The 114,421-nt window shown below is 67.5% G+C and carries 96 protein-coding genes and 3 pseudogenes (1 of these 99 cut by a window edge); 66 read left to right on the top strand and 33 right to left on the bottom strand.

Annotated elements, in window-relative coordinates; all coding sequences use genetic code 11:
- The 4 genes from ACM0PY_RS02940 to ACM0PY_RS02925 form a co-directional block, all read left to right on the top strand.
- Positions 1–1,428, top strand: partial view of a 3-hydroxyacyl-CoA dehydrogenase NAD-binding domain-containing protein gene (locus ACM0PY_RS02940; protein ID WP_134972111.1) — the 3' portion only. Its footprint begins 636 nt before the window's first position; the window shows 1,428 of its 2,064 coding nt (coding positions 637–2,064); the start codon falls outside the window, past its left edge; its stop codon occupies positions 1,426–1,428.
- A 655-nt stretch (positions 1,429–2,083) separates the two neighbouring features.
- Complete coding sequence (locus ACM0PY_RS02935; protein WP_180886437.1) at positions 2,084–2,947, top strand: pirin family protein; 864 nt, start codon at positions 2,084–2,086, stop codon at positions 2,945–2,947.
- 121 nt (positions 2,948–3,068) lie between these two features.
- Positions 3,069–3,788: an aquaporin Z gene (aqpZ, locus tag ACM0PY_RS02930; RefSeq protein ID WP_032954396.1), complete on the top strand. Its 720-nt coding sequence runs from the start codon at positions 3,069–3,071 to the stop codon at positions 3,786–3,788.
- A gap of 196 nt (positions 3,789–3,984) precedes the next feature.
- Positions 3,985–4,443 (top strand): hypothetical protein, encoded by a 459-nt coding sequence (locus ACM0PY_RS02925; protein WP_180886435.1) that lies wholly within the window; start codon positions 3,985–3,987, stop codon positions 4,441–4,443.
- A 128-nt stretch (positions 4,444–4,571) separates the two neighbouring features.
- Here ACM0PY_RS02925 and ACM0PY_RS02920 read toward each other — a convergent pair whose 3' ends face one another.
- Positions 4,572–5,423 carry a pirin family protein gene (locus ACM0PY_RS02920; RefSeq protein ID WP_053499689.1) on the bottom strand — a complete coding sequence of 284 codons (852 nt, stop codon included), beginning with the start codon at positions 5,421–5,423 and terminating at the stop codon, positions 4,572–4,574.
- A 215-nt stretch (positions 5,424–5,638) separates the two neighbouring features.
- Between ACM0PY_RS02920 and ACM0PY_RS02915 the strand changes: the two genes are divergently transcribed.
- Together ACM0PY_RS02915 and ACM0PY_RS02910 are read left to right on the top strand one after the other, a co-directional pair.
- Positions 5,639–7,720: a carbon starvation CstA family protein gene (locus ACM0PY_RS02915; protein ID WP_049414685.1), complete on the top strand. Its 2,082-nt coding sequence runs from the start codon at positions 5,639–5,641 to the stop codon at positions 7,718–7,720.
- On the top strand, positions 7,720–7,944 hold the full coding sequence (locus ACM0PY_RS02910) for a YbdD/YjiX family protein (protein WP_005410613.1): 225 nt from the start codon (positions 7,720–7,722) through the stop codon (positions 7,942–7,944). The genes ACM0PY_RS02915 and ACM0PY_RS02910 overlap by 1 nt, the downstream gene beginning before the upstream one ends.
- Positions 7,945–8,166: 222 nt before the next feature.
- On the opposite strand, the gene ACM0PY_RS02905 is transcribed toward ACM0PY_RS02910, so the two are convergent.
- The 3 genes from ACM0PY_RS02905 to ACM0PY_RS02895 all read right to left on the bottom strand — a co-directional run bounded on the left by ACM0PY_RS02905 (position 8,167) and on the right by ACM0PY_RS02895 (position 11,524).
- Positions 8,167–9,417, bottom strand: a complete 1,251-nt coding sequence (locus ACM0PY_RS02905; protein ID WP_072169169.1) for a DUF819 family protein — start codon at positions 9,415–9,417, stop codon at positions 8,167–8,169.
- Between the two features lie 120 nt (positions 9,418–9,537).
- A complete protein-coding gene (locus tag ACM0PY_RS02900; protein WP_088497636.1) occupies positions 9,538–10,824 on the bottom strand; it encodes a sensor histidine kinase in 1,287 nt (428 codons plus the stop codon).
- Complete coding sequence (locus ACM0PY_RS02895; protein ID WP_072169171.1) at positions 10,811–11,524, bottom strand: response regulator transcription factor; 714 nt, start codon at positions 11,522–11,524, stop codon at positions 10,811–10,813. The genes ACM0PY_RS02900 and ACM0PY_RS02895 overlap by 14 nt, the downstream gene beginning before the upstream one ends.
- 130 nt (positions 11,525–11,654) lie before the next feature.
- Between ACM0PY_RS02895 and ACM0PY_RS02890 the strand changes: the two genes are divergently transcribed.
- From ACM0PY_RS02890 to ACM0PY_RS02810, 17 genes are all read left to right on the top strand, one after another.
- Positions 11,655–13,358, top strand: coding sequence for an ArnT family glycosyltransferase (locus ACM0PY_RS02890; RefSeq protein WP_134972116.1), 1,704 nt, complete (start codon positions 11,655–11,657; stop codon positions 13,356–13,358).
- Positions 13,359–13,470: 112 nt separating this feature from the next.
- Complete coding sequence (locus ACM0PY_RS02885) at positions 13,471–14,238, top strand: phosphatase PAP2 family protein (RefSeq protein ID WP_134972117.1); 768 nt, start codon at positions 13,471–13,473, stop codon at positions 14,236–14,238.
- A complete protein-coding gene (locus tag ACM0PY_RS02880) occupies positions 14,235–15,884 on the top strand; it encodes a phosphoethanolamine transferase (protein ID WP_134972118.1) in 1,650 nt (549 codons plus the stop codon). Before ACM0PY_RS02885 ends, ACM0PY_RS02880 begins: the two co-directional genes overlap by 4 nt.
- 519 nt (positions 15,885–16,403) lie before the next feature.
- Positions 16,404–17,084: a TonB-dependent receptor gene (locus ACM0PY_RS02875; RefSeq protein ID WP_180884229.1), complete on the top strand. Its 681-nt coding sequence runs from the start codon at positions 16,404–16,406 to the stop codon at positions 17,082–17,084.
- Between the two features lie 16 nt (positions 17,085–17,100).
- A complete protein-coding gene (locus ACM0PY_RS02870; RefSeq protein ID WP_134972621.1) occupies positions 17,101–17,631 on the top strand; it encodes an RNA polymerase sigma factor in 531 nt (176 codons plus the stop codon).
- A 69-nt stretch (positions 17,632–17,700) separates the two neighbouring features.
- A complete protein-coding gene (locus tag ACM0PY_RS02865) occupies positions 17,701–18,681 on the top strand; it encodes a FecR family protein (RefSeq protein WP_180884231.1) in 981 nt (326 codons plus the stop codon).
- A 59-nt stretch (positions 18,682–18,740) separates the two neighbouring features.
- On the top strand, positions 18,741–19,292 hold the full coding sequence (locus ACM0PY_RS02860; RefSeq protein ID WP_134972437.1) for a hypothetical protein: 552 nt from the start codon (positions 18,741–18,743) through the stop codon (positions 19,290–19,292).
- 120 nt (positions 19,293–19,412) lie between these two features.
- Positions 19,413–19,994, top strand: coding sequence for a hypothetical protein (locus ACM0PY_RS02855; RefSeq protein ID WP_134972438.1), 582 nt, complete (start codon positions 19,413–19,415; stop codon positions 19,992–19,994).
- A gap of 57 nt (positions 19,995–20,051) precedes the next feature.
- Positions 20,052–20,489 (top strand): type II secretion system major pseudopilin GspG, encoded by a 438-nt coding sequence (gspG, locus tag ACM0PY_RS02850; RefSeq protein WP_134972439.1) that lies wholly within the window; start codon positions 20,052–20,054, stop codon positions 20,487–20,489.
- Between the two features lie 9 nt (positions 20,490–20,498).
- A complete protein-coding gene (gene gspK / locus ACM0PY_RS02845) occupies positions 20,499–21,404 on the top strand; it encodes a type II secretion system minor pseudopilin GspK (protein ID WP_180884233.1) in 906 nt (301 codons plus the stop codon).
- Positions 21,401–22,564 carry a type II secretion system protein GspL gene (gspL, locus tag ACM0PY_RS02840; RefSeq protein ID WP_180884235.1) on the top strand — a complete coding sequence of 388 codons (1,164 nt, stop codon included), beginning with the start codon at positions 21,401–21,403 and terminating at the stop codon, positions 22,562–22,564. The genes gspK and gspL overlap by 4 nt, the downstream gene beginning before the upstream one ends.
- Complete coding sequence (locus ACM0PY_RS02835; protein WP_180884237.1) at positions 22,561–23,088, top strand: type II secretion system protein M; 528 nt, start codon at positions 22,561–22,563, stop codon at positions 23,086–23,088. Before gspL ends, ACM0PY_RS02835 begins: the two co-directional genes overlap by 4 nt.
- The gene (gene gspD, locus ACM0PY_RS02830; RefSeq protein ID WP_180884239.1) at positions 23,085–25,466 is read left to right on the top strand and encodes a type II secretion system secretin GspD; all 2,382 of its coding nucleotides are present in this window, start codon (positions 23,085–23,087) and stop codon (positions 25,464–25,466) included. The genes ACM0PY_RS02835 and gspD overlap by 4 nt, the downstream gene beginning before the upstream one ends.
- On the top strand, positions 25,463–26,896 hold the full coding sequence (gene gspE / locus ACM0PY_RS02825; RefSeq protein ID WP_180884241.1) for a type II secretion system ATPase GspE: 1,434 nt from the start codon (positions 25,463–25,465) through the stop codon (positions 26,894–26,896). The genes gspD and gspE overlap by 4 nt, the downstream gene beginning before the upstream one ends.
- 7 nt (positions 26,897–26,903) lie before the next feature.
- Positions 26,904–28,103, top strand: a complete 1,200-nt coding sequence (gspF, locus tag ACM0PY_RS02820) for a type II secretion system inner membrane protein GspF (protein ID WP_180884243.1) — start codon at positions 26,904–26,906, stop codon at positions 28,101–28,103.
- Positions 28,104–28,374: 271 nt separating this feature from the next.
- Positions 28,375–29,550, top strand: coding sequence for a substrate-binding domain-containing protein (locus tag ACM0PY_RS02815; protein ID WP_134969228.1), 1,176 nt, complete (start codon positions 28,375–28,377; stop codon positions 29,548–29,550).
- 199 nt (positions 29,551–29,749) lie between these two features.
- Positions 29,750–42,133 carry a putative filamentous hemagglutinin family protein gene (locus tag ACM0PY_RS02810; RefSeq protein WP_414609338.1) on the top strand — a complete coding sequence of 4,128 codons (12,384 nt, stop codon included), beginning with the start codon at positions 29,750–29,752 and terminating at the stop codon, positions 42,131–42,133.
- 548 nt (positions 42,134–42,681) lie between these two features.
- Here the strand turns inward: ACM0PY_RS02810 and ACM0PY_RS02805 are convergent.
- Genes ACM0PY_RS02805 through gspH form a run of 3 tightly spaced genes read right to left on the bottom strand, consistent with a single transcriptional unit; the run spans position 42,682 to position 44,098 of the window.
- Positions 42,682–43,296: a prepilin-type N-terminal cleavage/methylation domain-containing protein gene (locus ACM0PY_RS02805; RefSeq protein ID WP_138952202.1), complete on the bottom strand. Its 615-nt coding sequence runs from the start codon at positions 43,294–43,296 to the stop codon at positions 42,682–42,684.
- Positions 43,293–43,655: a type II secretion system minor pseudopilin GspI gene (gene gspI / locus ACM0PY_RS02800; RefSeq protein ID WP_180884247.1), complete on the bottom strand. Its 363-nt coding sequence runs from the start codon at positions 43,653–43,655 to the stop codon at positions 43,293–43,295. Before gspI ends, ACM0PY_RS02805 begins: the two co-directional genes overlap by 4 nt.
- Entirely contained in the window at positions 43,652–44,098 is a 447-nt protein-coding gene (gene gspH / locus ACM0PY_RS02795) for a type II secretion system minor pseudopilin GspH (RefSeq protein ID WP_111200554.1), read from the bottom strand. The genes gspI and gspH overlap by 4 nt, the downstream gene beginning before the upstream one ends.
- A gap of 103 nt (positions 44,099–44,201) precedes the next feature.
- Between gspH and ACM0PY_RS02790 the strand changes: the two genes are divergently transcribed.
- The gene (locus tag ACM0PY_RS02790; RefSeq protein ID WP_180884249.1) at positions 44,202–44,663 is read left to right on the top strand and encodes a general secretion pathway protein; all 462 of its coding nucleotides are present in this window, start codon (positions 44,202–44,204) and stop codon (positions 44,661–44,663) included.
- A gap of 90 nt (positions 44,664–44,753) precedes the next feature.
- Here ACM0PY_RS02790 and ACM0PY_RS02785 read toward each other — a convergent pair whose 3' ends face one another.
- The gene (locus ACM0PY_RS02785; RefSeq protein WP_005416765.1) at positions 44,754–45,089 is read right to left on the bottom strand and encodes a hypothetical protein; all 336 of its coding nucleotides are present in this window, start codon (positions 45,087–45,089) and stop codon (positions 44,754–44,756) included.
- A 201-nt stretch (positions 45,090–45,290) separates the two neighbouring features.
- Here ACM0PY_RS02785 and ACM0PY_RS02780 point away from each other — a divergent pair, with 201 nt between their 5' ends.
- From ACM0PY_RS02780 to ACM0PY_RS02755, 6 genes are all read left to right on the top strand, one after another.
- A complete protein-coding gene (locus tag ACM0PY_RS02780) occupies positions 45,291–46,907 on the top strand; it encodes a ShlB/FhaC/HecB family hemolysin secretion/activation protein (protein ID WP_180884251.1) in 1,617 nt (538 codons plus the stop codon).
- Positions 46,908–46,945: 38 nt separating this feature from the next.
- Positions 46,946–48,730, top strand: a complete 1,785-nt coding sequence (locus ACM0PY_RS02775) for a DUF2341 domain-containing protein (RefSeq protein WP_180884253.1) — start codon at positions 46,946–46,948, stop codon at positions 48,728–48,730.
- A 10-nt stretch (positions 48,731–48,740) separates the two neighbouring features.
- Positions 48,741–49,154 carry an ExbD/TolR family protein gene (locus ACM0PY_RS02770; protein WP_005409874.1) on the top strand — a complete coding sequence of 138 codons (414 nt, stop codon included), beginning with the start codon at positions 48,741–48,743 and terminating at the stop codon, positions 49,152–49,154.
- A gap of 39 nt (positions 49,155–49,193) precedes the next feature.
- Positions 49,194–49,859: a cell envelope integrity protein TolA gene (gene tolA / locus ACM0PY_RS02765; RefSeq protein ID WP_180884256.1), complete on the top strand. Its 666-nt coding sequence runs from the start codon at positions 49,194–49,196 to the stop codon at positions 49,857–49,859.
- Between the two features lie 43 nt (positions 49,860–49,902).
- The gene (locus ACM0PY_RS02760) at positions 49,903–51,648 is read left to right on the top strand and encodes a putative porin (protein WP_139727178.1); all 1,746 of its coding nucleotides are present in this window, start codon (positions 49,903–49,905) and stop codon (positions 51,646–51,648) included.
- 97 nt (positions 51,649–51,745) lie between these two features.
- Entirely contained in the window at positions 51,746–52,075 is a 330-nt protein-coding gene (locus tag ACM0PY_RS02755; RefSeq protein WP_005416760.1) for a hypothetical protein, read from the top strand.
- Between the two features lie 63 nt (positions 52,076–52,138).
- Here the strand turns inward: ACM0PY_RS02755 and ACM0PY_RS02750 are convergent, their stop codons facing one another.
- On the bottom strand, positions 52,139–52,537 hold the full coding sequence (locus ACM0PY_RS02750; protein WP_005416759.1) for an OsmC family protein: 399 nt from the start codon (positions 52,535–52,537) through the stop codon (positions 52,139–52,141).
- A gap of 321 nt (positions 52,538–52,858) precedes the next feature.
- On the opposite strand from ACM0PY_RS02750, the gene ACM0PY_RS02745 reads away from it, so the two are divergent.
- From ACM0PY_RS02745 to ACM0PY_RS02700, 10 genes are all read left to right on the top strand, one after another.
- Positions 52,859–53,362: an RNA polymerase sigma factor gene (locus tag ACM0PY_RS02745; protein ID WP_134972813.1), complete on the top strand. Its 504-nt coding sequence runs from the start codon at positions 52,859–52,861 to the stop codon at positions 53,360–53,362.
- An 82-nt stretch (positions 53,363–53,444) separates the two neighbouring features.
- On the top strand, positions 53,445–54,401 hold the full coding sequence (locus ACM0PY_RS02740) for a FecR family protein (protein WP_180884258.1): 957 nt from the start codon (positions 53,445–53,447) through the stop codon (positions 54,399–54,401).
- A gap of 182 nt (positions 54,402–54,583) precedes the next feature.
- Positions 54,584–57,706, top strand: coding sequence for a TonB-dependent receptor (locus ACM0PY_RS02735; RefSeq protein ID WP_414609337.1), 3,123 nt, complete (start codon positions 54,584–54,586; stop codon positions 57,704–57,706).
- 52 nt (positions 57,707–57,758) lie between these two features.
- Complete coding sequence (locus ACM0PY_RS02730; RefSeq protein WP_134971051.1) at positions 57,759–58,523, top strand: Slam-dependent surface lipoprotein; 765 nt, start codon at positions 57,759–57,761, stop codon at positions 58,521–58,523.
- 90 nt (positions 58,524–58,613) lie between these two features.
- On the top strand, positions 58,614–60,068 hold the full coding sequence (locus ACM0PY_RS02725; protein ID WP_134971053.1) for a surface lipoprotein assembly modifier: 1,455 nt from the start codon (positions 58,614–58,616) through the stop codon (positions 60,066–60,068).
- Positions 60,069–60,204: 136 nt separating this feature from the next.
- Positions 60,205–60,609 carry a response regulator gene (locus ACM0PY_RS02720; protein WP_005416747.1) on the top strand — a complete coding sequence of 135 codons (405 nt, stop codon included), beginning with the start codon at positions 60,205–60,207 and terminating at the stop codon, positions 60,607–60,609.
- A 9-nt stretch (positions 60,610–60,618) separates the two neighbouring features.
- Positions 60,619–62,205: a sensor histidine kinase gene (locus tag ACM0PY_RS02715; protein WP_180884262.1), complete on the top strand. Its 1,587-nt coding sequence runs from the start codon at positions 60,619–60,621 to the stop codon at positions 62,203–62,205.
- 70 nt (positions 62,206–62,275) lie between these two features.
- Positions 62,276–62,617, top strand: coding sequence for a type II toxin-antitoxin system prevent-host-death family antitoxin (locus ACM0PY_RS02710; protein ID WP_014037381.1), 342 nt, complete (start codon positions 62,276–62,278; stop codon positions 62,615–62,617).
- A 3-nt stretch (positions 62,618–62,620) separates the two neighbouring features.
- Positions 62,621–63,247, top strand: a complete 627-nt coding sequence (locus ACM0PY_RS02705) for an ATPase (RefSeq protein WP_134971057.1) — start codon at positions 62,621–62,623, stop codon at positions 63,245–63,247.
- 63 nt (positions 63,248–63,310) lie between these two features.
- Positions 63,311–63,925 (top strand): hypothetical protein, encoded by a 615-nt coding sequence (locus tag ACM0PY_RS02700; RefSeq protein ID WP_111200940.1) that lies wholly within the window; start codon positions 63,311–63,313, stop codon positions 63,923–63,925.
- A 54-nt stretch (positions 63,926–63,979) separates the two neighbouring features.
- On the opposite strand, the gene proP is transcribed toward ACM0PY_RS02700, so the two are convergent.
- On the bottom strand, positions 63,980–65,467 hold the full coding sequence (gene proP / locus ACM0PY_RS02695) for a glycine betaine/L-proline transporter ProP (RefSeq protein ID WP_180884264.1): 1,488 nt from the start codon (positions 65,465–65,467) through the stop codon (positions 63,980–63,982).
- Between the two features lie 568 nt (positions 65,468–66,035).
- Between proP and ACM0PY_RS02690 the strand changes: the two genes are divergently transcribed.
- Both ACM0PY_RS02690 and ACM0PY_RS02685 read left to right on the top strand, forming a co-directional pair.
- Entirely contained in the window at positions 66,036–66,452 is a 417-nt protein-coding gene (locus tag ACM0PY_RS02690) for a host attachment family protein (RefSeq protein ID WP_180884266.1), read from the top strand.
- Between the two features lie 5 nt (positions 66,453–66,457).
- On the top strand, positions 66,458–66,781 hold the full coding sequence (locus ACM0PY_RS02685) for a thioredoxin family protein (protein WP_180884268.1): 324 nt from the start codon (positions 66,458–66,460) through the stop codon (positions 66,779–66,781).
- A gap of 59 nt (positions 66,782–66,840) precedes the next feature.
- Here ACM0PY_RS02685 and ACM0PY_RS02680 read toward each other — a convergent pair whose 3' ends face one another.
- Entirely contained in the window at positions 66,841–67,083 is a 243-nt protein-coding gene (locus ACM0PY_RS02680) for a hypothetical protein (RefSeq protein ID WP_134971065.1), read from the bottom strand.
- Positions 67,084–67,545: 462 nt separating this feature from the next.
- On the opposite strand from ACM0PY_RS02680, the gene ACM0PY_RS02675 reads away from it, so the two are divergent.
- Entirely contained in the window at positions 67,546–69,897 is a 2,352-nt protein-coding gene (locus ACM0PY_RS02675) for a GH92 family glycosyl hydrolase (RefSeq protein ID WP_180884270.1), read from the top strand.
- 142 nt (positions 69,898–70,039) lie between these two features.
- Here the strand turns inward: ACM0PY_RS02675 and ACM0PY_RS02670 are convergent, their stop codons facing one another.
- Positions 70,040–71,413 (bottom strand): sensor histidine kinase, encoded by a 1,374-nt coding sequence (locus tag ACM0PY_RS02670; RefSeq protein ID WP_134971069.1) that lies wholly within the window; start codon positions 71,411–71,413, stop codon positions 70,040–70,042.
- Entirely contained in the window at positions 71,406–72,080 is a 675-nt protein-coding gene (locus ACM0PY_RS02665) for a response regulator (RefSeq protein ID WP_134971071.1), read from the bottom strand. Before ACM0PY_RS02665 ends, ACM0PY_RS02670 begins: the two co-directional genes overlap by 8 nt.
- 112 nt (positions 72,081–72,192) lie before the next feature.
- Between ACM0PY_RS02665 and ACM0PY_RS02660 the strand changes: the two are divergent.
- Positions 72,193–72,438, top strand: a pseudogene (locus tag ACM0PY_RS02660) (efflux RND transporter permease subunit); the annotation flags it as partial.
- A gap of 139 nt (positions 72,439–72,577) precedes the next feature.
- On the opposite strand, the gene ACM0PY_RS02655 reads toward ACM0PY_RS02660, so the two are convergent.
- Positions 72,578–73,321 (bottom strand): SDR family oxidoreductase, encoded by a 744-nt coding sequence (locus ACM0PY_RS02655; RefSeq protein WP_134971073.1) that lies wholly within the window; start codon positions 73,319–73,321, stop codon positions 72,578–72,580.
- A gap of 105 nt (positions 73,322–73,426) precedes the next feature.
- Here ACM0PY_RS02655 and ACM0PY_RS02650 point away from each other — a divergent pair, with 105 nt between their 5' ends.
- Complete coding sequence (locus tag ACM0PY_RS02650; protein ID WP_235646775.1) at positions 73,427–74,380, top strand: LysR family transcriptional regulator; 954 nt, start codon at positions 73,427–73,429, stop codon at positions 74,378–74,380.
- Positions 74,381–74,399: 19 nt separating this feature from the next.
- Here ACM0PY_RS02650 and ACM0PY_RS02645 read toward each other — a convergent pair whose 3' ends face one another.
- The 4 genes from ACM0PY_RS02645 to dkgB are packed head-to-tail and all read right to left on the bottom strand — an operon-like array spanning position 74,400 to position 77,440.
- A complete protein-coding gene (locus tag ACM0PY_RS02645; RefSeq protein WP_134971077.1) occupies positions 74,400–74,723 on the bottom strand; it encodes a MoaF-related domain-containing protein in 324 nt (107 codons plus the stop codon).
- Positions 74,720–75,658, bottom strand: coding sequence for a cyclase family protein (locus tag ACM0PY_RS02640; protein ID WP_219633200.1), 939 nt, complete (start codon positions 75,656–75,658; stop codon positions 74,720–74,722). Before ACM0PY_RS02640 ends, ACM0PY_RS02645 begins: the two co-directional genes overlap by 4 nt.
- Positions 75,659–75,677: 19 nt before the next feature.
- Positions 75,678–76,625 (bottom strand): TIGR03571 family LLM class oxidoreductase, encoded by a 948-nt coding sequence (locus tag ACM0PY_RS02635; protein WP_414609336.1) that lies wholly within the window; start codon positions 76,623–76,625, stop codon positions 75,678–75,680.
- A gap of 11 nt (positions 76,626–76,636) precedes the next feature.
- The gene (gene dkgB, locus ACM0PY_RS02630) at positions 76,637–77,440 is read right to left on the bottom strand and encodes a 2,5-didehydrogluconate reductase DkgB (protein ID WP_180884276.1); all 804 of its coding nucleotides are present in this window, start codon (positions 77,438–77,440) and stop codon (positions 76,637–76,639) included.
- Positions 77,441–77,558: 118 nt separating this feature from the next.
- Between dkgB and ACM0PY_RS02625 the strand changes: the two genes are divergently transcribed.
- Positions 77,559–78,461: a LysR family transcriptional regulator gene (locus ACM0PY_RS02625; protein ID WP_134971083.1), complete on the top strand. Its 903-nt coding sequence runs from the start codon at positions 77,559–77,561 to the stop codon at positions 78,459–78,461.
- A 153-nt stretch (positions 78,462–78,614) separates the two neighbouring features.
- On the opposite strand, the gene ACM0PY_RS02620 is transcribed toward ACM0PY_RS02625, so the two are convergent.
- A complete protein-coding gene (locus ACM0PY_RS02620) occupies positions 78,615–79,088 on the bottom strand; it encodes a MerC domain-containing protein (RefSeq protein WP_180884302.1) in 474 nt (157 codons plus the stop codon).
- A gap of 32 nt (positions 79,089–79,120) precedes the next feature.
- Here ACM0PY_RS02620 and ACM0PY_RS02615 point away from each other — a divergent pair, with 32 nt between their 5' ends.
- The 8 genes from ACM0PY_RS02615 to ACM0PY_RS02580 all read left to right on the top strand — a co-directional run bounded on the left by ACM0PY_RS02615 (position 79,121) and on the right by ACM0PY_RS02580 (position 85,745).
- Positions 79,121–79,654, top strand: coding sequence for a ZrgA family zinc uptake protein (locus ACM0PY_RS02615; protein ID WP_180884278.1), 534 nt, complete (start codon positions 79,121–79,123; stop codon positions 79,652–79,654).
- Positions 79,651–80,346 (top strand): ATP-binding cassette domain-containing protein, encoded by a 696-nt coding sequence (locus tag ACM0PY_RS02610; protein ID WP_180884280.1) that lies wholly within the window; start codon positions 79,651–79,653, stop codon positions 80,344–80,346. Before ACM0PY_RS02615 ends, ACM0PY_RS02610 begins: the two co-directional genes overlap by 4 nt.
- On the top strand, positions 80,339–81,592 hold the full coding sequence (locus ACM0PY_RS02605) for an ABC transporter permease (RefSeq protein ID WP_180884282.1): 1,254 nt from the start codon (positions 80,339–80,341) through the stop codon (positions 81,590–81,592). The genes ACM0PY_RS02610 and ACM0PY_RS02605 overlap by 8 nt, the downstream gene beginning before the upstream one ends.
- A gap of 2 nt (positions 81,593–81,594) precedes the next feature.
- The gene (locus ACM0PY_RS02600; RefSeq protein WP_180884284.1) at positions 81,595–82,146 is read left to right on the top strand and encodes a DUF3299 domain-containing protein; all 552 of its coding nucleotides are present in this window, start codon (positions 81,595–81,597) and stop codon (positions 82,144–82,146) included.
- Complete coding sequence (locus ACM0PY_RS02595; RefSeq protein WP_180884286.1) at positions 82,136–82,756, top strand: DUF3299 domain-containing protein; 621 nt, start codon at positions 82,136–82,138, stop codon at positions 82,754–82,756. Before ACM0PY_RS02600 ends, ACM0PY_RS02595 begins: the two co-directional genes overlap by 11 nt.
- Positions 82,756–83,502 (top strand): hypothetical protein, encoded by a 747-nt coding sequence (locus ACM0PY_RS02590; RefSeq protein ID WP_180884288.1) that lies wholly within the window; start codon positions 82,756–82,758, stop codon positions 83,500–83,502. Before ACM0PY_RS02595 ends, ACM0PY_RS02590 begins: the two co-directional genes overlap by 1 nt.
- A 148-nt stretch (positions 83,503–83,650) precedes the next feature.
- A complete protein-coding gene (locus ACM0PY_RS02585; protein ID WP_180884290.1) occupies positions 83,651–85,183 on the top strand; it encodes an MFS transporter in 1,533 nt (510 codons plus the stop codon).
- A 4-nt stretch (positions 85,184–85,187) separates the two neighbouring features.
- The gene (locus ACM0PY_RS02580) at positions 85,188–85,745 is read left to right on the top strand and encodes a TetR/AcrR family transcriptional regulator (protein ID WP_134971091.1); all 558 of its coding nucleotides are present in this window, start codon (positions 85,188–85,190) and stop codon (positions 85,743–85,745) included.
- 128 nt (positions 85,746–85,873) lie between these two features.
- On the opposite strand, the gene ACM0PY_RS02575 is transcribed toward ACM0PY_RS02580, so the two are convergent.
- Positions 85,874–86,755, bottom strand: a complete 882-nt coding sequence (locus ACM0PY_RS02575) for an AraC family transcriptional regulator (protein ID WP_134971093.1) — start codon at positions 86,753–86,755, stop codon at positions 85,874–85,876.
- A 106-nt stretch (positions 86,756–86,861) separates the two neighbouring features.
- Between ACM0PY_RS02575 and ACM0PY_RS02570 the strand changes: the two genes are divergently transcribed.
- Positions 86,862–87,398 carry a carboxymuconolactone decarboxylase family protein gene (locus ACM0PY_RS02570; protein WP_134971095.1) on the top strand — a complete coding sequence of 179 codons (537 nt, stop codon included), beginning with the start codon at positions 86,862–86,864 and terminating at the stop codon, positions 87,396–87,398.
- Positions 87,399–87,436: 38 nt separating this feature from the next.
- Here the strand turns inward: ACM0PY_RS02570 and fdhD are convergent, their stop codons facing one another.
- Positions 87,437–88,285: a formate dehydrogenase accessory sulfurtransferase FdhD gene (gene fdhD, locus ACM0PY_RS02565; protein WP_134971097.1), complete on the bottom strand. Its 849-nt coding sequence runs from the start codon at positions 88,283–88,285 to the stop codon at positions 87,437–87,439.
- A 484-nt stretch (positions 88,286–88,769) separates the two neighbouring features.
- On the opposite strand from fdhD, the pseudogene ACM0PY_RS02560 reads away from it, so the two are divergent.
- Positions 88,770–89,308 (top strand): annotated as a pseudogene (locus tag ACM0PY_RS02560) (DUF411 domain-containing protein).
- Positions 89,309–89,424: 116 nt separating this feature from the next.
- Here ACM0PY_RS02560 and blaL1 read toward each other — a convergent pair.
- Positions 89,425–90,294, bottom strand: a complete 870-nt coding sequence (gene blaL1, locus ACM0PY_RS02555) for a L1 family subclass B3 metallo-beta-lactamase (RefSeq protein WP_180884292.1) — start codon at positions 90,292–90,294, stop codon at positions 89,425–89,427.
- A 203-nt stretch (positions 90,295–90,497) separates the two neighbouring features.
- Between blaL1 and ACM0PY_RS02550 the strand changes: the two genes are divergently transcribed.
- Together ACM0PY_RS02550 and ACM0PY_RS02545 are read left to right on the top strand one after the other, a co-directional pair.
- A complete protein-coding gene (locus ACM0PY_RS02550) occupies positions 90,498–90,764 on the top strand; it encodes a hypothetical protein (RefSeq protein ID WP_005416705.1) in 267 nt (88 codons plus the stop codon).
- A 9-nt stretch (positions 90,765–90,773) separates the two neighbouring features.
- Positions 90,774–91,946, top strand: a complete 1,173-nt coding sequence (locus ACM0PY_RS02545; RefSeq protein ID WP_180884294.1) for a low temperature requirement protein A — start codon at positions 90,774–90,776, stop codon at positions 91,944–91,946.
- A gap of 69 nt (positions 91,947–92,015) precedes the next feature.
- On the opposite strand, the gene ACM0PY_RS02540 is transcribed toward ACM0PY_RS02545, so the two are convergent.
- The 8 genes from ACM0PY_RS02540 to pip form a co-directional block, all read right to left on the bottom strand.
- The gene (locus ACM0PY_RS02540) at positions 92,016–92,567 is read right to left on the bottom strand and encodes a DUF1697 domain-containing protein (protein ID WP_180884296.1); all 552 of its coding nucleotides are present in this window, start codon (positions 92,565–92,567) and stop codon (positions 92,016–92,018) included.
- A complete protein-coding gene (locus tag ACM0PY_RS02535; protein WP_134972080.1) occupies positions 92,564–93,205 on the bottom strand; it encodes a response regulator transcription factor in 642 nt (213 codons plus the stop codon). Before ACM0PY_RS02535 ends, ACM0PY_RS02540 begins: the two co-directional genes overlap by 4 nt.
- A complete protein-coding gene (locus ACM0PY_RS02530) occupies positions 93,198–94,253 on the bottom strand; it encodes a sensor histidine kinase (protein ID WP_180884298.1) in 1,056 nt (351 codons plus the stop codon). Before ACM0PY_RS02530 ends, ACM0PY_RS02535 begins: the two co-directional genes overlap by 8 nt.
- A gap of 274 nt (positions 94,254–94,527) precedes the next feature.
- Positions 94,528–95,265: an MgtC/SapB family protein gene (locus ACM0PY_RS02525; RefSeq protein WP_065177730.1), complete on the bottom strand. Its 738-nt coding sequence runs from the start codon at positions 95,263–95,265 to the stop codon at positions 94,528–94,530.
- A 31-nt stretch (positions 95,266–95,296) separates the two neighbouring features.
- Positions 95,297–98,056, bottom strand: a complete 2,760-nt coding sequence (gene mgtA / locus ACM0PY_RS02520) for a magnesium-translocating P-type ATPase (RefSeq protein WP_134972078.1) — start codon at positions 98,054–98,056, stop codon at positions 95,297–95,299.
- Between the two features lie 63 nt (positions 98,057–98,119).
- Positions 98,120–98,419, bottom strand: a complete 300-nt coding sequence (locus ACM0PY_RS02515; RefSeq protein ID WP_180884306.1) for a hypothetical protein — start codon at positions 98,417–98,419, stop codon at positions 98,120–98,122.
- Between the two features lie 293 nt (positions 98,420–98,712).
- Positions 98,713–99,012 carry an EF-hand domain-containing protein gene (locus tag ACM0PY_RS02510; RefSeq protein ID WP_134972076.1) on the bottom strand — a complete coding sequence of 100 codons (300 nt, stop codon included), beginning with the start codon at positions 99,010–99,012 and terminating at the stop codon, positions 98,713–98,715.
- Positions 99,013–99,319: 307 nt separating this feature from the next.
- Positions 99,320–100,267 (bottom strand): prolyl aminopeptidase, encoded by a 948-nt coding sequence (gene pip, locus ACM0PY_RS02505; protein ID WP_180884308.1) that lies wholly within the window; start codon positions 100,265–100,267, stop codon positions 99,320–99,322.
- Between the two features lie 114 nt (positions 100,268–100,381).
- Between pip and ACM0PY_RS02500 the strand changes: the two genes are divergently transcribed.
- Positions 100,382–101,083, top strand: coding sequence for a TraX family protein (locus tag ACM0PY_RS02500; protein ID WP_180884310.1), 702 nt, complete (start codon positions 100,382–100,384; stop codon positions 101,081–101,083).
- On the opposite strand, the gene ACM0PY_RS02495 is transcribed toward ACM0PY_RS02500, so the two are convergent.
- Positions 101,054–103,135 (bottom strand): M13 family metallopeptidase, encoded by a 2,082-nt coding sequence (locus tag ACM0PY_RS02495; protein WP_134972073.1) that lies wholly within the window; start codon positions 103,133–103,135, stop codon positions 101,054–101,056. The genes ACM0PY_RS02500 and ACM0PY_RS02495 overlap by 30 nt on opposite strands.
- A 223-nt stretch (positions 103,136–103,358) precedes the next feature.
- Between ACM0PY_RS02495 and ACM0PY_RS02490 the strand changes: the two genes are divergently transcribed.
- Positions 103,359–103,784, top strand: a complete 426-nt coding sequence (locus ACM0PY_RS02490; RefSeq protein ID WP_134972072.1) for an organic hydroperoxide resistance protein — start codon at positions 103,359–103,361, stop codon at positions 103,782–103,784.
- Positions 103,785–103,826: 42 nt separating this feature from the next.
- Here the strand turns inward: ACM0PY_RS02490 and ACM0PY_RS02485 are convergent, their stop codons facing one another.
- Positions 103,827–104,702, bottom strand: a complete 876-nt coding sequence (locus ACM0PY_RS02485; RefSeq protein WP_134972071.1) for a hypothetical protein — start codon at positions 104,700–104,702, stop codon at positions 103,827–103,829.
- Positions 104,703–104,922: 220 nt separating this feature from the next.
- Here ACM0PY_RS02485 and ACM0PY_RS02480 point away from each other — a divergent pair, with 220 nt between their 5' ends.
- Together ACM0PY_RS02480 and ACM0PY_RS02475 are read left to right on the top strand one after the other, a co-directional pair.
- Entirely contained in the window at positions 104,923–107,589 is a 2,667-nt protein-coding gene (locus ACM0PY_RS02480; protein WP_134972070.1) for a sensor histidine kinase, read from the top strand.
- Positions 107,590–107,621: 32 nt separating this feature from the next.
- On the top strand, positions 107,622–110,999 hold the full coding sequence (locus tag ACM0PY_RS02475) for a hybrid sensor histidine kinase/response regulator (RefSeq protein ID WP_180884312.1): 3,378 nt from the start codon (positions 107,622–107,624) through the stop codon (positions 110,997–110,999).
- A 32-nt stretch (positions 111,000–111,031) separates the two neighbouring features.
- Here ACM0PY_RS02475 and ACM0PY_RS02470 read toward each other — a convergent pair whose 3' ends face one another.
- Positions 111,032–111,679, bottom strand: coding sequence for a response regulator (locus ACM0PY_RS02470; RefSeq protein WP_053500238.1), 648 nt, complete (start codon positions 111,677–111,679; stop codon positions 111,032–111,034).
- An 80-nt stretch (positions 111,680–111,759) separates the two neighbouring features.
- Between ACM0PY_RS02470 and ACM0PY_RS02465 the strand changes: the two genes are divergently transcribed.
- The 4 genes and pseudogenes from ACM0PY_RS02465 to ACM0PY_RS02450 form a co-directional block, all read left to right on the top strand.
- Positions 111,760–112,437 carry a response regulator gene (locus tag ACM0PY_RS02465; RefSeq protein ID WP_070489829.1) on the top strand — a complete coding sequence of 226 codons (678 nt, stop codon included), beginning with the start codon at positions 111,760–111,762 and terminating at the stop codon, positions 112,435–112,437.
- Positions 112,430–112,747: a hypothetical protein gene (locus ACM0PY_RS02460; protein ID WP_414609335.1), complete on the top strand. Its 318-nt coding sequence runs from the start codon at positions 112,430–112,432 to the stop codon at positions 112,745–112,747. The genes ACM0PY_RS02465 and ACM0PY_RS02460 overlap by 8 nt, the downstream gene beginning before the upstream one ends.
- A gap of 209 nt (positions 112,748–112,956) precedes the next feature.
- Positions 112,957–113,877, top strand: coding sequence for a hypothetical protein (locus tag ACM0PY_RS02455; protein ID WP_180884314.1), 921 nt, complete (start codon positions 112,957–112,959; stop codon positions 113,875–113,877).
- Positions 113,878–114,038: 161 nt separating this feature from the next.
- Positions 114,039–114,421, top strand: a pseudogene (locus tag ACM0PY_RS02450) (transposase); the annotation flags it as partial.

Below are 114,421 nucleotides of genomic sequence, written 5' to 3'. Positions count from 1 at the left end.
CGCCCGTTCAAGCAGCGCGCGACGGCATGGGCCACCAACACCTGGCTGGCACGCAGGCTGCTGGCGCCGCAGATGGTCAAGCAGGTCGCACGCAAGGCGAAGAAGGACCATTACCCGGCGCCGTACGCGCTGATCAGCACCTGGCAACGAAGTGGTGGCAAGCCGATCCAGGCCCGCCTGGACGCCGAGCGGCGCGCCGTGGTGAAGCTGGCCAGTACACCGACCGCGCGCAACCTGATCCGTATCTTCTTCCTCACCGAGCGACTGAAGGGCCTGGGCAGTGGTGATTCCGGCATCCGTCACGTGCACGTGGTCGGCGCCGGCGTGATGGGCGGCGACATCGCCGCGTGGGCCGCTTACAAGGGCTTCGAGGTGACCCTGCAGGACCGCGAGCAGCGCTTCATCGACCCGGCCATGGAACGCGCGCAGGCGCTGTTTGCCAAGAAGGTGCGCGACGAAAGCAAGCGCCCCGCCGTGGCCGCACGCCTGCGTGCCGACCTGGAAGGCAATGGGGTTGCCGAAGCGGATCTGGTGATCGAGGCGATCATCGAGAACCCGGAAGCCAAGCGTGCGCTGTACCAGACGCTGGAACCGAAGATGAAGCAGGACGCCCTGCTGACCACCAATACCTCGTCGATTCCACTGGTGGAACTGCGCGATCACATCCAGCGCCCGGCGCAGTTCGCCGGCCTGCACTACTTCAACCCGGTAGCACAGATGCCGCTGGTGGAAATCATCCACCACGATGGCATGGCGCCGGAGGCCGAGCGCCGCCTGGCCGCGTTCTGCAAGGCGCTGGGCAAGTTCCCGGTGCCGGTGGCCGGCAGCCCGGGCTTCCTGGTCAACCGCGTGCTGTTCCCGTACATGCTGGAAGCCGCCACCGCGTACGCCGAAGGCATCCCGGGCCCGGTGATCGACAAGGCCGCAGTGAAGTTCGGCATGCCGATGGGCCCGATCGAACTGATCGATACCGTCGGCCTGGACGTGGCCGCCGGTGTCGGCCGCGAACTGGCACCGTTCCTGGGCCTGCAGATTCCGGCCGCGCTGCAGACGGTGGAACCGGACAAGCGTGGCAAGAAGGATGGCCAGGGCATCTACACCTGGGAAAACGGCAAGCCGAAGAAGCCGGACGTGGCCAGCGACTACCAGGCCCCGGCCGACCTGGAAGACCGCCTGATCCTGCCGCTGTTGAACGAGGCAGTGGCGTGCCTGCACGAAGGCGTGGTGGCCGATGCGGACCTGCTGGATGCCGGCGTGATCTTCGGCACCGGTTTTGCTCCGTTCCGCGGCGGTCCGATCCAGCACATCCGTGCGGTCGGTGCCGATGCGATCGTCGAGCGGTTGAAGGCGCTGCAGCAGCGCCACGGCGACCGTTTCGCCCCGCGCCCGGGCTGGGACAACCCCGTCCTGCGCGAACCGGTGGTCTGAGTTCATCGGCCGGGCCTGCGGCCCGGCACCCGCAGAGGCAACCGCCGAAGCAAAAGCCAGAGCCAGAGCCGGAGCCGGAGCAACAGCCGGCTCTGGCTTTTCTGTTTGTTGGGCGGGGCGGTGTCGGGTTGCGGGGACGCCGTAAACCCGTCCTTGGGGGCTTGGCCGCGGCATCCATGCCGCGGACACCCCGCAACCCGACACCGCCCCACCCCTGACAGTTTCCCGGTGACGGTGGGTGAACTGCGATGGCTGTAGGTGTCGACCTTGTTCAGCACGGATCATTACGAACTGGCGGGTGTCGACCTTGGTCGACACCAAGAGCGAAGCGACCGGCGTTTGATTTTGATTTTCTTTTTCCTTCTCCGTGGTTGGAAAGCACACGGAAACTGTCAGGGGCCGGGCGGGGTGGGTTCGCGGGGGTGTCCGCGGCATGGATGCCGCGGCCAAGCCTCCACGGACGGATTCACGGCGTCCCCCGCGAACCCACCCCGCCCGGCCAAGCACGGCTTGTGCTTGTGCCGTCAGCGACCAAGCGACCAGCCACGAGGGGCTGCGCCGTTGGCTGGAACACCCTGTTACCCATACGAGGCATGTCCCCGTCACAGCCGCATGCGATGCTGACCACCTGATCCCTGCCAGCGAGAACGCCCGCATGACCACCATCATCGCCCCGCGCGTGCACGACATCGGCGGCCTCGAAGTCCGCCGCGCCGTCCCCACCCTGCAGGCGCGCAGCATCGGCTCGTTCGTGTTCGTCGACCAGATGGGCCCGGCACTGATGCACCCCGGCACCGCCATCGACGTGCGCCCGCATCCGCACATCGGCCTGGCCACGGTTACCTATCTGTGGTCGGGCGCCATCGGCCACCGCGACACCCTGGGCTCGGATCAGGTCATTCGTCCCGGTGACGTCAACTGGATGACCGCCGGCCGCGGCATCGCCCATTCCGAACGCACGCCACAATCGGACCGCGACCATGACAACCCGATCCACGGCATGCAGACCTGGGTCGCGTTGCCGAAGTCGCATGAGGAAATCGAGCCGGCGTTCTATCACCATGCCGCTGCCACCCTGCCCGAGCAGCGCCGCAACGGGGCCTGGCTTCGGGTGATCGCTGGCCGCGCCTATGGCGAGGAATCGCCGGTGAAAGTGTTCGCCGATACGCTCAATGTGGCGATCGATCTGGACCCGGACGCGGAAATCGACATCGACGACGGTCACCGCGAGCGCGCGTTGTACATCCTTGAGGGCGACGCGCAGTTGGATGGCGTGGACATTCCCGCACAGCACCTGGTCATCCCCAAAGCCGGCGCACGCGGCCGCCTGCGCGCAAAGACACCGGTGAAGGCGATGCTGTTCGGTGGCGAGCCGCTGGATGGCCCGCGCCACCTGTGGTGGAACTTCGTGTCCAGCTCGAAAGAGCGTATCGAGCAGGCGAAGCACGATTGGGAAGCCGGTCGCTTCGGCACCATCCCCGGCGACGACAAGGAGTTCATCCCGCTGCCGCAGTACTGAGCATCGCGTGTTGCACACATCCGAGGGTGTATTCCTGCACCCGGCGTTGACGCTACAGTCACCCGCTGATCATTGAAATGTGACATAAATCACACTTTCGACCGTCAAAGGAGTGCAACACATGAGCATGGGTAAACGCTTGTCCGCCGAGTTCCTCGGCACGTTCTGGCTGGTTCTGGGTGGCTGTGGCAGTGCAGTGCTGGCCGCCAAGTTCGGTGGTGACGGCAATCCGCTGGGTATCGGCTTCCTCGGCGTGGCGCTCGCCTTCGGCCTGACCGTGGTGACCGGCGCCTATGCGTTCGGCCATATCTCCGGTGCGCACTTCAATCCGGCGGTCAGCGTCGGCCTGTGGGCCGGTGGTCGTTTCCCGACCAAGGACCTGGTGCCGTACATCATCGCCCAGGTTGCGGGCGGCCTGTTGGCCGGCTTCATCCTGCTGCAGATCGCCTCCGGCGCCAGCGGCTTCGCCATCGATGGCAGCCAGGCCGGAGCGTTCGCCAGCAATGGCTATGGCGCGCTGTCGCCCGGTGGTTACAGCGTGGCTGCGGCCTTCCTGTGCGAAGTGGTCCTGACCGCGGTGTTCCTGATCGTGATCATGGGCTCCACCCACGGCAAGGCACCGGCCGGGTTCGCCCCGCTGGCGATCGGCCTGTCGCTGACCCTGATCCACCTGATCAGCATCCCGGTCACCAACACCTCGGTGAACCCGGCCCGCTCCACGGCCGTTGCCTTCTTCGCCGGCAGCGGTGCGGTCAGCCAGTTGTGGCTGTTCTGGGTCGCCCCGTTGCTGGGTGGCGCGATTGGCGGCCTGATCTACAAGTGGATCGGCAACGACCGCTGATCCCCGCAGCAACCATTGCGGCCGACCCTCGGCCGCAATGGTTGCGCTTGCAACCGCGAATTGTGCGATTGCTCACGTTCCGTTAAGGTTGAGTTGACCGTCCGTGCACATGCCGGATGGGGGGCGTCCGGGGATGGGATGCCATGGTCGCCGGCTCTGCTGGCGAAGCCAACCAATTCATCACCTTGGGGGATGCATGAAGTTCGTGCCTGTCATGTTGTCGAGCCTGCTTTTCGCTGCGGCCCAGGCCGCCGCGCAGGCGCCGTCCGAATGTCCTTCGCTGCCGGCCGGCAGCGGTCTGCAGTGGCAGCTGCAGGTGCAGGCCGATTTCCTGGTCTGCCGCGCCAGCACCCCTGATGGCCGCGAAGTGCTGAGCCTGATGCTCAGCGCGCGTGACCCGTCCATTCCGCTGAACCGCTCGCTGCGGCAGGAAAAAGGCAGCTTCGGCGGTGAATCGCTGTACTGGTACCAGCCCGACCTGGGCGGCCAGCAACCGCCGGGGTATGCCGAACGGCGCATCAGCGTGGTCAAGCTCGACAAGGGGCGTTACGCGCAGATTTCGCTGTATCCGGACAGCGCGCAGGAGCTGGGGTCACTGCAACAGCTGGCGCAGGGCATGAGCCTGACCCCGTCGGCCGTGGCCGCCGGGCGCTGAGGATGACGGGGATGACTGCTTGGCAGCATCCCCGCAGCGCGACCCCATCCAACGGTTGTGCCGGTCGCTGGCCGGCACCCCGATCCGCCTCCATGCGAGGCAGTTGCCGGCCAGCGGCCGGTACTACGTCAGAACTTGCCTTCCTGGAAATCGACGAAGGCCTGCATCAGTTCCTGCCGCGTGTTCATCACGAACGGCCCGTGGCGCATCACCGGTTCGCGCAGCGGACGGCCGGCCACCAGGATCAGGCGCGCGCCTTCATTGCCGGCCGAGATGTGCAACTGCTCGCCACCGCCCAGCACCGCCAGTTCCTGGCGGGCGACGTCGCGCGCGGCGTCCTGCTCACCCACGGTCACGCCACCTTCGAATACGTACGCAAAGGCGTTGTGCCCTTCCGGCAGCGCATAGGTCCAGGCACGGTCGGGCGCCAGCGTGATGTCGAGGTAGAGCGGGTCGGTGGCCGGTTGCACGATCGGGCCGCGGGTGCCATCGACCGTGCCAGCAATCACCTTCACCTCCACGCCCGCTTCCGGGTGCACCACCGGAATCCGCTCAGGCGCGAACTCCTGGTACTTCGGCTCGGTCATCTTCTCCTTCGCCGGCAGGTTCACCCACAGCTGGAAGCCACGCATCTGCCCGCTTTCCTGCTCGGGCATCTCCGAGTGCACCAGGCCGCGGCCAGCGGTCATCCACTGCACACTGCCCGGGGTCAGCAGGCCTTCGTTGCCATGGTTGTCGCGATGCCGCATGCGCCCGTCGAGCATGTAGGTGACGGTCTCGAATCCGCGGTGCGGATGCTCCGGGAAACCGGCGATGTAGTCCTCGGCGCGGTCTGTGCCGAATTCATCGAGCAGCAGGAACGGATCAAGGTCGGGCAGCGTCGGGCCACCGATGACGCGGGTCAGGCGCACGCCGGCACCGTCGGAGGTGGGCATGCCACGGATGGTCCGCAGCACGCGGACCGGTTCGGGAAAGCTCATGGCGACTCCTGTTGGATGGATGCCACTGAAGATGGACGCCGCACGGCCACACGCCAATGGACGGCGCCGCAACCGATTGTTCCATCCCTGATGTTCGCTGCACGTCAGCACAACAAGCGTACGACCAAAGTACTACCGCCGATTCGTCCTGTGCCAATTGACCCTGTCGAGGGCACGCGGGACTCTTTGACTGTCTTTCCGGGAGAGAGCACCTCATGAAAGGGTTTTCCAAAATAGGCTGGGCGGCCCTCGCCCTGCTCGGCGCCTTCTGTCTGGGCACCGTGGCCCTGCGCCGCGGCGAACACATCAATGCGCTGTGGATCGTCGTCGCCGCGGTTTCGCTGTACCTGGTGGCGTACCGCTTCTACAGCCTGTTCATCGCCAACAAGGTGATGCAGCTGGATCCGACCCGGGCCACGCCGGCGGTGATCAACAACGATGGCCTGGACTACGTGCCGACCAACAAGCACGTATTGTTCGGCCACCACTTCGCCGCCATCGCCGGCGCCGGCCCGCTGGTCGGCCCGGTCCTGGCCGCGCAGATGGGCTACCTGCCTGGACTGCTGTGGCTGGTGGTGGGCGTGGTGCTGGCCGGTGCGGTGCAGGACTTCATGGTGCTGTTCCTGTCCAGCCGACGCAACGGCCGTTCGCTGGGCGACCTGGTAAGAGAAGAGATGGGCCAGGTACCCGGCACGATCGCGTTGTTCGGTGCGTTCCTGATCATGATCATCATCCTGGCGGTGCTGGCGATGGTGGTGGTCAAGGCGCTGGCCGAAAGCCCGTGGGGCATGTTCACGGTAATCGCGACGATGCCTATCGCCATCCTGATGGGCGTGTACATGCGCTATATCCGCCCCGGCAAGATCGGCGAGATCTCGGTGGTCGGCCTGATCCTGCTGCTGGCCGCGATCTGGTACGGCGGCAAGGTCGCCGCCGACCCGGTGTGGGGCCCGGCGTTCACGTTCACCGGCACCCAGATCACCTGGATGCTGATCGGCTACGGCTTCGTCGCATCGGTGCTGCCGGTGTGGCTGTTGCTGGCCCCGCGCGACTACCTGTCGACCTTCCTCAAGATCGGCACGATCATCGCGCTGGCCGTCGGCATCCTGATCGTGATGCCGGAACTGAAGATGCCGGCGCTGACCCAGTTCGCCGCCAGTGGCGACGGCCCGGTGTGGAAAGGCGGCATGTTCCCGTTCCTGTTCATCACCATCGCCTGCGGTGCCGTCTCTGGTTTCCATGCGCTGATCTCCTCCGGCACCACGCCGAAGCTGCTGGCCAATGAAGCGCACATGCGCTACATCGGCTACGGCGGCATGCTGATGGAATCGTTCGTGGCGGTGATGGCGCTGGTCGCGGCCTCGATCATCGATCCGGGCATCTACTTCGCGATGAACAGCCCGGCGGCGGTGATCGGCGCCGATGCGGCGTCGGCGGCGCACTACATCACCAACACCTGGGGCTTCACCATCACGCCGGAGCAGCTGACGGCGACCGCGGCGGCGATCGGCGAGCCGACCATCCTGCATCGTGCAGGTGGCGCACCGACACTCGCGGTGGGCATCGCGCAGATCCTGCACGAAGCGATCCCCAGTGGCAGCGATGCAATGATGGCGTTCTGGTACCACTTCGCGATCCTGTTCGAAGCATTGTTCATCCTGACCGCGGTGGACGCCGGCACCCGTGCCGGACGCTTCATGCTGCAGGACCTGCTGGGCAACTTCGTCCCGGCGCTGAAGAAGACCGAGTCGTGGACCGCCAACATCATCGGCACCGCCGGCTGCGTGGCGCTGTGGGGCTACCTGCTCTACACCGGTGTGGTCGATCCGTTCGGCGGCATCCAGACCTTGTGGCCGTTGTTCGGCATCTCCAACCAGATGCTGGCCGGTATCGCGCTGATGCTGGGCACGGTAGTGCTGTTCAAGATGAAGCGCGACCGCTATGCGTGGGTCACTGCGGTACCGGCGGTATGGCTGCTGATCTGCACCACCTATGCTGGCTTCATCAAGATCTTCGACAGCAACCCGGCGCAGGGTTTCCTGGCACAGGCACACAAGTTCCAGGCCGCGCTCGCCAGCGACACGATCACGGCGCCGGCCAAGTCGGTGGCGCAGATGAAGCAGATCGTGGTCAACGCCTACGTCAATACCGGCCTGACCGCGCTGTTCCTGCTGGTGGTGGGCGCAGTCCTGGTGTATTCGATCAAGACCATCCTGGCGGCACGCCGCAATCCGCAGCGCAGCGACCGCGAGACCCCTTACGTGGCGCTGAAGCCGCATGAAATGGTGGATCTGTGATGAGTACGCAACTGGTTCCCGCCGGCCAGTACCAGGCGCACCGCCGCATCTGGCGGCGCCTGGTGCAGACCGCACGACTGTGCTGTGGCATTCCTGATTACGACAACTACGTCCGGCATATGCTGGAAAAGCATCCGGACCAGGAGCCGATGGACTACAAGACGTTCTTCCGCGAGCGCCAGGAAGCGCGCTACGGCGGACGCAATGGTGGCCGCTGCTGTTGATGCTCGGGTTCGACAGCGCTGCAGCGGCCTTCAGTAGATCCACGCCATGCGTGGATGAAGACCGCCGCTGATCGAATGGTGTCCGGGGTCAGATCCGTTTCCTCCGGGAAACGGATCTGACCCCTTCTTTGAAAGAATGCCGAGCGCGTGCTCGGCCCTACATGGGCAAAGTGGGTTCGCGGCGCACGCCGCAAACCCGCAACAGGAACGTCCGGTCAGAACTCAGGCGCCGGCCATCCACTTCAGGATCAGGCCGGTGACATAGGCCAACCCGGTACCGGTGGCATAGCCCACCGTCCCCAGCAGCACCCCCACAGGCGCCAGCGTCGGATGGAAGGCCGCCGCCACCACGGGAGCCGAGGCGGCCGCCCCGATGTTGCCCTGCGAACCGATCGCGAAGAAGAACAACGGCGCGCGCAGCAGCTTGGCCACCCCCCACAGCACCAGCACATGGGTGGCCATCCAGATCGCGCCGAGCAGGAACAGCCACGGCCGATCCAGCAGCGACAGCAGGTTCATCTGCATGCCGATGCAGGCGATCAGGAAGTACAGGAACACCGTGCCCAACCGCGAAGCGCCTGCGGCTTCCAGCCGGCGCGCACGGGTGAAGCTCAGGCCCAGGCCCATCGCCGTGGACAGCAGGATCACCCACACGAACTGGCTGTCCAGGCTGAACTGGCTGGCCCAGCTGACGTTGGCCTTGAACCAGCCCGACAGCGGTGCGGCGATGGCGTGGGCCAGGCCGACGCCACCCAGTGCCACGCCGACGATCACCATCAGGTCGGTCATGCTGGGAATGCGCGCGTTCTGTGCCTCGTAGGCGCTGATGCGTGCCTTCATCTCGTCGATGGCACGCGTATCGGCCCCGTTGCGGGTGTCGATCTGCTGCGCGCGGTTGGCCAGGAACAGCAGGATCGCCATCCACAGGCTGGCGCAGGCCACGTCGACCACGGCGAACTGCCCGAAGGTGGTGGCATCGGTGCCGAACACTTCGCGCATGGCGACCATGTTGGCGCCGCCACCGATCCAGCTGCCGGCCAGCGCGGCCATGCCGGCCCAGGTATCGCCGGCCACCGTTTCCGGATGGATCAGCTTCATCAGCTGGAAGGAGACAATCGCACCGAGCATGATGCCAGCGGTACCGGCACAGAACACAAGCAACAGCTTCGGCCCCAGCTTGATGACGCCCTTGAGGTCGATCGACAGCGTCAGCAGGACCAGCGCGGCCGGCAGCAGCACGTCACGCGCGACCGGGTTGTACAGCGAGGTGTTGTGGCCATCGATGACACCGGCGGTGTTGTAGATGGCGGGGATGAAGTAGCACAGCAGCAGTGCCGGCACCCAGGCGAAGATCTTCTTCAACAGCGGGGTCGGACCACTGGCGGCCCAGAAGATCAGGGCCAGGGTGGCGGCAATCAGGCCCAGTCCAACGATATCGTTGCTGATCAGGGCAGTAGCGGGTTCGGTCGGCATGGGATCCTCTGTCGATCGAAGGAGCGGGAAAAAAAAGCGCCGCATGAAGCGGCGCAGGTCGAGATTAACATTGTCTTCACGTCGGGTCATGCCGCAGCGCGGAGCAGGTCGGCCGTCCGATCAGGCGGGGCGCGAAGCGCCGAAGTCCAGGGTGACACGCGTCCCGCGCGGTTGGCGGGGCTGCAACTGCAGCGTCCAGCCCAGGTGCTCGCACAGCCGCGCGATCAGGTCCAGGCCGATGCCACTGCCTCGATCGGCACGCTCGCCGCGGGCCATGCGCGCGTGGATCGCCGCGATCTCCTCCGGACTCATCCCATGCCCGGGGTCCTGCAGGGTCAGTACCGCCGACGAACTCAGCTGCAGCTCGATATGGCCGCGGCCGCTGTTTTCGATGGCATTGCGCAGCAGGTTGCCGATCGCCGCCTGCACCACCGCCAGCGGCGCGACGATATCCACCGGCGCAGCCTGGATGCCGATGCTCAGGTCCTTGTCGCCGAGCAGGTGGCGATGGTCGTCGACGATCTCCGGCAGCAGCTGGTCCAGTGCGATGCGCTCGGCACGCGCGGCCAGGCGCGCAGGATCACGCGCCAGCACCAGCAGCAGCTCGATCAGCTGCTCCACGCTCTGTGCCGTGCGCAGGACCCGCTGCATCTGTTGGCGGGCACGTTCGGGCAGGCCCGGTTGCTCCAGCGCCAGCTCGGCTGCACCGGTCATCACTGCGATCGGCGTGCGCAGTTCGTGGCTGGCGGTACTGATGAAGACCCGCTCACGCTCGACGAACTGCTCGTTGCGGTCCAGGTAGTCGTTCAGCGCATCGGCGATGGTGTGCAGCTCGGAACTGCCGCGCGGGTCGACCTCGATGCGCTGGCCCTGAACGCCCGGCCGCAATGCGCCGATGTGCTGGGCCAGCAGGCTCAACGGGCGCACCATGCGTTCCATGCCGAAAGACGCCATCAGCACGGTGACGAAGATCATGATCACCCCGGCCAGCATCACCCAGCGCGTGGCGAACTGCTCCAGGTCATGGAAGTCGGAGATGTCCAGCGCCAGCGCGACCCGTCCCATCGACCGGGTCTCGCGCACCATCACCGCCGTCTCCCGGCCTTTGATCATCACGCCGTCGTGAAGGCCCGGATGCAGCGTACGCAGGCTGTCAGGCAGGTTGACTGCATCGAAGCGGTACAGGCTGAGCGTGTCCGAATCCTGCCAGCGATAGTGCGGTTCATGCTCGACGTGCTCGACGATGCTGTCCAGTTCGGAGTTGAGCAGCGCACGCCAGGCGGCATGTTCGGCGTGTTCGTGCACGTAGTTGCCGACGCTGAACACAGCGATCGACAGCAGGGCCAGGTAGCCCAGCAACCACCACACCACGCGCCGGTACAGCGGGCCCGGCCTACGCGCCTTCATCATCATCCTTGCCTGCATCGGCGGCCGCGGTCACCGCAAGGCGGTAACCAACCCGCGGCAGGGTGTGGATCAGCTTGTCGGCAAACGGACCATCGACGCTGCGGCGCAGCTCATAGACATGCGAGCGCAGCAGGTCACCATCCGGTGGCTCGTCGCCCCACAGGGCGAACTCCAGCTGTTGGCGGGTGACCGCACCGGGGCTGGCGCGCATCAGCACCTCCAGCAGCTTCCGGCAGGCCGGGTAGAGGTGGAGCACCTGACCACCCCGCTGGGCTTCGAGGGTCGCCAGGTCCAGCACCAGGTCGCCCACCTGCAGGCGCTTGCGCGGGTTCCGGCCCTGCGCACGCAGCAGCAGCGCCTCCAGCCGAACTTCCAGCTCGGGCAGGGCGAACGGCTTGGTCAGGTAATCGTCGGCACCCGCGCGGAAGCCGGTGATCTTGTCCGGCAGTTCGTCGCGCGCGGTCAGCATGATCACCGGCACCTCCGAAGCCTGCTCGGCGCGCAGGCGACGCAGCACCTCCGGCCCCTCCATGCGCGGCAGCATCCAGTCCAGGATCACCGCGTCGTAGGGATGGCTGCCGGCCAGGTGCAGGCCGGTGATGCCGTCCGGGGCCACGTCGAGCACGTGCCCGCGCGACTCGAAGTAGTCGAACAGGTTGGCCACCAGCTGGCGGTTGTCCTCGATCACCAACAGACGCATGCACGAAACATCCACGGAACTTCGTACCATGGTAGCGCTGCCCATGTCGGAATGCGGTCGCCCCGGCCTCCTCTGACGCTTTTCCAACCCCCGCCACCTCAGAATGGCCGTTTTGCTCCCGGAGCCTGCCGTGCCCGTAGTCCTGCCCCGCCGTTGGCGCCTGCCCCTGTTGTGGCTGTTGATCGTTGCTGCGCTGGCAGCGGGGATCGGCCTTCGGCAGCCGCAGCCACCGGACGAGCCGCGCTTCGTGCTGGCGGCCCGCACCATGGTCGAGAGTGGGCAATGGCTGCTGCCGCACCGGGGCGTGGAGCTGTATGCGGAGAAGCCACCGGTCTTCATGTGGCTGCAGGCGGCGGCCTACGAGATCGTCGGCAGCTGGCAGTGGTCGTTCCTGCTGCCATCGCTGCTGGGCGCCCTGCTCAGCCTGTGGTTGGTGTCGGATCTGGCACGCCGACTGTGGTCACCGCGGCATTCCCTGTACGCCCTGGCGGCGCTGTTCTGCACCCTGCAGTTTGGCCTGATGGCCAAGCGCGCGCAGATCGACATGGTGCTGGTCGGCATGACCACGGTGGCCCTGTGGGGCTTGATGCGCCACCTGTGCGAACGCCGCAACCTGGCTGCCTTGTGGCTGGCGGGGTTCGCCGCTGGCCTCGGCACGGTGACCAAAGGCGTGGGTTTCCTGCCGCTGCTGATGGTCCTGCCGTGGTTCGGCTGGTGGCTGTACCAGCGTCGCCGCGGGCGCAGCGTTGACGGCCCCCACCCGGCAACGCTGCTGTGGCTGATCCCGGCCTTCCTGCTGGGCGTGTCGGTGTGGCTTGCGCCGCTGGGCTGGGCCCTGCTGCACACGCCCAGCGCCGAACTGCAGGCCTACGCGCATGAGCTGTTGTTCAAGCAGACCGGTACCCGCTATGCCAACGCCTGGCACCATCGCCAACCGGCCTGGTACTACCTGCAGGTGATCCTGACCCTGTGGCTGCCGGGCAGCCTGCTGCTGCCGCTGCTGTTCAAGCCGTGGTGGCGCCGCATCCGCCGGGGCGACCGCCGGCAGTGGCTGCTGCTGGGCTGGGCGCTGCTGGTGCTGGTGTTCTTCAGCGCCAGCCCGGGCAAGCGCGAGGTCTATGTGCTGCCGATGCTGCCTGCGATGGCACTGGCGGTTGCGCCGTTGTTGCCGGGCTTGCTGCGCCGGCTGTGCGTGCGCCGCTATTTGTTCGGCTACAGCGTGGTGCTGATGCTGGCCACCGGCGTGCTCGGCGTGATGCTGATGACCGAGCACCCGTGGGCCTTGGCGCAACTGGAGCGCCGGGCCATGCCCGATACGCTGCTGCCGGTGCTGGGTGATGGCCTGCTGACCTTCGCCATCGCGCTGGCCACCTTGGCCGTCTGGTTGCGGGTGCGCCGCGCCACGACACTGGTGCTGCTGACCCACGGCATGCTGTGGATGCTCTACGGCCTGGTGCTGATCCCGGCACTGGATCCCTACGCATCGGCATCGGCGCTGATGCGCCGCGTCGGCGCGCGGATCGGTCCGGACGCCGAACTGGCGCTGGTCGCCTGGCGCGAGCAGAACCTGCTGCAGGCTGACCGCCCGGTACGCGAGTTCGGCTTCAAGCGGCCCTGGGCCGAGCAATGGCACGATGCCGGCCCCTGGCTCGCCGAAGCGCCGGACAAGCGCTGGCTGCTGGTGCTGGACGATGCAATGAGTCCCTGCGTGGACCCGGCCAAAGTGATCGACATCGGCATGGCCAACAGGAATCGTTGGCAACTGCTTCCCGGTACGGCCTGGGACCCGCAATGCCACGCCGAACGGGCCGGCTCGACCGCCGAAGAAGACTGAACGTTGACTCGTGCCGGGGAAATCATTAACCCGGTGCGAACGGGCGTCCGACCCTTCTCCGACATGCAGGTGACGAGCATGACTGCGGATTCCCAAACCGCCCTCCCCCAGCATGCCCGTCCGTCCCCTTGATTCGATCGCGCCGCTTGCGTCATCGCCACTGGCGTCAAGATTCGCCGTAACTCACTTTTGGCTGCCTGTCGCAATCGGTCTGCCCGTGTTTGCGCTGCTGATGGGGTTCGGCGGCGACCAGTGGGTGGCCGATCACCTGTTCCGCCTTGAGGGCAGCCGATGGGTGCTACAGGACGCCTGGATCACCCGCACGGTGGTGCACAAGGCCGGCAAATGGCTGAGCACGTCAGCGGCCTTGGTCGCGATCCTGCTGTGCTTCCACCACTGGCGTAAAGGACGCGATCACAGCCTGCGGTGGGCGCTGCTTTATGTCGTACTTGCCGTGGCGCTGGGCACCGGCGTGATCTCCCTGCTGAAGTCACTGGTGCCGATGGAATGCCCTTGGGACTTGCTGCGCTACGGCGGCCACCAGCCATTTATCGGGCTTTTCACCGCACGCCCCGCTGGCATGGCCGCGCAGGCCTGCTTCCCGGCCGGGCACGCCAGTGCCGGCTACGCCTGGCTGTGCCTGTACTATTTCGCCCTCCTATGGCGCCCGTCGTGGCGCTGGGCCGGGTTGTGGATCGGCCTCTGCGCCGGTTTGGTGTTCGGCATCGGCCAGCAGCTGCGCGGTGCGCATTTCCTTTCGCATGACGTCGCCACTGCATTGATCTGCTGGCTGCTTTCGCTCGGCCTCTATCTGATCGTCAAGCGCGTCCTGACACACCGTCAACTGAACCATGCCAACCGCCAGGAGGCAAACGCATGAGCGCATCGGTCCAACGGCCCGCCCGCCTCCCCGCCCTTGCGGGTCTGCGCCACTGGCGGCCGCAGCTGTCCACCGAAGCGCTGATCGCGCTGACCAGCCTGTTCTTCGCGGTGGCCGGCAATGGCCTGTTCTGGCACAGCGCTATGGCCAGCCATCCAGGCAGCCTGCGCTACGCGCTTTCGCTGCTGCTGTTGCTGCTGGGTGCTCACGGCGTGCTGCTGGGCATCCTGGTCTGGCGCTGGAACGCCAAGGTGGTGATCAGCCTGTTGCTGCTGGTGACCGCATTCGCCGCACACTACATGAGCCGCTACCACATCTACCTGGATGCGGACATGCTGCGCAACGTGCTGGCGACGGACCCGAAGGAAAGCCGCGAGCTGATGACCGTGTCGCTGCTGTGGCCGGTGCTGTTGCTGGCCGTGTTGCCGATGGCGGTGTTGTGGCGCGTGCAGCTGCGTCGCCGCAGCTGGGGCCGCAGCCTGCTGTGGCGGCTGGGCTTCCTGCTGGTGGCCGCGGTGACCGCCGTCGGCGGCGCGTTGATCTCGTTCCAGGATGTTTCAGCACTGATGCGCAACCAGCGCGAAGTGCGTTACCTCGCCACCCCGGCCAACGTGCTGCTGGGCATGCCGCGTGCGCTGCGTGGCGACAACCCGGTGCAGCGCGCACCGAAGCTGCCGATCGGCACCGACGCCAAGGCCACTCCGCGAGCGCCGGCCAGCAAGCCGCGCCTGCTGGTGATCGTCATGGGCGAGACCGTGCGTGCGCAGAACTGGGGCCTCAACGGTGGCCGCAACACCACCCCGGAACTGGCGCAGGCCAGCGTGATCAATTTCCCGGACATGCATTCGTGCGGCACCAGCACGGAAGTCTCGCTGCCGTGCCTGTTCTCGCCGTGGGGCCGCCACGACTACGACGAGAAGAAGATCCGTGCGCACCAGTCGCTGCTGCACGTACTGAACCGCGCCGGCATCGCGCCGCTGTGGCGTGACAACCAGTCCGGCTGCAAGGGCGTGTGCGAGGGCCTGGACTTCCAGTCATTGTCCGACGCCACCACACCCGGCCTGTGCGCCGATGGCCGCTGCATGGACGAGATCCTGCTGCAGGACCTGGCCACCCAAGTGCGGGCCAAGCCCGGCGACCGGGTCGTGGTGCTGCACCAGCTGGGCAACCACGGCCCGGCCTATTTCGAGCGCTATCCGCCCGCGTTCCGCCGCTTCACCCCGACCTGCGACACCCGTGACATCGGCCGCTGCTCGCGCGACGAGATCACCAACAGCTATGACAACGCGGTGTTGTACACCGATCATTTCCTGAGCAAGACCATTGGTACCCTGCAGGGCATGCAGGATTACGACACGGCGATGATCTACCTGTCCGACCATGGTGAATCGCTGGGCGAGAAGGGCCTGTTCCTGCATGGCGTGCCGTATGCGATCGCACCGGCCGAGCAGACCCGCGTACCGATGACGATGTGGTTCTCGCCGGGCTTCGCCAGCAGCCGTGGGTTGGACCTGCAGTGCGTGCGCAAGCGTTCGGCGGCCTATACCGACCACGACAACCTGTTCCCGTCGGTGCTGGGCCTGATGCAGGTTAAGACGGCGCTGTACGAGCGCGACCGCGACGTGTTCGCCAACTGCGAAGGTTGAGGGGTGTTTGGCAGGGCTTGCAGCCCTGCACCTGCAGGGGCAACGGCAACGGCCGAAGCAACAGCAGAAGCGGGTTTCCTGAGGGGTGGCGGGGTGGGTCCGGTTGCGGGGGACGCTGCAAGTACGTCCATGTAAGCTCGGTCGCCGCATCCATGCGGCTCACGCCCCCGCAACCGGACCCACCCCGCCTTCGACAGATTTCCACGATCTGCCGGAACGGCATGAGCTGCTCTTGGTGGGTGTCGACCTTGGTCGACACGTCTGGGTCGGCACGGGGTCGGATCCCGTTGCTTCGCAACGGGCTCTGACCCCATGCGTAGATGGCGTGGTCTGTTCGATTCATTGATTCCTGATGCGTGACTGGCTTTACGGAGCCTGCCTCGACGCCAGGCCGTGGCGGCGGTCATCGCAATGACATGTGCCCCCGGTACGGTTTGAGCCCGCTTGCGGGTCGCGCGCGGGCCGGGGTTCCGGTCGTGGTGCGCGTCCACTGCAGCTGCTGTCGCTGCCGAGGGTCATGTGTTCTACGTCAGGGGGCTGAATGGACACCATGCGGTCAGAACTTGGAAGGTGGCCATCGCCGCATGGCTGCTGCTGTCCTTTGCCGCTGCCGCACAGGACGCGGTTCATGCCTACGACATCCCTGCGCAGCCGCTGGAACAGGCGGTCGAGCGCTTCAGTGTCATCAGTGGGTGGTCGGTGATGTATCCCGGCGACCTTGCTTCGGGCCGCAGCAGCCATGCGCTGCGCGGGAGCCTGGCGCCGCTTGCGGCGCTGGAGTCGCTGCTGCAGGACACCGGGATCGAGGCCGAGGTGATCGGCGAGCAGCGCGTGGTGCTGCGCCGGGGCATGCCTTCGGCCGCAGAACCCGGTGTTGGCGTGGGGCTTCCCGAGGCCGAACGTCGGCGTCGCTACGGCGGGTTGCAGCAGCGGCTGCGTGCGGCGTTCTGTGACGACCCGGAGATTGCGCCCGGCCGCTATGCCGCAACGCTGCGCTTCCGCATCGATGGCGCGGGCCAGGTGAGCGAGCCCGAGCTGCTGTCCGGCAGTGGCAGTGATCGCCGCGACGCACGCCTGCTGCAGGCGCTGCACGGCCTGGTGCTGGCGGCCGACGCCGCCGCGCTGCCACAGCCGGTGACGCTGCAGATCCGTCCTTCCGGCACCGACCACGACTGCGGCCGGCGCGCGCCCCATCCATGACTTCAAGGATTCGAACATGAACAACGGTACGGCTGGGGCGGTTGATCTAATGGACCACCTTCTGGGTGCCTACGACGAGCTGAAACGCCGGTTGGTGCGCAAGCTCGGATCGGAAGAGCTGGCCGGCGACGCGCTGCAGGACACGTGGATGCGCCTGAGTGCGCGCCGTGACCGCTTGGACGCGGTGCAGAACCCTGCGGCCTACCTGCTGCGGATGGCGATGAACACCGTGATCGACCGCCAACGCGCAGACCACCGCCTGCTGAGCCTGGAGGAGGTGGATACGCTGATGGACATGGCCGACCCGGGGCCGGGGCCGGCGCAGGCGGCCGAGCTGGACTTCGCGCTGGAAGACATGGTCGGCCTGCTGCAGCGCATGCCCGAGCGCCGTCGTCGCATCCTGCTGGCGATCCGCGTTGATGGGCTGCAGCAGCGCGACGTGGCCGACCACCTCGGTGTGTCGCTGCGGTTGGTGCAGCGGGAGCTGAAGGCAGCCCAGGACTACCTGGCCGAACGCGGCGGGCAGGGGCGCCAGGTGCGGTTCTGAGCGACGGCATCCGTCTACACTTTGACGCCGAGCAGAACCCCGCAGCGTGCGGGTCCGGCATGAGCTCCCATGGATCCTGACGACCGCCCGCAACGCCCGCTGGATGCCGTTGAGCGTCAGGCCCACGCGTGGGTGGTGCGGCTGACCTCGGGCGAGGCGACCGCTGCCGATGGGCGCCGGTTCCGTGCATGGTGCGAGTCCGACCCGCGTCATCGTGAAGCGTTTGGCCGTGCGCGCCGGCAGTGGGAGCAGGTGCGGCTGGCCGGCGAGCGACTGCCCGCCGCCGCGCGCCAACCGGTCGCGCCGACGCCGGCCCAGCGCTGGAGCCGGCGCGCCTTCCTGGGCGCTGCGGTGGCGGCGCCGGCCAGCCTGGTGGTGGTGGCGGCGCTCCGCCCGCCGCTGGGATTGTGGCCGTCGGTGACGGCGATGGCGGCCGATTTCCACACCGGCACCGGTGAACGACTACAGATCGCGCCCTTGCCGCAGCTCAAGATCGAACTGGATACGCAGAGCAGCCTGCGCCGCCGCGCGCACGCGCAGGGCGAAGGCTTCGAGCTGGTGCAGGGCCAGACCGCGATCGAAGCCGGCGCTGGCCTGCGCCTGGCGCTGTTCGCGGACCCGGGTTGCGTGATTGCCGATGAAGGTGCGGTGCGCCTGGACGTGCGCAACACCCACGGCCAGGTACGCGTGACCTGCCTGCAGGGTAGCGCCCGTATCGAGCACCCGCAGGGCCGCCTGCAGCTGCAGGCCGGCCAGCAGACCCGGTACGACGAGCGCCTCAGTGGCGTCGTGGCCGAGGCCGTGGCTTCGGAAGTGAGTGCCTGGACCGAAGGCATGCTTGTGTTCCGCCGTGCACCGCTGCGCGAGGTGGTGGACGAGATCAACCGTTACCGGCGGGGCAAGGTACTGCTGGGTGAATCGGCATTGGCGCGCGCGCCGGTCAGTGGCCGCTTCCGCATCGATGATCCGGATGCGGCGCTGGAGCAGCTGCGACTGACGATGTCGCTGGATCTGCGTCGCTTTCCGGGTGGCATCGCCGTCCTTGGATAGATGAAGGCGCTGGCCGTGCGCACCGCAGCCAGGCTGTTGCAAGCGAGGAGAAGCCAAGGATGCGCAACGAGACCATCGGTGTGCTCGATCTGCGTCGCAATCTGTCTGCATTGCTGGAAACCACCCAGCGAAGGCCCCTGATGGTGCATCGTTATGGTTCGCCCTGGGTGTGCGTGGTGTCTGACGCGCAGTGGCAGCAGCAGGCGGTGCTGCTGGACTTCAATCCGCAGTCACACCCACTGGCGATGCTGCTGCGGTTGCAGCAGCAGGAGATGCCCTTGGTTGAATCCGGTGCGCTGCCGCCTGCGGCGCTCGCACGCGCACTGCTGTTGGCGGACATGCATGGCATCGACGGTCTCACGCAGCTGCATGAGCAGGTACTGCATCATCGGCTCTGGCACTGGTTCGTGGCGGGCGCCCATGGGGTGATGGACGGGTGGCAGCTGCCCGCACTGCGCGTTGCGCTGGCGTCATGGTGCGATGACGTGGACATGACCGATGCGCTGGTCGCATTCGCTGCCCGCAGCGACGTGGCGGTACTGGCCCGGCGTTGTGGGGGTGACGCACCGCGGCTGCAGCGCGAAGCCTGCAGGCGGATGACGCTGCGATGACGTTGCCGATGAAGCGCCACCCCGTGCACAGAGTTGCATTCGCGGTGTCGCTTCAGCTGCCTTGCTGACGTCTTCTCCAGAGTACGACGCACCACGCGTCGCGGAGCACGGGCGGCGCAGATGGAAGACAGTCGCAGGATCAGCATGCTGGAGCTGGATCGCCACCTGAGCCAGTCACTGGAGCAGGCACGGCACACGCCCCTGAACGTGCAGCGTTACGGGCGCTCGTGGGTCTGGGTGCTGTCCAGTGACGCCTGGGCGGACGCGGCGCGCTGGGCGGCACTGGACAGCAGTGCGCATCCACTGGCGGCACTTCGAAAGGCCCTCGACCTGCGGCTGTGGCCCTGGCCCGAGGCGGCCATGAGCGCGCTGCCGCTTGGCGCAGCCGATGCGCGACTGCTGCAACGTGCGGCCCTGCTGGTGAACGTGCGTGACCTCAACAGTGCGCAGCGTGTGTACGACGACCTGCGCTACCACCAGGCCTACCGCATGTTCATCGGCCTCGACCACGGCACCGCGTGGTCGCCGACGCAGTGCATGCGCCTGCTGCAGGCGTGCGTGCATCCGTTGCTGCGCGAGTGCATCGACCAAACACTGGCCAGCGTGCCGCCGCACCTGCTCGAGGCGGCACGCATGCCGGCTGCACGTGCGCCCGCACAGGCAACCGCGCAGCGAATCGCAGGCGGATGTTTATCGTACTGACACATGCACCGCTGACCATGGTGCAGCGGTCTCTTCCAGGATGACGAGGGCGGAACAATGGCAAGGCAGGCAGGTGGTCGCAGGGCTCGGCAGCAGGGCTTCAGCCTGATCGAGATCATGGTGGTGGTGGTGATCATCGGCATCCTTGCCGCGCTGATCGTGCCGCGGCTGATGGACCGTCCGGACCAGGCGCGTGTGGTGGCGGCGCGCCAGGACATCGCGGCGCTGATGCAGGCGCTGAAGTTGTTCAAGCTGGACAATGGGCGCTATCCCAGTGCCGAACAGGGCCTGCAGGCGCTGGTGAAGCCGCCGCAGGGCAGCGGTGCGTTGCCGGTGACGCCGTATCTGGATCGCCTGCCGAATGATCCGTGGGGCCATCCGTACCAGTACCAGGTTCCAGGCACTCATGGCGACATCGATGTGTTCTCGCTGGGTGCGGACGGCAAGCCCGGTGGCGACGCCGGGAACGCAGACATCGGCTCCTGGCAGCTGTGAGGCGTGCTGATGGCAGCCCGGACGCGTTCGATTTCATGCATCCACCAGCGTGGCGTGGCGGTGATCGTCGCCTTGCTGGTGGTGGCATTGGTGGCCGTGATTGCCACTGCGCTGCTGACCCGGCAGTCGGCGCAGCTGCGCGCGCTGCGCGGCGACCAGTTGCGCGCACAGGTACGCATGGCGGTGGATGCGACGCTGGAGCGTGCGGCGCAGCAGCTGCGTGAGGATGTCAAGGAACAGCTGACCACGGTGCGCAGCGGGCGCTGGGCGCGCCCGTTGGAACTGCAGGCGCCATTGCCGGTGCAGCTGCAACTGGTCGATGCGCAGTCGATGTTCAACCTGCGCAACCTGCTGGCACAGGGCAGGCCGGACCCCGAGGCGCGGGGCGCGTTCGTCGCGTTGTGCGCCGGGCAGGGGCTGGGCCAGGGCACCTGCGCATCCGCGGTGGACCACATCCAGGCGCGCCTGCGCGACGGCGATGTGCAGGCGCAGGCACCGCTGCCGCGCGAATCACTGATCGACCAGGCGCTGGTCGGCGCTGACCCGGTGGCGTTGCAGGCGTTGGTGCGGCGCACAGTGGTGTTGCCGGCGCAGACCCTGGTCAACGCCAACACCTGCGACCTGAGCGTCCTGCAGGCGGTGACGCCTGCGGTCGAGCCCGCACGGCTGCAGGCGCTGCTCGCTGAGCGCGACGCCGGCCACTGGCTGCTCAACCGCGGTGACATCGCCAACCGACTCCAACTGAGCAACGAACAGATGGCCGTGCTTCCACTGGGTATCCATAGCGAGTGGTTCCTGGCCGTGGGCCGGGTGCAGGCTGACGGCAGCGCGGTTGATTTTCGCGCGCTGCTCTGGCGCGAGTACCGCGACGACGGGGTACGTGTACAACGGGTGTGGACGAGGATCGGCGCATGACGGTGCAGCTTCGGGTGCGCCTGCCGCCGTTGGCGCACCTGCGCGCCGACAGCGCGGTGGACTGGGCGCGGCTTCACAAGGACGAGGTAGTGGCACACGGTCGCGACACGCTGGCCGCGCTGGGCCTGCGGCATCCGCGGGCTGCGGTGCATGCCTGCCTTGACCCGAACGACCTGATCCTGCTGGAACTGCAGCTGCCGCCGCTGTCCGGGCGCCGCCTGCAGGCGGCGTTGCAGGGCGAGGTGGAGGCCATGCTGCTGGATGACCTGCAGGAGGTGGCGCTGGCCCACGGTGCGCAGGCGGCAGACGGTACGGTTCCGGTGGCCTGGCTCGGCCAGCAGGCCATCGCGCAGGCGCAGCAGCTGCTGGCCTCGTGTGCCCTGCAGCTGCAGGCGTTGTATCCGACGCCACTGCTGCTGCCTTGGCAGGACGGCCACGCCACGCTGCAGGTCAGCGGCGAGCATCTGCTGGTGCGCAGCGGGCGCGATCGGGGACTTGTCCAATGGTATGGCGGACGTGATGCGTCTGCGGTGATACAGGCGTTGGCCACCCGCCTGCAACAGGCCGGCGTGCGGGCCGTGCAATGGATCGACAGCGTACCGCCGGCGTGGCCGGACAGCCTGCCGGGCACCGCCGTCACGCATGAACGGCAGGCCTGTGGCCCTTTGCCGGGGTGGTCATTGCCGCTGCCCGGCGCAGGCCGTCAAGCGCCGCGACTGGCGATCGGCCTGGCACTGGCGGCGGTGCTGCTGGCTGCACTTGGCCTGCAGTGGCAGGTCTCGCGTTGGCGGATCGAGGGTGAGGCGCTGCAGCAGGACATGGCACGGCAGTTCAGCGCACGCTTTCCGGAGATCACCGACGTGGTGGACCCGGTGTTGCAGGCAAGGCGAGCGCTGGCGGTTCCGCCGCCAGCGCCGCCGTTGCCGGCGCTGCAGCGTCAGGTCGCCAGCACGCTGCATGCGGTTCCGGAGCTGGCGGGGCAGGTGCACAGCCTGCACTACCAACCCGGGCAGGTGTACCTGGAGCTGGACGCCGATGCCCAGGCATTGGCCGACGATCCACAGCGGCTTGAGCACTGGCAGCAAGCGGTGCAGGCGCAGGGGCTGCAGCTGGCGCGCGACGCCGGTGGACGCCTGCGGGTGAGCGGAGCGGGACAGTGACGACCCGAACCCTGCGGCTGGGCGAGGGGCTGGCGGGCCTGCAGCAGCGCTGGCAACGCCTGCCACCGCGCGACCGGCTGATGCTGTGGGTGATGGGGGTGGCGCTGCTGGTGGCGGGCCTGTGGTCGTCCTGGCTGGAGCCCCTGCTGAAGCAGCGCACGCACTGGCAGGCCGAACTGCCACGGCTGCAGGCGCAGCATCGCGCACTGGCACCGCTGCTGCGCGCCCGTGAGCGCCAGCAGCTGGCGCAGGGCCAGCATCCGACCCTGGCCGGGCTGCGTGACCAGATCAAGTCCGCCGGTCTGGCTGGCGGCCTGCATATCGAAGCGCGCGACGGGTGCTGGCACCTGCAGGTACGGGCCGTACCCGCCGATGCGCTATGGAACTGGCTGCTGCCGCTGCTGGCCGACCCGGCCATCGAGCTGCAGCAGTTGCAATTGACACGCACAGGGGATGCGAACATGCCGGCGGCAAGGATTTCCGGAAACATCGTGATGGTGGCTCCTGCGGGTGCCCATCCATGAGGGCGATGCGCAGCCTTGCCTGCAGTGCCGCATTGGCACTGATCGTGGGCATGGCCCACGTGCCGGCGCCGGTGGCGGCGCAGGACACAGGTGATGAGCCGGTGCAGCTGAACCTGGTGGATACCGATATCGGTGGCGTGTTGCGCATGGCGGCGCGCTTCACCGGACGCCAGTTCCTGGTCGACCCACGCGTGACCGGCAAGATGACGGTGGTTTCCGATGGCCCGGTCAGCCGTACCCAGGCCTACCAGCTGCTGCTGGGCGCACTGCGCATGAGAGGCTTCGCCGTGGTCGAGAACGGCGGCGTCAGCCGGGTGGTGCCGCAGGCCGATGCCAAGCTGCTCGGTGGCCGGGTGGGTAGCGGTGGTGCAGGGGGCGAGATCGCCACGCGTACGTTTGCGCTGCGCTATGAGAATGCGGCGGCGCTGGTGGCTGTGCTGCGGCCGATGATCAGCCCGGACAACCCGATCACCGCCAATCCAGGCAACAACACCCTGGTGATCACCGACTACGCCGACAACCTGGAGCGCATCGCGAGGGTGATCGCCAGCGTCGACACGCCCGCCGGCATGGACACCGATGTGGTGAAGCTGCAGCAGGGCATTGCGGTGGACGTGGCGGCCATGGTTGCGCCGCTGCTGGATGCGCAGGGCGCCGAGCCGGGCCAGAAGGTGGTGGTGATGGCCGACCCGCGCAGCAACAGCGTGCTGCTGCGTTCCAGCAGCCCAGGCCGCACCCGCCTGGCGCGGCAGCTGGTGGAGAAGCTGGACCGCGCGCAGGACGAGTCCGGCAACCTGCATGTGGTCTACCTGCGCAACGCCCAGGCCAACCAGCTGGCCGGTGTGCTGCGTGGCGTGGTGGCCGGACAGAGCGATGCACCGGCCATGGGCAGCAACGAAGGCATCACCCCACTGCCGGGTGACGCCAACCGTTCCACACCCATCCAGCCGTCGCAGCCGCAGCAGGCCAAGCCCGGAGGCAATGCGCTGGAATCGCAGCGGCTGGACCCGAGCCGGGGCGACCCGATCGATGCAGGAAGCACCGGCTTCAGCCATAACGGCATTTCGGTACAGGCGGACGTGGCCACCAACACCCTGCTGATTTCGGCGCCGGAGCCGGTGTACCGCAACCTTCGGCGGGTGATCGACCAGCTCGACCAGCGCCGTGCGCAGGTGCTGGTGGAAAGCCTGATCGTGGAGGTCAACCAGACCGACGCGGCAGAGCTGGGCGTGCAGTGGATGCTGGGCAATGGCCGTACGTTTGGCGGCACCCATTTCGGGGGCGCTACCGGCGGTAGCGGGCTCAATACCGGTGCGCGTACCACGCTGGACGTGCTGCCCAAGGATGGCCTGAAGATCGGCGTGATCGACGGCACCATCAACCTGCCCGGTGTCGGCCAGATCCTCAACATGAAGGCGCTGGCCACTGCGCTGCAGAGCAAGGGCGGCGCCAACATCCTGTCGACGCCGAACCTGATGACGCTGGACAACGAGGCAGCCAGCATCATGGTCGGCCAGACCGTGCCGTTCGTCAGTGGCCGCTACGTGACCGACGGTGGCGGCGGCAGCAACAACCCCTTCCAGACCATCGTGCGCGAAGACGTGGGCCTGAAGCTGCGGGTGCGCCCACAGATTTCCGAGGGCGGTACGGTGAAGCTGGACATCTACCAGGAAGTCAGCAGCATCGACGCGCAGAGCGCGAACAGCACGGCCGGCATCATCACCAACAAGCGCGCACTCGATACCAGCGTGCTGCTGGACGATGGCCAGATCATGGTGCTCGGTGGCCTGCTGGAAGACAGCGTCAGCCATGGCCGTGATGCGGTGCCGGGGCTGGGGAAGATCCCGGTGCTGGGCGCCTTGTTCCGCAGCGACACGCGCAAGCGCGCCAAGACCAACCTGATGGTGTTCCTGCGCCCGCACGTGGTACGCGACCCGGCCGCCGGACAGCGCCTGACCCGCGACCGCTACGACTACATGCGCAATGCGCAGGCCGGCGCGCAGCCCGTACAGAGCTGGGCCTTGCCCGCGCTGTCCGCGCCGCAGCTGCCACCGCAGGACTTGTCGGTACTCGGCCAGGGCAATGCGCGCGATGGCCACGGCCAGCCGTTGCAGAACACCAGCCTGGCAGCGTTGTATCCGGCCGGTGACGGCGATGCGCAGCTGGTGCAGTTCGCGCAGGGGCTGGAGCCGAGCCGTGCCAGCCAGAGCGTGGCGCAGGTGCGGGCGCTGGGCCTGCAGGCCTACGCGGAGGCGACGCCGGGCGAGGGTGGGCAACGCCTGCGCGTGCGGCTGCCGCGTGATCCGGTGAACTTGGATCCGGCATTGCAGCAGCTGCGCGGGCTGGGCTACACGCCGGAACTGGTGATCGGGCCGTGAGCGCCGTTGTGCCGCTGCCGTACGCATGGGTGCGCAGCCACGGCGTGATGCTGGCAGAAGCCGGTGGCGAGCCGGTGCTGCTCGTCACGGCCGACACGGCGGCGTGGGCCGTGGCCGAGCTGCGCCGGCGGCATGGCCCGCTTCCGTTCCAGACCCTGGATGCGGCGACCTGGCAGCAGCGGTTGGGTGAGCAGTACCGTGACGGCGGTGATGCCGCGGCCGTGGTCGGTGCCGCCGAAAGTGAAGTCGATCTGGACCGGCTGATGCAGGACATGCCGGAGGTCACCGACCTGCTGGATGCGCAGGATGATGCGCCGGTGATCCGCATGATCAACGCGCTGCTGGCACAGGCTGCACGCGACGGTGCCAGCGATCTGCATATCGAGCCGTTCGAGACCCATTCGGTGGTGCGCTACCGGGTGGACGGCACGCTGCGCGACATGGTGCAGCCTCGGCGCGCACTGCACGCAGCGCTGGTGTCGCGCATCAAGATCATGGCCCACCTGGACATTGCCGAGAAGCGCCTCCCACAGGATGGGCGCATCGCGATCCGCGTGGGCGGGCGGCCGCTGGACATCCGTGTTTCCACGGTACCGACCGGGCATGGCGAGCGCGCCGTGCTGCGATTGCTCGAAAAGGATGCCGGCCGCCTGCAGCTGCAGCGCCTGGGCATGGCCGATGACACCCTGGCCACGTTCACCGGATTGATCCGGCAGCCGCACGGGATCGTGCTGGTCACCGGGCCGACCGGCAGCGGCAAGACCACGTCGCTGTACGCCGCGCTGGGCCAGCTCGACAGCAGCACCAGCAATATCCTCACCGTGGAAGATCCGGTGGAGTACGACTTTGCCGGCGTTGGCCAGATCCAGGTCAACGCGCGCATCGGCATGAGCTTCGGCACCGCGCTGCGCGCGATCCTGCGCCAGGACCCGGACACCATCATGATCGGCGAGATACGCGACCTGGAGACCGCACAGATCGCGGTGCAGTCGTCGCTGACCGGGCACGGTGTGCTGGCGTCGCTGCACACCAACGATGCGATCTCGGCGGTGACCCGCCTGGCCGACATGGGCGTGGAGCCCTTCCTGCTGGCCTCGTCGTTGCGTGGTGTGCTGGCGCAGCGACTGGTGCGGCGATTGTGTACGCAGTGCCGGCGTGCCGAGGTGGACGGCGAAGGCCGGACCGTATGGCGCGCAGTGGGCTGCACGGCCTGTGCCAACAGTGGCTATCGGGGACGCACCGGCATCCATGAACTGTTCGTGGTGGACGACCGGGTACGCGCACTGATCCATGAAGGGCAGGGTGAGCCTGCGCTACGCGAGGCGGCGCGGCGGGCCGGCATGCGGACCCTTCGACAGGACGGCCAGCGCTGGGTCGACAGCGGGGTGACCACGCTGGAAGAGATCCTGCGCGTTACTGGCGACGACTGAGGCTTGCATGGTGCTGTTCGACTACCAGGCTGCCAACGCGCAGGGCCGCATCGAGAAGGGTCAACTGGATGCCGACAGCCCGCGCGGTGCGCGCCAGCTGCTGCGTGGGCGCGGGCTGACCCCAGTACAGGTGAGCGCGGCGCGCAGTGCCGGCAGTGGCTGGGGCGCTCGCCGCCTGTCGGCCAGCGAGCTGGCCTGGGCCACCCGCCAGCTGGCCAGCCTGCTGGCGGCCAGCCTGCCGTTGGAAGCTGCATTGAGTGCGGTGATCGAGCAGGCCGAGCGCCCGCACGTGGCCCAGGTACTCACCGCTGTGCGCGCCGATGTGCGTGCCGGCCAGCGTCTGACCGTGGCACTGGCCGCGCGGCCGCGCGATTTCCCGCCGATCTATCGGGCGCTGGTGGGTGCAGGTGAGGATTCCGGCGATCTGGCGCGGGTGATGGAGCGCCTGGCCGACTACATCGAAGAACGCAATGCGCTGCAGGCCAAGGTACTGACCGCCTTCATCTACCCGGCGGCGATCAGCCTGGTGTCGGTGGCGATCGTGATCTTCCTGCTCAGCTACGTGGTGCCGCAGGTGGTGACCGCGTTCGTGCAGGCGCGGCAGACGCTGCCGATGCTGACCCAGGTGATGCTGGCCGCCAGCGCGTTCGTGCGCAGTTGGGGCATGTGGGTGGGGCTCGGCATCGCTGCGCTGGCGGTGGCATGGCGGTTGGCCCTGCGCAAGCCCGGGTTGCGCCTGCGCTGGGACGCGATGCTGCTGCGGCTGCCGATGGTCGGGCGCTTCGTGCTGGGTGTGAACAGTGCGCGCTTCGCCTCGACATTGGCGATCCTGCTGGATGCCGGTGTGCCGCTGCTGCGTGCGCTTGAAGCTGCCCGGCAGACCCTGGGCAATGCGTTGCTGGCGCGCTGTGCCGATGACGTGTCCGCGCGTGTGCGCGAAGGTGCTGCGCTTGGTTCTGCGCTGAAGGCGCAGAAGGTGTATCCGCCGATCCTGGTGCATCTGGTGGCCAGTGGCGAGAAGACCGGTTCGCTGGCGCCGCTGCTGGATCGAGCCGCACAGACCATCTCGCGCGAGATCGAGCGTCGCGCGATGGCACTGACCGCGCTGCTGGAACCGACCATGATCCTGGTGATGGGCGGCGTGGTGTTGACGATCGTGCTGGCGGTGCTGATGCCGATCATGGAAATGAACCAGCTGGTGCAGTAGATCCACGCCATGCGTGGATGCACCGGACAGGACGCGCGTCTCGCGATCGATCCAGGCACAGCGTGGATCTGCGGGTGCCTGGATTTCTCCACACAATCCTCCACACCTTTTTCCGATCTTCCACAGGTTTCTTAAGCGGCCTGTCATCGGCGCGGACCAGCATGGACCCGTCGCCGCAGAGTGGGCTGGGAGGCCCTCGGCGGCAGCAGGCGTGTAGTGACCGTTCCTCCCTTGGCGTTTCCCTTCGCAGTAAACCCTTCAGGAGAAGATCATGACCAAGTACAAGACCCTGGCCGCGCTGGTTGCCACCGCGCTGCTCGCTACCGTGGGCGCCGCCTCGGCACAGACTGTTACCGGCGGCGGTGCCTCGCTGCCGGCCGACCTCTACAAGGGTTCGGCCGACAGCATCCTGCCGGCGAACTTCACCTACGCCGTGACCGGTTCGGGCACCGGCAAGAAGGCCTTCCTGGAAAACAACTCGGCGCTGTTCTCGACCACCGGCACCGTGCATTTCGCCGGCAGCGATTCGGTGCTGAGCAGCACTGAGCTGAGCAACTACACCACCAACTTCAACCAGGCGACCAACGCCAACCGCTACGGCGCGCTGATCCAGGTGCCGTCGGTGGCCACCTCGGTCACCATTCCGTTCAACAAGGCCGGTTCGGCGGTGGACCTGAGCGTGGCGCAGATCTGCGGCGTGTTCTCGGGCGCGATCAGCGACTGGTCGACCATCGATGCCAACCGCAGTGGCCCGATCCAGGTGGTGTACCGTCCGGAAAGCAGCGGTACCAGCGAAATGTTCAGCCGCTTCCTGACCGCGGCCTGTGCCGCTGAGAACGCTGAAACCTCGAAGCTGGTGGGCGGCAAGTTCGCCATCAAGTCGACCTTCGCCGACCTGTACAAGCGCGATGCCAACGGCAACCTGCCGGCGTTCCTGGTGGCCGCCCCGGCCACCGGTGGTACCTCGCTGTACAACGCTGTCTACGCTGCTGAAGGCCGTATCGGCTACGTCGGCCCGGACGTGATCCCGAGCCTGACCGATGCGACCAAGGTCGCCAAGGTCAAGGGTTTCTCGCCGGACCAGGTGAGCGTGCAGGCCACCCTGGACACCGTTGCTCCGCCGACCGGCACCGATGCTGAGAACCCCGCCAACTGGGTGCCGGTGTTCGGCAACCCGTCGGCTGGCTATCCGATCGCCGGCTACACCAACCTGGTGATCGGCCAGTGCTACAAGGATTCGAGCGTCGCCACCAGCCTGCGCGGCTTCCTGGCCCGCCACTATCCGGCGACCTACACCGTCGCGTATGAGAAGTCGATCACCGACCACGGCTTCATCCCGCTGACCAAGGCGTGGCGCGATGCGATCCGCAACCGCTTCGTGCTGGCCAGCAGCACGGCCGGCCTGAACAACCCCAGCACCTGCGCCGGCATCGGTCGTCCGCTGTAATCCGCAGTACCGGTTGAATCCTGCTTGACGCGACGCCGGCCTCTGGGCCGGCGTCGCCATTTCCGTGATGGTGCCGCCGCCGCAGTGTTTCGCTGTCGGCTTCGTGTCACGTGAACCGTCTATCAGTGGCAGGGCATGCGTTGCGCGTGCCTCCCCGATCGTCGCCGCAGCCGCGGCCCACCAGGTTGATGAGGTTCCGATGTCGCACCCGCTCCCGTCCGTTGTTCGTCCGGCCGCGTTGATGCGCCGCAATCATCCGATGGCGTGGGCCATCGCAGTCGCACTGGGGAGCATGGTGGCCCCGGCCAGCCAGGCGCAGCAGGCGTTCAGTCCGGGCTGGTTCGCCGAACGGGGCGCGGCCCAGGGCAGCGCGGCACAGAGTGGCCGCATGCCCAACGGCGTGCCGATCCAGTTCCAGTTACCGGCCCAGCAGCAGGATGCAGCACGGCAGAAGCTGCAGCAGTCGATCGACAATCTTGGCACGGCGGCGCAGGCGATCGCCCTGCAGCAGCGCCTGCAGGAACAGGCGCGGCAGGCGCGCCGCGAAGCTGGCTTCATCGTTGCCGATGGCCTCGGCAAGGACGGCCTGAGCGTCGACCAGAACCCGCTGACCCGTGGCTGGCTCAACGCGCGCGAGGCGATCCAGTCGCAGGGCAGCGACGGGCGGGTGCAGGTCACGGTCGAGCAGACCGCGGACAAGGCGATCCTGAACTGGGACACCTTCAACATCGGCGGCAACACCACGCTGAACTTCCTGCAGCACCCTGACTGGGCAGTACTGAACCGCGTCAACGATCCGCAGGCGCGGCCGAGCCAGATCCTGGGCCAGCTGAAGGCCAATGGCACGGTGTTCGTGGCCAACCGCAACGGCGTGGTGTTCGGCAACAACAGCCAGGTCAACGTACGCAATCTGCTGGCGGCTGCAGCGCGGATCAGCGATGCGCAGTTCCGCGACAATGGCCTGTACAGCCCCGACGCCAGCAGCAGCGCGCTCAGCGATGCATTCGGCAAGGTGACGGTGGAGCAGGGTGCCCGCATCGCGACCCATGAGCCGACCAGTGCGACGCGCGGCGGTGGCTACGTGCTGCTGGCCGGGCACAGCGTGGAGAATGCTGGCCATATCGAGGCGCGCAAGGGCCAGGTGCAGCTCGCTGCGGGTGACAGTTTCGTGATCCGGCGTGGCGTGGGTACGGCCACCAACACCAGCTCCACCACCCGGGGCAATGAGATCGCGCCGCGCTTCATCGCTGGCAGCACGGCTGGCGGCGTGCGCAACACCGGCCTGCTGCGCGCGCTTGAGGGTGACGTGACCCTGGCCGGGCGCAGCGTCGAGCAGGCCGGTGTGGCCGTGGCCAGCACCGCGCTCGCACAGCGCGGCACCGTGCATCTTCTGGCCTCGGCCAGTGATGCCGGCAGCAGCGTCACGCTCGCCGATGGCGCCACTACGGCGGTGCTGATCGAGGACGATGGCAAGGCCACGGTGCTGGATACGCAGCGCGACAGCCTCATCAAGGAGTCGGCAGAGCAGGACGCGATCCGCGCTGGCGCGCGCTCGGCAACCTTCGACAATCTGTCCCAGCACAATGATCGCCGGGACCAGTCGCGGGTGGAGATCGTCTCGGGTGGCAACATTCATTTCAGCAGGGATTCGCTGACGGTCGCCACGGGCGGCCAGATCATCGCCGATGCGGCGGCCCGCAGCTACGTGGACGACGCCGCGCGCGTGGACGTGTCCGGCGCAGTGGGCGTGCGGGTGTCGATGGAGAGCAACAATGTCCAGGTCAAGGTGCAGGGCAACGAACTGCGCGATGCCCTGGACAACCGCGACAGCGGCAAGCTGACCAGCAGTGAAGTCTGGGTCGACCGCCGCAGGCTGGTCCACGTTCCGGCCGGTACCGGGGGCTACGAGGGGGAGCGCTGGTACGCTGCTGGCGGCCTGCTGGAAGTGGGTGGCTACCTCGACAACCAGGGGCACTCGATCGGCGAATGGGCCGCGCAGGGAGGCACCGTCCTGCTGGGCGGCAGGGAAGTGATCACGAACGGTGGCTCACGCATCAACCTTGCCGGCGGCAGCCTGGATGTGCAGAGCGGCGTGGTCCGGCAGAGCTGGGTGCGCGGCGTCGACGGCCAGGTCTACCGCCTTGATGAGGCGCCGGCGGAGATGCTGTTCGATGGCCTGTACAGCGGCCATGAAGTGAAGCAGGAACGCTGGGGCATCACCGAGACCTTCCGTGATCCGATCGTATTCGCGGCGCAGCGTGTCGACAACGGGTACACGGTCGGCCGCGATGCAGGACGGCTGATCGTCTCCGCACCGACCGCGGTGCTGGATGGGAAGGTTGAGACGGCCACCTTCCAGGGCGCGCAGCAGAACCGCAGGCCGGAGGCCGCGCTGGAGGGCTATGCGCAGGCGCAGACGGCGGTGGCGCGCAATGCGCAGCTGTACCTGGGGCGCTACGACGGCCAGGGCCGCAGCGGTGTGTTCGGCTCGGATGTGCGCCTGGATGACAAGGCGCCGACGAAGGCGGCGTGGTCGCTGCTGGCTCCGGTCGACGAGGAGCGGCGTGACACCGTGTGGCTGGATATCGCAGCGCTGAGTGCCCAGCAGTGGGGACGGATCGACCTGGCGACCGCCGGTCGCATCCGCGTCGACGGCAGCCTTCGGCTTCAGGCAGGCGGACAGCTCAACCTGACCGGCAGCGAGGTGGAACTGGCAGGCGACATCGGCATTGCTGGCGGCCAGCTGTCGGCGGGCAACCTGCTGGATGTCCAGGGCCGGCCGACGGCGCTGCTGCACGATGGCCGCGCCCGCACCGCCATTGCCGACGGCACGCGGATCGATCTCTCCGGTGAATGGAGCAACGCGTCACTGGCGATGCCGCTCGAGGCCAGCGGTGCCTGGACGGATGGCGGCCACCTGAGCCTGAGCAACAGTCATGACGTGGTCGTGGGCGCCGAGGCAACGGTGGACGTCGAGGCCGGCGGCGCGCTGGACCTGCGCGGCAAGGGCCGCATCGGCAGAGGGGGCAGCGTCAGCCTGCAGGCCAACAGCAGCACGGTTACGACCGACGGCAGTGGCCGGGTGCAGCTGGGCGAGGGGAGCCGGTTCAGTGGCCGAGGACAGGGCAGCGGTTCCTTCTCGCTGGGAACCGGTGGCCGGGTTCGGATGGGTGATGCGGACCCGGCGGGCGCGTCGCTGCGACTGGATACCGGCCTGTTCGGCAGTGGCTTCGCGCAATACGACATCAATGGCCACCAAGGCGTGCAGGTGGCCGACGGCGCGCGGCTGGTCGCTGCCCTGCCGGGCCTGCGCATGACCCAGGACGCCCAGACGGCAACGGATCGGGCGTCCGCACTGGCGGCATGGGATGCGCCGCTGTACAGCGCCGATCCGTCGAACGGGCGCGTCAGCCAGCGCGCCGGTGCGAGCATCAGCCTGCGTTCGGACCGAAACGGCATGGGCGGTGACCTGCGGGTCGGCAAGGATGCACTGGTGGCGGTCGATCCAGGGCAGACGATCTCGCTGCTGGGTGCAGGCAACATCGATGTTGAAGGCACACTGCGTGCGAAGGGCGGCCGCATCGTGGTCGACGATGTGCGTCCGCAGAATGCGCTGTACGCCGGGCAGCGCACCGAACGCAGCTGGCGTTTCGCCGAAGGCGCGCTGCTGGATGCCGATGCGGACGCGATCTCGCTGCCCGATGCCAGCGGCCGCCTGCGCGGGCAGGTGCCCGCGGGTGGACGCATCGAGATCGGCGGAGCGCTGGACTGGGAGACCGCAGCATTCGTCGACAACCGACCACCGGAAGCCTTCGTGGTGGTCGAACGCGGTGCGCGCCTGCAGGCGCGGGGTGCGTCGGCCGAGCTGGATATCGACGGCCAGGGCCGTGTACGCGTGGACAGCGACGGCGGGCAGATCGTGCTGCGCTCGGCCAATGCGCTGTATCTGGAGGGCGGGATGGACGCGGCCGCCGGTGGTGCCGGCGCACGCGGCGGCACGCTTGGGCTGGCCTTCGGCGGCAGCATCCATGCACGTGGCGCCAGCGAGGAGGTACTGCGCGCACGTGCGATCACCCTCAGCCAGCACAGCGCACCGATGCAGCCACTGCCGGACGCATTGGAGTACGGCCACGCCGCGTTGTCGGTCGAGCAGCTGCAGGCGGGCGGCTTCGACAACCTGTCCGTGTTCGGTGACATCCGCGCCGTTGGCGATGTCGACCTGCGCCTGGCCCAGAGCCTGCGCATCCATGGCCAGAGCACTTCGAGCCTGGGCATGGCCGTGGATGCCGGGCCGTCGTCGGCGCTGCGGCTGAGTGCGCCCTACGTTCGCCTGGCGCAGGCGCGCTGGGGCCAGCTGGCGGGTGAGAACCTGCAGGGTACCGTGGCGGTCGCTTCGGCCGGGCCGGACGATCACGCGCTGGCGGTGCAGGCCGCGCTGATCGACATCCGCGACGTCACCTGGCTGCCCGGGTTCGACCACGTGGCGCTGGAAAGCCGCACTGACGTGCGCCTGACCAACGGCATTGCCAGCACTGGCAACACCAGCGCGTTGATGACGGCCGGTTCGATGGACGTGACCGCCGCCCGCCTGTACCCCACCGCAGGCGCGGTCGGCACGCTGGTGGCCGGCGCTTCGGCGCAGACCGTGCAGACCGCTGATTACTGGGCCGATCCAGCTGCCGTTCTGCGAATCCATGGCACAGGTGCGGCCACGCAGCCGGCGCCGGAATCGGCGCTGGGCACGCTTCGCCTGGTGGCTGCCACGGTGCAGCAGGGCGGCAACGTGCAGGCGCCGATGGGCACGCTGCAGCTGGGCGGCCTGATCCAGAACGGAACCATCGGCAGCCGGGTGGAACTGCTGCCAGGCAGCGTTACCTCCACCAGCGGTGCCGGCCTGTCGCTGCCCTATGGTGGCACCGTCGATGGTGTCGACTGGCGGGTAGGCACGCGCAGCCTGAGCTCGCTGACGCCGGCCGGCATCTCCTCGATGGGGGTGACCCTGAAGGCCAACGCGATCGAGGTGGCGCCGGGGGCACTGCTGGACATGTCCGGCGGTGGTGAGTTGACCGGTGCCGCCTTCGTGTCCGGGCGCGGCGGCTCCGTCGACGTGCTGCGCACGGCGTTGGCCGACGCCAATCCGCGCTACGCGTTCAGTGCGTCGGGCAACCCGGTGTATGCGATCGTACCGGGACGCGCCGAGGCGTTCGCCCCCAGCGGCGAAGAAGGATTCTCAGCTCCGGCGGTGGGCCAGCAGATCACCGTGCCGGCTGGCGTGCCCGGCCTGGCGGCCGGCACCTACACGCTGATGCCCGCAAGCTATGCGCTGCAGCCCGGTGCATTCCGGGTGGAGCTGGGCGCTACCGGCACCTCCGGCATCGTGCAACCGATTGCGACCGGCACCGGCACCTGGCGTGTGTCCGGGCAGCAGCGCACGGCGCTGGGCGCGGCAATCTCGCCGTTGCTCACCGACATCCTGCTGACGCCCGCCGCAGTGGTACGCCGGCACTCGGGCTACAACGAAACCTCTTACAACAGCTTCGCGCAGTCGGTGGCCGACCGCCGCGGCGAGTCGCGTGGCTGGCAGACCATCGATGCGCTCGGGTTGACCCTAGCGCTGGGCGAAGGTGCAGGTCGTGCAGACACGCCTGCCATCCGCTTTGCCGGCACCGCGCGGTTCGGCGCCGCCACCGACAAGGGCCGCGGCGGCACGCTGGCAGCCACGTTGGCGAGCCCGGCGGTTGGTTCACTGGAGATCGTTGACGGTAGCGCGCAATCGCAGGCGCGTGATCGCGGCGCCACCTTCAGCGACGACGCGCTCAATGCCTTCCTGCCGGCGCGGATGATGATCGGCGGGCAGTTCAGCCAGGAGGCCTCGCAGGTGGCGGTGACCGGCCAGGCGCGCAGTGTGGCGGTGCGTTCCGGTGTCACCCTGAACGCACCGGAGGTGCTGGTGGCAGCGGCCTCCGGTGGCAGCGGCGTGCTGGTCGAGGCCGGTGCGACCCTCGATACACTGCCGTTCGCCACCGCCAACGCGGGTGCCAGCGCGACGCTGCCTTACCAGGTCTCCGGCGGCCTGCTGGCGGTGTCCAACCAGCGCCTGAACCTGATCACCGGCACCACGGGCGTGGAGGCCGGTCCGGTGGCGATTGACATCGGGGGGTGCCAGGCGGCGTGCGACGGCCAGGCCCGGCTGGTTTCCGATGGCAGCATCGCGGTAGCGACCGATGGCACGCTGCAGATGCGCGACTCGGTCAGCTATGGCACCCGTCAGCTCGGCCTGAGCATGGCGGCGCTGAACCTCGGCAGTGCCGAAGCGATCGCACAGGCCGCAGCGGCAGGGGCGCTGCCCAGTTGCATGACCATGAACCAGTCCGTGCTGCAGCAACTGCTGCGCGGCAATGACGCCACCGGCGCGCCGGCGCTGGACACGCTGAGCCTGGTCGCGCGGGAGTCTGTCAACGTGTTCGGCAGCGTCGACCTGGACGCGCGCGACAGTGCCACCGGCCGCAGTGGCCTGCAGACGCTTGTGCTGGGTGCGCAGGCCATCCGCGGCTACGGCGCGGCGACCGACCGTGCGCGCATCCTGGTGGACACGCTGGTCTGGGACGGCGCATTGGCGGCGAGCCAGGCGGCGGGCAGTGACGCGACGGTGCCGCCGGCCGATCCGATGGTGGACCGGCTCGGCGCCGGGCAGCTGGACATCGTCACCCGCCAGCTGCAGCTGGGGCGGGCGCCATTCAGCCGTCCCAGCTCTGAAGTACCTGCGAACCGGCAGGTGCTCGGATTCGGTGCGCTGAACCTGAGGGCTTCGGAGCAGCTGTCGTTCTCCGCGCAGGGCACGCTGGACGTGTTCCAGCAGCGCGGCGACTATCTGGCCGACAAGGGCTGGCAGTACAGCGGAGGCAGCCTGGGTATCGATACCCCGCTGTTGACCGCCGATCCCGCCGCGCAGCTGCGCGTGCGCACTGGCGGCGACTTCCGCCTGCGGGGGGGCACCGGCAAGGCGGGGGGCGATACACTGGGCAGTGAGCTGAGCATCGACGCCAACCGGATCGCGCTGGACAGCACGATCGCGCTGGCGTCAGGACGGCTGTCTGCGAACGCGCGTGAGGGCATCACGCTTGGCGGCCGGGCGGCGCTGGACTTGGCCGGGCGCAAGGTCCCGCTGTACGACGTGGACAAGTTCAGCTGGGGCGGTGATGTCCTGCTGTCCAGCGACACGGGTGACATCCGCGCCGATGCGGCCTCCCGCATCGATGTTTCCGCCCGCAACAACCGCGGCGGGCGCCTGACGGTCACCGCAATGGCAGGCCAAGCCGATCTGGCCGGTGTTCTGCAGGGTGCCGCCAGTGGCCGCTACGATGCCGGCGGCACGCTGGTGTCCTACGACGATGGTGAACTTGTGGTGCGGGCACGCCAGCTGCAGGACTTCACCGGCCTCAACCAGCGATTGACCGCCGGCGGTGTCGTCGGCGGCCGCAGCTTCCAGATTGGTGAAGGCGATCTGCGGATCGGCGACGAAGTGAAGGCGCGCCGGGTCGACATCAGTGTCGACGCGGGCAGCCTGACCGTGGCCGGCCGCATCGATGCCAGCGGCGAGCAGGTCGGCAGCATCCGCCTGTACGCCCGCGACCAGCTGCAGGTGGATGGCACGCTGGACGCGCACGGCACCGGCCTGCGCGTGGACAGCCATGGCAAGATCATCGACAGTCCGAACCGGGCCACCATCACGCTGGGCAGCGCCGAGGGCGCCGTGGGTCTGGGCAGCGCGGCGCACCTGGACCTGCGTGCCGGCAGCGACGTTGCCGTCGGCGACGGCCCTGGACAGAACGACGGCATGGCGCGGGGCTCGCTGAAGATCGATGTGCCGCGGGTGGGCAGCAACGACGCGGCGATTGCCGCGGCCAATGGCCTGCGCATCGATGGCGCGGCCGACATCCAGCTCAATGGCGTCCGCCGTTACGACGATGCGCCCCTGGCCAGCACCGCTGATGTGCGCGGCAACCGCGCGCAGCTGGTGACCCAGCAGTGGCTGGACCAGGTGGTCGATCCGCACAGCGTGGCATGGATCGATGGTGCGCTGGGCAACCCGGACCTGCAGCAGCGCACGCACGCGCTGGGTGACGTCCGCCTTCGTCCCGGCGTGCAGGTGGTGGCGCGGCGCAGCGAAGCCAACCCGGACGGCGACCTGACCATTGCCGGCGACATCGATCTGTCTGGCTATCGCTACGGGCCCGAAGCCAACCGCGCCGATCCATCGCGGCGTGGCTTCGGCGAATCGGCCTCGCTGGTGCTGCGGGCCGAAGGCAACATCAACGTCTACGGCAGCATCAACGATGGCTTCGCACCGCCGCCGTCCACGCCGGATGAGGGGGGCTGGCAGCTGTATGAGGGTCGCAATGGCAGCGCCGGGCACACCCCCTTCGGCAGCGGTCTGGTGGTGCCGGTGGACGGAGTGAAGCTGCAGCCCGGCACCGAGTTCCAGGCCGGCACCCGCCTGAACTATGACGTGCCGGTCGAATCGGTAACGCTTCCGGTTGGTACCGTGCTGCCCGCGCCGATGGTGATCTCGCAGACCCTGCGCCTGCCAGCGGGCACGGTGCTGGGCGCAGCGGTGACCACCGACTCCGGGCAGACGCTGGCCGCGGGCACCGTGCTGCAGGAGCCGCTGGTGCTGGCGGCAGGTGCGCGGCTGGGAGCCGGCTTCCGCCTGCGCAGTGCGGTACAGGTGGCGGCACAGGAGTGGCCCGCCGGCGCGGTGCTGCCGGTTGCGCTGCGCCTGGCACGGGAAGTCGCGCTCAAGGTGGGCGCGTACATTCCCTCGTTGACCAAGGTGGAGCTGCCCGGCGACGCGCCGGTGAATCTGAGGCCGGCCGATGCCAACGGCAACCAGGGGCGCAACTGGGCGCTGGCGCCGATGCTGGCCGAGGGCACCACCTCCTGGGACCTGACCGTGGTTGCCGGTGCCGATGCCGGGGCGGCCGATCCACGCAGCCGGCGCTGGGGCAGCGAAGGCAGCGTGGTGCTGGCCGATACCCACCAGGGCTTGATCGGTACGGTCAAGACCGAGATCATCTGGGTGGGTGATCGTGCGTTGACCGAGCGGGCATCGTTGGACTGGATCGGCGACACGTCCTATGCGGGCCGCCCGATCGCAGAGCTGGCTGACATGTTCGGCTTCACCGAAGATGAGTTCTGCGCGATGTCGGCCGACTACTGCGGCCCGGCACCCCGCCAGGTGGCCGCGCAGGGCTCGCTGGATTACTGGGGTGACGAGTCCTACGTGGGCACCCCTGCGAAGGACTTCGCCGCGATGTTCGGCATGACCGAAGACGAGTTCTGCAGTACCGCGCCCACCTACTGCGCCGGCGGCGGCACGCAGACCGAAGTGACCACCTACGGCAAGCGCGCGGGCACGCCGGCGTGGAGCGTGCTGCGCACCGGCAAGGGGGACATGGAACTGCTCGCTGCCGGTGACGTCGTGATGAAGTCAGGCTTCGGTGTCTACACTGCAGGCACTCCCACCGCGCTGGGTGGGGGCCGCGACGCTGCCTTCAATTCTCCCCGCGCAGCGGCTCCCTGGAACACCGCACTGCTGGGGCCGAACCTGGTGCCGGGCAGCTATGACGCAGCGATCGCAGGCTACCAGGCCTGGTATCCCGATCATGGTGGCAACCTGCGGGTCGAAGCCGGGCGCGATATCGTCGGCGACGCCTGGACCGCGCGCGCGGAGTCGGGCACCAGCGAGCGCGACTGGGCGCTGTACTCCAGTGCCGCAGTCGGCAATTGGCTGTGGCGGCAGGGAACCGGCAGCACCAGCGGCGTGGAGCCGGTGTCGACCAGCTGGTGGGTGAACTTTGGCACCTACACCAACGTGTCCGCTGCCGCTGGCGCCTCTCCGCGGATGGTCGGCTTCACCGGCTTCGGCACCTTGGGTGGCGGCGACCTGACGCTTGAGGCCGGGCGCAATGCCGGCGTCCGCGATCCGATGGGCGACGCGCTGGGCTCGCTGAGCGCACCGCGCTCGGGCGCGATCATCGCGGCGGTGGGATCGACCGGCCGGGTCAGCAATGGCCAGCTGCACCTGACCGGTGGCGGCGACCTGCGGTTGCGCATCGGTGGCGCGCTGAATCCGAATCTGCAGGCGACGATCTCCAGCCTCAATCCCTCCAGGGCGGGACAGAATCTCGACCTCAACGGTACCTTCAGCAATCTGCGTGGCAGCCTGCAGCTCGATGCCGGGCGCATCGGTGCAATGGGCGTCACCCTGGAAAACTACGCGACGCTGCGTCAGCAGCGCGCCGCAGACCTGTTTGCGCCCGACGCCGCCCGCGCAATGGGCGGACCGGTGCTGGTGCTGGGCGATGCGGTCGCGCAGCTGCAGGCACGGGGCGATGTGGTGCTTGGCGGGGTCGCCGATGCAGGCCGGGTTCCGCTGGCCAACTACAGCGCGGTGCTGCAGGATGATGGCGCGCGCGCTGCAGGCAGCACGTGGTTCTCCCTGTGGACCGCCAGCACGGCCGTGGATCTGTTCAGTGCCGGTGGTGACCTCGCGCCAGGCCTCGCCGGGCCGGATAACGTGACCGGCAGCAATCTGTGGCGCGAGCAGGTCCAGCTTGATGTGCGTGGCGGTGATGATCTGCTGAATTACTGGCTCTATCCTTCGCGCTTCAGCGCCATTGCTGCGCAGGGCGACATCAAGCTGGACCGGATCAGCGCCACGCCGGGGACGCAGGATGTGATCCTGCTGGCACCCTCGGCAACGGGACGGTTGGACGTCCTGGCCGGGGGCAGCATCTTCGCCCAACGTGGCGCGACCCAGATCGCGCGCTCGGGCGCGGATGCGCGGCTGCCGGGACCCTTCGACCCCGCATTCCTGGCCCAGCAGGGGGATTCCGGCGGCAATGTGACCCGCTCGCGGCACAACCTGTCGGTCGACGGCAACATTGCATCGCCGGACGCGTCGCTTCCGCTGTTTGCGTTCGGTCCGAATACTCCGCTGTCCACCGTGTCTGCGGCGCTGGCGCCGAGCCGCTTCTACGCGGTGCAGGGCGACATCATCGGTCTGGCCACCGGCGCCCGGCGCACGCTGAATCCCAACGTGGGGCAGCGCACCCAGCTGAACTGGTTCGAGGCCGCCGGCGCCGTGCAACTGCGGGCAGGCCGGGACATCCTCGGGGTGTCGATGACCGCGTTGAACACCGCGCCCACCGACATCACGGTGGCAGCGGCGGGCCGCGACGTCGTGCATCTGAACGCGACCGTCGCCGGCCCCGGCAACACCGAGATCAGTGCCGGCCGCCAGCTGCGCCAGGAGGATGCGGGCAGCATCGTCAGCCTCGGTGGCATCGTGCAGGGCGACACCCGTCCCGGCGCCAGCATCGCGCTGACGGCCGGCAACCAGCAGATCGATTTCGCGGCCCTGCGTGCCCGCTATCTGGACCCCGTCAACCTTGCCGATCCCGCGCAATCGCTTGCGTCGCAGCCGGGCAAGGCAGTCAAGGTCTACGACCAGGAACTGAAGCAGTGGCTGCAGCAGCGCTTCGGCGTGGCTGCCGACGGCGACGGGGCGCTGGCTGCCTTCGATGCGCTGCCGCAGGAACAGCAGCACATCTTCCTGCGCCAGATCTATTACGCCGAGCTGCGCGAAGGTGGACGGGAATATACCGATGCAGAAGGACCCCGCTTCGGCTCCTACCTGCGTGGGCGAGAGGCCATCGCTACGCTGATGCCAGACAAGGCTGCGACCGGCGCGACGATCGACCGTACCGGCGACATCGTGATGTACGGCGGCTCCGGCGTGCGCACCGAGGCGGGCGGCAACATCGAGCTGATGGCACCGGGTGGGCAGATCGTGATCGGTGTGCAGGGCGTGGTGCCCCCGGCCAGTGCCGGACTGGTGACCCAAGGGCAGGGCGATATCCGGCTGTTCAGCCAGGACAGCGTGCTGCTGGGCCTGTCGCGGGTGATGACCACGTTCGGCGGCGACATCCTGGCGTGGTCGGAGCAGGGTGACATCAATGCCGGTCGTGGTTCGCGCACGACCCTGCTGTACACGCCACCGCGCCGCGTCTATGACGGTTGGGGCAATGTGATCCTGTCGCCGCAGGCCCCGGCCAGCGGTGCTGGCATCGCGACCTTGAACCCCATCGCCGAAGTGCCGCCGGGCGACGTCGATCTGATCGCACCGCTGGGCACCATCGATGCGGGCGAGGCCGGTATACGCGTCTCCGGCAACATCAATCTGGCCGCGCTGCAGGTGCTCAACGCGGCCAACATCCAGGTACAGGGCGAGAGCAAGGGCCTGCCGGTGCTGGCATCGGTCAACGTCAATGCGCTGGCCGCGGCCAGTGCGGCAGCCAACAGCGCCAGCCAGGCGGCACAGGACGTGATGCGCAAGAGCCAGGACGACGCACGGCGCAACCAGCCGTCGGTGATCAGCGTGCAGATCCTGGGCTTCGGCAGCGGTACCAGCAGCGTAGCGCCGCCGGCGCGCGGCACTACCGCCAACAGCGGCTACGACGCCGACAGCGCATTCCAGTTCCCGCAGGCCAGCCGCGACGACGGCACGCAGCGCCGGTAGGTGCCGACCCTGGTCGGCACGATCGCGGCCGGCAGTAGATCCACGCCATGCGTGGATGGGACTGACCAGGAAGAACGGACAGCATCGGGCCAGCCGCCAGGGAACGGTGGCGGCCCCAGCCAGGACGGCACGGAGGGCAGGGAGCGGCCATCGGCGGTGAGGACCACCGAAGCGGCGCCGCCGGGCGCAGGAAGGCACCCGGCGGCAGGCTCGGCAGTAGATCCACGCCATGCGTGGATGGCTGGGCCAGCATCAGTGCCGACCAACGGTCGGCACCCACCAGGGCAGGCCGGGCAGTAGAAGCCGCTCGGCAGTAGATCCACGCCATGCGTGGATGGCTGGGCCAGCATCAGTGCCGACCAAGGTCGGCACCCACCAAAGCAGGCCGGGCAGTAGAAGCCGCTCGGCAGTAGATCCACGCCATGCGTGGATGGTTGGGCCAGCATCAGTGCCGACCAACGGTCGGCACCCACCAGGGCAGGCCGGGCAGTAGAAGCCGCTCGGCAGTAGATCCACGCCATGCGTGGATGCTTTGCCTGGGAGGAATCCTAAAGCTCCAGCACCCGCCGGTAGCTCAGCGACCCGCGCCCATCGCGCAGGCCCAACCGCAGTTCCAGCCCGGTGGCCGGCAGCACCTCGCCTTCGCTCGGCAACAGCGCCCACCCAGCGCCCGGCTGCCAGGCGCGTACCTCGAACCGCTGCACATCCCTGGCCACCGCAATGCCTTTCGACGGCTCAGGCGCGGGCAGGGGGTATCGATCCGTCGCCGCGCCACTGGCCCGCCACAGCGTATTGCCCTGCCGCCACCAGCGCACCCGCTGCCACCGTAGTCCATCACTGCCGACACTGCGGGTGATCTCCAGCGCGAAGCTGCCATCCGGGTGCCGTTCGCTTACCAGGGACGGAGGCAGCAGCCGCTGCGGTTGATCGGCCGGACGCACTGCACCATTCATCAGCGCGTCGTCGGCACGCATCTCGATATCGCGCTGGAACTGCTGCAGGATGCGCAGCGCCGTCGTGGTTTCGGCATCGGCCCGGCGCAGGCGCTGGTCGCTGCTGGCCACGCTGTCCAGCGCACGCCAGCAGATCAGCGCCAGCACACCCATGATGGTGATCGCGATCATCACTTCGATCAGGGTGAAGCCACGCGCGACCCGCTTCATTGCATGGTGGTCCATGGCAGCTGCATCCGCGCCAGGGACTGCTGCGGTGCATCTTCGGCCACCACGCTCAGTTCCAGTTGCGGCTGGTTGTCGCTGCCGGTGCCGAGATGTTGCAGCACCAGGAACGTGCTGCGCCCCTGCACGCAGCGCTGCCGTGCATCCTGCGGCGGCTGCCCAGCCAGGCGCAGCTCCTGCCAGCGGTCCTGCGCGCACATCAGTGCCAGCCGACGGTCGCGCAGGCGCGACTGATCGTCGGTAGCCACCGCCACCGAACGCATCACCGCCGCCAGTGCAATTGAAACGATCGCCAATGCGATCAGCACTTCGATCAGGGTGAACCCGTGCCTGTTCCGCTTCACTGCACGACCTGCAACTGTCCGCTGCCATCATCACGAAGACGCAGCTGGCGGCCCTGCAACGACAGCGTCACCTCCCACGCCACGCCAATCCATTCGGGGCTCAGCTCAATCGGCGTGCTCGGCTGCACCACGATGCCCGCCGGTTGCCATTGCTGCTGACGCAGCAGGTCGTCGCGCTGAACGTCCACCCAGCGGCTGCCTTCGCGGCGGCTGAAGCGGTAGCCGGCGGCGTCGGCCTGCCAGCGCAGGGGGCGGCCATCGATACGCGCCTCGTCGCGCGCCACCTGCAGTCGCTGCGCCAACCGTTCGGCTTCCTGTCGCAGCTGCCGGCCCGGGTCGAGCAGGCTGCCCAGGCCCAGCCCGATGCCCGCCGTGCAGATACCGATGATCACCAGCACCACCATCAGTTCCAGCAGGGTGAAACCACGCGGCATGCGCTGCATCGACGTTGCCTCCTGTGCTGGCCGATGCCTCCCAGCCTAGACCCGCATGATGAAACAAAAGCGTCAGCCACAGCTGCTAGCGTGGGCAGGGACGAACGTGGCGATGGTGCGGAACATGGATGGCAGGCGCTGGGATCGCAATCGCATACTGACCCTGCTGGCGGCGACGCTGCTGCTGGCCGTGGTGGCCTACTGGGGCGTCACTCTGTCTGCGGTAGCGCCCGTGGCGGCCGCCAGCGAAGCGCATGCCGATGCGCCGGCAAGGCCGATGTTCGATGCGGTGGCAAGCCTGCCGCTGGTGCGACTGTTGTCCCCCGGCGCAGTGCAGACCGAGGTGGTGGTGCTGGGCGTGATGGCTGGCGACCACGCACCGCTTGCGCTGCTTTCGGTGGATGGGCGTCCGGCCGAAGCCTACGCGCCGGGCCAGCGGTTGGGGCCCTGCACGGTGCTGGCCAGCATCAGTGCCACTACGGTGGAGCTGAACCAGGCAGGGCAGTCGCGCAGCCTAGCGGTGCCCACGCTGCCACCGGTGCCGAGCGATGGCATCGTGCCGGCTGCCCTGTAGAGCCGAGCCTGCGCTCGGCTGTTTCAGCTTGGCCTCGCCGACGGATACAAAGACAGCCGAGCATGGGCTCGGCGCTACAAAGGCGCAGACTCAGCGCGCAGGTCGCTGCGGCACCACCGAGCGACCGAACGCATCGCCCATGCGCTGCCGCGTGCCTTCCAGGTTGTACTGCATCAGCTGGTTGCCGGGCTGCTGCATCAGGCGTTCGGCTTCGGGGAGCGCCGCCGACTTCGCCGGCCTTGTCGCAGGCGCCAGCTTGCGTTGCAGGCAGTCCCAGGCCGGAATCCGCTCGCCGTTGACCAGTACTTCGATGCAGGGCGCAGCTTCTTCCTGCTTCTTCGACTCGTCGGCGCGACCCGATGGCAGCGCCAGCAGCAGGGCGAGGGCGAGGGCGGCGCGCAGGTCCGGCATCAACGATTCACACATCTCGAATCTCCCGCAGCAATCGATGTCCTGCAATGAAGACGGGTGGCCAAGGCAGGGTCCGCCTGCGTGCGTTGCGGCGCTTTGAAAAGATGACAGTGCTGTCACAAAACTGTTGGCGGCTTTGACGCGATGTACACGTCCTGTTGGTAGATCCACGCGCCGCTCCCTGGCCCCTCCCTTCGATACGACGCGATGCCTTCGATGAATCCTGTTCCGTGCCGAGCCGTTCGCCTTCCGCTGCGCCTGCATCCGCTGGTGCTGGCCCTGGCCGCGATGCCGCTGCCGCTGTTCGCGCAGGAGGCAGCACCCGCGCCCAGCGTGAACATCAACGAATACGTCGTGCGCGGCAACACGGTGCTCGATCCGCGGCAGATTGAACGTGCGGTGGAACCGTTCCTCGGCCCGGGCAAGACCCTGGCCGATGTCGAGAAGGCGCGCGATGCGGTCCACGCGCTCTACCAGCAGGCCGGCTACCAGTCGGTCTACGTCGAGTTGCCCGAGCAGCAGGTCAGCGGTGGCGTGGTGCTGCTGAAGGTGCAGCAGACGCCGATCGGCCAGCTGCGGGTGGTCGGTACCCGCCACGAATCGCCCGAACGCATCCGCGAACGCGTGCCGGCGCTCGCCGAGGGCAAGGTGCCCGATTTCGATCAGGCGCAGAAGGAACTGACCGCGCTCAATGAAGGCGGACGTCGCCAGGTGATGCCCTTGGTGCGCGAAGGCCAGGTGCCGGGCACGATGGATGTGGACCTGCAGGTCGAGGAGAAGTCGCCGTGGCGCGCCAGTGCGGCGCTCAACAACGACCACAGTGCCGACACCGAGAAGCTGCGCCTGAGTGCGTCGCTGGCCTACGACAACCTGTGGAAGCGTGGGCACAGCGCCAACATCGGCGTGTACCTGGCGCCGGAAGACACGAAACAGGCCAAGGTGTTGTCGGCCTCGTACACGATTCCGTTCGAAGGGACGCCGTGGAGCCTGGAAGCGTCCGGCTACAGATCCGACAGCCGCGTGTTGAATGCAGGTGGGCAGGTCGGTACCGGCACCGGCACCAATGTGATCGGCAACGGTCATTCGATCGGCCTCAAGCTCAACTACCGCCTGCCGGGCAGCAGCCAGTGGTGGCGCCAGCTCAGCCTTGGTGTGGATTTCAAGGACACCGAGGAAGACACCCAGATGGGCAAGGACAGCCTGAAGACGCCGCTGAAGTACGCGCCTATCACGCTGGCCTTCGTGGGCGTGCGCCAGGGCGAGCAGGATCAGCTGAGCATCAATACCCAGCTGGTGGCCGGCACCCGCCGCCTGTTCGGCTACGGCAGCGACGCCACTGCCTTCGGCCAGAAGCGCTATTGGGCCGATCCGAGCTTCGTGGCCTTCAAGGCCGACGTGGCCAACACCCACACCTTCGGCAACGACTGGCAGTGGTACGCACGTGGCTCGCTGCAGGTGACCGACGCGCCGCTGGTGTCGGCCGAGCAGTTTGCCGCCGGTGGCATGTACACCGTGCGCGGCTATCTGTCGGCCGAGGCGATCGGCGACTACGGCGGCCTAGCCAGCCTGGAATGGCGCACCCCGGCGTGGTCGCTGTGGCGCGGCACCGACCTGCGTGTCTACAGCTTTGCCGACGCAGCCTACCTGCGCCTGCGCCAGCCGCTGCCCGAACAGCGTGACAAGTACAACCTGGCCTCGGTCGGCCTGGGCGCGCAGCTGCGCCTGGGTGAACACCTGCAACTGCGCCTGGACTACGCCTGGCCGTATGCCGATGGCCCGGTCACGCGCAAGGACGACCCGCGCCTGCATTTCAACATCAGCACCAGTTACTGACCCTTCCCTTGAACATGCGTTCTCCGGAGACCCTTCGCATGGACCGTTTGCTTTCCCGAGTGTTGTTGCTGCTGGCCGCGCTGGTTGCGCTGCCGGCGGCTGCGGCCGATGCCAATTGGTGGCAGGCCGAATGGAAGTACCGCAAGCCGATCACCGTCGACGCCGGTCCGCAGGGCGCGGGCCTGGCCGGTGACCCGGGCCGCACGCCGCTGTTGCTGCGCCTGCATACCGGCAACTTCGGTTTCGACGGTACCCAGGGCGCGGGCAACGACCTGCGTTTCGTGTCGGGCGATGGCCGCACCGTGCTGGCCCATCAGATCGAACAGTTCGATCCCAAGCTGGGCTTGGCCCTGGTCTGGGTGGACGTACCGGCAGTCAGCGCTGCCGCGCCGCAGACGATCTGGATGTACTACGGCAATGAGAAGGCACCGGCCAGCGGCAACGGCCAGCAGGTGTTCGATCCGGACTACACGCTGGTCTACCACTTTGCCGAGGCCAATGCGCCGGCGCGCGACACCACTGCTTACGGCAACAACGCCGGTGCCATCGTGCCGCCGTCCGAAGGCGCGGTGATCGGTCGTGGCGTGCAGCTGGGTGCGGGCCCGCTGCCACTGCCCGCCAGCGCGTCGCTGGCGCAGGAAGCCGGTGCGCCGCTGACCGTCTCGGCCTGGATCAAGCCGGGCAGCAACACTGCCGCGCAGGCGATCTACGCCCGTCGTGATGGCGCGTACGAGCTGGTGCTGGGTATCGAAAACCGGGTGCCGTTCGTGCAGCTCAATGGCCGGCGCAGTACGCCTGCGCAGCCGATTCCGGAAGGGCAGTGGGCGCACGTTGCGCTGACGGCAGAGAAGGGCGCGTTGCAGCTGTACCTCAACGGCCGTGTGGTGGCCCAGCTGAGCGGCGAGCTGCCGGCGCTGGGTACCGCGCCGGTGCTCGGCGCCGATGCCCCGGGTGCGGCGCAGCCGCTGGCCAACTTCGAAGGTGCGCTGGATGAGCTGCGCGTCTCGCGGGTGGCACGCCCGGCCGCGCTGCTGCTGGCCGACGCCACCGCGCAGGGCGCCGATTCACGCCTGATCAGCTACGGTGCCGACGAGCAGTCGGCCGGCCAGAGCCACTTCGCCTTCATCCTCAAGGCGATGCCGTTCGATGCCTGGGTGGTGGTCGCCATCCTTGGCCTGATGATGCTGCTGTCGTGGGCGATCATGATCGCCAAGAGCCGCCACTTCGGCCGTACCAGCAAGGCCAATGCGGTGTTCACCGAGAGCTTCGGCAAGCTGTCCGGCGTGCCGCTGCGCACCCTGTCGGACATGGATCGGCAGGGCAAGGCACCGACCGCCATGCACGATGGCTCGTTGTGGCGCATCTACCAGGTGGCCATCGACGAAATGCAGCAGCGCCACCAGCGCGACGGCAACAGCGGCTACCTCAGTGGCGCCACCATTGCCGCGATCCGCGCCTCGATGGATGCGGTGATGGTGCGCGAGCAGGAAGCGATGGCGCGGCGCATGAACTGGCTGTCGACCACCATCGAAGGTGCGCCGTACGTGGGCCTGTTCGGCACCGTGATCGGGATCATGCTGGTGTTCGTGGTGGCGGCAATGGCCGGCGCGGTGGACATCAACTCGGTGGCCCCGGGCATGGCGGCGGCGCTGCTGTGCACCGCAGCCGGCCTCGGCGTCGCGATCCCGGCGCTGTTCGGCTACAACTACCTGGGGGCGCGTGCCGAAGCGATCGGCGCGGACATGGCGGTGTTCATCGACGAGTTCGCCGCGCGCCTGGCCGAAGAGCAGGACGGGCGCGGCCCGGCCGCGGTCCAGGGCTGAGGGGCGCGCCATGGGCCAGAAGGCGAAGTTCGGCATCAAGAAGCGCGAGAAGGGCATCAACGTGACGCCCTTCGTCGACGTGCTGCTGGTGGTGCTGGTGATCTTCATCCTGACCAGCAACGCCTCCATCCCCGGCATCGAGGTCAATCTGCCGAAGGCCAGCAACAGCGTTGCGTTGGAGAAGCCGAAGACCAAGGCGATCACCATCGACCCCAGCGGGCAGGTGTTCCTGGATGCCTACCCGGTGACGATGGCCGAGCTGGAAGACCGCCTGCGCACCGAGCGCGCGACCACGCCGGATTTCCCGGTGATCGTGCGCGGTGACGCGCAGGTGCAGTACGCCCGCGTGGTCGAGGTGCTGGACCTGCTGCGGCGCCTGGAGCTGGCTCAGGTCGGCCTGGTCACCGGCAAGGCGCAGGGCTGAGGCATGACCGCCCATCAACCCCCTCGGCCGGAGCCCGGCATGCGTGGTCGCCCGTTGCTGGTGACCGTCGCGCTGGTGCTGGTCGCGTTGCTGGTGCTTTGCGTCGCGCTGTGGTGGCTGTTGTTCAAGGACACCGCAAGCACCCGCCGGCCGGTGGTGCAGCCGCCGATGCTGGCGTTGCCGCCACCGCCTCCGCCACCCCCGCCGCCGCCGGAGAAACCGCCGGAACCGGAAACGCCGCCGGAAGAGGCGATGCCCGAACCGGAGCCGCTGGATCAGCCGACGCCGGCCGAAGAGCCGACGCCGACCCCGGACAACAGCGATCCGGTGACGATGAATGCCGACGCGCAGGCCGGTGGCGACAACTTCGGCATCCAGTCCGGCAGTGGTGGCGGTTCGTCCGGTGTCGGTCGTGGCGGTGCCGGCAACGCCACCTATGGGCGCTACCTCGGCTACCTGATGCAGCAGGCGATCTCGCGCGACGACAAGGTCAAGCGCCTGGCGTTCCAGTTGCAGGTGAATGTGTGGCTGGCCAGCGATGGTCGCCTGGAAAAGGTCGAGCTGGTGCGTGGCAGTGGCAACGAGGAGGCCGACGCGGCCGTGCTCGATGCACTGCGTCGCATCGGCAAGGTCGACCAGGCACCGCCGCCGTCGCTTGATTTCCCCGCCCGCGTCCTGATCCAGGGCCGCCGGCCCGGGGCCTGATTCCCCGACCTCCATGATTTCCCTTCATTCGATGAGAACCGTGATGAACGACCACGTCCGCGCACGAACCGATTCCCGCCGCCCGCGGCCGGCCCGACGGGCGCTGCTGTGCTGCGCCGTGCTGCTCAACCTGGCCGCCCCGGCCGGCGCGATGGCCGCCGAAACCACCATGGTCAAGCTGATCAAGGGGTTGATCGCCAGCGGTGCACTGAAACCCGAAGACGGCCAGGCATTGCTGGTGCAGGCGCAGGCCGAAGCAGCAGCGTTGCAGCACACCGCGGCCGCCGGGACACCGGCCGCCAGTGGTGGCGTGGCCCTGGAGGCCGGTGACGTGCGCGTGCCGTACGTACCGCAGAGCGTGCGCGACGGCATTCGTGACGAAGTGCGCCAGGAGGTGATGACGCAGGCCAGGTCCGAGGGCTGGGCGGCGCCGAACGAAGTGGCTGAGTGGACCAAGCGCATCAAGGTCACCGGTGACATGCGCGTGCGCAGCGAGTCGCGCTTCTTCTCCGAACGCAACAGCGACATCGTCAGCAACTGGTCGTCGATCAATTCCGGCAACGGCTTCGACACCAATACCAACACCAACCTGCAGCTGCCACCGCTGCTGAACACCCGCCAGGACCGCCGCAACCTGTGGCGCATCCGCGCCCGCCTCGGCATCGAGGCTACCATCGGCCAGCACACCACGGCTGGCGTGCGCCTGGCCAGCGGCAGCAGCAATGGCCCGGTGTCAACCACCGAGCAGCTGGGTGGCGGCCTGAGCAAGAAGGACGTGTGGCTGGACCAGGCCTGGCTGGCCTACAGCCCGGCGGACTGGGTGACGGTGCGCGGTGGCCGCTTCGGCAATCCGTTCTGGACCAGCGATACGCTGTTCTCCAACGACCTGAACTTCGATGGCCTGGCCGCCAACCTGCAGTACGACTTCGACGGCGGTGACCTTGGCCTGTTCGGCAATCTGGCGGTGGTACCGCTGGAGTACACCTCCGACAGCGCGCCCAGCCAGAGTCGGGTCAAGACCCCGAACGAGAACAAGTGGCTGTCCGGTGCACAGGTCGGCGTGAACTGGCGTTTCAACGATGACAACGCGCTGCGCGCGGCGCTGGGTTACTACGACTTCAAGAACATCAGCGGCCGCCTGTCCTCGCCGTGCGCGCTGTATGCGGGCGCGGTGGGCTGCGACACCGACTGGTCGCGCCCGGCGTTCATGCAGAAGGGCAACACCCTGATGCTGATCCGCGACATCGCACGCAACCCGCTGGATCCAGCCAACACGCCCACCCCGCAGTACGTCGGCCTGGCCTCGGCATTCCGCCTGGCCACGCTGAACCTGCGCTGGGATACGCAGCTGGCCCAGGGCATCGGCCTGCGCCTGGATGGCGACTACATCCGCAACCTGGCCTACGACAAGCAGGCGATGTTCAGCCGCGCCAACAACGGCATCGTCAACAACTACGGCGCCGGTGGTACCGCCAGCATCGACACCTTCCGCAGCGGCGACACCGCCTGGATGGTGCAGGCCACCTTCGGTGCCACCGACCTGAAGGAGAAGGGCCAGTGGCAGGCGCTGCTGGGCTACAAGCGCATCGAGGCCGATGCGCTGCCGGACGCCTACAACGACCCGAACTTCCACCTCGGGGGCACCAACGCCCGCGGCTACTACGTGGGCGGCGCCTACGCGCTGGACGCGCGCAGCTGGATCAGCGGCAAGTGGATGGCGGCCAAGGAAGTGTCCGGTGCTCCACTGTCGATCGATGTGTTCCAGCTGGAGTTCAATACCGGGTTCTGAGTGACGGCGTGATGTGGATCACGTAGTGCGTGGCGGGGGCGCAGCGATGCGCCCGTCTAGGGAAAGGAGACCACGCGCTGCACATAAGGAGGAGTGGATGAGCCGTCGCAAGCTGTTCGAAAGTTCCGAACCGTCCAGCCGATCGCTGGGCATCGGCCCGGCCTATGTCTCGGTGGAGGGGCTGCGCCAGCACCTGGCGGAGTTCCTGCTGTATGCAGGCCGGCCGGTGGTGATCATGCGCGGGCGCAGCGAAGTGGGTTACTTCCTGCCAGCGCGCTGCTGGCGCCAGCGTGACGATGATCCGCTGGCCGCCGCCGCCGCCGACCAGCTGCTGGACGCGGCCGGGTTCCAGGCCGAGGATATCCAGCAGGTAGAGCAGGAATTCAACGCGATGCGCCAGCGCACCGTATTGCATTCACGGCGCTGAGCCTTTTGCAGAGCCGGGCATGGGCTTGGCTCTACAGTAGATCCACGCCTTGCGTGGATGGGGTTACGCAGCACCCCCGCGCTCACTGGTGATGCGTGCACCCTCGCGCATCACCAGGGTCACCGGGGTCTTCTCCACCACCTCCAGCAACCGCTGCCACTGCGCATCACTCAGCTCGGCGCTGGCATGCAGCACGCGGTGCACGTGGAAACGTCCATCCTCGTCACGTTCCGAGCGCAGCTCGGCATGGAACTCGCCCAGATCCCAGCCCTTGCGCTGCGCATACATGCGCAGGGTGATGGCGGTACACGCCGCCAGCGAGGCCAGGTACAGGTCGAACGGCGCAAAGCCCTTGCCCTGGCCACCCAGCGAGGCAGGCTCGTCCGCATCCACATCAAAGCTGCCGTTGCTGATGTGGTGCAGATAGTTGTCGGCGGTCGAAACAATGCGTGCGTAGGCCATCACGTTCTCCATCTGTCTGTGGCGTCGAGCCACGCTCGACTGCGCCAAAAAGGGCGGCCCCAGCCAGGACCGGGGCCGCCACCCCATCACTCGGTACGATCGTACGAGAACTGGATGCCCGCGGTACCACCGGTTGCGATGAAGAGGTTCATGAAATCCGGGACCGTTGCCGAGCGGGCCCAGTCGCGCTGCAGTTCGCAGAGCACCTGCCATGCGTGGATGAACGAGCCCGCGGCTTGCCGCCTGCGGCCGCGCAGCCCACAATCCACGTCCGGACCGTCGCCATCACGCCCATCATTCCCCGGTCCGGCCTTGGCACCTATGTCTCCCAATGCCCTGGCGCTGGTCGAGCTGCTGATCCGCGAGCGCCGCGCGTTGTCCCGCTTCATCGCACGCTATCTCGACCCGGCCAGTACCGAGGACACCCTGCAGAACCTGTACCTGAAGGCCAGCAGCGTGCCCGGCGATCCGCCCATCCTGGAGCCGCGCGGCTATCTGTACCGGATGGCCTATCACCACGCGCTCAATCGCAGCCAGGCCGACGCCCGCGAACGCCGTGCCATGGCCGAGTACGCCGTCGACATGGCCGAGGCAAGCCGTGATGGCGAGGCGCAGGCGCTGGACCAGGCGCAGCTGCGCGAGATCACCCAGACCATCCTCGCCCTGCCGGCCCAGGCGCGCGAGTGCTTCGTGCTCAACCGCTACCTGGGCTTGAGCGAGCGCGAAATCGCCGCGCGCCTGGGAATCTCCAAGAGCCTGGTCGGCAAGCATGTGCTGCGCGCAGCGCTGCTGATCCAACAACAGCAGCAGGGAATGCGTCGATGAGCGGCGATTACCGTGGGCAGATCGCGCCCGCCGTTGTCACAACAGGAAAGCGCACCCGTTCGTGGTGCGGCAGGCCACAATCATGACCACCTCCGAACCCTCGCCGCGTCAGGCCAGGCAGGCGTTGCGCTGGGTGATACTGCGCAGTGCAGGCCCGCTGCCGGAACGCCAGCAACGAGCCCTGCAGCGCTGGCTGCAGGCCGATCCCCGCCACGCGCGGGCCTGGCGCCAGCAGCAGGCCTTCTGGCAGCGGTTGGACGCTGCCGGGCCGGAGGTGCTGGCCGCGCTGCCCGAGCTGACCGCAGATCAGCAGGGGCTGCGCCCGATCGCACCGCGCCGCCGTCTGCCCTGGCTGCTCGCCAGTGCTGCGGCCGCAGTGCTGATGGTCGCGGCCGCACCGCACGCGTTGCTGCTGGCGCGCAGCGATGTGCGCAGCAGTGATGCGCCGCGCGTGGTGCGGCTGGACGACGGCAGCACGGCGGTTCTCGATGCCGGCACCGCACTGGCATTCACGTTCGATGGCCAGCAGCGGCGCGTGCAGCTGCTGCGCGGGCAGGCCTGGTTCCAGGTGGCGCATGAGCAGCGACCGTTCCAGGTCGAGGCCGGCGGTGGCCAGATCCGCGATATCGGTACGGCGTTCAGCGTGTCGATGCAGGGCGCCACCATTACCACCGAAGTCAGCGAGGGCGTGGTCGATGTGCGCCCGGGCGATGGCAGCGTGCAGCGCCTGCGCGCCGGGCAGGTGCGGGCGTTCCGTGACGGGCGCTGGCTGCAGCCGCTGCAACAGGCCGCGCCGGAGGCGATGGCGCCGTGGCGTCGCGGTGAGGTGGTGATCGACGGTCTGCCTGCCGCGCAGGCCATCGCCGATCTCGGCCGCTACCGGCGTGCCCCGGTCTGGGTGGTGGGCGGGCAGGGCGCACGCGTGCGGGTCAGCGGCCTGTTCCATCTGCAGCAGCCGGAAGCGGCCATCGACGCCGTGGCCGCGCAGGCGGGACTGCGGGTGCAGCGCTTGCCCGGTGGTGCGTTGCTGGTGTGGTGAAGCGCCCGCGGAGCACGCATGAACCGGCTGCATGAAAAAACATGAAAAAACCGTGGGCAGTCGTCGTACCCCGCTGTCTATAGAGGTATAGCCAGAGCGAAACCGCGTTTCTTCTCAAGCCAGACACACCACCGGGCACCGGTCGTGCCCGTGGTCCCGCCCCGCTTGAGGAGTTCCTGTCCATGCCGTCCACGGCATCCGCCTGTCATCGTCGCATTACCGTCCTGTCCTTGGCGATCTCCACCGCATTGCTGCCGTTGGCCTGGGTGCCGGTGGTGCAGGCGCAAGCGGCGGTGGCCGCACCGCTGCGCACTTACGCCATTCCGGAACAACCGTTGGCCGATGCCGTGCGCAGCTTTGGCCGCCAGGCCGATGTGCAGGTGGTCTTCCGCAGTGACCTGGTGGAGGGCGGTCGATCCAGCGCGGTGAGCGGCGAGTACAGCCAGATGCAGGCCCTGCATCAGCTGCTGCGCGGCAGTGGGGTGCGTGCGCAGCGCGGCATGGATGGCACCTGGAGCCTGCGCGCCGCAGCGGAGGCGGGGGAAGGGGACGGGGAGGGGGTGCGGGTGACCGAAACACTGGACGTGGCCGGTCGCCTGCAGTCGGAAGGGGGTGAGGCCCGCGATTGGCGCGGCTACGATGATGTGTTCGCGCTGGATCTGACCACGGCGTACTCGGGGCGCGACCGGGTGGAGCGCTATCGCGGCTCCAACCCGGCCGACGTGGTCAAGGATCTGGTCGGTGTGTTCAGCGGTGATGCGCGCAACAGCGGCGCGCTGGACATCAACATCCGCGGCATCCAGGGGCCGGGGCGGGTGCCGGTCAGCATCGACGGTGGCGAGCAGGCGCTCACGGTCTGGCGCGGCTACAACGGCGTCAGCAACCGCAACTACATCGATCCCAACCTGATCGGTGGCATCCAGGTCATCAAGGGGCCAGGGCTGGTGCGCGATGTGCACAGCGGGATCGGTGGCGCGCTGGTGATCAAGACCATCGACGTTGACGACATTGTTGCTGCCGGCGAGCGCTTCGGCGGGGAGCTGAAGATCGAAGGCAGCAGCAATGCGGTGGCACCACGCCTGCCGCAGCTGCATACCGGCGAGGATTACCGCACGGTGCCCGGGTTCCCGCAGGGCTCGCCCTCGGCACCGTATGCCGACAGCACGCTGCTGGTGCCGGTGAAGTCGCGCGGTTCTGAAGCCCATGTGTTCGCCGGGGAAGACCAGGCCTGGCGGCTGGCGCTGGGCCTGCGTGGCGAACACGTGGACCTGATGGCGGCCTATGCCTGGCGCAAGCGCGGCAACTACTTTTCCGGCACCCGGGGCGCGGCGTACTACGACCAGGATCCGCGCGAGCAGTTCGAGTACAAGGGCCTGGACTACATCACCACGCTGGCGCGCTACTTCAAGCCCGGCGACGAGGTGCCCAATACCTCCAGCGAGCAGGAATCGTGGCTGCTGAAAGCGACCTGGCAGATCAACGACGACCAGCAGCTGCGCGCGACCTGGCGGCGCACGCTCTCGCACTACGGCGAGATCATGCCCTCGCGCATCCTGTCCGCGCCCGACTACGGTCGCATCCAGTGGCCACTCAGCCGCGTCGATGCCGATGCCTGGAACCTGGAATACCACTGGCAGCCCGCCGGCAGCCGCTGGCTGGACCTGCGTGCCAACCTGTGGCGCACCGAAACCACCAGCGATACGTACACCGCTGGCGGCTTCCCCAATTTTGCCAGCAACCCCGACTGGAACCCCGGCAGCAGCCCGATCCTGCGCAATACCGCGCTGGCCAATGCCCGCAACGACCGCACCGGCCTGACCCTGAGCAACCGCTTCGCGTTGCATTCCACCCTGGACCTGACCGTGGGCGGCAACTGGCAGTTCGAGAAACTGCGCTCGGCGGACCCGTACTTCGGCGTCAGCGATGGCTGGCGCATGTATCCGTGCGCGGGGCGCCGCCAGGAAGGCGAAGGCTACCTGGTGCTGGACTGGCGGCCCGCGGATTTCCTCTCCCTGAGTGCCGGTGTGCGCTACGCGCGCTATTGGGCCTTCGATGATTTCCTGCAGGACCACCCGGAACTGATGACCACCTCGGTGCTCCCCAAGGAGGCCCGCTACCGCGTCAACGAACTGCCCGAACGCCCGGCCAGCCTGCAGGGCGAGATCGACGCCATCGAGTCGCAGCGCGCGTTCTGGGACAGCATCGGCATGGGCTTCATCGTTGATGATCTGCTGAAGGGCCTGCTGAGCAGGTATGAGACGCCGGTCGCGGTGGACCACACCATTCCGTGGCTGCCGGATGCGGACGGCAACTACAGCCGTGCCAGCAACCCCTGCCTGAATGGCCAGGTGGCGGCCATTCCCGGGCTGTTGCCGGTGCAGGGTGCGCAGATCCTGTGCAGCATCCAGAGCGGGCGGCCGCAGACGGTGTCCGGGCGCAATGAGCGCAGGCGCGACCATGCCTGGCTGCCGACCTTCTCGGCCACCGCGCATTTCTCGCCCGATGCGCGCGCCTACGTCCGCTACAGCGAGGCGGTGCGTTTCCCCAGCATGTTCGAGAGCACCATCGCGTTCTCCAGCAGCCTGAACCCGCTGTACCCGCTCAAGCCCGAGCACGCCTACAACTACGAAGTGGGCTACGTGCACAACCTGTCGGCGCTGTTCGGCAACACCGCGGATGCCGACGTGAAGTTGGCCTACTACGTGCACAAGACCCGCAACGTCATCGAGCGCGACGGCAATTTCCTGTTCGACAACCTGGACAAGCAGCGCATCCGCGGCGTGGAGCTGCAGGCGCGGTTCGACAACCGCCGCTTCTTCACCGACCTGGGCATCACCCGCACGCTGGAAAACAAGGCCTGTGACGAAAGCATGGCGGTGCAGCTCGATGCACTCGCCGGCAAGGTGCCCAACTGCGTGCAGGACGGCTTCGTCAGTGGCTACCTGCTGACCCAGGCCATTCCCCGCTTGTCGGTGAACGTGTCGCTGGGCACCCGGCTGTTCGATGAGCGCCTGGAGCTGGGCAGCCGCATCGTGCATTACCAGCGCCACCAGAACCCGGACCTGCAGGCCTACCGTGACCGCCTGTACGCCGGCAGTGGTGGCCTGATCTGGCAGAACGTGCCGTTCACCTGGGGAAACATCACCACCGTCGACGCCTACGCGCGCTGGTGCATCAACGACCATGCCAGCGTCGAGCTGGTCGGCACCAACCTCGGCAACCGCTACTACGTCGACCCGGCCACGCGCTCCACGCTGCCGGCGCCAGGGCGCACGCTGAAGCTCGGTGTCACCGCGCGCTTCTGATGACCTTTTCCGTTGTTGTACCCGTAGTTCCCTCAACCCAAGGAGTAGTTCCATGAAGATGATCTCCCGTTCCGTACTGGCCGTGGCCGCCACCTTTGCCCTGGCCGGTGCTGCGCAGGCTGCCGACATCGTCGGTGCGGCCAGCCCGGCCACCGATTCGCAGCTGTACGTCAAGGTCGGTGCTTCCGAAGTCAACGGCGGCCCGCACAGTGCCGGCAAGGCCGGCATCGGTGTCGGCACCGTCTCCAACGCCAAGCCGGTCGATTTCCAGGGCCTGGCCGCATACTCGGCCCCCACCACCGTGGGCAACGTGACCGTACGTACGCTGGCCATGCCGATCACCGGTACCCCCGGCAACCATGCCGGCATGGGCCACTTCAACTTCGTCAAGGTGGGCAGTGGCGATGTGTGGTTCGGTGAATGGTCCAAGGATGGCGCCGCGGGTGGCTTCAACAACCGCCAGGTGTACTTCGCTGGCGACCGTGCGGGCACCACGTTGCCCAGCGGCACCGCCACGTACGCGGTGGCCGGCCTGAACAAGTTCAACGGCAGCAACCTGCTCAGCGGCACCTTCGCCGCGAACTTCGGTACCGGCAAGCTGACCGGCGGCCTGACCGGTGGTGGCCAGACCCTGGCGATCAACGCCAACATCAACAGCGCCGATGCGTCCTTCGCCGGCACCGCTGTGGCCAACGGTTCGGTCACCGGCAACAGTCAGGGCCAGTTCTTCGGCGCCAACGCCGCCACCCTGGCCGGTATCGCTACGTTCGCCGGCAACAGCCAGTACGACACCGCCTTCGGCGGCAGCAAGAACTGATTGCCACGCCCCTGACGGGGCAGGGCAGGGACAAGCCGCGATCCGCCAGTCCCTGCTTCGGCCCGCTGCATGCACCGCCACGGATCGACCATGCGCCACCCCATTTTCCTTGTGTTCCTGCTGCTGGTTGCCGCCGACGTGCGCGCCCAGCAGGACGATCTGCGCCGCGTGCTCGAACAGGGCAGCGAACTGCGCCACCAGCAGCAGGACCAGCAGCGCCTGCAGCAGGCCGAATCGCAACGGCCGACGCTCACCATCGACGGCCAGACCGTGCGGGTGGAGCGCACCGTCGATGATCTCGGCCAGGCCCTCTACCTGTCATTGCAGCACCAGCAGTGGCCGGCCGCTGCGGCGTTCCTGGCCGAATACATCGAGCTACCGGGGCACGATCCGCTGCTGCGCCACTACGCGCAGGGTGCGTTGGCCCGCGTGGCCGGTGAGCATCCGCGCGCTGCACAGGAGTACGAAGCGCTGCTGGCAGCGCAGCCGGACTTCCTGCCCGCCCGCCTTGAACTGGCGCGCGTCTATGCCGAAGACCAGCGCGACCGCGAGGCGGTGGCATTGTTCGGTGCAATCAAGGCCGGTATCGACAGCAACGATCCGGCCACCGCAGGTGTCCGCGCTCGCGTGGACAGCTATCTGGACGCGTTGCAGGCACGCAGGCGCTGGAAGGCGGCGGTCGCCGCCGGGCCTGCATGGAGCGACAACATCAACCGCAGTTCGGCCAGCCGCACCTGCCTGTTCGTCGTCGGCGACACCTGCCTGATCGAACGCACGCTGCCCGAGGCGCAGCGCGCCACCGGCCTGGACTACGACGCCAGCCTGGAACGGCGCTGGGCGTTGGCCGGCCATCATGGGCTTTACGTGCGTGGGCTGGCGTTCGGCCAGGCATGGCGCGGGTACAGTGCATACAACGAACTCAACGCCAGCGTGCAGGCCGGTTACAGCTGGCGCAGTGCACGGCACACCCTGCAGCTGGCGCCGAGCTATGACTTCCAGGCGCTGGGCAACCACGCCCTGCAGGGCGGCAGTGGCGTGCACGGCGAGTGGCAGTACGCCCTGGACGGGCGCAGCCTGCTCAAGCTGGAGGCGGACTGGAAGCGCCAGCACTACCGGCGGTCGGCCCTGGCCGACAACTACGATGGCGAACTGGCCGCGCTGTATGCCACCTGGTTCCGCGCGCTCAATCCGCGCTGGACCCTGTTCGCGGGCATGGACCTGACCGACAGCAGCGCAGCCGACCCGGTCAACGGCTACCGCCAGCGCGGCCTGCGGCTGGGCGCGGCGCGCCAGTGGAGTGGCACCACGGCCACGGTGTTCGTGTCGTTGCGTCACCGTGACTATGACGCCTGGAGTCCGTTGCTGGAGGCGCGCAGGCAGGACGACGAACAGAACCTGATCGCCATCGTGCGCAGCGAGCGGCTGGCGGTGGGCGGGCTGGTGCCCAGCCTGAGCCTGCGCTACGCCCGCATCGACAGCAACGTCGGTTGGCTGTACAGCCATGACCGCAGCCTGCTCAGCCTGCAATGGGAGCGTGCGTTCTGAACGCACCGCTGCAAGGCCGGAGTGAATGCGCCGCGGCTGCGATCTTCATCGATCATCACGCGCCCTTGTAGCCCGGTTCGCGCATCCTACGACCGTTGCGGCGGAGGTGGGCCGCGTGTATCGAGGAGCGCCGGTCGTGCTGGAAGCGGGCAACAAACCAGAAGGCCTGAAAGGGTTGAGAGTACTGGTGGCGGAAGATGAATTCGCCATCGCGATGTTCCTGGTGGACTACCTGGAGCTGAAGGGCGCGCAGGTGGTGGGGCCGGCCGGGGACCTGCAGGCACTCGGCCGGCTGCTGGATGACAACCCCATCGATGTGGCCCTGCTGGACATCAACCTGGGCGGTGAACAGGTGTACCCGCTGGCCGACCGGTTGGCCGAAGCGGGTACGCCGTTCATGCTGACCTCTGGCTACGATGACAACCTGCCCAGCCGCTTCGCGGATGCGCCACGCTGCACCAAGCCCTATCACATCGAGGCCCTGGTCCAGCAGCTGGCGGGACTGGTGGCGACGCCGCAGGCCCCTGCGGGCATCGCCTGATTGCGCGGCATGTCGCGCCACACCGAAGGCCTCCGGGCCGTTGAGCGCCCGGCGGGCATGCCGCCGTCGCTGCAGGCGCATGCGCGCCATGACGGCATGGCCGCCCGTATTGCCCGGCACGACTGGTCAGGCACGCCACTGGGTGCGATCGAGCAATGGCCGCCGCACCTGCGCGCCACCGTCGACCTGATGCTTGCGCACGGCTTTCCGATGATCGTGCTGTGGGGCGAGCAGCTGGTGCAGCTCTACAACGATGGCTATGCCGAGATCCTGGCTGACAAGCATCCTGGCGGACTGGGCCAGCCGACGCGCGAGTGCTGGCCCGAGGTCTGGCACATCAACGGCCCGATCTACCAGCGTGTGTGGCAGGGCGAGACCATCACCTATGAGGACAAGCTCTATCCGCTGGCGCGGCGGGGGCGCTTGGAGGATGTCTGGTTCACCATCACCTACAGCCCCATACGCGGAGAGGACGGGTGCATCAACGGCGTGCTGGTGACCATGTTCGAAACGACGGCCGCGCACGTTGCGCAGGCGGCCCGCGAACGCGAGGAACAGAAGCGCCGTGAGAGCGACCGCCGGTTGGCGCTGGCCTTCAAGGTGCTGCCGGTGGGTGTCTGCATTGTCGATGCCGACGGCAACCTGCAACTGTCCAACGACCAGATGCGGACCTATCTTCCCACCGGCAAGGTGCCCTCCACGGATCGCCCCAACCACTACCGGTGGCAGGGTACGCATCCCGATGGCTCGCGCATCGAACCCCACGATTTCGCCATCGCCCGCGCCCTGCGGGGGGACACGATGGTCCCAGGCCTGGAGTTCCAGTTCATCCATGACGATGGGCGCGCGCGCTGGACGCGTGTCGCCGCCGCACCGCTGCGTGATGCCGATGGCGGGGTGAGTGGCGTGTTCGCGATCGCCGTGGACATCGACGACCTCAAGCGTGCCACCGAGCGCCAATCGGTGCTGCTGGCCGAACTGCAGCATCGCGTGCGCAACATCATGTCGACCATCCATGCCCTTGCCTGGCGGACCCGCGCATCGGTCGGCAGCGTGGACGAGTATGCCGAGCGCCTGTGCGCGCGGCTGATGTCACTGGCGCGCACGCAGAGCCTGTTGACCCGTGGCGCCAATGTAGGGGTCTGCCTGCGCGGCATGCTCGAGGAGGAGATCGCGGCGCAGACACCGGCCGCCGCCGCCTATCACCTGCAGGGTGAGGATGTGCTGTTGCCACCGAAGGCGGCCGAAGTACTGTCGCTGGCCATCCATGAGCTGGCCACCAATGCGTTGCGGTATGGCGCGCTGGCCCACGAGGACGGCCGGATCGATGTCTGCTGGCACCTGCAGGTGCAGGATGGGCAGCCGTGGCTGGGCCTGCACTGGTGCGAGCGCCATGCCGAGGTGGCGGGGTGGGAGATGCCACGCCAGCGTGGCCTGGGCCGGGTCCTGATCGAGCAGCGGGTGCCCTATGAACTGGCCGGCAGCGGCGAGCTGCGCTTTGCCCCGCAAGGCCTGGATGCCTGGATCCGCTTCCCGCTGCGCGAGCGCGACAGCCTGCTGCAGACCGACGCCCCGGACACCGGGCTGCCTGGGTAAAAGGGTATTTATCTCCAATTTGGCCAAATTGGGTATAGTGGCGCTTATCCACCCCGTCTGGAGCCGTGTGATGACCCTGCCGCTGGATCTGCCTGGCCTCGAGAAGGCCCCGGCCTCATCGGTGAAGACCCGGGGCTGGCCGAGCCTGATGCGCACCGTGCGCGAGAAGCAGGCGCTGGTCATCACCAACCACAATCACCCGGAAGCGGTGATCGTGGACATCCGCACCTACCAGGAACTGCTGGCCAAGGCTGCGGGCGGTGATGCCGGTGAGCGCAACGAGGAACTGCAGCGCCTGCGCAGCGAGTTCGACCAGACCCTGGCCGGGCTGCAGCGTGGGGAAGGGCTGGGCAAGGTGCTGGGCCAGCCGATCCGGCGCGGCCGCAAGGTCACCCTCGGCCGCCCGCTCTGATCGATGGGACGCATCCTGGCGCTGGCCGGCGTCAATGGCGCCGGCAAGAGTTCGCTGCTGGGCACCTGGCTGGACGCCGAAGGGCTGAGCTGGTTCAACCCGGACTCGTTCACCCGTCGCCTGGTCGACGCCGGCTGGCCGCTGCCGGAGGCCAACGCCGAGGCATGGCAGGAAGGCACCCGCCGCCTGCGCCAGGCCATGGCTGATGGCACCGACTTCGCCTTCGAGACCACACTCGGCGGCAATACCATTCCGCGCCTGCTGCGTGAGGCCTGCGAACGGCATCAGGTGGCGATCTGGTTCTGTGGGCTGGCCGATGTCGAGCTGCACATCGCCCGTGTTTCGGCGCGGGTGGCCGCTGGCGGCCACGATATTCCGGTGGAGAGGATCCGCGCGCGTTTCGATTCCGCGCGCGCGAACCTGCTGGAGCTGCTGCCACACCTGGCCGAGCTGCACGTCTACGACAACAGCGCACCGGCCGACGCACAGGGCTGCGTGGTGCCGCTGCCGGTACTGGCCATGGCTGCAGGCGAACTGCAATACCCCATTGCGGTAGCCGACCTGCTGCACACGCCCGGCTGGGCCAAGCCCATCGTGATGCGTGCGATGGAATTGAACAGCCCGCGCTAGATCCACGCCATGCGTGGATGCCTTGGCTGTGGTTAGACTGGCCGCACCATCAAGGAGGATGACATGCACGGACCCGCGATATTCCGCTCCACTTCGATCTTCCTGGCGCTTGCTGCGCTGGCGCTGTCCAGCTTGACGGCGGTGGCTGCGCCCGGATCCAAGCGGGTGGTTGCGCCACCCAGCCTGGTGCAGGCCTATCGGGCCGCCGAAGCGAACCTGCGGCTGATTCCCGGCGACGACATTGAATCCGAGTTCCGTCCGGTGTGGACCGCTGTTGCCGATCTCGATGGCGATGGCCGTGCCGAGGTCGTGTATTTCTACACGTCCACCTACACCGGCGGCAGCTTCGCGCAGAGCAATGTGGTGGCGGTGATGACGGCGCTGACAGCGAACGATCCGCGTGGCCAGGAGAACCCAAAGAGCCTGTCGCCGGTGGAGGCAGAGGACTATGCCGCCATCCGCAGGTATGGCTATGGCGACGACGCGGTCGAACAGATTCCAGGCGCCATCCATGCCATCCGCATCCAGGGTGATCGCATCATTGTCGATTTCACCGTCAGTGCCGGGGCGACGGTCTGCGAATGGAAGAGCCCAAATCGCCACGTCTGTCCGCCGGACGGGAACTACACCTGGACGCTGCGTTGGACGCCGGGAAAGCTGGCGCGCATCAAGACGTAGCGCCAGTGGCGCCGCAGATCCACGCCATGCGTGGATCGCGTTTTGCACCCGATCTCAGGCAGGCTTCACCTGCTCGGTCTCGGCAACATCCGGCAGCGGCGGCAGGGTCGGGTCCACGGTCACCGGTGCATCGCTCATCAGCAGCGCAGCGGCTTCCTTCCTGCAGCCGACCGCCGGCGGTGAGCCGCGCAGCGGCAGGCCGGCGGTTTCCTTCACGAACAGCATGGTCACCAGCCCGATCACCGCCGCGCCCATCAGGTAATAGGCCGGCACCAGCGGGTCGCCGGTGCGTTCCACCAGCCACGCGGTCACCAGCGGCGTGGTGCCGCCGAACAGCGACACCGACACATTGAAGGCGATCGACAGCGCGCTGTAGCGCACCGGTGTGTAGAACAGCGCCGGCAGCGTGGACGGCATCGAACTGGTGAAGCACACCAGCGCCAGGCCCAGCAGCATCAGGCCGAGGAAGATCAGCCCGTCATGGCCGCTGCCGACCAGCAGCAGGCACGGAATGGCCAGCACCAGCAGCGCGATGCAGGCACCGATGATCATCGGGCGGCGGCCCAGCCGGTCACTGAACAACCCGCCGACGATGTTCAACGGCATCATCACCAGCATCACGATGATGATCAGCAGCAGGCCCTTGCTCTCGGCGTAGCCCATGGTGACGCTGAGGTAGCTGGGCATGTAGGTCAGCAGCATGTAGTCGGTCACGTTGAACACCAGTACCAGGCCCATGCACACCAGCAGCTGGCGGCCATGCACCTGGAACAGCGCGCCCAGCCCGGGCCGGTCGTGCTCGCGCTTCTCGGCTTCCTCGGCGAAGGCGCGGAACGCCGGGGTTTCCTCCAGCTTCATGCGCATGTACAGGCCGAGCAGGCCCAGCGGGCCGGCCACCAGGAACGGAATGCGCCAGCCCCAGTCCAGCATCTGTTCGCTGCTCAACAGCATGTGCAGCGCGGTCACGGTACCGGCGCCGGCGATATAGCCGCCCAGCGTGCCGAACTCCAGCCAGCTGCCCATCAGGCCGCGGTTGCGGTCGGTGGAATATTCGGCGATGAAGGTCGCCGCGCCGCCATATTCACCGCCGGTGGAAAAGCCCTGCACCACGCGTGCGAGCAGCAACAGCACCGGTGCCCAGATACCGATGCGCTCATACGAGGGAATCAGGCCGATGGCAAACGTGCCCAGCGCCATCAGGATCATGGTGAACGCCAGCACTTTCTGGCGGCCGTAGCGATCACCCAGCGGGCCGAACACCAGACCGCCCAGCGGCCGTACCAGGAACGCCACGGTGAAGGTGGCGAACGCGGCGATCACCTGCGCAGTGGGATTGCTGGACGGGAAGAACACCTGGCCGATGGTGACGGCCAGATAGCCGTAGACACCAAAGTCGAACCACTCCATGGCATTGCCAAGTGCGGCCGCGCCGACGGCGCGCTTGAGCATGGGCTTGTCGACGACGGTGATCTCATCGACCTTCAGGTGGCGGCGGCGCTTGAACCAGCCGAAATGGGCGTGTGCCTCGGGGGTGTCCTGCATGGGGCTCCCTTGTAAGTGGAAGAGGTGAATAGACGGTGGGCTAGGTCCCGGAAATCGGAAACGGCGATGCAGGCGCAGGTGGCGCAGGGGCATCCGTGAGTGGCGTGGGGGCCGGGGAATGTGTGCAGGCACGACGCCACGCGCACGGCAACGCACCGCCGCAACGGCGGAAACGCAGCAACAGGATCATTGCGGTCGCGCAGTCAGCGGCCGGAGGTCACAGCAGCGTAGGGAGGGCAGGCCAGAGCGCCTGCGGGCGTCATCCGCCAGGATCCAGCGCGAGGCGGTGGAAGGGCAGGGCGGGAGCCATCGTGGCAAGCGAAGCGCCGGTCGGCAGTGCTTTCCACGTAACAGGTGCGCCCGTCACGTAGTGGGTCGTGTCGATCATCCGTTCATCATAACGGCATCGGCGTGAGCATGCAGAGAAGCGGGCTGATCTGCACGCTGTGTTCCATCGCGCCTGTTCATCTGCGCAGCGTGCAATGACATGCGTTGAACGAACTCTGGCCGCAGCGCTCACGCAACGCTGTCTACGGTAGCGCTGAACGCAATCGAGAAGGAGCACCGCATGACCCCTCGCATTCCCGAAGGTACGCTGATCATCGTCGCCGATGGTGGTTCGGCCCGCGTGTTCACCAACGTCGGCAACGAACATCAACTGGCGTTGAAGCAGGAAGGCGAACTGCGCCTGCAGGACATCAGCGAGCAGGGTGTCTCCGGGCAGGGGCCGGCCGGTGCGGTGCCGAAGGACATGTCCATTTCGCAGCTCAACGAGGCGACGTTCGCCAAGCAGGTGGCTGAGCAGCTCAACGAAGATGCCTTGAATAATCGCTATGCACACCTGGTACTGGTGGCAGACCCGACCACGCTGGGCCGTATCCGCCCGCTGCTGCACAAGGAGGTCCAGGCGCGCCTGCTGGGCGATATTGCCAAGGACCTGACCAATTCACCGGTGGAGGACATCCAGAAGGCCTTGGCGGGGTAACGACCATGCCGTTCATGCGTGACTACCCGGCGGCGGAGCCCGCCGACGCGGACGTGGAAGCTCAGGCGGGCTGGCTGCTGCTCGAGTTCGGTGCACCCTGGTGTGGCCATTGCCAGACCGCGCAGCCCACACTCCAGGCGTTTGTGGACGCCCATGATCTGGTGCATTGGAAGATCGAAGATGGCAAGGGAAAGCCACTGGGGCGTGCTTTCAAGGTGAAACTGTGGCCCACCGTGGTGCTGCTGCATGACGGCCAGGAAGTTGCGCGGGTGGTGAGGCCGGTCGAAAGCGCCGACCTCGCCACCTTGCAGGGCGCATTACCGGATTGACGGCAGCAGTCGCTGCCTGCGGCCCGCACGGCGACGAGCAGGCTTGGCTGCATCGCGGTCTAGTGATAGATCACCTTTTCCGCTTCCGCGCGCAACTTCTGCAGCAGGCAACGCCCATGCTGGCTCAGCATGACCATCGCATTGGCGATCTGCTTGGCGTCGTAGCCCATCGGCGCGGGAGGTTTCGGCTCGGGGCCGTATTGCTCGCCGATGAGGATGGCCATGCCTTCGGCACTGTTGAGGGCGTGTTCGATGCGCTGGAACAGCGACTCCATGGCCGGGCTGAGCGGACGTTGGATCATGCGGGAACTCCTTGGGAAGCGAGGGCCACCGCAAGGGTGGCGGGCGATGCGAGGTTGGAACTTCGGCTGAGCTACGAGAAAAGCCGGAGGGCCATGCGGCCGCCGCGCATCGCCCGCCGTAGTCACGGCAAGCAGATCTCGTAGCTCATTGCGGGGTTCCAATCCCGGCAGCGGCGTTTGCGCTGCGGTGCCATCCTGGGCAGATCGAGGCGCTGCATACCAATTGATGGTTCGTCTCGCTTTCTCCCGTTTCGAAGGCGCGGTCTTTCAGAAATGCATGTGTGGACATCCATTGGCGTATCGGCACCGATCGGGAGGCGGGAGACCGCAAGGCTATGAGGCGACTCGTCGTCCGGCCATGCAATTACGTGCAAATCATCGTGCCGGTTCCGGCGGCCGCACTGCAGCATGCGACAAGACAGGCCCGGTGCTAGGATTCGTCTACCACCTGAATCGATCCAAATGCCGATGCCCACGCTGGACCGTCGCCTCCTGATCGCCTTCGCTGCCACCGCCATGCTTGTCACCGGTACCGCCTTGGCGGCCCCGTCGAAATCCGCCGCCGAACGCGCCTATGCCTCGGTCGACCCGTTCATCGGCACCGGTGGCGAAGGCCACACCTACCCGGGGGCCACAGTGCCGTTCGGCATGGTCCAGCTCAGCCCGGACACGCGCATCCAGCCGCGCGAAAAGGCCTATGGCTGGGCCGCAGGCTACCGCTACGACGACAGCAGCATCGTCGGCTTCTCGCATACGCACTTCTCCGGCACCGGTCATTCGGACCTGGGCGACATCCTGTTGATGCCGTTCACCGGCACTCCCGGGCTGGAGCGCGGCGATCCGGAGAAGCCGCGCAGCGGCTATGCATCGCGCTTCCGTCATGACGATGAAAAGGCCGAGCCGGGCTACTACGCGGTCACCCTGGATGACTACAAGGTACGCGCCGAACTGACCACCAGTACCCGCGTGGGCGTGCACCGCTATGCCTTCCCCAAGGGCACCGACGCCAAGGTGCTGCTGGACATGCGTACCAGCATGTATGACTACCCGGGCAAGGTGCTGTGGTCGCGGGTACGGGTGCGCGCCGACGGTACGGTGACCGGCTTCCGCGAGACGCGCGGCTGGGCGCCGGGCCGCCAGCTGTATTTCGCGATGCGTTTCTCGCGCCCGCTGGCCGGGCACGAGCTGCACAGCACCGAGCAGGACATCGTCTACAAGGGCTTCCCGCCGCCGGGTGAGAAGGATCCCGCGCAGCGCGCCCAGATCGAAGGCCGACAGCTGGTCGGTACGTTCGCATTCGGCAAGCTGGATGCACCGCTGGTGGTGAAGGTGGCGATCTCGCCGGTCAGTGAAGCCGGCGCCATCGCCAACCTCGACGCCGAAGTGGCCGACTTCGATTTCGACCGCGTGCGTGCGCAGGCAAAGCAGGAATGGACGCAGGTGCTGTCGGTACTCGATATCGACGCGCCGGAACATGCGCGGCGCAGTACCTATACCGCGCTGTACCACACCCTGCTGGGGCCGACGCTGTTCATGGATGCCGATGGCCAGTACCGCGGGCCGGACAATGCCGTGCACAAGGCCGAGGGCTACGCGAACTATTCCACGTTCTCGCTGTGGGACACCTACCGTGCGCTGCACCCGTTGCTGACGCTGGTGCAGCCGGAGAAGCGCAACAGCGACTTCGTCAATTCCATGCTTGCCCACCATGAGCACAGCCCATACGGCATGCTGCCGGTATGGTCGTTCCATGGCCTGGAAGACTGGTGCATGATCGGCTACCATGCCGTGCCGGTGATCGCCGATGCCTACGTGAAGGGCATTCGTGGCTTCGACGCCGACAAGGCGCTGAAGGCGATGGTCGAGACCGCCAATTACGGTCCCTATGACGGCATCGCGCAGTACCGCGAGCTGGGCTACGTGCCGATCGACGAGGAAGGCGAAGCAGCCAGCAAGACGCTGGAGTACGCCTTCGACGACTGGACCATCGCACGCATGGCACAGGCCATGGGCAAGGCCGATATCGCGGCGACCTTCGACAAGCGCGCAGGCAACTGGCGCAATGCCTTCGACAAGGACACCGGCTTCATGCGCGCACGCAAGCGCGATGGCAGTTTCCGCACGCCCTTCGACCCCAGCGCCAGCGGCTACGGCACCGACTACACCGAAGGCAATGCCTGGCAGTATTCGTGGTACGTGCCGCAGGACGTCGCCGGGTTGGCGGCCGCGCACGGTGGCAGCGACAAGCTGCTCGCGCGCCTGGACGAGGTGTTCAACGCCAAGGTGGATCCATCGATCTTCGAGCACATGGAAGACATCACCGGCCTGATCGGCTGGTATGCGCACGGCAACGAGCCCAGCCACCACGTGGCCTACCTGTATTCGTATGCCGGCCAGCCGTGGCGCACGCAGGCGCGCCTGAAGCAGATCATGGATACCCAGTATGCCGACCGCCCCGATGGCCTGGCCGGCAATGATGACGTCGGCCAGATGTCGGCGTGGTATGTGTTCACCGCGCTGGGCTTCTACCCGGTTGCACCGGGTTCGGGCGAGTACATTCTTGGCCGTCCGTTCCTGCCGAAGACCGCGATGCGCCTGCCCAACGGCAAGACGTTCACCATCGTGGCCGAGGGGCTGGATGACGCGCACACGTACGTGGGCAGCGTGACGTTGAACGGCAAGCCGCTGCAGCGTACCTTCCTGCGCCACGACGAGATCCTGGCCGGTGGCGAACTGCGCTTCAGCATGCAGGCCGAGCCGAACAAGGGCTGGCCGGGGCAGGGCGCGCAGGCGCCGTATTCGATGAGCCGATGACGCGCACCCGGTAGGTGCCAACTTGGTTGGCACGCTTCACGGGTGACCAGGAACCTGTAGAGCCGAGCCCACGCTCGGCTCAGGCATCGTGCCAGGAGCAGCCGAGCATGGGCTCGGCTCTACAAGGGCAACTCAACAAAGCTCAGCGAAACCGCACCCCCACCCGCGCGCCACCGAGCGGCGCCGTTTCGATCTTCAACATCGCACCATGCCGCTGCGCGATCTCGGCCACGATCGCCAGGCCAAGCCCGCAGCCGTCGCCCTCGCTGCTGGCCCGGTAGAAGCGTTCTGTGACGCGCGCGCGCTCGGCTTCGGCGATGCCGGTGCCGTCATCGTCCACCCATACCCGCACGCCGTCGGTTCCCTGCCGAAGGCCGAGGGTGATGACTCCGGGCGTGGCGCCGTAGCGCAGCGCGTTGTCCAGCAGGTTACCCAGCGCCTCGCGCAGCAACTGCGGATCACCCTGTACCTGCACGCCGTCGTCGGGTCCGTCGTAACCCAGGTCCACGCCCGCCACCAATGCGCGGTCGGCATAGCGCTCGATCACGCCACGCGCCAGCGCGGCCAGATCCAGCGGCTGCAGCGGCAGCGCGCTGCCCTGTGGATCTTCCGAGCGGCTGAGCATCAGCAGCTGATTGACCAGGTGCTGCAGCCGCGCCAGCCCGGCCAGCGTGCCGGACAGCGCCAGTTGCTGCGCCTGTGGATCATGCTGGCGCAGGGAACTCTCCAGCTCCACCTGCATCGCAGCAAGCGGCGTGCGCAGCTGGTGCGCGGCGTTGCTGACGAAGCGCCGTTGCGCCGCCTGCATCGCATCCAACCGGTGCAGCAGCGCGTTATAGGCTTCCACCGCCGGCCACAGTTCGCGTGGCGCTTCCTGTGCGGGTTCCAAGGGCGCCAGTGGGTCCGGGCGGGGGCTGGCCAGCTTCCGTGCGACCAGGTTGGCGTGGCGTGCGGCGGCTCCGGTGCCCGACCACGCCAGCCACGCCGCCAGTGCCAGGATCGCGGCCTGGAACGGAATGCTGGTCAGCAGCAGCTTGCGCTCCAGCCGGTGGCGCTTGCGCAGCGTCTCGGCCACGCGCAGCCGGATATCGTGGCCGGGCCCGGCGCCGACCACGACTTCGACCATGCGCACCGGCTGCCCGCGTAGGCGCGCATCGTAATAAACCGCGTCGTCGCTTGAAGCGGCGGTGGTCGGGCGGGGCAGGGCTTCGGCCAGGTCGCCATACAAGCGTGCACCCGCAGCGTCGACCACCTCGCCATGCACTTCGTCGGCGGTGTCCCAGGTGAACATGCGCGATACGGCCGGGGTGATCTCGATCGAAGCGCGGCCATCCTGCACTGTCACCAGCTCGGACAGCGACATCGCCGAGTCCAGCAGCCAGCGGTCGTAGACCTGGCCGGCGTAGAAACGGGCCAGCGCGAACGAACCCACCGCGCTGCACAGCAGCAGCACCAGCAGTGGCAGCCACAGGCGTCTCAGCAGCAGGCCACGCAGGCTGTGCACGCGCTCAGTCACCCACGGCCTCCAAGCGGTATCCAAGCCCACGCAGCATGCGGATGCCGACGCCGGCACGCGCCTGTTCCAGCTTGCGGCGCAGGCGGCTGACATGCACTTCGATCACCGACAGGCTGGCCTCGTGGTCCCAGCTGTATAGCGCGTCGAACAGGCGCTGCTTGGTGACGGTGCGGCCGGGATGCTGCATCAGGGCCTCGACCAGCGACAGCTCACGCGCGGTCAGTTCGATGCGCTGGCCGTCCACCCGCACTTCATTGCGGATGCTGTCGAAGCACAGGCGACCCAACCGCTTCTGCGCAGGCGCGTCGCTGCGGCGGCGTGACAGCGCACGCAGGCGTGCTTCCAGCTCTCCCAGCGCGAACGGCTTGGCGAGATAGTCGTCGCCACCCCGGTCGAGGCCGAGGATACGGTCTTCTATACCGTCGCGCGCAGTGAGGATCAGCACCGGCAGGGTCACACCGTCGTTGCGCAGGCGCGAGAGCAGGTCGAGGCCATCGACGTCGGGCAATGAAAGGTCGAGCACCATCACGTCATATGGCGCGCTGGCCAGTGCAGCGGGTGCATGCAGTCCGCGCGAGAGGTGGTCGCACAGATGACCTGTGCCCTGCAAGGCACGGATCAGTCCATCGGCCAGGGCGGCGTCGTCTTCGATCAGCAGGATTCGCATTGCAAGCTTCGTGCAAGGTTGGGGCAAGATTGGCGCAAGTGCGTCACCTTACCGTGACGCGCATGAATTTCTCCCCTTGTCTTGCGGCTGTGTTGGCTGCCCTCCTGTGCGCATGGATCTGCTGCCGTCGGTGGTGCAGGGCTCGCTGCAGCGCCTGCGCACGGTGCTCATGACCGCGCTGCTGGCGATGTTTGGTCTGCTGCCGATGGCCACCTCGCATGCGATCGGCGCCGAGACCCAGAAGCCGCTGGCGGTGGTGGTGATCGGTGGCCTGCTGTCGGCGATGCTGCTGACCCTGCTGGTACTGCCCACGTCGTACTACTGGGTGCATCACCGCCGTGAGGCGCGTATCGCCTGACCCTGCTGTAGAGCCGAGCCCACGCTCGGATGCGTCTGGCCTTCGCGCGAAGAGCAGCCGAGCGTAGGCTCGGCGCTACCGAATCCCCGAGCCACGCGCAGATGCGATCCACGCCATGCGTGGATGCCGTCCGCGCGACCTACACCATCCCACCGTTGGCGCGCAGTACCTGGCCATTGATCCATCCGCCATCGGCACCGGCCAGGAAGGCCACCGCACCGGCGATGTCCTCTGGCGTACCCAGCCGCTCCAGGGGGGGCATCTTCGCCAGCCGCTCGATCAGTTCCGGTGACTTGCCGTCCAGGAACAGGTCGGTAGCGGTCGGGCCCGGCGCCACGGCGTTCACGGTGATGTCGCGCCCGCGCAGCTCCTTGCTGAGGATTGCGCCCATCGTCTCCACCGCTGCCTTGCTGGCGGCGTACACGCTGTAGTTCTCCAGCCGGGTGCCGACCACGCTGGTGGACAGGGTGATGATGCGGCCACCGTCGCGCACCCGGCGCGCACTTTCGCGCAGCACATTGAAGGCGCCCTTGAGGTTGATGCCGATCAGCCGCTCGAACAGGGCATCGTCGGTGTCGGCCAATGGTGCCAACTGCAGTACGCCCGCGCTGTTGACCACCACGTCGATGCCGCCGAAGCGGACTTCGATGGCGTCGAACAGCTGCCGCACCGCCTGCGGATCGGCGACATCGGCCTGAAGCGCAATGGCCTGTGCGCCGGCTGCGCCGAGTTCGGCCGCCAAGGCTTCGGCGTCGTCGCGGCGCCCCGCATAGTTGATGGCGACTGCATGGCCGTCGGCGGCGAGCCGTCGGGAGATGGCGGCGCCGATGCCACGGGAGCCGCCGGTAACCAGGGCGACAGAGCGGACGGGGGAGGGGGTCATGGTGGTTTCCAGTGGGCACGCCGGAGTGGCGCAGGGCCATCTTCGCGCCATTGCCCGTTCGGATAATCCTGCATAATCCGCCAACATCATCCGGATAGCCGAACAATGGACCGCTTCACGGCCATGCGCGCCTTCGTCCGTATCGTCGAGCGCCGCAGCTTTACCCGCGCCTCCGAGGACCTCGGCCTGCCGCGGGCCACGGTGACCGACGCGATCAAGGCGCTCGAACAGCGGCTGGGCGTGCGCCTGCTGAACCGGAGCACGCGGGTGGTGGTGCCGACGCTGGAAGGCGAAACCTTCTACGGCCGTTGCCTGCGCCTGATCGCCGACATGGACGATGCCGAAGCTGCGTTCCGTGACGCGCCGCCACGCGGCCCGTTGCGCATTGAAGTGCACGGCACGCTGGGCCGGCACCTGCTGTTTCCGCGCCTGCCGGAATTCCTGCAGCGCTACCCGGAGATCGAACTGGACGTCAGCGAAGGCGACCGCTATGTCGATCTGCTGCGCGAAGGCGTGGATGCGGCGTTGCGGGTGGGGACGCTGGCCGACAGCGATCTGGCGGCGCGCCGGTTGACGATGCTGCGCGAGGTGACGGTGGCCGCGCCGGGCTACCTGCAGGCCAAGGGCGTCCCAGGCGGCATCGAGTCACGGCTGGACGGGCATGAAATGGTTGGCTATCGCTCCAGCGCCACCGGCCAGCTGATTCCCCTGGAGTTCCAGCAGCGCGGGCAGGTGCGTTACCTGCCGCTGCCGGCGCGGGTGCGTGTGTCCGGCGCGGATGCGTTCCTCGGTGCCGCGCTGGCCGGCCTGGGCATCATCCAGGCGCCGCGCTACCGGATGGACCCGTACATCGCGCGCGGGCAGCTGGTGGAGCTGTTGCCGGACGCGCCGCCGACGCCAAGCCCGTTGAGCCTGGTCTACCCGCGCAACCGCACGCCGTCGCCGCGGTTGCGGGTGTTCATCGACTGGGTGGCTGGCGTGTTCGATCAGGCCGAAGTTGCCGGCCAGCGGCCGGCACTACCGGGCCCGGTCAAACAGAGTGGGGTATTGCTTGGGTAGTGCCGGCCGCTGGCCGGCATCACAGCGCGTGCAGCGGCCCCTGCATGCGATGGAAACTCCCATCGGGGGCGGTGAACCAGGCCAGCGAACGCCCACCCACGAAGTCGTCGACATGCACCACCGTGGCGCCGTCGGCTTCCTGCCACGAAATGGCATAGATCCCGTCGCTGATCTGTTGCCACTCGCAGGCGGCTTCGCCACGTGCGCCGGCATAGGCGCCGGAGACGATGACGTACTGCACGTGGCGACCATCGGCGCTATAGGCATTGTCGGCCGCCAGGCCGTCATAGCAGACGCGGAAACGGCGGCCAGCGAACACGGGCAGGTCGGTGGCAGCGTTCATCGAATCGCCACCGGGTTGATGTTGACCTGGGTCGAGCCGACGTACAGCGGCTGGCCGAGTACGAACAGGAATTCCCAGGCCTTGTCGCGCACCAGGGCACGGCTGTCGATCAGCTCCAGGTTGTAGATGCCGCGCTTGGCCAGCATGTACTGGTTGACCGGAAATTCCTCGGCACCGTTCGGGTCCGGGTAGACCTCCGAGGCCCAGGTGTCGCCACCGAAGGCGACGATGCCCTGGTCGGCCAGCCACTTCGCGGCCTCCATGCCGATACCCGGTTCCACTTGCAGGAATTGCGTGTCGTCCTTGCCGATCAGTTCCAGCCAGCCGGTGTTGAACAGCACCACGTCGCCCTTGCGAAGGCTCAGGCCCTGCTTCTTCAGCACGGCCTGGATGTCGGCCACGGTGAACTCGGTGCCGCCGGGCACGATCGCCTTGCCGTAGTACTCGGTCATGTCCAGCACCACGCCGCGGGTGACCATCGGCGGCACCTTCTCGACGCCGAGCTTGCGCACGCCGTCCACGGTGACGAAGTCGGCGGCCCTGTTGCCGTTGTAGTAGACGTTGTCGATGCCGATATGGCCGATGCCGTTGAGCTGGGTACCGACGCCGGTCCAGGCGTTCACCAGTTCATCGTTGAAGGTGAACTTGTTGGGGCCCAGCGAGGTGCCGGCCTGCTGGCCGACCTGCACGTTGTACAGGCGGAAGCTGCGGTGGCGGAACGCGGGCAGGTTCTTGTCCACCGGCACCGCCAGCGGATAGGTCTTGCCGGTCCTGACCAGCGAGACCGCGTGCTTGACCACGTCCGCGGTCAGCAGGTTGGCCGCGCCAATCTCGTCGTTGGCGCCGTAGGCAGAGGGATGCCAATCCTCGGCGGTGGCCTGGAAGGACAGCGGCAGGGTGGCCAGCGCAAGCGCGGCCAGGGTCTTCATCTTCATGGCAAAGCTCCGGTAGCTGTCAGGCCGTCGCGGCGGCGCGGGCATGGGCCGGGAAGTGCGGCAGCACGTACTCGGCGATTTCGTGGAAGGTTTCGGCCAGGGGCCGTTCGTTACGGCGGAACTGCAGGCCGACGTGGTCGACACCGGTCGCCTGCATGGCGCGCAGCTCGGCCAGCAGGGCGTTGCGGCCGCCGCGCAGGCCGAAGCGCCAGCGCTGCAGGGGGGCATTGCCATTGGCCACCAGGTCCAGGTGGATGAAGCTCGCATAGGGCTTGTTGCCGGCCACGGCGCGCCAGGCCGCTACACGTTGCGCATGGTCCTGTGGCGTGCCCGGGTAGGCCAGGCAGCCGTCCATGTGCTGGCCGATCCACGCCGGTTGCTGCTGGGCCAGGCCGGCCACGAACAGCGGCAGGGCCGGGCCATCCGCGGGCAGCACATCCAGGCCCTGCGGCAGGTGCGCGGCGGCGCCTTCGCGCAACAGTGCGATCTGCTCGCGGAAGCGGCTGCCACGGCTGTCGAAGTCGCGGCCGAACAGCGGGTACTCCACCGGGCGGTCGCCACTGGCCACGCCCAGCAGCAGGCGGTCGCCGCTGAGCCGCTGCACGCTGCGCGCCGACTTCAGGGTCAGCAACGGCTCGCGGATCGGCAGCACCACCGCACCGGTGCCCAGCAGGATGTGCTCGGTGATGCCGGCCAGGTAGCCGAGGTAACTGAACACCTCGAACACCTGCGCCGCATCGCCGAAGGCCGGGTCGTACACCGGCACGTCGCGTACCCACAGCGCACGGAAGCCGAGGCGGTCGGCCAGCCGTGCCAGCTCCGCATGGCGCTGCAGGTCCGGTTCGCCGGGCAGGCGTCGCGCGGCGCGTCGCGCCTGTTCGCCCAGCGGCGTCCAGTCATTGTCCAGCGGTGCTTCGATGCCGATGCTGAAACCCCCGGCCTGCAGCCGCGCCAACGCACTGCCCATGGCGAGGCTCCTCAGTCCCAGGCCGGGGCCAGGCCCGGCGGATCGACTTCGCGGCCGTTGCGGTCAAGCGCGGCGATCGCGGCCATGTCGTCGGCATCCAGGCGCAGGTCCTGGGCGAGCAGGTTGCTGGCCAGGTTCTCGCGCTTGGTCGAGGACGGGATGACCGCGTAGCCCCGTTGCAGCGCCCACGCCAGCGCGACCTGGGCTACAGTGGCTTGGTGCTTGTCGGCGATGGCGGCCAGCACCGGGTCCTTCAGCACCTTGCCGTAGGCCAGGGTCATGTAGGAGGTGACGGTGATGCCCTGGTCCTGCAGGAAAGCAGTCAGTGCCGGATTCTGCAGGTAGGGGCTCAGTTCGATCTGGTTGGTGGCGATCTCGCCGGTGCCGACCACCTCGATGGCCTGCCGGGTCAGTTCGATGTTGAAGTTGGACACACCGATCTGGCGGGCCAGGCCCAGCGTCTTGGCTTCGGCCAGCGCGGTCATGTACTCGCGCAGTTCAACGCCATTGCCCGGCGCCGGCCAGTGGATCAGCAGCAGGTCGACGTAGTCGGTGCGCAGCTGGGCCAGGCTGTCGCGCAGGCTCGGGATCAGCTTGTCGGCGGCGTAGTTGTCGACCCAGATCTTGGTGGTCAGGAACAGCTGGTCGCGCGGGACGCCGGATTCGGCGATGGCCTGGCCGACCTCGGCTTCGTTGCCGTAGATCTGCGCCGTATCGATCGCACGGTAGCCGACGTCGAGCGCGTTGCGCACCGAGTCGATGACGGTCTGGCCGGTCAGGCGGAAGGTGCCGACGCCAAAGGAAGGAACGCTCATGGGGGACTCCAGGGACTTCGTTGAGAGCCGGCGGGCTCGGGACAGGGCGAAGTGTGGGCGCTTTACATTTGTTGATTAAGCCGTGTATACGGGAAATGCTTTTGCAACGAGGTAAATAATGAAAACCACCCTGGATGAGCTGAAGGCCTTCGTGGCGGTGGTCGATGGTGGCTCGATCACGGCGGCGGCCGAGGCGCTGGAGCTGACCATCTCGGCCACCAGCCGCACCTTGGCGCGGTTGGAGGACAAGCTGCAGACCACGCTGCTGCGGCGGACCACGCGCCGGCTGGAATTGACCGAGGAAGGCGCGGCGTTCCTGGAGTACGCGCGCACGATCCTGGCCACGGTTGACGAGGCCGAGGAACAGATGGCGGCGCGGCGGCTGCAGCCGGTCGGGCGCCTGCGCGTGGACGCGGCCACGCCGTTCATGCTGCACGTGATCGTGCCGCTGCTGGAGGGCTTCCGCGAGCGCTACCCGCAGGTGGAGCTGGAGTTGAATTCCAACGAGGGCATCACCGACCTGATCGAAAAGCGCACCGATGTGGCGTTCCGCATCGGCGTATTGCGCGATTCGACCCTGCATGCGCGGCCGATCGGCCACAGTCGCATCCGCGTGGTGGCCAGCCCCGAGTACCTGCGACGGCACGGCACGCCCACGCGCGTGGAGCAGCTGCGCGAGCATGACCTGCTGGGCTTCACCCAGCCCAGTTCGTTGAACGAATGGCCGCTGCAGGATGCCGATGGTGGGCCTTTCGTGATCGCGCCGGCGATCGCTTCATCCAGTGGCGAGACACTGCGGCAGATGGCGGTGGCCGGGCTGGGCATCGCCTGCCTGTCCGACTTCCTGACCCGCCAGGACCGGCGCGAGGGCCGCCTGGTGCAGCTGTTCGGCAAACAGACGCAGGAGGTGCGGCAGCCGATCAATGCGGTGTACTACCGCAACACCGCGCTGGCCGCGCGCATCACCTGCTTCGTCGACCACGTCACGCAGACGCTGGGGCAGCGTCCGTTTGACGAATAAGGAGGGGTAGAGCCGGCCGCTGGCCGGCTTTTCCCACCTGACGGATCACCGCAGCTGCCGGCCAGCGGCTGGCACTACCGTTGGCTGTGTTGCATGCTTCAGTAGATCCACGCCATGCGTGGATGGCGTGTTCCAACCGACCCGCAGCCGGTGTTAGCGGTTGTGCAGCGCCCGCCGATTGCCGATGTGTGCTGCCGCCAGCATCATGCCGCCGCACGCGGTGGTGACGCCATGCCAGAGCAGTGATTCCTTCAGCGGCAGGTACAGCGAGGCTGACAGTAGAAGGATCGCGCCGACGCACGCCAGCCGCAGGGGCCGCCCGCGCCCGTGCCGATACACCCCGGCCGAGGTACTCGCCAAGGCCAGCGACGAGGCCAGCAGCGCGAACAGCCATTCCCAGCGCGACATCATCAGCAGCAATGTCATTGCGCCATGGCCGGGATGCTGGAACGAGCGCAGCGCCATCATCGCGGCCGGCACGAAGGCCAGCAGCAGGGGCAGGGCGATGCAGTGGGCGGCGCAGGCCAGGGACAGCCAGGCCCCGGCAAGATCGAAGCGGGGGTGCCAGCGTGCCGAACGTGGCGGCTGGGCCAAGGCCCTTGCGGGCGTCGTGGGGATGTGGTCCATAATGTTACAGAGTAACAATTGGAGCATCCCCCATGAAGTCTTCTGCTGCTCTTTTCCTGCTGCTGGCGGCCAGCACCGCGCAGGCCCATGACGTTCGCCAGTTGGGTGCGCATGTGCACGGCCAGGCCACCGTCGATGTTGCGCTTGACCAGCAGACGCTGGAGTTCGCCCTGCAGGCCCCCGGCATCGGCATCCTCGATTTCGAGCGGCCGCCAGCCAATGCGGCAGAGCAGGCCGCGCTGGCGCGAGCGACTGCGCTGTTGAAGGGGGGCAGCTGGGTCACCCTGCCTACCGCGGCGGGCTGCCGCCTTTCCGGCAACGATGCCAAGGCCGAGGGCTTCGATGCGTCGGCTGCCGCGCCGCCGCCAGGCCAGCACCGGCACGCGGGGTTCAGCGCAACGCTGCAGTACCATTGCGCCAGGCCGGCCGAGCTGCGGGCCATGGTCGTGCGCCTGCCCGCACTGTTCCCGGGCCTGCACGAAGTGATCGTCAACAGCGCCACCGGACGTGGCCAGAACCGCAGCGTGTTGACTGCGGACAATCTGCGCGTGGTGCTGGCACCGTGAGCCTGCGACCGGTGATCGCGCTGGATGGCGTGCAGTTCGGCTATGGCCGGCGCCTGGTGCTGGATGTGCCGCGGCTGCGGATCGAGCAGGGCAGCAGCGTGCTGCTGAGCGGGATCAGTGGCGGTGGGAAGAGCACGCTGCTGGGCCTGTTGGCGGGCGTGCTGCTGCCCGGCAAGGGCAGCGTCGAGGTCGCCGGCCACGCACTGCAGGCGATGCGTGGCGCCGCACGCGACCGCTTCCGTGCCGACCACCTGGGCGTGATCTTCCAGCAGTTCAACCTGCTGCCGTTTCTGAGCGTGCGCGACAACATCGCACTGGGCCTGCGCTTCTCGCGCGTGCGCAGCGCGCGCATCAGTGGGCCGTTGGATGCCGAGATCACCCGCCTGCTGCAGGCCCTGCAGCTGGACCCGGCGCTGATGCAGCGGCGCGCAGGCACACTCAGCGTTGGCCAGCAGCAGCGCGTGGCGGCGGCACGCGCCCTGATCGGCCGCCCGGCGTTGCTGCTGGCAGATGAGCCAACCTCGGCGCTCGATCGCGACGCGGCCACCGCGTTCCTGCAGCTGATGTCTGCGCAGTGCCAGGCAGCCGGCACCACGGTGCTGGTGGTCAGCCATGACGACAGCCTGGAGCGGTTGTTCGACCGCACGATTGCCCTGTCTCAGATCAACCAGGCAGGTGCCGGCCATGCTTGAGCTTGCCTGGGCCAGCCTGCGCAGCCGTGCGTTGAGCGTGGGCCTGACCGTGCTGGTCATCACCCTCAGCGTGGTGCTGTTGCTGGGCGTCGAGCGCGTGCGCACGCAGGCACACGAAGGCTTCGCCAGCACCGTGTCCGGTACCGACCTGATCGTCGGTGCGCGTTCGGGGCCGGTGAACCTGCTGCTGTACTCGGTGTTCCATATCGGCGACCCGACCAACAACGTGTCCTGGCAGTCCTACCAGGCGCTGTCCGCAATGCCGCAGGTGAAGTGGGCGGTGCCGCTTTCGCTGGGCGATTCCTGGCGTGGCTACCGCGTGGTCGGTACCAGCGATGCCTATTTCGAGCACTACCGCTACGGCGCCGGGCACGTGCTTGCGTTCGCGAGCGGACGGCCGTTCGATGACCTGTATGACGTGGTGATCGGTGCCGAGGTGGCACAGGCACAGAAGGTCGTCCTCGGCGATGAGATCGTGCTGTCGCACGGCACCGGCGCAGTCACCCTGGCCAGGCACGCCGACAAGCCATTCCGTGTCGCCGGCATCCTGCAGCGCACCGGCACGCCGGTCGACTCGTCGCTGCTGGTCTCGCTGGCGGCCATCGAGGCGATCCATGTTGACTGGCGCTCGGGCGTGCAGCTGCGCAGCCAGAGCGTCAGCGCCGAGCAGGCGCGTCATCTGGACCTGACCCCGACCGGCATCACCGCCTTCATGCTCGGCCTGAACTCGCGCATCGCGACGTTCTCGGTGCAGCGCAGGATCAACGAGTACCCGGACGAGGCGATGCTGGCAATCCTGCCCGGCGTGACGCTGCAGCAGCTATGGCAGTCGCTGGGCACCGCCGAGCGGGCGTTGCAGCTGATCAGTGCGATGGTGGTGCTGCTGGGCATGGTTTCGCTGGTGGCGCTGCTTGTCTCGACCCTGCAGGAGCGGCGGCGTGAGATGGCCATCCTGCGTGCCACCGGGGCACGGCCGGGTTACATCGCCGGCCTGCTGGTGGTGGAAGCGGTGGCGACCAGTGCGGTGGCGTGCGTGCTGGCCCTGTCGCTGCTGGTGGTCGCCAGCATTGCCGGGCGCGGCTGGGTACTGGCCACCTTCGGTTTGTCGATCAGCCATGTGTGGCCGGATGGCCGCGAGCTGGGATGGGTGGCGGGGGTGCTGCTGATCAGCACAGTGGCCGGGCTGGTGCCGGCATTGCTGGCTTACCGGCGCACCTTGGCCGATGGCCTTTCACCGGGAGGCTGAGCATGCGATGGATGCGGGTAGTGCCGATGGTGCTGGCGCTGGCCGCCTGTGAGCGGCCGGTGGATTCCGGTGTGCAGGCCTTGCCACCTTCGCCGGTTGTCGACCGCGCTGACGCTTCGGTTGCGGCAGAGCAGGAGCTGGACTGGTTGCAGATGATGCCCGAGGACGAACTGGCCGCGCTGGAGCGGGGCGAGGGCCCGGAGGTCGAGCACAACGGCAACCGGCGCATGCCGCAGTTCGGCACCTTCCGCACGGTGGACACGGTCCTGCAGCGACCGGTGCGCCTGCCAGGCTACGTGGTACCTCTAGCCAATGCGCAGGACGGGCGGCTGACCGAATTCCTGTTCGTGCCGTACTACGGCGCCTGCATCCACGTGCCGCCGCCGCCGCCGAACCAGATCGTGCACGTGGTGCTGCCGCGCCCGATCGAGATGCCGGACATGTACTCGCCGTTCTTCCTGGCCGGCACCCTGCGTGCCGAGCGGCTGGATGACGATCTGGCCGGCTCGGCGTACACCATGCGCGATGCGGAGCTGAGGCCGTATGAACCGTAGCCCCCTTTTGCTCATGCTGGGATGCCTGTGGCTGGCGGGCTGTACGTCGCCGGGCGGCGATGCCGTGGCGGTCGTGCCGCAGGACAAGCCGGCGCCCTCCGCCACGGCCGAAGCCCCGATCGACCGTTGGGACGCGTTGCGGCCCGACGAAGTCACCTATCAGCGCCCGCCACCGCAGATCGGCCTGTCACGCAATGGGATGGACGGGGTGGGCGGGCTGATCGACGACACCGGCTCCGGCACGCCACCGGGGCTGGAGATCGACCATTCCAGCCCCGATCGCGCCAAGCAGTTCGGCTCCTCGCGCGTGGTCGATGCTGCCGATGGCCGCGCGGTGGATCTGGATGGCTACGTGGTACCGCTCGGCACCAACGATGCCGGCTTGGTGGATGAACTGCTGTTCGTACCGTTCTACGGGGCCTGCATCCACGTGCCGCCACCGCCGCCAAACCAGATCATCCACGTGACCCTGGCGACGCCGATCGCGCTGGGCGATCTGTGGGATCCGTACCGGCTGGCCGGCCGCCTGCAGGTGAAGCGCTTCGACGCGGACATCGCCAGCGCCTCCTACGATGCCGCAGCGGCAACGCTGACGGCGATCCACAACTGATGCGGCGGCGCTGGGTCCTGGCTGCCGGGGTGCTGCTGGGCGCGGTTGTGCTGCTGGCGTGGTGGCAGCGGCGGGCTGCACCCGCTGCGCCGCCCGCAGTCGCGTTCCCGGCACCGGCGTCCGATGCCAGCCAGCGCATCGAACAGCGCCTGGGCGATGACCACGCGTTTCGCAATGACGTGCTGTTCCTGCTCGCGGCAACAGTGCGCGACCGCTGCCAGCCAGCGCAGGCGGGGCTGCTGGCGCGCATGGCCAATCGTGCGTCGTTGCCAGTGCTGGCGGCGGTCAGTGCGGTGACCCAGCAGGATCCAACGCTGGACCGGCCGATCTACCAGTACATCCAGCATCGCGCCGATGCGACGCCGTGCGGCCAGCCGCTGCAGATGCCGCTGGCTGCTGGCCGCAGCATGGCCGTGGACATTGAACAGTACGCACGCACGTTCCCGGACAGCTACTTCGACCCGCAGCGCAGCAGCGAACCACGAGATTTTGATGGGGTGTCGTTGCAGCAGCGGGCCGGCAATGCCTGCAACAGCGTGGTGTATTCGGTGTTGCCGCTGGGTGGCACCGATTGGCGGTGCAGCAGCCTGCGCGCCAATGCCCGGGCGCGGGTGCGGGGGCTGTGCGAGGACGAACTGCGGCGCCAGCATGGGAATACAGGTGGGGAGCTGGACATGGCCGTAGGGCAGGGCATGCAGGCGGCCGTGGTATCAGCCATCGCCGCGCTGCCGGAACACTGCCGGTGATGATCCCTGACACCGGCCACACTCGGCAGGCGCGGCGCGGCAACATGAACATTGGCCGGACCCCAATCTGAACCGGTGGTACAGTTTCTGTAACTATACCGGACATCCTGTATAGTTACGGTGGTACTTCATCCCATCAGGTTCTCCCATGGCTCTGTCCCAGCCCTTGGCCGGCGCTCCGGCCCTGTCGCGTGCCCGTCGCTGGGCACTGTTGTTCACCGTCGCCGCCGGCCTGCTGCTGGTCACGCTGGATAACTCGGTGCTCTACACCGCACTGCCCACACTGACTGGGGAACTCTCGGCCAGCGCCGGCCAGGCGCTGTGGATCATCAATGCCTATCCACTGGTGATGGCCGGCCTGCTGCTGGGGGCGGGCACGCTGGGCGACCGCATCGGCCACCGTCGCATGTTCCTGATCGGCCTGGTGGTGTTCGGCGTGGCGTCGCTGGCAGCGGCGTTCGCAGCCAGCGCAGCGCAGCTGATTGCCGCACGCGCGTTGCTGGCCGTCGGCGCGGCCGCGATGATGCCGGCCACGCTGGCGCTGATCGGCCTGAGCTTCCACGAAGAGCGCGAACGCAACATCGCCATCGCCATTTGGGGTTCGGTGGCCATCGTCGGTGCGGCGCTCGGCCCGATCATCGGTGGCTGGCTGCTGCAGCATTTCTGGTGGGGCTCGGTGTTCCTGATCAACGTGCCGGTGGTCGTGGTCGCGTTCGTGGCCACGCTGCTGCTGGCACCGGAAGGCCAGCGCGACACCTCGCGGCCGTGGGACCTGGTTTCGTCGCTGCTGGCTCTGGCTGCACTGTCCGGCCTGGTGCTGGCGATCAAGTCGCTGATCGCGACGCTGCCGTCGTATGCGCTGGGCGCAGGCGCGCTGCTGCTGGCCGTCATCAGTGGTGCGGCGTTCGCACGCCGCCAGCAGCAGTTGCCGTACCCGCTGCTGGACTTCGCGATCTTCCGCAACCCGGCATTCCTGGCCGGCACGCTGTCGGCAGTGTTCACCCTGTTTGCGATGGCCGGCCTGCAGCTGGTCACCACCCAGCGCTTCCAGCTGGTGGCGGGCTTTACGCCGCTGCAGGCGGGCGTGCTGGTGTCGGTGGCGGCGCTGGGCAGCCTGCCCAGTGCGCTGCTGGGCGGCAGCATCCTGCACCGGGTGGGCCTGCGCCCATTGATCTGCGGCGGCTTGGCTGCGGGCGCGCTGGGCGTCGGCGTGGTGGCGTTCGGCTTCCCGCACGGCCTTGGCTGGGTGGTCGCCGGCATGGCGATCACCGGCTTCGGCATGGGCTCGGCCATCTCGGTAGCGTCCACCGCCATCCTCAACAATGTGCCGGCGCACCGGGCGGGCATGGCCTCGTCGGTGGAAGAAGTGTCCTACGAGTTCGGTGGCCTGTTGGCAGTGGCGATGCTGGGCAGCCTGAGTGCCGCGATGTACAGCGCGTTCCTGCCGGTCTCGGCCGATATGCCCGCGCTTGCCCGCGAGGGTTTCACCCAGGCGCTGCATGCCGCGCGCGAGAGCGGGCAGGGTGATTGGTTCGCACTGGCTGCGGCGGCATATGACCGCGCCTACCAGAGCGTGCTGCTGGTGATCACGACGGTATTGGCGCTGGGCGCGACGATCTTGGCACATCTGCTGCGTGGCCGGGCCGGCAGCCGCGAGGGCGCCGCCGATCGCGTAAAATGACGCCATGAGAACCAGCAAACGGGAGCGCATCCTCGACGCCGCGGTCAACGTGATCAATCGTGACGGCGTGCGTGCGGTGACCTTCGAGTCGGTGGCGGCCGAGGCCAAGCTGACCCGTGGCGGCCTGCTCTACCACTTCCCGTCCCGCGAGGCGCTGCTGCGCGGGATCGACGAGCACCTGGTGCAGGCCTGGGAGGCGTCCATGGAGACGCTGCTGGGCAAGCGTGCGGACGAAGCCTCGGCGCTGGAGCGTTACCAGACCTTCGTGCGTGTCTCGGCGCAGAGTGCCACCCGTGCCGAACTGATGTTCATGCTGGAGTCGGCCGACCCGGAGGCGGGCGAGCGTCCGTGGGGCCCGGCGGTTCAGCGCTGGGCACCGTCCGCGCCGGAGGCCGGGAATGTGGATCCGACGACGCTCGACAATTTCGTGGCGCGCCTGGCGGCCGACGGCCTGTGGATCTACGAGGCGATGTACGAAGGGCAGCTGGATGAAGGCGTGCGCGCCCAGGTGGCCGAGCGCATCGCCGGGCTGCTGGGAAAGTCTGACGGCACGTCCAGTTGAGCGGCCAGCCGGCGCGCCGACATCGCCCGTGGTAGAGCCGACCGCGGGTCGGCTGCTCTGCGGCCAAGCCATGAAAACCCCGCGCTTTGCGCGATGGTCGGCCAGCGGCCGACCCTACCCTGACGCATTTACCGAGCCTGCGTGGCGCTCGCGGCCAACCAGGCCCGCGGCGACACCCCCAGCCGCTTGCGGAACGCCTTCGACAGTGACGCGGTATCGGCAAACCCCACCTCGACCGCCACCTGCTTGACCGCCGCGCCGCCCCGCAGTTGCGCGCAGGCCAGGCTCAGCCGCCAGTCCAGCAGATAAGCGGCCGGCGTCGCCTGCATCACCTCCTTGAACACGGCCGCGAAGGCACTGCGCGACATGCCGGCGGTCGCGGCCATGCGCGGCAGCGTCCATTCGTCCTGCGGTGCCTGGTGCATCGCCACCAGCGTGCGTGCCAGCCTCGCGTCGGACAGCCCGCGCATCAGTCCATGACTGACACCCGCTGCATCCGGGTGGTCGACCACCCAGCGCAGGATCTGGATCAGCGCCACCTCGAACAGGCGGTTGGTCAGCAGCCGTGAACCGCAGCGCTGGCGATCGGCCTCGGCAAACAGCAGCTGCAGGGTGCCATCCAGTTCGCCGATGGCCGCCAGCGGCACCACCATCACCGGTGGCAGCGACTGCACGATCGGATTGCGCGCACCGCCATCGAAATCCAGCGTGGCGCAGGTGAAATCCGGGCCATCCAGCGGCGCGTTGAAGAACACATGGTGCAGCGGCTGCGGGTACAGCAGCAGGCTGGGTGTGTCGATCTTCAGCCTGGGCAGCGCGATATCGCCGTCGGGATGGCGGACTTCCATTTCACCCTGGCGCAGGATGTGCAGGAACGCACGACCGGGCTGCGGCTCGAAGACATGCCGCCCGCACAGCGGGCCACTGTGGAACAGCGCCGCCTGCACCCGGAAGCGTTCCAGCAGCGAGGAGAGGCGATCTGGCGCAGGGGCGGCGGCGGGCATGCTCATGGACGTATGGACAACATGTGTGGCGAATTACGACTGATGCGTCCGGCGAGTCTACCTAGGATGAGCGGGTCGTCCAATCCCGGGCGCTTTCCCAAGGAGATCCACCATGTCCCGTGTCCCCCTGATCGATGCCGCCAACACCACTGCCAACCGCCAGGCCCTGCTGGGCCAGGTCCACGCCGCCTTCGGCGCCACCCCGGCCATGTTCCGCGCCGTGGCCAACTCGCCGGCCGCCCTGCAGAGCATGTGGGGCTCGTTCGGCGCGCTGGGTGGCGGTCGCCTGTCGCCGCTGCTGGGCGAGCAGATCGCCGTGGCTATCGCCAACCGCAATGCCTGCGAGTACTGCCTGGCCGCGCACACGGCACTGGGCCGCAAGGCCGGCGCCAGCAGCGAGCAGATGGCTGCCGCACAGATCGGCCAGTCCAGTGACCCGGCTACCGCAGCTGCACTGAACTTCGCGCTGAAGGTGGTCGAGCAGCGTGCGCAGATCACCGATGGCGATGTGCAGGCACTGCGTACGGCCGGCTTCGACGATGAGCAGATCGTCGAGATCCTCGCCCATGTAGCGCTCAACCTGTTCACCAACTACGTCAACGTAGCGTTCGACGTGCCGGTGGACTTCCCGAAGGTCGCGCTGCGCTGAGGTCTACCGGGCCGGGGGCGCTGTGCTCCCGGCCATCTTCAGCGGGCGTGGCCGTCGTCCGCCTGCAGCCGCTCCGGATGGGTATATACATTGAACCCGCTCTCCCGCGCGAACCCGACCAGGCACAGGCCGGCGCTGCGGGCCAGGTCGATCGCCAATGCGGTCGGTGCCGAGACTGCAGCCAGCACGCTGGCACCGGCGCGCACCGCCTTGCTGACCATTTCGTAGCTGGCCCGGCTGGAAATCACCAGCAGGCCGCCTTCAATGGTGTGTTCGTTGTGCTGCAGCGCGCCGATCAGCTTGTCCAGCGCGTTGTGGCGGCCGACGTCCTCGCGGACCCAGCCGATGCGCCCACTGGCATCGGCCCAGGCGGCGGCGTGGATGGAGCCGCTCACCGCATTCATCGGCTGGTGCTGCGCCAGCGTGGCCACCGCGCGCTGCAGAGCGGCGGCGGCATAGCTGCGTCGTTCGCGGACCTGCGGCAGTGGGCGCAGCACTTCCTCCAGCTGGCGCGTGCCGCACAGGCCACAGCCACCACGGCCGGGCAGCAGGCGTCCATTGGCCGGGTCCAGGTCGGCACCGGATGCCTCCTCGGCCACGGTCATCTGTAATTCGATGCCTTCCAGCTGCGGGCGGATCTCGATCGACAGCAGCTGCGAGGGCGTGTCGATCAGGCCCTCGCTGAGCGAGAACCCGAGCGCGAAGTCTTCCAGGTCGCACGGGGTGGCCATCATCACTGCAAAGGGGGCATCGTTGTAACGCAGCGCCACCGGCACTTCTTCGGCCACCATGTCGACCTGCCGCTCCTGCCTGCCGCCGCGCCAGCGCTGCAAGGGGCGCTGGGCGGTGCCGGCAGGCGGGATGTGCGGCGGGATCGAATAAGGCATGCAGCGCGTCCGGGCAAGGGGGAAACGCGGGCGGGCCACCGCCTGCGGTTTCGAGGATAGCGCAGTGGTCGCGTACAGACGCGGCTGTAACCGTTGCCCTGGCAGGTTGTGCTGAAAACAGCCAGTGCCCTCTGGCGAAGCGGCGTGGGCCGTGCTTGACTGTGGGGCTTGCTGCGCAGCCGAAACGACCGCCCGCCGGCGTCGTGCCGTTCGTTGTAGCGTTCCTCCCGCCGACCTGCCTTGGCATGCTGGCCACGTTGAATGGAACGCCAGCCTCGCCGTGGCGCGAGGCGCCGGCAGCCGCCAGTTCCCCGCAACGGGCATCGCCGCCGATGCCTGACCCGTTGCGTCCCCCCCATTGCGTGATTTCCTGCAGGCGCTCAAGCGCCTGCCATGACTGTTCGACTTTTTCTCGACTCTGCCTGCGACTTCGATGCGCGGGCGGCGGGCTGCGTTGCCCGACTCTGCAAAGGAATCACTCCCTATGCACCGTACTCTCTCCCTCGGCCTGCTGCTCGGCACCGTGTTTGCCACGACCGCCTGTGCACGTGCCGCCGAAGAATCCGCCGCCGCACCGATCGCCAGCGCAGCACCGGTGGCACTCATCCAGGCCAGCCCGGCCAAGGTCGATCCGGCCTTGCCGGTGGCCATCGTGCACAAGACCGCCAGCTGTGGTTGCTGCGGCTCTGGGTCGACCACCTGAAGGCCGCCGGCTTCCAGGTCGATGTGCGCGACACCGAGGACATGAATCCGATCAAGGTTCGCCTAGGTGTGCCGGTCGGCAAGGCCTCCTGCCATACCGCCGAGATCGGCGGGTATGTGGTCGAGGGCCGCATCCCGGCCGAGGACCTCAAGCGCCTGCTGGCCGAACGCCCGGCCGCGCGCGGGCTGGTGCTGCCCGGCATGCCGGCCGGTTCGCCGGGCATGGAAATGCCGGATGGCTACGTGCAGCCGTATACCGTCGAGTTGGTGCGCACCGACGGCAGCACCGAGCCGTTTGCCCAGCACGGACAGGGTGGCTGATGGACGGCGGGTGCCGGTTGTCCTGACCGGCACTCTTCGACGCATCCTGTGTAGAGCCGAGCCCACGCTCGGCTGTTGTCGGCCGGCAAGCCGAGCATGGGCTCGGCTCTACAGGATCAGCGTGCCGTGGCCGTTTCCTTGGCCAGCTGCGCGTCGAACTTCTTCTCAGCCGCATCCGCGTAGGCTTTGCAGCTCAGTGCCTTGTCGCTGGCCTTGCTGCCGGCAGCATAGTTCCAGTTGCTGGCGCCCGGATGCGGGGTCAGCAACAGGTCGCAGGGCAGGCCGCGCACCGTAGCGAAGCTGCGTCGGTAGTCCTCGACCAGGCGGGGATAGCGGACATTGCCCTGCAGCTGGTAGCCCGGCGCGCTCAGGCTGTCGGCATAGGCGATGCGCACCGGCTTGCCATCGCGCGTATCGGTCCAGGTCCAGGCGGTGCTGCCCGGGGTGTGCCCGGGCATGAAGTGGGCGGTGAACGCGATGCCACCCACCGTGACCACTTCGCCATCCATGATGATGCGGTCGGTGCTGGCCGGCGGAAAGGTGATGCTGTCGCCAAAGTGCAGGTCGTTGCTGCCGCCGCGCGCCAGCAGCACCGCTGATTCGGCGTTGGCTACCACCATCGCACCGGTACGGCGCTTCAGTTCTGCCACCGGGCCCGCATGGTCGGCATGCGCATGGCTGAGCAGGATCAAGCGCAGGTCCTGCGGCGCCACGTCGCGCACCTTCATGTTGCTGATGAGGTGGCTGGCCATCTGCGGCATGCCGCCGTCGAGCAGCACCGCGCCGTCGGCGGTCTGCACCAGTAGCGCGGTCAGGTCCTCAGTGCCGATCTGCCAGGTATGGTCGGCGATCTGCAGCGGCGCCATCGGCTGCAGCCAGGATGGGTCTACGGTGTAGGCCTGCAGCTGTGGCAGCGGTGTGCCGGCGGCAGTGACATCAAAGGCAAGTGTGGCAGTCAGGGCAAGGGTCGTCAGGCAATGGCGCATGGCGGAGAGGGGTCTGGATAGGGTCGGATGAAGCTAGCACGTACCCTGGACGGCCCGTTTCGCGAATAACTCATGGCTGCCATAAGGTTCGCCGCAGCCGATGCCGGGATTGTTCGCTTGCTCTGGACTGTGAATCCATCTCCACGGGCTGGAGCGCAGAATCGGCCCGGGCTAGCCTGCTTTCAGGCTCAAGGAGGTGGACCATGCATGTGCTCATGGTGATGCTCGGTGGCGTGCTCCTGCTGGGCGTGTTCCTGCTGTTTGGCCGTCTCTGGAGCGTGGGCACCTCGCAGCTGCCCACGGCACTGATCGCCTTCATCGCTACCTGGCTGCTGGTGGCCGTGGCCAACATGTGGGTGGGGGTCAGCAAGGCCGGTTACGCGGTACGCGAGGAGTTGCCGATCCTGTTGCTGGTGTTTGCCGCGCCGGCGTTGCTGGCCGGTTTCCTGTACTGGCGCTTGGCGCGCTGAAGGAGTTCCATGCGTACCCGACTGCGCTTGCCCGCGCTGCGCCACCGCGACGGCCACCATGCCCGCGTGACCTACGAAGAACTGTTCTTCGATCTGGTCTACGTATTCGCGGTCACCCAGCTCAGCCACCATCTGCTGCACCACCTGGACCTGGCCGGTGTACTGCAGACGCTGGTGCTGTGGTTCGCGGTCTGGCTCGGCTGGCAGTACGCGTGCTGGGTCAGCAACTGGTTCGACCCGGAGGCGCCGCGCATCCGCGGCCTGCTGTTCGCCACCATGCTGCTGGCGTTGTTGATGTCCTCGTCCATTCCCGAGGCGTTTGCCGATCGTGCGTGGATCTTCGCCGGGGCGTACGCCACGATGCAGGTCGGACGCACCGCGTTCGTGCTGCTGGAGGTCGGCCGGAGCCATCCGTTGGCACCGAACTTCCGCCGCATGCTGGCCTGGGTCAGCGTGTCGGCCTGCTTCTGGCTGGCCGGCGCGGCGGCCGAGGGCAACCTCCGCCTGGCATTGTGGGCGGTGGCGGTGGCCTGCGAATACATCTCGCCGATGTTCGGCTTCGCGTTCCCGGGCATGGGCCGTTCGCACACCCGCGACTGGACCATCGAGGGGGGGCACCTGGCCGAACGCTGCCAGTTGTTCGTCATCGTCGCGCTGGGTGAGACGCTGCTGGCCACCGGTGGCGTGCTCAGCAACGTCGAGCATTGGAGCCTGGAAGTGGTTTCAGCGGTGCTGGCCACCTTCGCCGGCACGATTGCCATGTGGTGGCTGTACTTCGGCATCTCCAGCCACGATGCCACTGAGGCCATCACCCACGCCGAAGACCCCGGAAGGATGGGCGCCAATTTCCACTACGTGCATGCATTGCTGATCGCCGGCATCATCGCCACGGCGGTGGGCAATGATCTGGTCATGGACCATCCGGGGGTGGCCGCCACCCCGGTTTACGCCAGCGTGATGGTGGCAGGCCCGCTGATCTATCTGCTGGGCAGTGTCCTGTACAAACGCGTGGTCTATGGGCACGCGCCGCGCTCGCATCTGCTGGGCGCGGTGGCGCTGCTGGTGCTGGGGCTGATGCTACCGCACGTGCACCTGCTGGCCGCTGGATGGCTGACCAGCCTGGTGCTGCTGGGCGTGGGGCTGCTGGATACGCGATTGAAGCGCCGCTTGCAGCGGGCGTGATCCGTTGGGTCCGCCCACTGCTTCAGCCTTCAAGGAGCGCGAGCGCGGCGCAGTGCCTGAGGGTCGACGCTACCGCCTCCGGCCAGCACGCGGATTGCTGGCAGGCCAGGTGAGCGCTGCGGCCATCACTGCAAGCTTGCCGATTGTGTTCATATTGCGGGCGGTGCCGTGCTGGGCATAGGGCACCCGCAAGCGCGAGTCGGCCATGCCGGCACCGTAGTGGATGAAGATCTCGCGCGTGCCGAGTGCAAGCTGTTCGTCGCGCCGGCCGGTCACGCCGTCCAGCGGATCGGCAGGCAGGCTGCCGTCGATGAACAGCGCGACCACACGGTTGCCGGCGGCCTGCACAAACGGGTTGCGTGCCACCACGCCGGCGATCTCGTTGGCCGAGCGAACCAGCACGCCCACCGGCTTGCCGGCGTACGCCTGCAGCCGTTGGGCGAGGGCCTCCCGTACGGTGGATTCATCAAGCCCGCTGCGGAACACCACATTGCCGCTGGCGATGTAGGTGCGGACATCGGCGAAGCCTGCGTCCTCGCACATTGCCACCAGTTCACGCCTCGGCAGCTTGCCGGTGCCGCCGACATTGACCGCGCGCAGCAGCGCGACGTGGACGTTCATGGCGTACCCGCCTGCAGGCGGTCGTACATGCGCACCAGGTCAACCAGGGTGCGTGCGCCCATCTTGCGCATCACCTGTGCACGACGCACCTTCACCGTGATCTCGCTGACGCCGAGGTCAGCGGCGATCTGCTTGTTGAGGCGGCCGCGCACCACGCCACCGACCACCTCACGCTCGCCGGCATTGAGGGTGTGCCAACGCAGCTGTAGCGCGCCGAGCGCCTCGTCCTCGCGGCGGCGCTGGCGGTCGATCTCGATGCCCTTGTGGATGGCATCAAGCAGTTCCTGGTCACGGAAGGGCTTGGTGAGGAATTCGATGGCGCCGTCCTTGATCGCGTTGACGCCCATCGCGATGTCGCCGTGGCCGGTGATGAACACCACCGGAAGCTGCAGGCCGTGGTTGCCCATCGTGCGATGGAATTCAAGACCGCTCTGCCCGGGCATGCGCACGTCCAGCACGAGACATGCCGGTGCGTCTTCCAGCGCGTGTTCGAGGAAGGCCTGGGTGGAGGCGAAGGCCCGCACCTGCAGGCCCATCGAGGCCAGCAGGTCTTCCAGTGCCGCGCGCACCGACGGATCGTCGTCGACCACATAGACGATGGGTGCCGGATCGGGGTTGGCGGCAGTCGGCTTACGCATGGTGGGCGTCAGTGGCAATGGGCAGGTCGAACACAAAGCAGGCACCGCCGCCTGCCGGTCGTTCGGCACGGATCTGGCCGTCGTTGGCTTCGATCATCGAGCGGCTCAGGCTGAGGCCCAGCCCCAGCCCGTGTGACTTGGTGGTCCAGAAGGCATCGAAGACGCGTTCGGGATGGTCGGCGGGCAGGCCGACACCGCGGTCGCGTACGCTGAGGCTGACCCGCTGGCCGTTGCGCCGGGTCAGCAGGGACAAGCGTCGGTCGGCGGTGGGCACGGCCTCCATCGCATCCACCGCATTGAGGATCAGGTTGCCGATCACCTGCTGCACCTGCACGCGGTCGGCCTGCACCAGTGGCAGCTCGGCGTCGAGCAGCAGTGCCACGGCCACGCCATGCCGGTCCAGCTCGCTGCGCGACAGCGCCAGCATTTCCTCCACCGCCTGGTTCAGATCGAAGGCGCGTCGCTGCGGTGCCGCGCCCTGGGTGAGGCCGCGGATGCGGGCGATCACGTCGCCGGCGCGGTGCGCATCGGCCAGGATGCGGGCCACGGTCTGTCGTGCCTTCTCCACGTTCGGCGGGTCCTGTGCGAGCCAGCGCTGGCAGGCTTCGGCGCTGCTGGCGATGGCCGCCAGCGGCTGGTTCACTTCATGCGCGATGGAGGTGGTCAGCTCGCCCACGGTGGAGGCGCGCGCTACCCGCAGCAGGCGGCCCTGTGCTTCCTGCACGGCGGCCTTGGCCGCTTCCATGTTCAGGGTAAGGTAGGTGGTGATGCCGATCACCAGCATGCCAATGACCGAATTGACCAGGCCGATGCGGTAGGTGCCGAAGCGGGTCAGGAAGAAGCTCACCCCGGTCAGCGCGATGCAGGCCAGGGCAAGCGTGATCAACCCGCGTGCGCCCAGCACGCGCGATGCGGCCAGAATGACCGCCGCGTAGAAGCAGGCAGCGGCAACCGCGTAATCGGTGACGGTATCGATCAGGAAGATCGCCGCCATCACGACGATCAGGACCAGCAGCACCAGTGGGCGGCGGGGCGACAGCGATGGCATCGGGACGGCTCCCTGGCGTGGGGTGAAAGGATAGCAAAGCCGCCATCGGTGGATGCCGGCCTTGGTCGGCAGGCTCTTGTGCTGTGGGTGCCGACCGTTGGTCGGCACAAACCAGAGTGATGCCTGGTAGTGCCGGCCGCTGGCCGGCAACTGCACGGTGCTTTGGAGATCACGGTGTTGCCGGCCAGCGGCCGGCACTACCCCCAGCGGTGGGCATGCCGAGGCGATGCACGGGGCGTCCGGAGATCATCAGGTTGCCGGCCAGCGGCCGGCACTACTCCTCCAGGCTGGCGTTCCAGAACCCCTGCAGTACGCCGGGCGTGGTCGCCAGCGTCGCCAATACCGCATCGAGTTCGCCGGCATCGACGGTGGTGGCATACAGCACCGCTTCGATTTCCACGTCGCGCTCGCCAAACGGGCGCTGGTCGACCGCGCGCACCGGGTACTGCGCCTGTTCAAGCAGCAGCAACAGCTGGTCCAGCACCTCTGCCTGCTGCTCGCGCTGGCAGACCACGTTGATCGCATAGGTCGCTTCGCTGAACGCTTCCGGCAGCGGCTGCCGCTGGATGCGGTTCACCACCGGCCGCAGCAGGGTGTTGGCGGCCAGCACGAATACCGCGGCGAGCACTGCTTCAGGCAGCAGCTTGATACCGGCACATGCTCCCACCGCCGCCGATCCCCACAGGGTGGCGGCGGTGTTCAGGCCGGACACCTGCGCGCCGTCCTTCATGATCGCGCCGGCACCAAGGAAGCCGACGCCGGAGATCACATAGGCCACCACATGCAGCGGTGACGGTGGACCGCCGTACAGGTCATGGAAGCGCACTGCCAGATCGACGAACACCGCCGCTCCCACCGCCACCAGCGTGTTGGTACGCAGGCCCGCGGTGCGTTGCCGCAGCTGGCGTTCCAGGCCGATGACCGTGCCCAGCACGAACGCCACTGACAGGCTGATCAGCGAGCTGAGCGTGGCACCGGCGTCGAACGCCGGCAGGTTCGGATTGATGTCCATTGTGTTTCTCCCTGGACAAAGCGGCGGGCGCTTACTGCCAGCCGTAACGACGGATGTAGAACCGCTTCAGCGCAGTGGTCAGCACCGCGTAGCCGAACAGGATCGCCACCAGGAACGGCCAGTAGCCGGCCGGCAGCGCCTGCAGCTTGAAGTAGCCGGCCAGCGGGCTCATCGGCAGGGCCACGCCAATGGCCATGATCAGGCCGGTCATCAGCAGCAGGGGCGGCGCGGCGATGCTCTGCAGGAACGGCACCTTCGGCGTGCGGATCATGTGCACGATCAGGGTCTGGGTCAGCAGGCCGACCACGAACCAGCCGGACTGGAACAGGCCCTGGTCGGCCGACGTGCGTGCATCGAACACGTACCACATCAACGCGAAGCAGGTCAGGTCGAAGATCGAGCTGATCGGCCCGAAGAACACCATGAAGCGGCCGATGTCCGCCGGGTTCCACTTCAGCGGCCTGCGCACCAGCTCCTCGTCCACGTTGTCGAACGGGATGGCGATCTGCGAGATGTCGTACAGCAGGTTCTGCACCAGCAGCTGCAGCGGCAGCATCGGCAGGAACGGCAGGAAGGCCGAGGCCACCAGCACAGAGAACACATTGCCGAAGTTGGAGCTGGCGGTCATGCGGATGTACTTCAGCATGTTGTTGAACGTGCGCCGGCCCTGGATGACGCCTTCCTCCAGCACCATCAGGTTCTTTTCCAGCAGGATGATGTCGGCGGCCTCCTTGGCGATGTCCACCGCACTGTCCACGCTGATGCCGATATCGGCTGCGCGCAGCGCCGGTGCATCATTGATGCCGTCGCCGAGGAAGCCGACCACCTTGCCCTGAGCACGCAGCTCGCGCACCAGGCGCTCCTTGTGCAGCGGCGTCAGCCGGGCGAACACGCGATGGTGGTGCAGCGCCCGCGACAGCGCGCCGTCGTCCATGCGCTCGATCTGCGGCCCGGTCAGGATGGTGTCGGCGTCCAGCCCCACCTGTGCGCACACACGGGCGGTCACCAGTTCGTTGTCACCGGTGAAGACCTTGACCTCCACGCCATGCGCGGCCAGCGCCTGCAGCGCCTGCGCGGCCGATTCCTTCGGCGGGTCGAGGAACGCCACGTAGCCGATCAGGGTCAGGCTACGTTCGTCGGCCTGCGAATAGGCGGTCTGGCTGGCTGCGGTCTCCTTCATCGCCACCGCCACCACACGCAGGCCTTGTTCGTTCAGTTCCTCGGTGGTTTGCCGCACCCGCGCCAGGCGGCGCTCGTCCAGTGGCATGTCCTGGCCGTTCTCACGCACGGTGCTGCACACCGCCAGCATCTCTTCTACCGCGCCCTTGCAGATCAGCTCGTGGTGATCCTCGCGCTCGGAGACCACCACCGACATGCGGCGGCGCTCGAAGTCGAACGGGATCTCATCCACCTTGTGGTAGTCCTGCGACAGCCGCAACGAACTCTGCAGCTCCACGTGCTCCAGCACCGCGCGGTCCAGCAGGTTGATCAGGCCGGTCTGGAAGTGACTGTTGAGGTAAGCGAACTTCAGTACGTCTTCCGAATCGTGGCCGAACACATCGGTGTGGCGCTCCAGCGCGATCCTGTCCTGGGTGAGGGTGCCGGTCTTGTCGGTGCACAGCACTTCCATCGCGCCGAAGTTCTGGATGGCGTCCAGGCGCTTGACGATCACCTTGCGCCGCGACAGCAGCACCGCGCCCTTGGCCAGGGTGGAAGTGACGATCATCGGCAGCATTTCCGGCGTCAGGCCCACCGCCACCGACAGCGCGAACAGGAACGCCTCGGTCCAGTCGCCCTTGGTCCAGCCGTTGATCAGCAGCACGAACGGCACCATCACCAGCGCGAAGCGGATCAGCAGCCAGCTGACGCTGTTGACGCCGGCCTGGAATGCGGTGGGCGCACGGTCGGTGGCGGTGCTGCGCTGGGCCAGGGTGCCGAAGTAGGTGCGGTTGCCCGTGGCCAGCACGATGGCGGTGGCCGTACCGGACACCACGTTGGTACCCATGAACAGCAGATTGTGCTGTTCCAGCAGGCCGGCCAGGCCATCGCCCGGGTGCGCGAACTTCTCCACCGGCAGCGACTCGCCGGTCATCGCCGCCTGCGCCACGAACAGGTCCTTGGCGGTCAGCACGCGGCAGTCGGCCGGAATCATGTCGCCTGCCGACAGCACAATGTGGTCGCCGGGTACCAGTTCACGGATCGGCAGGTCCAGCAGGCGTGCCGGGCGACGGCTGTGCAGGTGCGCGCCGAAGTACTGGTCGGCCACGTCGGCCGCTTCGGTGCCGGGATTGCGGCGCAGCACGCGTGCGGTGTTGCCGACCAGTGCCTTCAGCCGCTCGGCTGCGCGATTTGAACGACCCTCCTGCACGAAGCGGATCAGCGTGGACAGCAGCACCATCGCACCGATGACGATCGTCGCCTTGATGTCCTCGGTCAGCCAGGACACCGCCGCCAGCACGGTCAGCAGCAGGTTGAACGGATTGCGGTAGCACTGCCACAGGTGGCGCCACCACGGCAGCGGCTTCTCGTGATCCACCTCGTTGGGGCCGAGCGTGGCCAGTCGCTCCTCGGCCTCATGCGGGCTGAGGCCATCGGCATGTGATTCCAGCGTGGTCAGCAGCTCGGCTTCGTCCTGCTGGGCGAGGGTGACCAGGCCGGTGGTGAGTGCGAACGGCGCGGCCTCGGCGCTGCCAGGGCCGAAGCCGGCTTCGGGCATCGCACGGCGGCGGAACAGGTTGCCTGCGCGGCGGCTGCGCAGGAAGGCGTTGAACCAGGCGTTGAGCAGGCTCATGGGACGCTCCTCGAATGTCAGAGCCGGCCGCAGCCGGAACACGAACGGAATGGGTGAGACAGATCAGGCGTGGCGCATGGCCAGCACCGCCGGCGACCACGGCTGCATGCGCAGGCGCTGGCTGCCACCGATGCACAGTGGCTTCATCGCGTCGCGCAGGGGATAGGCCAGATGACGCAGCACAGTGACGCGCTCGCTGATCGGCAGCAGCGACAAGGCGTCGGCCACCACGCGCGGCGAACCGAGCGACAGCGAACGGGCAAACATGACCGGGCCGTATTGCAGCAGCTGGCTGCGCAGGGCGGCGACATCGCGCTCGCCGATCAGGCGGCGCAGGGTGATGTAGAGGATCTTGTAGGACATGGGGGCGATCTCCAGGCAGGCGGCGCCTGGCGGTCCCCCGTCACTCAGGCAGGCAGGGACCGGCGGGCAGGCGCCAGGAACAGGCAGCAATCAGGCATACGGGTCGCGGTGCGCCCGGAAGGGTCGGGGTCCATCTGCGTCTCCATGAGGGGAGGGGGCCGGCCAGGGTTGCCCTGGCCAGTGGTGCTATTGTCCGCGCCTGAACGGGACAGTCCTAGAGGTCCGTGGGTTAGCCCGGCTATACCTTGGTATAGCCGGGCATGCACAGCGCCAATCGGGGGTTCGGTGATGGATCAATGCGAAGCGCTGGTCTGCTTGCACACGTCGTACTCGCCATGGCTCAGCGTCTTGTCACGGTCGGTATCGCAGGCATGCAGGCGCTCGGCCCAGTCCGGTGCCACCGCATCGACTTCCGCCAGGGTGACGATGCCGTCCTTGTCCTTGTCCAACGATTCATACGGCGGTATCAGCTTCACTTCGGTGACGTCCTCGGCGGCGGTGGCCTTGCTCGCCTCCTGGGTCCTGGAACAGGCACCCAGCAGCAGGGCCGCACAAAGCGAGAGTGCAATGGGAAGGTAGCGACAAGCGATCATGGCGTGCTCCTGAAGAGAAGGCGGACGACCGGTGCGGTGGTCACGGCCGGATCTTCTGCGGGAGGCTGTAAGCGGGCTGCGAAGAATGGGGCCCGGTGGCTCGCCATTCACCGGGCCGCGCAAAGGCTATTGCGCGCGGAGGCCTTGGGGGAGGTGGCTCGACGGAGACGGCTCGGTAGCGTCGACTGCCAGTCGACTATCGCGTGCAGCGCGGGACTTTCAGCTTCCTGCCAAGAGCAGTCGACTAACAGTCCACTCTACCCTCGAACGGCAGGAAGCCGGCCAGCGGCCGGCACTCCCGTCTGCTTCAGAAGCGGTCTGCAAAGGCGTCCGTGGCTCGCACCAGCGCATCCACCGTGGCCGGCTCGTTGGCACTGTGGCCGGAGGTCACCATCTCCAGCCGCGCTTCCGGCCAAGCCTGGGCCAGATCCCACGCACTGCGCGGCGGGCAGATGATGTCGTAGCGCCCCTGCACGATCACGCAGGGCAGGTGGCGGATGCGATCGATATCGCGCAGCAGCTGGTCCGGCTCCAGGAAGATGCTGTTGCGGAAGTAGTGCGCCTCGATGCGGGCCTTGGCCAAGGTATCCAGCGGATCATCAGTGGATTGGGCGTCGACGTCGTGCTGCAGGGTTGCCGCGTTGTCTTCCCAGCCGAGCCAGGCCTGCGCGGCTTCGATGCGGGTCGCCTCATCCGGGCCATCCATGCGGGTCCAATAGGCCGCAATCATGTCGCCACGCTCAGCCTCCGGAATGTAAGCCTCATAGCGGTCCCAGCGCTCCGGAAAGATCCAGCGCGCACCGCCATCGGCCTCGGCGAACCAGCGATTCTCCATTTCGCGTCCGAGGAATACGCCGCGCACGATCAGGCCGGTGGCGCGCTCGGGATGCGCTTGTGCGTAGGCCAGTGACAGGGTCGACCCCCAGGAGCCGCCATAGACCAGCCAACGCTCGATGCCCAGGTGCTCACGCACTTTCTCGATGTCGGCCACCAGGTCCTGCGTAGTGTTGTCGCGCAGCTCGCCGAACGGTGTGGAGCGGCCGCTGCCACGCTGGTCGATCAACACGATGCGGTAGCGTGCCGGATCGAAGAAGCGGCGATGGGTGGGTGAAATGCCCGCGCCTGGGCCGCCGTGCAGGTACACCACCGGAATGCCGTCCGGTGTGCCGCACTCTTCGACATGCAGCGTGTGCAGATCGCTCACCTTCAGGGTGAACTCGCGGTAGGGTTCGATGGCGGGGTACAGGGTGCGCACGGCGGACGTCTCACAAGCAGGGGCGGCCAGCATAGCGCCGCCACCTGCGGGCTGCAGCGACGGGCTCCTGCGCGGCGCTGGAAATGGGCTGGCCGATGCGCATAAGCTTCCGCGATGCAAGCGACCACGACCGGGACGTCAACCTTCAACTTCACCCTTGGCAGCGGCGCGCGCGAGCTGTTGAAGTGGATCGCGCTGCTGGCCATGACCGGTGATCACGTGGCCAAGGTGGCCTTCGGCGGCTACGTGCCGGTGGTCAGCGAACTGGGGCGTATTGCCTTCCCGCTGTTCGCGCTGGTGATGGCCTGCAACCTGGCCCAGCCCGGGGCCGACCTGCGCAGATCGATACGCCGGCTCGTGCTTTGGGGGCTGATCGCCCAGCCAGTGCACGCATTCGCGTTTGGTTCCTGGCTGCCGCTCAACATCCTGCTTACTTTCACTCTGGTGGCCGTGGCCGTTCATGCGCTGGCGAACCATCGGCCCGTTCTGCTGTTGCTGGCTGCCGGCGTGCTGCCGATGTTCGTGGATTACCAGTGGGCGGGTGTCGGCTGCGTGCTGCTGGGATGGATCGCGTTCCGGCATCGCGCGTGGTGGCTGTTGCTGCTCGGGCTCGCAGCGGTGTGCTGGGCCAACCACAACGGCTGGGCATTGCTGGCCGTACCGGTGGTGCTGCTGGCCGCGCGGGCGACATGGCCACTGCCGCGCTGGCGGTGGGTGTTCTACGGGTACTACGTGGGACATCTGGCGGTGCTGGCGATCTACGTGTGGTGGGGGGCTGAACCAGCATTACCAGATCTGTACCCGATCGGACCGTGACATCGGCGTGCCAGCCTTGCACTGGAAGGCGATCGCGAAGCCAGGGTGGTTGGACGGCGCGGCCATGGCACGGATCTGGTAAGGCGGATGCCTGCTGGTGCGCAGGTCAATCTCAGACTGTTGCTGGGTCATTTTACTGCGGTAACTCGCGGCGTAGTTGTAGAAGAAGCGCTGCTCCCTGCTCTGGCCATCAATCTTCGGGTCGGGTTTGCCAGCAGTAGCCAGCCGCATCGCGTCGAACGCAACGGCAAGTCCACCCAGGTCGGCCATGCTTTCGGCAAGGGTCAGTTTGCCATTGACAGGCTTGCCATCCACGCGGTACCCGCCCATCTGCACTTCCAGATCGCGGGCCAGTGCTGCGAAGCGTTCAGCGTCGTCGGCTGTCCACCAGTTTTCCAGTTCTCCGGTCGGGCCAAACCGGCTGCCCCCGACGTCGAAGCCATGGATGAGTTCATGACCGATTGTGGCGCCGATGCCGCCATAGTTGAGCGCATCGTCGGCCTGGGGATCGAACTGCGGCGGCTGCAGGTAGGCTGCCGGGAAACCAAGCTCGTTGTTGTTCGCCATGTAGTAGGCGTTTGGGGTCTGTGGATGCATCATCCATTCGTCTCGGTCCACCGGCTTTCCCATTCTGGATATCCGGTAGCGATAGCTGAATTCACGCAGCGCCCGGATGTTGCCAAGGTAGCTGGAGCGATCGGTGTGAACTCCACTCCAATCACGCCAGCGATCGGGATGGCCGACCTTCACTGTCGCAGCCTCCAGCTTGCGTAGCGCGGCAGCACGTGTTTCGTCTCCCATCCAGGGCAGTTGTTCGATTCGTGTCTTCAATGCGGCCTTCAGGTAGGAAACCATGGTTTCGATCTGCTGCTTGGCCTGCGGAGGGAACGTAGCGGCAACATACTCGCGGCCCATCGCGTCGCCGGCGAATCGATTGACTGCAGCCATTACGCGCGTTCTGCGCGGGGCGCGCTCCTGTGTGCCGCGCAGCGTCTGTTGGTCGAACGCAAATGCTTCCTGGCCGAAGGCATCAGGGAGATAGGGAGCCGCCGCCTTGAGTTGATGGAAGCGCAGGAATGCCCGCCATGTCGAGGGCGCCGTATCGGCCAGTGCGTCGCTGACCGTTCGATGGTACGCCGGTGCGCCGAGCGAGAACTTTTCCGGCAGGTCGAGGCCCAAAGCAGTGAAGAACTCCCGCCATTTGAAGTTCGGAGCCAATGCCTCGGCCTGGGCCAACGAGACCGGGTTGTACTCCGCGGCCGGGTCCGATGCAAGTTTCTCTCTGGAAAGACCAGCTGCAGCCAGGCGTGCCTCCAGTGCGAGCACAGCCTCTGCCTGCTCGGCGGCTGGGGCCGCCTGGATGCCGGAAAGCCGCAACATGGCCGCGATGTGCTCACGATAGCGCTGCAGAAGTGCGGCGTGTGCAGGATCGGAGTACATGCTGCTGTCCGGTAGTCCCATGTTCCCCTGCGAGGCAAAGGCGATGTAGGTGCTGGCATCCTCGTAATCAGCGCTTACCCAGAAAGCCAGCACGCGGCTTTGGCCGCGTGCGGCACTCGCGTGGATGTAGGCAACGATGGATTCCGTATTGTGCAGAACATCAATGGCATTCAGTTCGTCGGCAAGGGGCGCCAGTCCTTGAGCGTTGATGCGGGCTTCGTCCAGGCCGGAGGCCCACAGGTCCCCAAGCAGTTTCTGCACATTGCCCGGTCGCGGGTGGCTTGCGAGTTGGTCAAGCAGTTGCATCTGGATAGCATTGGAGCGCTCGTCGAGCACTTCAGCCACGCCCCAACTGCTTAGATGAGCTGGAAGATGCGTCTCCTGGATCCACTTGCCATTGACATGGTCGGCGAAGGACTCACAAGCATCGATGGTTGTGTCCAGATCGCTGGCTTGAAAGCGGATGTACGAAGGGAGGTCACGTTCGTTCACCGCGAGCGCGCCGGGAGGAGCAATGGCTACGTCACGCGCCCAGTCATGCGGGGCACAGGCGGGGAGTGCGACGGAAGCAGCCAGTGCCAGCAATACTCGGGTTGGCGTGGTGGAAGGCATGCGCATTGGCTCCTGGAACTGAGGTAAGGCCAACAGCGTTGCCGATTCAACGGGACGAATACTGTCGGACAATGACGATATTTTCGCGCTGCTGCCAACGCGCTCCAGCGTTCACGCATGCATTAGCAATCGTCCCTGTCCGATGGAACCGGTTGGATTCCGCTTCCACGATGCAGGTCGTGGCCGCGTCCGCGGTCGCGCAACCACGAAAAGGGAGCATTCCATGAGCATTGAACAGATCCTGTATACCGCCCAGGCTACCGCCGTCGGCGGCCGCGAAGGACGTGCTGCGTCGTCGGACAAGGTGCTTGATATCGCGCTGTCGACTCCGGCGGAGCTGGGGGGCACTGGCGGCAAGGGCACCAACCCGGAACAACTGTTCGCGGCCGGCTATTCCGCGTGCTTCCTGGGTGCGCTGCGCCATGTGGCCGGCCAGGAAGGCGTCAGCATTCCCGACAATGCGGCGGTCACGGGTCGGGTTGGCATCGGCCCGGTCGCCACCGGCTTCGCCATCGACGTGGCGCTGACCATCTCGCTGCCGGGCGTCGACAGCGAGCAGGCACGCGATCTGGTCAGCAAGGCGCACGTGGTATGCCCGTACTCGCATGCCACCCGCAACAACATCAACGTCGCGCTCATCGTAGCCTGAGCCAACAGCCGCAGCGGGACTCGCCCTCTGCGGCCTTCGGGTTTACCCCGCCGGCGCCATCCAGTCCAGCGGTGATGCCGCCAGAAATGCCTGCACCGCGCTGTACAGCGCGTCCAACTGCGCGGCGCTCCCATCCAGCAGGAACTCACCCAGCACGTGCAGGGTACCGGCACCGTCGTCATCGTTACGATGCCCGGCAAGCAGCACCGGCACCCGCGCCAGTCGCGCAAGCCGCAACGGTGCGGGTTGACGATGTCCCGGCAGGGCAGAACGTGCCATCAGCAGCGGATCCAGCAGCGCGATGATCGTGGCGCCGCGTCGCAGCTGCCGCCAGCCCTGGCCGGGCCTGGACGATGAACCGATGTCCAGGCGATGGCCCTGGCTCTGCAGTGCCGACAGGATTCGATGCTCCGCCGACCCTGGAGCGTGCGGGCAGCGGATGAAATAGTGCGCGGGCGCACCGGGTCTACCCAGTACGGCTGCGATTGCCAGCTCCACATCACCGGTGGGCAGCAGGCAGACCACACGGCGTCGGCCCGCGCCCGACGCCCAGAGCGCCTGTGGATCTTTCCAGGTGATCAGGCGCGCATGCCGTTTCACGGCGGGGAAGGGGAGTGAGCGCAGGTGGCGCAGGCGCATGCGCCGCAACCACGCATGTGCCAGCATGATGCTGCCCAGTCTGCTCGCCGTGCCGGCGGGCAGGCCGACCTGTTGCAGGGCGCTACAGGTGCGCTGGTAGCGACGGGTCTGCAGGCAGGATCCCAGCACGGCAGAGATCTGGCAGGCGACGCGCCGTTGCTGCGACGGTGACAGCAGGCGCGCGGCGAAGCCGCCCAGGCGCAGGCTGGCCTGATCGAGTGCATGCCGGCTGAGCAGCCGCAGCAGCCACCAGCGTTCGCCCATGCGTCGTGCCCACATTGCCGTCTCTCCGTGCCCTGCTGTTTCGAGATGAACAGGGTTGCGGCGGACGGAATGGACAGGAACCGGACAAGTACGAATTGTGGGTTGGCGTGAATAGTGGGGGGAATGCGACACCCCAAACCCCGAAATTGGACATCGTCCTACATCGACGCGGGCGCCGCCGACGCATGCTGGCTCTCCTTTCGAGTTCTGCGAGCGCACCGCGTCGCCTGTTGCCATGCCATCGTCCCCTCCAGCCATTGCAGCGTCCCTGTATCGCCTGCACGCCCGTGCCGGGGCAGGGCCGGCCGAAGGTGGCGAGCTGCAGGCACTGCGGCGCTACCCGCGGCGGCTGATGCTGGCCTGCGGGGCGGTACTCAGCCTGTTGTCGATCAGCGTGCTGGTCACGCTCATCGTGGTGCAGGTGAACGCCTACGAGGCCCGGCGCATTGCCGATTTCCGCCGTGCCCACAACGCGTTGCAGATCCAGCTGGCGCGACAGGACGCCAGCTATGCCCGCCTGGCCAACATGGCCGAGTACGCCTGGGGCCACGATGTACGGCTGGGCCAGTCCAGTTCCGATGCCATGTACCTGGCCTATCTGCAGGGTGGGCAGCGGTTGGTGGTGGTGGCTGACGACAGCAGCCGTCCGCAGATGGCGCTCGGCCTGCAGACACTGCAGTGGCAGCCGCAGGAGCTGAAGCGCTACCTGCAGCTGAGTGCCGCCGTCTCGTTGATCCAGCGCCTGACCCGAACCTCCGATGAAGGCGAGCCGGTGGGAGCGTCCTATTTCTTTGATCCCAGTGGACAGTATCTGTCACTGGACAAGGGGCTGACCGAGCGCAGCCTGGCCGACGCACTGGGCACGCGCTCGCGCGACGAGATCTTCGAGCACCTGCGGGCTCCTGCGCAGCTGCTGGCCCCCGCCTCGCTGCATGACCAGGTGCCGCTGCTGGAAAGCCTGGCACGCAGCGACGCACCGCAGCGCACCTTCGGCCGCCATCCGATCACCGGCCAAGCCTCGCTGGTGTCAGTGTTCCAGGCCAGCGCCGGAGATGCACCCATTGCCACCTTCGTTGCGTACGAACCGCTGGCGCGCTTGCAGGCGCTGCTTCGCCGCAACAGCCAGGGCCACCTGATGTTGCTGGACCGTGACGGCCTGCGCGTGCTCTCCAGCCACGAGGATGCACGTGATGTCAGCGGCGCCGACGCCGACTGGGTACTGCTCGGCAATGCCACCCGCGCACGCTTCCACAACGGGCGCTTCACCCTGGCGCTGGCGGTGAATGGCACGCCCTGGACGCTGGTGGAAACCTACCGCTGGCGCGACATCCTGCGCGGCATCGCGCCGATGCTGCTGTCGGGCGGCGCCTCGCTGATCGCCGCGCTGGCCGTGCTGTGGATCTTCCTGCTATGGCTGCACAAGCGCATGTACATGCCGGCGCTGCGCCAGGTCAAGGCGATCTACGCGCGCGACCAGCGCCTGCGCCTGCTGCTGGACTATGTTCCAGTCGGGGTCGCGTTGCTGGATGCCCGCAGTGGTGAGGTACAGGACCTCAACAGTCCCCTGCAGCGGATGGACCGCGCCAGCGGTGGCCGCTTGATTCCACAGCTGCGCGCCGCGGTCGAACAGGCTGATCTGGCCGATGGCCCGGTCATCCTCGGCGGCGAGCTGCCGCTGGCCAGCGATCCGCAGCAGCGACTGTTCCACCGTACCCACGTCCACTGCGGCGGGCACGCGTGGCCGGGAGGCGTGCTGCTGATGGTGGAAGACATCAGCGACGACATGCGCGCCCTGCTGGCCGAGCAGGAACTGACCGCCGCCGCCGAATCACGCAGCCGCGCCAAGTCGAATTTCGTGGCAGCGATGAGCCACGAGATCCGCACGCCGCTGCACGGCATCATCGGCCATCTGGAACTGCTGGCGCGCGGGCCGCTGCCGTCAGAGTCGATGGAACGGGTACTGCGCCTGCGCCAGTCGACCGATTCGCTCATGGACATCATCACCGACGTGCTGGACCTGTCGCGCATCGAGTCCGGCCAGTGGACATTGTCGCCCGAGCGGTTCTCACCGGCGGCGATGCTCGAGCGGGTGGCACTGCTGTACGCCCCGATGGCCAATGCCAAGGGCCTGCAGCTCGATTGCGTGGTGGGCGCCGACGTGCCGGAAGGTGCCGTGGCGCCGATGGCGGCGATCGAGCGGGTGCTGCGCAACCTGGCCAGCAATGCGCTGAAGTTCACCGCGTCCGGTCGCGTGCAGCTGGGTGTGTCATGCCGTCGCGAGGCTGCCCAGGCCTGGTTGCGTTTGGAGGCAACCGATTCCGGCATCGGCCTGAGCCAGGCAGAGTGCGACCGCCTGTTCCAACCCTTCGTGCAGGCAGACACCACCATCCTGTCGCGATTTGGCGGCTCCGGGCTGGGCCTGGCGTTGTGCCAGCAGCTCTGTGAACGCATGGGCGGCCGGATCTGGGTGGAAAGCACGCCTGGGGTCGGCAGCCGTTTCGCGTTCGAAACCCCGCTGGCGACCTCGGTCACGCAGGTCGCGGCCGTACCACTGGCAGGCCGGGTGGTGGGCCTGTTGGCCGCTGCCGGGCCGTGGCGCACCGAACTTGAGCGGCGGCTGCGCGGCTTCGGCGCACAGGTGGTCACACCGCAAGTGCTGGCACAGGCCCCATGGCTGGAACTTCCCGAGGAGGCGACGGTGGTGATGTTCGAGCCTGGCCCGGGTGAATGGGAGGGGGTGTTGCGCTCCGGCCGTGCGTGGGTGCGGGTCTGCCGCGAAGGTCCGCTGCGTCCGCAGTGGCAAGGGGAGGGGCAGGTGGTGTCCTGCTATGCCAGCGAATCGCTGTATCAGGCTCTGGTTCAAAGCGAGCCAGAGCCGCCAGTCAATGTCGCAATCGGATAAATTGCATGGGCACCCACGTCAGGATCAATGTCATGGCAGGTTCCGGAACCGCGCCCACCGCAGGAAGCTCGGCTGCCGCAGCGCGCCTGGACGACCTGCGCCGCCTGCGCAAGCGCCTCCTCATCGGCGGCGGCGCCCTGATCACCGTGCTGGTGTTGCTGGCGGCCATCGTCAGCTCCATCGCCGACGTGGAAGAGTTCCATGGCCGTGAACGGCAGTCGTTCATGGAAGCGCGGGCTGCGATGGACTACTTCCTGTTCCAGCGTGACCGCGCGTATGCCACGGTGGTCAACGGCAACGACGTGCTCTGGCGCGACCAGCGCCCGGTCCTGCAGCACGCCGGCGCCGCGCTTGCAGAACGCTTCCATGCGCAGGGCGAGGAACTCCTGGTGCGTGCCGAGGGCCGCACGGCCGTGCCGTGGCTGGTGCTCGGGCTGCAGGACAACCCGCTGCCAGCGCACGAGCTCAGTGCCTATCTGGGCATGATCGAGGTCTATTCGGCCTATACCGCCGATTCGATCACCTCGCAGGAGGCGCCGGGCTCGGTGACGGTCTATGCCTACGAGCCGCAGGGGCGGTTGCTGGCCGTATCCAATCTGCGCGATGAGGCGCAGCTGCTGCAGACCCTCGGCGTGGCCACGCGCCAGCAGGCGTTTGCGCGGCTGCTGCGCGACGAGCCCGACGTGCGGCGGCTGGCGCCGCGGCCCGGCCCGATCCGCTCGGCATCGCGCGAGGGGCGGCTGCGCTCGCACTTCGCGGTGAACCCCTTCAACGGCCAGGCCTCGCTGGTCGGCACGGTGACCATGGCCGAAGGCACCACGCCGTACTTCCGGCGTGTCGTGTTCGAATCCACCGATACCATCCGGGCACGCCTGGAGGCGCGTGAAGAGGGCCGCTACCTGGTGGCCACCGGCGACCATCGCGTCGTGCTCAGCAGTGGCGGGCTGACCGGCGACGAGCAGGCGCTGGCACTGGCCGCCGTCGCCAGTGGCCTGGGCACCAAGCCGGCGCGCCACTACGCGAACGGTCGCTTCATCCTGGCCTGCACACTGCCTGGCGTGGACTGGACGCTCAGCCATGTCTATGACTGGTCCGACATCTGGCAGGCACAGGGCACCTATCTGCTGATCCGCTGGATCAGCGCGCTGCTGATCATCGCCCTGCTGTGGTGGCTGCTGCGCCGTATCGACCGGCGCGTGTTTGCGCCAGCGCTGGCCGATGCGTCGCGGGTGTACGAAAGCGAGGCGCTCAGCCGCGCCATCATCGGTACCGCACCGATCGGGCTGGCGCTGCTCGCCCGCGACAGTGGACGCCCGCTGCTGGAGAACGACACCGCGCGGCAACTGGTGCACTCCGTCCAGGAGGGCAGTGCGCCGGAAGGCGAGGTGGCGCCGCTGTACGCACGCCTGGCCGAGGCCGGGCGCAGCGTGCAGGGTGACGAATCTCTGGACCTGCACTGGTCGGCCGACGAAGGCAATGCCACCCAGCTGCAGATCAGCCTGGCGCTGGCCAAGTATCACGATCAGGCGGTGTGGGTGTGCGCGCTGCGCGACGTTACCGCGCAGGTGGAACTGGAAGAGAACCTGCGCCGCGCACGCGAGGACTCCGAAGCGGCGCGGCAGTCGGCGGAAGCCGCCACCCGTGCCAAGTCGGCCTTCGTGGCCACCATGAGCCACGAGATCCGCACGCCACTCAATGGCGTGCTGGGCCATCTGGAACTGCTCGGACGATCGCCGCTGCAGCCGGGCCAGCGCGAGCGGCTGGACCGCATCCGCTTCTCTGCCGATGCGCTGATGCGGATCATCAGCGACGTGCTGGATTTCTCCAAGATCGAAGCCGGGCAGCTGGATGTCGAGCTGGCACCGTTCCCGCTGCGGCCGCTGATCGAAGGCGTGGCGCTGCTGTACGCGCCCGACGCGCTGCGCAAGGGCGTGCGCCTGTACTTCGCGGTGGAGGCGCCGGCGGGCCAGGACTGCATCGGCGATGTGCACCGGTTGCGCCAGATTCTCAACAACCTGGTCAGCAATGCGGTGAAGTTCACCGCCTCCGGGCGCATCCTGCTGCGCGCCGAGCTGCTGATCGACGGCGCCGCCGCGCAGCTGCGGGTGCAGGTGGTCGATTCGGGCATCGGCATGACCGACGAACAGGCCCAGCAGCTGTTCCAGCCCTTCCAGCAGGCCGATGCCAGCGTTTCGCGCCGCTACGGTGGCAGCGGCCTGGGCCTGGCCCTGTGCCAGCAGCTGGCACAGGCGATGGGCGGCCAGGTGTCGGTGCAGAGTACGGTGGGCGTGGGCAGCAGCTTCACCCTGCAGCTGCCGGTACGCACGCAGGCCGCAACGGCGCCGCTGCGGCAGCCACTGCGGGGTCGTCGCATCACCATGCTGTCATCGTCGCCGGAATGGCGCAGCGAGTTCGAGCGCCTGTTGGTGCAGTGGGGTGCGGCAGTCACCGTTGTCGATCATCCGCAGGCCGAGACCGGCGGCGACGTGCTGCTGATCATCGGCGATCACCGCCCGTGGGATCGCGAGGAAGAACGGCAGCTGGCGGCCGCCCACCACCATGCGGTGGTGGCGCATGCACAAGGTCCGTTGAATCCCGAGCAGCGCGGCGACTACACCGAGGTGACCTGCTACGCCAGCGATGCTCTGCTGCTGGCGATTGGCGCCGACGACAGTTCGATGCCCGCACCGCAGCCGACGCGCGCGACAGTGGTGAACGCGCGCGGGCGCGTGCTGCTGGTTGAAGACAATGCGGTGAACCGCGAGCTGATCCAGCAGCAGCTGGAAGAGCTGGGGTTTGCCGTCGATGCGGCCGAGGACGGCCGCGCAGCACTGGCGATGTGGCAGGACGATACCTACCTGGCGGTGCTGACCGACATCAACATGCCGGTGATGGATGGCTACGCGCTGGCGCGCGAGCTGCGCAGCGGGGGCCACTCGCTGCCGATCCTGGCGATCACCGCCACCGCGCTGGCCAGTGAGCGCGAGCGCTGCCTGGCGGCCGGCATCGACGACCTGCTGCTGAAGCCCTTGAACCTGGACCGGCTGGAAGCCGGGTTGAGCAAGGTGCATGCGCGCACGCCGCGCCCGGTGGCATCGGGCATTGCCGCCGGTGGCCGCAGGGTCTCCGCCGCGATCCGGCGCATCTTCGTCGAGACCGGCGACAAGGATCTGCAGGCCATTGCCGAGGCGCGCGCAGCGAACGACCCGCAGCGCCTGCTGGAGCGCGTGCACGCGTTCAAGGGGGCACTGCAGATGCTGGGCGAAACACTGTTGGCCGAGCAGTGCGGGGCGGTGGAAGCGGCATTGCGTGACGGCGTGCCGGTGGCAGACGCCACGTTGGATGAACTGCAGCAGGCGCTGCACGTCCGGCTGGAGGAGTATCGCCAGGCTCTGGAGGCGCAGCCATGAGCCGCCGCCCATGCCGCCGCGCGGCGGCGTGCTCAGCCTGCGGGCGCATCCAGGCCCAGGTCCGAGGCGAACTTCAGCAGTTCCGCATCGCGCTCCACGCCCAGCTTGCGCATGGCGTTGATCTTCTGGGTGCTGACCGTCTGCTTCTTGCGGCCCAAGCGCTCGGCGATCTCGGCCACGCTCAGCCCCGAAATGAACAGCGCCACCACTTCCTGCTCGCGCTCGGACAGCGCGGTCACGCGGCGCACTTCCTTGCGCTGCAGCAGCTCGGCCACGCTGGGCGAGAGATAACGGCGATGCGCGTACACCGCCATCACCGCTGCCTGCACGTGGTGCAGGTCGTCGCCCTTGCTGAGGATGCCGGGCACGCCCAGCGCATCCAGGCGGTTGAGCAGGCTGGGCTGTTCCAGGCCGGTCATCACCACAACGCGCAACTGCGGGAAGTGCGTGCGCAGGTACGCCAGCAGCTCCAAACCATCGCCGTGGATGCCGCCCGGCATCGCATAGTCGGTCACCAGCACGTCGCAGGGCTCGCGTTCCAGCAGGGCCACCAGGCCGGTGGAATCGGTCGCCGCGCCAATGCAGTGGATCGCAGGCGCCTCGTCCAGCGCCGACTTCACGCCAAGGCGGATAACCGGATGGTCATCGGCGAGTGCAACGCGGATGGCGAGCTGGATCATGGAATGGGAGGTCCGGTCGTTCGGGAAATGGCTGGCCGTACAGCAGGAAAACATACGAACCGCTTCAAGGAGCATGCAGCATGAGCATCCGCATTGTCATCGCCGATGACCATCCCGTCATCCTGGCCGGTGTGCGGGAGGCGCTGGGTGAAGTGCCGGACATCGACGTCGTGGCAGGCGTCGAGGATTCTACGGCATTGGTCGAAGCGCTGGGCAGGTTTCCCGTGGATGTCGCCGTGACCGACTACTCGATGCCCGGTGGCCAGTATGGCGATGGCGTGGCGCTGGTCGGCTTCCTGCGCCGCCGCTTCTCGGCCGTGCCGCTGGTGGTACTGACCAGCGTGGGTGGCGCACAGGTGTTGGCCAGCATCCGCAGGGCAGGGGTGTCGTGCATCGTGTCCAAGGCTGACCCTATTCCAGAGCTGGCCGAGGCCATTCGTGCGGCGAAAGAGGGACGGCCCTATCTCTCGCCGGAGATCGAGCGCCAGTTGGGCAGCGCGACCATTGAACAGGCGGTGCTGACGCGCCGTGAGGCCGAAGTAGTGCGCCTGATCGCCGAGGGAAAGACCCAGAAGGAGATCGCCCAGCAGTTGCAGCGCAGCCGGCAGACCATCAGCACGCAGAAGCATTCGGCGATGCGCAAGCTGGGCCTGCAGCGCAGCGCGGAAATCTTCGAGTACGCGCTCAACGAAGGCATGGTGTCGGCATCACAGGGGGCACGGCTGGCACGCGGGCCGCGCAGGAACGATGATGACTGAGCACGCAGAAATCAGGCGTTGTCCGATGGAAACGGCCGATCAGGCGGCTAGGGTGGAAGGGCCAAACCCACCTGCCGACGGAGCCGCCGTGTCGCGCCTGCTCGATGTACGCATCGCCGCATTGATGTCCAGCTTTTCCCGATTGTCGCCGCATGGCCAGAAGCGGTTCCTGGATCTGTTGAACGTCTATATCTACGCTTCGCCGGCTCAGCGAAGGCAGTTGTGCAGCAGCTGGCCGGACGTGGTGATCGAGCCGTGCGGTTGCCATGAGGATGCGCCTGACGTGCAGCTGGGTTCCGCTACCCGGTAGGTGTCCTGCAACCCTCGTCAGATTGACGCGGTGAGATTCACTCGCTCTCCACTGGCCCAGGCGTCATTTCCGGGTGAATTCGAATTCCGTCGAATAAGACATCGCACTCGTCAGACAGCTTGGTCCTGCCGATGTCTCCAAAGTGAAGAAGCCAGGTTGCCGCACGCAGCGTGTGGCCGTTGGCGCCCCTCATTACTGGAGACATTCCGATGAATCGACTTTCCCGCGCCGCAGGATTGACCTTGGCGATGGCCTGTGCTGCCCCGGCTGCCATGGCCGCTGAGGCCTACCTTTCGCCGAGCACCAATGGCGGAAGTGGCGCAATGCCGTCGGGCTACAGCACGCTGCACTTCGACCTGCAGAACGGCGACTGGGCAGCGCAGCTGACATTGCCGGCGGCAGCGAACAACCTGGATGGCGTCGAATTGAGCTACGGCGCGGCCTGGAGCTCGCGCCTGGACGCAGAACGAACCGAGTTTGCCGACCTGGTCTATCTTCCGATCAACACGTCGGCGGATCTGAAGTTCTACTGGGCCGGGGCACAACAACGATGGCTGGCTCACTCCAGCGGCTCCGTCCGCAACATCTCGGTGCTTGCCAGCCACAAGGGGCCGCTGCCCAGCTCGCACCACGCCATGACCGTGGTCTATCCCGCCATCAGGGAGGACATCGGTACGCTGCAGCTCCCGGAGCGCGCGACTTCGCAGGCCGTGCTGGCCTTTTCCAACCAGCGCAATCGTGACGTTGCCATTCGGGGGGCGAGTGCTCCCCAGCAATGCGCGGCACAGCAGGTCTGTGCGTTCGTGTTCGATGCAGACGATGGCCAGTGGCATGCGCGCAGCGGAAAAGCCCGCGTGCAGTCCGCAGCCTACCTGCCGGAGCCGCAGCATCGCTGGACCGAGGTGGTGGTCGGCAGCCCCGCCGAGGACATCACCACGCCGGACATGATGCAGCTGCCGGCGCGGGGCATTGATGGTGACATCTACCAGATCAGCAATCCCACCGGTGACCACTACGCCCGCGTATCGCCGGTGAATACCAACCGTTCCGAACCGGCTGAGATCGGGCTGAAGGGTGCGACCTTCCGCTACGACTCTACGCGGCGCCACTGGGCCTACCAAGCGAACTGATTGGCAGCAGGTGAGCGGGGCCGCTGCGGCCCCGCTTCTTCGCGCCGGTTATCCGTGAAGGATCGGTGAAAATCGTACTCGTCAGACAGACCAGGTAGTGGACCGGCCAGCCTTTCGTAGACATCCGGTTGCCATAATTGATGGCAATGACCGAGGTGTTTATGGGCAACAGCAAGCAGTACACGGATGAGTTCCGGGCAGAGGCGGTGAAGCAGGTGATCGAGCGTGGCTTCACGGTGGTGGACGTCGCCTCCCGGATCGGTATTCCCAAGCACACGCTCTATGGATGGGTGCAGGCCGCCAGGAAGGCGACACCGGCATCCGGTGCTGCAGCAGCGCCGACCGACTCAGCCGAGATCCGCCGGCTCAAGGCCGAGCTGCGGCGGGTGACCGAGGAGCGCGACATCCTAAAAAAAGCCGCCGCGTACTTTGCCAAGGGGTAAGGGCGAAGTACGCGTTCATGCGTGCGCACGTCCGCGAGTTCCGTCTGGTGGCGATGTGCCGGGTGCTTGGCGTGCAGCGCAGCGGCTACTACGCCTGGCTG

It is taken from the genome of Stenotrophomonas sp. BR163, assembly GCF_047520985.2.
In the GTDB taxonomy this organism is placed as follows: Bacteria; Pseudomonadota; Gammaproteobacteria; order Xanthomonadales; family Xanthomonadaceae; genus Stenotrophomonas; species Stenotrophomonas sepilia.
The sequence above is the reverse complement of the archived record's forward strand: the minus strand, read 5'-3'. Positions and strand labels throughout refer to the sequence as shown.

Coding starts and splice junctions, on each gene's coding strand:
- ACM0PY_RS02935 (WP_180886437.1), top strand. CDS start 2,084: ATGACCACCATCATCGCCCCGCGCGTGCACGACATCGGCGGCCTCGAA.
- aqpZ (WP_032954396.1), top strand. CDS start 3,069: ATGAGCATGGGTAAACGCTTGTCCGCCGAGTTCCTCGGCACGTTCTGG.
- ACM0PY_RS02925 (WP_180886435.1), top strand. CDS start 3,985: ATGAAGTTCGTGCCTGTCATGTTGTCGAGCCTGCTTTTCGCTGCGGCC.
- ACM0PY_RS02920 (WP_053499689.1), bottom strand. CDS start 5,423: ATGAGCTTTCCCGAACCGGTCCGCGTGCTGCGGACCATCCGTGGCATG.
- ACM0PY_RS02915 (WP_049414685.1), top strand. CDS start 5,639: ATGAAAGGGTTTTCCAAAATAGGCTGGGCGGCCCTCGCCCTGCTCGGC.
- ACM0PY_RS02910 (WP_005410613.1), top strand. CDS start 7,720: ATGAGTACGCAACTGGTTCCCGCCGGCCAGTACCAGGCGCACCGCCGC.
- ACM0PY_RS02905 (WP_072169169.1), bottom strand. CDS start 9,417: ATGCCGACCGAACCCGCTACTGCCCTGATCAGCAACGATATCGTTGGA.
- ACM0PY_RS02900 (WP_088497636.1), bottom strand. CDS start 10,824: ATGAAGGCGCGTAGGCCGGGCCCGCTGTACCGGCGCGTGGTGTGGTGG.
- ACM0PY_RS02895 (WP_072169171.1), bottom strand. CDS start 11,524: ATGCGTCTGTTGGTGATCGAGGACAACCGCCAGCTGGTGGCCAACCTG.
- ACM0PY_RS02885 (WP_134972117.1), top strand. CDS start 13,471: ATGCCCGTCCGTCCCCTTGATTCGATCGCGCCGCTTGCGTCATCGCCA.
- ACM0PY_RS02880 (WP_134972118.1), top strand. CDS start 14,235: ATGAGCGCATCGGTCCAACGGCCCGCCCGCCTCCCCGCCCTTGCGGGT.
- ACM0PY_RS02870 (WP_134972621.1), top strand. CDS start 17,101: ATGAACAACGGTACGGCTGGGGCGGTTGATCTAATGGACCACCTTCTG.
- ACM0PY_RS02865 (WP_180884231.1), top strand. CDS start 17,701: ATGGATCCTGACGACCGCCCGCAACGCCCGCTGGATGCCGTTGAGCGT.
- ACM0PY_RS02860 (WP_134972437.1), top strand. CDS start 18,741: ATGCGCAACGAGACCATCGGTGTGCTCGATCTGCGTCGCAATCTGTCT.
- ACM0PY_RS02855 (WP_134972438.1), top strand. CDS start 19,413: ATGGAAGACAGTCGCAGGATCAGCATGCTGGAGCTGGATCGCCACCTG.
- gspG (WP_134972439.1), top strand. CDS start 20,052: ATGGCAAGGCAGGCAGGTGGTCGCAGGGCTCGGCAGCAGGGCTTCAGC.
- gspK (WP_180884233.1), top strand. CDS start 20,499: ATGGCAGCCCGGACGCGTTCGATTTCATGCATCCACCAGCGTGGCGTG.
- gspL (WP_180884235.1), top strand. CDS start 21,401: ATGACGGTGCAGCTTCGGGTGCGCCTGCCGCCGTTGGCGCACCTGCGC.
- gspD (WP_180884239.1), top strand. CDS start 23,085: ATGAGGGCGATGCGCAGCCTTGCCTGCAGTGCCGCATTGGCACTGATC.
- gspF (WP_180884243.1), top strand. CDS start 26,904: ATGGTGCTGTTCGACTACCAGGCTGCCAACGCGCAGGGCCGCATCGAG.
- ACM0PY_RS02815 (WP_134969228.1), top strand. CDS start 28,375: ATGACCAAGTACAAGACCCTGGCCGCGCTGGTTGCCACCGCGCTGCTC.
- ACM0PY_RS02810 (WP_414609338.1), top strand. CDS start 29,750: ATGTCGCACCCGCTCCCGTCCGTTGTTCGTCCGGCCGCGTTGATGCGC.
- ACM0PY_RS02805 (WP_138952202.1), bottom strand. CDS start 43,296: ATGAAGCGGGTCGCGCGTGGCTTCACCCTGATCGAAGTGATGATCGCG.
- gspH (WP_111200554.1), bottom strand. CDS start 44,098: ATGCAGCGCATGCCGCGTGGTTTCACCCTGCTGGAACTGATGGTGGTG.
- ACM0PY_RS02790 (WP_180884249.1), top strand. CDS start 44,202: ATGGTGCGGAACATGGATGGCAGGCGCTGGGATCGCAATCGCATACTG.
- ACM0PY_RS02785 (WP_005416765.1), bottom strand. CDS start 45,089: ATGTGTGAATCGTTGATGCCGGACCTGCGCGCCGCCCTCGCCCTCGCC.
- ACM0PY_RS02780 (WP_180884251.1), top strand. CDS start 45,291: ATGAATCCTGTTCCGTGCCGAGCCGTTCGCCTTCCGCTGCGCCTGCAT.
- ACM0PY_RS02775 (WP_180884253.1), top strand. CDS start 46,946: ATGGACCGTTTGCTTTCCCGAGTGTTGTTGCTGCTGGCCGCGCTGGTT.
- ACM0PY_RS02770 (WP_005409874.1), top strand. CDS start 48,741: ATGGGCCAGAAGGCGAAGTTCGGCATCAAGAAGCGCGAGAAGGGCATC.
- tolA (WP_180884256.1), top strand. CDS start 49,194: ATGCGTGGTCGCCCGTTGCTGGTGACCGTCGCGCTGGTGCTGGTCGCG.
- ACM0PY_RS02760 (WP_139727178.1), top strand. CDS start 49,903: ATGAACGACCACGTCCGCGCACGAACCGATTCCCGCCGCCCGCGGCCG.
- ACM0PY_RS02755 (WP_005416760.1), top strand. CDS start 51,746: ATGAGCCGTCGCAAGCTGTTCGAAAGTTCCGAACCGTCCAGCCGATCG.
- ACM0PY_RS02750 (WP_005416759.1), bottom strand. CDS start 52,537: ATGGCCTACGCACGCATTGTTTCGACCGCCGACAACTATCTGCACCAC.
- ACM0PY_RS02745 (WP_134972813.1), top strand. CDS start 52,859: ATGTCTCCCAATGCCCTGGCGCTGGTCGAGCTGCTGATCCGCGAGCGC.
- ACM0PY_RS02740 (WP_180884258.1), top strand. CDS start 53,445: ATGACCACCTCCGAACCCTCGCCGCGTCAGGCCAGGCAGGCGTTGCGC.
- ACM0PY_RS02735 (WP_414609337.1), top strand. CDS start 54,584: ATGCCGTCCACGGCATCCGCCTGTCATCGTCGCATTACCGTCCTGTCC.
- ACM0PY_RS02730 (WP_134971051.1), top strand. CDS start 57,759: ATGAAGATGATCTCCCGTTCCGTACTGGCCGTGGCCGCCACCTTTGCC.
- ACM0PY_RS02725 (WP_134971053.1), top strand. CDS start 58,614: ATGCGCCACCCCATTTTCCTTGTGTTCCTGCTGCTGGTTGCCGCCGAC.
- ACM0PY_RS02715 (WP_180884262.1), top strand. CDS start 60,619: ATGTCGCGCCACACCGAAGGCCTCCGGGCCGTTGAGCGCCCGGCGGGC.
- ACM0PY_RS02710 (WP_014037381.1), top strand. CDS start 62,276: ATGACCCTGCCGCTGGATCTGCCTGGCCTCGAGAAGGCCCCGGCCTCA.
- ACM0PY_RS02705 (WP_134971057.1), top strand. CDS start 62,621: ATGGGACGCATCCTGGCGCTGGCCGGCGTCAATGGCGCCGGCAAGAGT.
- ACM0PY_RS02700 (WP_111200940.1), top strand. CDS start 63,311: ATGCACGGACCCGCGATATTCCGCTCCACTTCGATCTTCCTGGCGCTT.
- proP (WP_180884264.1), bottom strand. CDS start 65,467: ATGCAGGACACCCCCGAGGCACACGCCCATTTCGGCTGGTTCAAGCGC.
- ACM0PY_RS02690 (WP_180884266.1), top strand. CDS start 66,036: ATGACCCCTCGCATTCCCGAAGGTACGCTGATCATCGTCGCCGATGGT.
- ACM0PY_RS02685 (WP_180884268.1), top strand. CDS start 66,458: ATGCCGTTCATGCGTGACTACCCGGCGGCGGAGCCCGCCGACGCGGAC.
- ACM0PY_RS02680 (WP_134971065.1), bottom strand. CDS start 67,083: ATGATCCAACGTCCGCTCAGCCCGGCCATGGAGTCGCTGTTCCAGCGC.
- ACM0PY_RS02675 (WP_180884270.1), top strand. CDS start 67,546: ATGCCGATGCCCACGCTGGACCGTCGCCTCCTGATCGCCTTCGCTGCC.
- ACM0PY_RS02665 (WP_134971071.1), bottom strand. CDS start 72,080: ATGCGAATCCTGCTGATCGAAGACGACGCCGCCCTGGCCGATGGACTG.
- ACM0PY_RS02655 (WP_134971073.1), bottom strand. CDS start 73,321: ATGACCCCCTCCCCCGTCCGCTCTGTCGCCCTGGTTACCGGCGGCTCC.
- ACM0PY_RS02650 (WP_235646775.1), top strand. CDS start 73,427: ATGGACCGCTTCACGGCCATGCGCGCCTTCGTCCGTATCGTCGAGCGC.
- ACM0PY_RS02645 (WP_134971077.1), bottom strand. CDS start 74,723: ATGAACGCTGCCACCGACCTGCCCGTGTTCGCTGGCCGCCGTTTCCGC.
- ACM0PY_RS02640 (WP_219633200.1), bottom strand. CDS start 75,658: ATGAAGATGAAGACCCTGGCCGCGCTTGCGCTGGCCACCCTGCCGCTG.
- ACM0PY_RS02635 (WP_414609336.1), bottom strand. CDS start 76,625: ATGGGCAGTGCGTTGGCGCGGCTGCAGGCCGGGGGTTTCAGCATCGGC.
- dkgB (WP_180884276.1), bottom strand. CDS start 77,440: ATGAGCGTTCCTTCCTTTGGCGTCGGCACCTTCCGCCTGACCGGCCAG.
- ACM0PY_RS02625 (WP_134971083.1), top strand. CDS start 77,559: ATGAAAACCACCCTGGATGAGCTGAAGGCCTTCGTGGCGGTGGTCGAT.
- ACM0PY_RS02620 (WP_180884302.1), bottom strand. CDS start 79,088: ATGGACCACATCCCCACGACGCCCGCAAGGGCCTTGGCCCAGCCGCCA.
- ACM0PY_RS02615 (WP_180884278.1), top strand. CDS start 79,121: ATGAAGTCTTCTGCTGCTCTTTTCCTGCTGCTGGCGGCCAGCACCGCG.
- ACM0PY_RS02605 (WP_180884282.1), top strand. CDS start 80,339: ATGCTTGAGCTTGCCTGGGCCAGCCTGCGCAGCCGTGCGTTGAGCGTG.
- ACM0PY_RS02600 (WP_180884284.1), top strand. CDS start 81,595: ATGCGATGGATGCGGGTAGTGCCGATGGTGCTGGCGCTGGCCGCCTGT.
- ACM0PY_RS02595 (WP_180884286.1), top strand. CDS start 82,136: ATGAACCGTAGCCCCCTTTTGCTCATGCTGGGATGCCTGTGGCTGGCG.
- ACM0PY_RS02590 (WP_180884288.1), top strand. CDS start 82,756: ATGCGGCGGCGCTGGGTCCTGGCTGCCGGGGTGCTGCTGGGCGCGGTT.
- ACM0PY_RS02585 (WP_180884290.1), top strand. CDS start 83,651: ATGGCTCTGTCCCAGCCCTTGGCCGGCGCTCCGGCCCTGTCGCGTGCC.
- ACM0PY_RS02580 (WP_134971091.1), top strand. CDS start 85,188: ATGAGAACCAGCAAACGGGAGCGCATCCTCGACGCCGCGGTCAACGTG.
- ACM0PY_RS02575 (WP_134971093.1), bottom strand. CDS start 86,755: ATGAGCATGCCCGCCGCCGCCCCTGCGCCAGATCGCCTCTCCTCGCTG.
- ACM0PY_RS02570 (WP_134971095.1), top strand. CDS start 86,862: ATGTCCCGTGTCCCCCTGATCGATGCCGCCAACACCACTGCCAACCGC.
- fdhD (WP_134971097.1), bottom strand. CDS start 88,285: ATGCCTTATTCGATCCCGCCGCACATCCCGCCTGCCGGCACCGCCCAG.
- blaL1 (WP_180884292.1), bottom strand. CDS start 90,294: ATGCGCCATTGCCTGACGACCCTTGCCCTGACTGCCACACTTGCCTTT.
- ACM0PY_RS02550 (WP_005416705.1), top strand. CDS start 90,498: ATGCATGTGCTCATGGTGATGCTCGGTGGCGTGCTCCTGCTGGGCGTG.
- ACM0PY_RS02545 (WP_180884294.1), top strand. CDS start 90,774: ATGCGTACCCGACTGCGCTTGCCCGCGCTGCGCCACCGCGACGGCCAC.
- ACM0PY_RS02540 (WP_180884296.1), bottom strand. CDS start 92,567: ATGAACGTCCACGTCGCGCTGCTGCGCGCGGTCAATGTCGGCGGCACC.
- ACM0PY_RS02535 (WP_134972080.1), bottom strand. CDS start 93,205: ATGCGTAAGCCGACTGCCGCCAACCCCGATCCGGCACCCATCGTCTAT.
- ACM0PY_RS02530 (WP_180884298.1), bottom strand. CDS start 94,253: ATGCCATCGCTGTCGCCCCGCCGCCCACTGGTGCTGCTGGTCCTGATC.
- ACM0PY_RS02525 (WP_065177730.1), bottom strand. CDS start 95,265: ATGGACATCAATCCGAACCTGCCGGCGTTCGACGCCGGTGCCACGCTC.
- mgtA (WP_134972078.1), bottom strand. CDS start 98,056: ATGAGCCTGCTCAACGCCTGGTTCAACGCCTTCCTGCGCAGCCGCCGC.
- ACM0PY_RS02515 (WP_180884306.1), bottom strand. CDS start 98,419: ATGTCCTACAAGATCCTCTACATCACCCTGCGCCGCCTGATCGGCGAG.
- ACM0PY_RS02510 (WP_134972076.1), bottom strand. CDS start 99,012: ATGATCGCTTGTCGCTACCTTCCCATTGCACTCTCGCTTTGTGCGGCC.
- ACM0PY_RS02500 (WP_180884310.1), top strand. CDS start 100,382: ATGCAAGCGACCACGACCGGGACGTCAACCTTCAACTTCACCCTTGGC.
- ACM0PY_RS02495 (WP_134972073.1), bottom strand. CDS start 103,135: ATGCCTTCCACCACGCCAACCCGAGTATTGCTGGCACTGGCTGCTTCC.
- ACM0PY_RS02490 (WP_134972072.1), top strand. CDS start 103,359: ATGAGCATTGAACAGATCCTGTATACCGCCCAGGCTACCGCCGTCGGC.
- ACM0PY_RS02485 (WP_134972071.1), bottom strand. CDS start 104,702: ATGTGGGCACGACGCATGGGCGAACGCTGGTGGCTGCTGCGGCTGCTC.
- ACM0PY_RS02480 (WP_134972070.1), top strand. CDS start 104,923: ATGCCATCGTCCCCTCCAGCCATTGCAGCGTCCCTGTATCGCCTGCAC.
- ACM0PY_RS02475 (WP_180884312.1), top strand. CDS start 107,622: ATGGCAGGTTCCGGAACCGCGCCCACCGCAGGAAGCTCGGCTGCCGCA.
- ACM0PY_RS02470 (WP_053500238.1), bottom strand. CDS start 111,679: ATGATCCAGCTCGCCATCCGCGTTGCACTCGCCGATGACCATCCGGTT.
- ACM0PY_RS02465 (WP_070489829.1), top strand. CDS start 111,760: ATGAGCATCCGCATTGTCATCGCCGATGACCATCCCGTCATCCTGGCC.
- ACM0PY_RS02460 (WP_414609335.1), top strand. CDS start 112,430: ATGACTGAGCACGCAGAAATCAGGCGTTGTCCGATGGAAACGGCCGAT.
- ACM0PY_RS02455 (WP_180884314.1), top strand. CDS start 112,957: ATGAATCGACTTTCCCGCGCCGCAGGATTGACCTTGGCGATGGCCTGT.